This is a genomic window from Bombella saccharophila (genome assembly GCF_026385475.1).
GTDB classification, from domain to species: domain Bacteria; phylum Pseudomonadota; class Alphaproteobacteria; order Acetobacterales; family Acetobacteraceae; genus Bombella; species Bombella saccharophila.
Genome location: NZ_JANIDW010000002.1, coordinates 284,709 through 396,480, shown reverse-complemented (window position 1 = coordinate 396,480; position 111,772 = coordinate 284,709). Strand labels below are relative to the sequence as shown.

Sequence of the window (111,772 nt, the reverse complement as noted above, 5' to 3'; positions counted from 1 at the left end):
GCATGCGCCGCACTTTCTACCATCATCCGCCCACCCGCTGCGGGGTCGCGTTGGACGGTCCCATACCGGCTGATGAACATCCTCGCCTTCAACATAGGCTGGGCGGCCAACCACCTGCCCAGCAATCGGGCCAAGAGCAGCAATGCACGGGACTCCCCGCCGCATTGACTGAACCCTCACCAACCAACACTCACTAAAATTGAACAGGAGCCTATCATGGCCGATACAACCCCCTCCCTCTCCGCCCTCATCGCCGCCGGCGAGAGCGTATTCACCGCAGCAACAGGCAAAAGCTCCGCAAATGTGGATAAAGTCACGGCAGGAATCTCCTCCGTCGCAGACGGCTTGCTCCCAACTGTAGAAAGCAAAGTCAAATTCGACCTCGGTAAGGTCATCGCAGGCGCAACCGCTATCCTCACCGGCACAGCCCTAGTGCTATCTGGGTTAAAGAAACGCCCAGAAGCCACAACAACCGCCGCAGCACCCAGCAACGTACCCCACTAAATACCCCCCCTGCATTGGACAAACGCCATGGCGCCAATGCAGGCTCTTTCATCTTAATAGCAATACCTCTACAAATAAGGTATCCATATAATAGGCCCCTTATCCTATTGGTTATTTCTCTTTATATGCCTCTCCTGCTCAGTTCTATATTACTTTATAGCCTCACAGCCTGTGCCGAAATCGCTGGTTGCTTTGCTTTTTGGACGTGGTTAAAACTCCATGGTAATCCCTTATGGCTTATCCCCGGGAGCCTATCATTAGGCCTCTTCGCCGTCTTGCTAACCTTTAGCCCTTCTGATCATGCCGGACGCGCTTACGCACTTTACGGCGGTATCTATATCATCATGAGCCTACTTTGGGGCTGGGTTATGGAACATACAACACCCGATATATGGGATATAATCGGTGCAAGCCTTTGCCTAAGTGGTGCTGCTATTATCTTATTCGCTCCCCATAGCCACACCTAACCGCAATCCCCCTAAGACCGATAACTAAAACGAGGCAACGTCCAATTATAACGGATCGACAATAAACGAAACGTAATTCCAAAAACCATTGCAATAATAAGTTCGATATTTTTATTTTCGACTAAATGAGAACAAAAAAGAAATACGACAGCCGTACTTACAGACACCGTCCCATATAATTCAGAACGAAAAAGTAACGGAATATCGTTACATAATATATCTCGCAAAACTCCCCCCATGCACCCTGTAATCATACCAGAAATAACAACACATATGACTGAAAGATGACCCACCAACGCCACTTGGCAACCAATCACCGTAAAAACAACTAAACCAATCGCATCTAAAAAGAGAAAAAGCTTGCGCAATTTATGCATATGACGCGCTACGATAATAGTCGCCAAAGCCGCAAACCCAGTAATCAACGAATAACTAGGATGCCGCACCCAAGAAAGCGGATAATGGTTCAGCAACACATCCCGAATAGACCCGCCCCCCAACGCAGTCACCCACCCTAGTAAAAAAACACCAACTAAATCCATCTCTAACTTACCCGCCAAGAGGGCTGCTGTCATAGCTTCAGCGATAATAGCAATAATGTATAATATTGTATAAATATCAAACGTCATGCTCATTCCTTTATGACGCTAATGTATTTTACAAAAAAACGCATTACATGATACGCCTTATCGCGTAATCAACCTTCCATAATTTGCAAAAAGAACGTGAGCATCATCCTCACCAAATGGAGTATTCTTTTTTACACACAAAATAAAGCGATTCATAAAACGCATAGAAGCCAGCGTATCATTCGCAGAGTTACCATTAAATTGTACCATCAAACGGTTAAAATCGGCATCAACGGCGTAATAACGCTCCGATGAAAACCGATCACATAATTCATGGAATTCCCTCTCCATGGAACTCACCATTTGCTTATAAAATTGATGAGATGCTTCAATTTCACAATAGAATGCCTCATGACGAGACGTCACCTTGGTACTACCCTTAGGAAAGGGAGCCAAATCTTGTGAAAAAAGTTCATGTTTAGAAAGCCGACCAATCTTCTTGCCTAGCTGACGAACCTCATCCTCATATCCTAACAAGCTATATACAGAATCTATCATCACTTCTTCCCCTTACACACTAGAGACCAGTACTATGCACCACGTCTTTATAATAATCTACACGTAGACTATTGCCCCTTATCAAAATGATTCAATGCCCAACAACGAGAGGTTACTATAGTTTGGTCTGCAGCAGGATTAGGCATGGTCAACGCACATATCGCTACCCTATCAGGTACAGAGGGGAGTGTTTTTTGTGCCAACACCAACACCTCCTCTCCACCTCCAACATGCGCCGCCACAACAGCATAACGTTGATTCAATAACGTCTCTAAAGACACATCAATCGGCTTAAAATACGTTGGGATAGCTAAAGGGCTATACGACGCTTTGATGCCTGATGCCGGTAAAGCAAAACTGCCTTGTGCCATTGCCGTTGAGGCCGCAAAAAGCGTAGCCCCCCAGCACTCCGCCGCTATCCTCGCCCACTTCCTCCACAATCTCATACCACCCTCCCAATCATCTCTTTAATGCACATCAGAAACCTACTGCAATCGCCTTTATCTGCACCACACCCGCAAAATAGCGATTGGTAGACAGCTGTGCATATGCCTGGCCATCATGTAACTTCAGCACACCCTTCACTCGTGTAAAAATAGACACTGTGTGATTATTCGTGACACGATTCAACACTGCGGTAATGTTATAATTCATTGTCCCATTATCGTACCCTCCATGAGGGCCGCTATGTAAACGAACCTGCATACGATAGCGTCCAAGCTTATAAACACCTTGGCCAAGATCCACATTTTTTTGCACTTGGCCCCGCCTAATATTAGGACCCAATTTTGCAGCTAATATATCCTGTGGAGGTGTCGCTGTCCCCACTACAAGCGGCGTCGGTGTTAACTCCGCTTGAACCTCATATACACGGTCCAGCCCCTCAGCCCGCGCAGATGATAACAAGATTGCACCACTCACTAGCAGCACCATCACATACCCTACACGATACCATGCCCGCTTCAACGCACTACCCTTCATCATTTTGAATACCCCCACTGTTCTTTTAATTTCGAATTAAAAACAAAAATCATCCTCTGACAAGCTTATTTTGATAGAACTTCACTCTCCGAGAATACGCTGCATAAATGTCAAATCCAGCCAACGACCAAATTTATAACCAACTTGCCGACACTGCCCCACTTTCTGGAAACCCAATTGTTCATGCAAACGAATAGACCCTTCATTTCCAGATTCAATGCCTGCCATCATGACATGATAGCCTTTCTGCTGAGCCCGCTGCATTAACGTCTCCATTAAAATTCTACCAACACCTCTACGTTGTTTAGCCGGATGTACATAAACAGAATGTTCCACCGTATAACGATATCCATCCCACGCACGCCACGGACCAAAGGTGGCATATCCATTCACTAAACCAGCTTCATCTATACCCACCAAAACTGGCAAATCTGCCTTCCTATGCTCCTCCAACCACTTGGCCCTATTAGCAACATCCACTACACATTCATTCCAAATAGCCGTAGTAGTCCTAACAGCATGATTGTAGATCTCCGTTATAGCCGCTAGGTCCCCTGCTTCCGCTGGTCTAATTTCCATATTCCCCTCCTTATTCTACCGCGTACATCCACCAATTTATGCCAGCTATGCCCATTAGATACGAAAAATATGTTTGTTTATTACATAAAATTTAGTATTTAGTAACTGAGGCTCATTTGCTACCCCTCCACCCCAAAGAGGATGCCATGTCACCTTTATACCACTTTATGTTCCAGCTAATCGTCATTTTTACCTTGCTGGTCGCTTTTATCGCTATTGGGCAACTAGATTACTTGCGCAAGCACGACTAACCATTGATGCAACCAAACTTAATAAAACTTATTAAAGACATTTATATCCTACATTACCAATACATGTTTGACGCACCATCCGCCCTCCCATAAAATTAATCCTGTGCATAAGGTGCTGGATTCTGGAAGGCTAAAATGTCAAACATAGATGAACAATCTATTTTCTTCTTGATAGGCCTTGTACTAAGCAGCATTTCCACCATCCTACTTTGGATGCATCTCCCAGGGAAAACACCACATCCTCGCTATTTACATCGTGCGCGCGGCCTTAGCTTACTTGCCTCTTCTGCCGCTCTCGCTTGGGCAGCCTGGATCCCCGTTTTTGGTTTGATTGGGGCATTCTTCTGCCTTGGGGGATGGACTATGTCCCTCCTATGCCTACTGCCCATCCTTTGGGCCATCATCACCACACACTACTCCTCTACCCTTCCGTGAAGAACACATCACCCTCTTCATTCTGGAAACGTTTACTCATTGGACTATTGAGTAGTTTCTTTATAATGGAGGGGGCTTATCAGACAGACAGGATTTTAATTATCTCCCAAACCTATGGGAAAACTGGTAGCTCTCTATTGCTACTAGGGAGCTGCTTGCTCTGCTTTTTCGTCCTTACCGGCTGTATCGGTATCGGGACTAGGCATAAAATATACCAACTCGCACGCCGTTACCAAACACTACATGGCTGGATCGGTATTACAACTGGCAGTTTTTTGAGCATAAGCTTTTTGGCCGGGGCTGTTACATTATTTGCAAACCCGCTTCAAGAATGGAGTACACCTCCACTTCCTCCAATACAACCGCTTGTTACCCTTCCCACCAACAATGATACAAACATTTTCTTTCCCTCTCAGTTACATCATTACCGCATCAACCTTACTTCTTCCCCTTCAACACGCTTTAGTCTCCCCATTATGCTGGGACTCCCCCTCGGCCTTCCCTCTCCACAAATCATACCACGTTACTCTACAATAAATGACCAAAGCGTTTATTACCTACAGCCCACAACTGTTCCCTGTTTTATTGGTGGCCTACACCGCCGCATGGGACTGCCACTACCAGAACCATGGGTTATGCCTTTAGTTGGTATTATTTGTCTCTTTTATGGGCTCGCTTTACTTTCCGGTATTATTCTATTGCTTCCAGGTATGTGGCGTAATCTCATGACCATTCATCTCAAAGGTCATAAAAGGCGACTTTGGTTAGACGTGCATAGCTTGCTCGGTCTCTGCTCTCTGCCCTTTCACCTCATCATAGCTTTAACAACAGCTATGTTTGCCTTTTTCCCTTTAATTTACACATTCTCTGACGCCAAAATCATTCCGCATTCAAAACATAACACCGCATTAATACAAGAAAATATCGTCTATCCACCTCACCTCATATCACCCGATACTGCTTTATCATATTTGCACAAGTTAGCGCCCACATTCCAGCCTCATACTCTAGATTACATTCTGAATCCCTTACCCGCCGACACACTCACAAGACGTATAACTCTACGCGCCCCTCTGTACACCCCTAATGACCCCTTGCCGTATACAAAAACACCTCACACTTCTTTAATCATAGAAGGCACAGACCAACATAACCCTATGATCGGCAGAGATCGTAACTCCGTTACACTTAACCCCTATACAGGAACGCTTATAGACGCACAAAATCTCTCCTCACAACAGCCCCTTAGCCGCCGGTTGTTAACGTGGTGCTTAGCATTACATTTTGGAAGTTTTGGGGGGGAATTCGTACGTTGGCTCTATGTAATCTTAGCTCTCTGCGGGGTCGCTTTCTTCCATTCAGCCAATCAGCTTTGGCTTAACGCCCACATCTATAAAAGGCCCCATCAAAAAACATCATCTAAAATAGCCATACCCCCAATATGGCTCAGCCATCTAACAGAGGGGAGTCTTATGGGCTGTTTACTCGGCCTTTGCAGCATCATTGCCCTAAGTCCTTTTACGGCACGTATTATATTCCTTACGGATATATCACATGCAACACATATCCTAAACACACCCCAAACGTATATGACACAGGCCTATCGACATATTAGCTTAGTATACTATACTTGTTTTGGCCTCAGCATCTTAGGCTGTTGTTTATTACCACGCTATTTATATAGAATCATCATTCTAACAGGCTCAGCGACAGCACTTTCAATAGCCATTACTGTGGTTATGCTGCGCCATGCTGCAACACAGAACAGCGCAACACTCAGCCTAACGAGCGCCTTAATTATCGCTACTCTTAGTCTTTGGGGAGGGGTACTCTATCTTCTTTTGCGAAGATCACCTCCTTCACCTCAGTCCCATCCTTAAGATGGGTGTTCTTGTTTAAGATTTTCTCCCGTGGTCCCTCCTGCCCATTCGCGCACCAATGTTTCAGCCAAATAAAGCAATGTGGGTCCTATAAATACTCCAGCAAAACCTAAAGTGGCAATACCACCAAAAGCACCTAACATGATGACGACTACTGAAATTTTTACATAACGACGAATAATAAAGGCCTGTAAAAAATTATCATTCGCCACAGCAATAAGCGCAAAACATAACATAATAGATGCATGCATCAAGGGAGCAGTGAAATATAACCAAACGGTACTAACAAATAACACCCAAGCCCCACCAAATTGCAATACACAGGACACAAACATTACAGCCGCTATAACACTACCCATAGGCATATCAGCGGCCATTAACCCTAACCATCCAAATAGAGATTCTATAATCGCGGTAAGAGTTACACCAAGAGCAACACCCCGTGTTGTAGTTTCCGCCCTATGTAGAAACAAACGGCCAGCATCTCCCCCTAAGCGGGAACTAATGCGTACTAATAAATCAATAATACGTTCTGCATGAGTGAGAAACAAAACCATCGCGATTAATGTTAAGCCAAACTCAACCAACAAAGAGCCAAGACTACCCGCCGAGGATAAAAATACAGCAAATAATTTTTCAGGTGGAGGAACAATCTGCTTTACTAAGCCCGGCAGGCTGTTTTCTCTCATATGGTCCCAAAAAGCAACGATACGGCCACCCACATGCGGAATATGTCCAACCCAAACCGGGACAGCAGGCAACTGCCATGAGGGCAGTATGGTCATAAAATGTGATATATCTTTTACATGCTGTGCAAAAATGAGAAATATTAGCGCAACTGGTAAGAAGAACACCAACAACGCTGCCAGGACTGTAAAAAACACAGCGGCAGCCCGACTACCGAAGAGACATGACTGCAACCTCAGCACTAATGGCCAAAATGTCACTGAAATGGTTGCTCCCCACACAATAGGTAATAAAAAAGGATGAAGCACCCAACCGACCGCAATTAAGATACAGCTCACCATCAGAGCCGTCAGCACGGGAGACACTTTGTCCTCCTGCTCCATATGACATTCTGTTGTCATTGACCCTAACAAAGACCTAAAACGCTTTATCATCACTACTCTCACCTTATTTTCTGTACCGTAGCACTATACGCAGCTTCTACCTTCTTGCGCTTTTCCTCTTAACAAAGCGTGACCTCAGCAGCAAAAAACTGTTAAAAGACTTACTAAGCAGTACGCAATGAATTGCCACTGTTACCATCACCATCTCTTATGGAAGGAAGATATCCATTATGGCACAAAATGACGCAAACCCAGCCCGCAACATGACACGCGAGGACCTCATCTTTGCCCTCGTACAAGATGTCGTCCGGCTCGAAAGTCAAAACACCCAAATTGACCGTGCTTACCTCGTCAAGCTTGTTGCTGAGATTGCCCGCTCTGTTGATGGGAAATAAACCTAGAAAGACGCCGAAGTGTTACAAATCACTTCGGCTTCCCCCCAAAGCCTTATGATGGCAGAATAAGAGAAATGCCTTCCTGATTAAAACGATCCATCAATGCACCCATTACAGAGGTGGTAACGGCATCACTACTTGTCCCCCGTGCTATATAGACAGCCAATGTTGCACCCACTGTTTGACCCGCATTCGAATCAAGCAGAATCTGAGGGGCAGGATCCCGTAGAATATTTGGCTGCTCATTTGCAACTTGCATGAAGATTTCCTGCACTTTATCCAAACTTACATTAGAGGGTACAGCAACAACAAGTTTGACCTTAATTGGATTTTGCCCCGCACTCCAATTCTGCACATTCGAGGTGATGAATTGAGAATTAGGCATGATCACCATAGTACCATCACTGAGACGAATATCCGTTGCACGAACATTCACACGTTGGATGACCCCTGTGGTCCCGCTAATACTAATCTTGTCCCCCGCTTGTGCTGGACGCTCTGCTAACAAAATTAGTCCTGAAATAAAATCCTTCACAATAGATTGTAAGCCGAAACCCACCCCAACGGATAGGGCACTGACCACCCATGTTAAATTCTGAACCGAAATACCCATCATGGACAACAGCTTCAGCCCCGCCACAATCCATAATGTATAAGTCATAATACTTATAATAGATGTCTGCGCTCCATTATCTAATGACGTAACGGGAAACAGGCGATTTTGTAACCATTGTTGGAGAAATTTAATAGCGTAGAACACGCCTACCAAGAGCAACGCGGAATTTACGAGCATCCGCGGTGAAAAAGGAATACCAAAGAAGATATCGCCGGCAAAAATTTGCTGTAAACCCTGCCATGCCCCACTAAAAGAAGCACCATTTCTACCTTGCAAGAGGGCAAGGAAAACCATAACAAGGCCTAGCCCCACCAAGGCGGTACTCACGACCTCCATCTGGGCCAAACGCCGAGCGCTTAATCCCAGTTCATTCCAAATACGCCCTAAATGGCTCTGAGCAGAAAAGGCAAATTGAGCTGAATCACGCCATGCCTGCATGAGCAACATTACAACGCCAAACGCATAAAGTAGCGTTAAAACCCAATCATTTAATAAGAAAGCAAAGGAAATATAACCGCTTAATACAGCCAGACCGGTCACCACTAATAATAAAGCGGAAATACCATGTATGGGGAAATATTGCATCAAAATCCCCCCAATATCCTGCGCCACTCCTCCGCCTAAGTCTCCGACTTCATCGCCCGCATTTTGTTGGCGTTTTTTATCAACGCGACACGGTACATAAAGGAGAATAGCTGACGAAAGGGCAAGGCTACCCTCTAACACCGCATCTAACCCAGGGCCTAAACTTTTATTGAGTTCTGCTGTACGTAACGCCCCACAACATAGGACGCCCACCCCCAATAATAAGCTGCATAGGGGACATACCTTCCCGCGAAGCCAACGCCTAAGCGAAACACCCGCCCCTATAACAAACCCAAATACTGGTAATGATTGAGTTAAATACTGCCCTGCCAAGAAAGGGATACCCTCAAAACCAAAGGCCACCATCTCCCAACCTTGCCACAGCACCTCCGCGAGCAGGGCGCATAATATACCCAATAAAACGCTCCCTAACGCCCGTTGTGTCCGAATGGCCGTCGCCCAGCGCACTCGAGACAAAGCAGCATTAAGCGTTCTACCTGCCAACCAGCGCAGCCCTTCCTCACATACAAAGACCAGCCCCATAACCCCTAATGTGCCGATCAATATATTCAGTTCAGACCGGGTTAAATTTTTAAGAGCCGTATAGCCCTCTGCCCCAATATTTTGCCAAAATCCTAAGCTCAACGGGGTCTCTACATGCCGAATAAGCGCCCCTTGCTGTACACGCCGCCGCAAACCATCCAACTGGCTTTCTAACTGGCGTGTCTGCAAATCACACACACGCATCCGTACTTGCAATGATGCAATACCGAGCGATGTCTTACGCGCAGCCCCTCGCTGCCGAGTAATAGCGGCATCTTCTCCATCTTCGGTTTTATTACCCAAGACCTGCAACAATGAATTAATAGAGCCTTCGTAGGATTGAATTTGCGCCAAACCATCCGTGACATGCTGTCGTACAACGCGCACCTGCGCACTATAGACATCTAAAGCACTGCCGCTTAACGGAGCCTTAGCATGCCCCAACCCTGTACTAACAGCCCGCAAAGTAGCTTGGTCTTGCTCCAATTGTGCCCGTAAAGCAACTGCTACATTATTCCAACCAAAATCCCCCTCTGCCTGCGCCATAACCAAGGAGGGCGGATTATCAACGGCCTTATCAGCCGGTGTTGCCGCCGGTGCTGCAGCATGCACGGGAGAGGCCAATATAAAAGCAAGCCCTAGAAAGGCCCCTATAGCAACGCGAATAGGTTGAACGAAGTGACGCATCATAAAATCTACTTTATTACATACACACCGTGCTGAGATGCACCGGCAGGTACCAGAAATTTAAGATATATTCTCTAGTTTTCAAGAGTTCGTGCCTCAAACTTTCTCGTTATCAATACCCAAATTCATACCCATCCTCACTACAACGGCAATATTTTCTGCTACGCGACGAATAGAATCAGGGGCCTCCTGCAACACCGTCGTTAAATCTGCTGGGTGTGAGACCGTATCAAAAACCGCATCAATACCGACCTGATGGACAAGCTCTACATCCTTCCCAGTAGAGCCAACAATGGCAATCACCGGCTTGCCAAAGCGTTTTGCAATCTGCGCAACCCCCATAGGGGCCTTCCCATGGACTGTCTGCCCGTCCATTCGCCCCTCACCAGTGATGATGAGGTCCATCTCTGCAAAATGCTCGGCTAAATGCAGCTGCTCAGCAATAATCTCCACACCCGGCCGTAAGGTTACGTGTGTAAAAGCCAACAGCCCACCACCAAGGCCACCTGCTGCCCCCGCCCCAGATATATGAGCGATATTACGTCCAGATTGAGATGCTAAGAGCGTTGCATAATGTGTTAGGGCAGCCTCTAACTGTGCTACATCCTGTGGGGAGGCCCCTTTTTGTGGACCAAATATCGACGAAGCCCCCTGCGGGCCTGTGAGAGGATTTGTAACGTCACAGGCTCCCTCCAGCGTGACATACGCTAATCGAGCATCCAAGCCAGAAGCATCTATCTGTGCGAGATGAGCCAAGGCAGCACCACCGGGAGGCAAATCACGCCCTCGCTCGTCTAACAATCTTACTCCCAGAGCCTGAGCAAACCCAGCCCCACCATCATTTGTAGCACTACCGCCTAACCCAATGATGATATGCTGGCAGCCATGATCCAACGCAGCACGCACCAACTCTCCCACGCCATAGGTTGTTGTCTGTAATGGTGCATACTCATCCGGTTTTAATAAAGGGAGACCCGCCGCGGCGGCCATTTCGATCACGGCGGTGCGCCCATCCCCGCTCACGCCCCAAAAAGCAGAGACAGGCTTGCCCAATGGCCCTGTCACGCTGCATGCCATTATCTGCCCACCCGTCCCCTGGGCAAAAGCCTCCACTGTGCCTTCTCCACCATCTGCCATAGGGAGGCAAAGGTAATCAGCATGAGGGAAAATACGCGAAAATCCTGCTTTAATCTCCCGCGCGACCTCTAAGGTGGAAAGACTACCCTTAAAGGAATCACATACAATCGCAATCTTCATGCCAGCTCATCCCTTCAACCACGTGTACGGGATTACGAAACGTAAATGATGCGGCCCTTAATCATCCTCACCATAAAACTCCTCTCCCAAAACAATCGCCGGGCGACCTTTTGAGCGGCGGAAATTATTTGTATCCCGCAAAGAATAAGCACATCCACAATATTCTTGCTTATAAAAACGCTCGCGCTTGCTAATCTCAATCATCCGAGCAGAGCCGCCGCCTTTACGCCAATTAAAATCCCAATATTCTAACCCTTCATAGGGAGCTACAGCGCGCGCACCGCACTCATTAATCTGGGTCATATTCTTCCAACGAGAAATACCAAGGGAACTGGTCATAACGGGGAAGCCATGCTCATGCGCGTACAGTGCTGTACGCTCAAAGCGCATATCAAAACACATCGTACAGCGTATGCCTCGTTCTGGCTCCCACTCCATCCCTTTTGCACGCTCGAACCAATTATCTTTATCATAATCAGCATCAATAAACGGAATATTATGGACATCTGCGAAGCGGATATTCTCATCTTTGCGTAAAAGATATTCCCGCTCTGGATGAATATTCGGATTATAAAAGAAGATGGTATAATCAATCCCGGATTCCGTCATGGCCTCCATCACCTCACCGGAACACGGTGCGCAGCAAGAATGTAGCAAGACCTTTTTTTGCCCACCGGGGGGCTGAAGTTGCTGACGGCCTGATGGCAATAGCTGAGGCCCCTTCCGGCGATTACGCCGCGCCGCATAGCCGCGTTTGGCCGCTGCTTCCTCCACCATCATGCTCTCCACTTCATTATCACTCATATGCTTTGCCATACTAAAGAATGGACCATGCTGTCGAGCAGCACTCTATACTCCATGATCTATTTTTTTAGTCATATCGTTACGATATAAAAACAAACCTCTTACTCAGAGACCGTAACGCCCGCTCGCAGCCATACCCAGCCCATCAAGACCGCCATGAGAGAGCCGCTCAGAATACCAAGCTTTGCGGATAAGAGTAAATTAGACCCAGCAAATGAAAGGGAGGCCATAAAAAGACTAACGGTGAAGCCAATACCACACAGCATAGATAAACCAAACACCATATACCATGACGTCTGGCAAGGCAGAGGGCTCAACCGACAACGCACAGCTAGCCACGTTGCACTGAAAATGCCCGTTGTCTTACCCATAACCAACCCGACCGCTACAGCACAAACCAGACGTATATTCACCGCATGGAGAGGGAGGGTCAGTAACGGTATCCCCATAATCACAAAGCCAAATATAGGCAGAATCACCCATCTCACCCATGGTGTGACGTAATGCTCCATACGCTCCACAGGCGAAGGGGCCGTCTTCACTCGTGCGGGGAGGCACAAGCCTACAACAACGCCCGCTATGGTAGGATGCACCCCTGAGACTAACAAACATCCCCATAACAAACATCCCGCCACACTATACGGCCAAAGAGCACGAATCCCACGCCTCCCCCAATAGACCAAGCATCCCACCAATACCGCACTAACGATTAAGGGCCCGTACTTTAACGTACTGCCATAAAATAATGCGATGATCAGAATCCCTAAGACATCATCAAAAATAGCAAGGGCCATGAGCCAAACACGCCCGCCTTCGGAAACATATCGTCCCAATGCCAATAAAATCGGCACTGTAAAAGCGGCATCTGTTGCTATCGGGATGGCCCAACCTGCCTGCAAAGCAGGCTCTGACGCGGCAATTACTCTGTATAAAAGAGCGGGCACAACGACCCCTCCTAGTGCGGAGACACATGGTAATAAGCACTGACGTAATTGCGATAAATGCCCGCTAACAAGCTCCTTTTTAAGCTCTAAAGTGATAAGCAGAAAAAATAATGTCATCGGGCCAAGCGTGATGGCTTCAATAACGCTAGGTAATGTGAGGGACCATGTGCGCCCGTTCCATCCGGTAATGTGCACATCCCCCATAGGGTGAGCCAATAATGCGTAGTTAGCCTGCCAAGGCGAGTTCGCCGCTATGAGACCTGCAATCGCCATAAATAGCAAAAGGAACGGGCCAGCTATATCGGCTGTTCGCCACCATGCTTTTTGCATCATGCACATATACTTAACATTACGACATGAACCCTACCTACGCCCCTTATCAGGTTAATAATGAGAGAATATTGCCCCTTGGAATAAATAAGCTAACTTTAGATAATAAGCGTTTGTCTCCGCTATATTACGCCCTTCTACTGAATGGGAATAACGGGCTGTTATATTCCACGCGCTATTAATATTCCACATCAGCCCAACACCCAAAGCGACTTCACGGCTGCTTGTATTGGCTACATAATGCCGTAATGTATTATCGCGCAACCCGGCATTATTCTGCCAATCTAACCCAAAGAATGGCTCCCAATGTGGGGAGGCCTTCCAGCTAAAGCGCAAATTGCTATGGAAGGCCGTCCCTGGATGATAGGAATGTTGGCCTCTATTATGCAACGTAGACGCCACAACCGCCCCTAAATCACCATCAAAGCCGAAATGCTTCCATTCATAATCGAACATAAAGCTTGAAAGATTGGACCAATAATTAGGATTAAGGCGGTCCCGTGTAGCACTTGGGGTTTGCATAAAGGTCTGTATCCCGAAGGTGCTATGAGCGTTCGGCTTAAACCACACGGCAGGGCCGCTAATGGTTGGGCCTAACCCACCAAAATTGGTTCCATTGGCAAGCTGATAGCTCTCTGTCTGAATCACCTCATAAGCAAAGCCAATTTTGGGGATGGATTTAAACGTCCAGAAATGAACATATTTGCTCATTCCCGACCATGTATGGACCCCTTGGCCGGAATGACGCGCCCCTTGGCCATCATAATGGAAGGTAGCCGCATTACCGTCCCCGTACTGCACAAAGACATTAAACGGCTTAAAATCAACCGGTAGGTCATATTCATGCGGGCCAATAACAGCGAATGTTATATCCGCGGCATGGGCATAAGACGCCCATAAAACGCCTCCCAGAAAAACCACAAACACCCATATTATTATGGGCCATAAATGTGATCCCTTCCTGTACAGCACATACCCTCCCTATGCAGTAGCGCCTGCGTACAAGCACCCTGCACTTTAATAAGAGAAGTGCCGTTGGATTGATAGGGGAGGCTGATTATAAATATAAATGTACCCTATTAGTCCTTCTTTTAAGGCGACGTTACATCCCTACCACGGACATAGCGTACCAACAGGCAATAAACCCCGCCTGTTACTAAAAGACTAACCACCCAAGATATGTCCACACCATGCAGCCTAGGGACTAATACCCCGGTATATGGTCCGGTTTTCATAAAAGGAATCTCAACTAAGACACCCAACATATAGACACTTAACGCAAGGATATTAAACCGCCCATAAAGACCACCATCCTCAGCAAAAAATGCCTTCACATCATACTGACCATGACGCAGCAAATAATAATCACACAAATTGATAGCCGTCCACGGTACTAAAACTGCCATCAAAACATCCAGAAATGACGTATAAGCTTTTAAAAAATCGCTCGCCATACCTAGGCTCATCATCAGGGCGACTGCTAGCAATAAAATAGTCATCACTAGCCTTCCCCCTAAGCCAGAACGCCAAGCGGGATGAAATGTTTGCACAAAGGTTAAACTACACAACGCACCGCAATAAACGCTCATAGCATTTGCTAAGGGAATAGCTAATGCAAGAACAAGTAAAACAAGATTACCTACGCGCCCCCCAGCGTGAGCTAAAGCCCCGGCAAGCGGTAATGTAGGATAGCTTAAAGACAGTAAACTACCCAAAACCATCGGTAAAATGGCGCCAAGAACTGTCCCACCGTAAGTTGCCCAAAACGCTTGTCGTCCCGAGCCAGACTCGTCAGGTAAATAGCGTGATGAGTCTGAAACGTAAGGCGCATAAGCAATCTGCCACAACGCGGACACGGAAAATGCCCCAAAGAAGCCAGCAACTGTGCCGTGTAAATCCGCCAATAAACTGCGTGAAAAACCGCCGAGACCACATCCGATGGCGTAAACCACCGCAATAATCGACACCCAACTGGCCAAACGGGAACATGCATGAATTGCTTTGTACCCCATTATGCACGGCACAAGCGTTAATATCGCTACTGCCCACACGCCTCTACTACCACTAAAGGCAGGTAAAACATGTGCCAAGGCTTCCCCCCCGACTACACAATTGGAGGCTGCAAAGCCGATATACATCAAAACCACAAGCACAATAATTGGCACAGACCCATAAATGCCAAACTGCCCACGGCTTTGTACCATCTGTGGGACGCCTAAACGCGGCCCTTGTGCTGCGTGGAGTGCCATAAAAACAGCCCCCACCATGTTCCCCAACACAAGTGCTAATACGGACCAAAACAGAGAAAGGCCAAATATAGCTGGCCCTAATGCCCCCGTTACAACGGTTAGCAACGTCATATTTGCGCTAAACCATACCGAAAAAAGGTCCGCAACACGCCCATAACGATGCGTGTGAGGGATAGGATGAATGGTGTGGGTTTCCAGATGGGTACTCATGCCCTGCTTTTCCCACACTCCTGATCATTTTGCCAGATCCCTTAGAGAATGGATTTTGCACAATGCTATAACTACGCATTACAGATAAATTTTGATATCCTTCCCAAAACTCTTTAGCACTCGTAAGAGGATATTATCTTAAACAATCGCCTGTGTTGTGGCCCCTCAGAACAATGGAGACATTCATGCCGATACATCCTCTACGTCCTGGCAGCATGAAGCGTTTTCATTCTTCACGTCCGATTCAAATTTTTAGCACATTATGGTTTCTCTGCCTGTGGTTTATTGCCCCAGCAGCTAAGGCTCAGGTCTTAGATGAAATCGTCGGTAGCGAACCCATGCTACGTGTGGATACGCCTTTACCTGCCCATAGCGGATATACAACCTCCGTCCCCCCATTTGCACGACCTGAAGCTTTATTTCCTCATGGTTTTGGGATGACCGATTGGCTCCGCAAACGCGGGATTGCCTTTCTCCTCGATAATACAAACGAATTTGCAGGAGCTATTACCCCGCCGACCAAATCCTATCCCAACTCCCAACATTTTGCCCGATATAAGCAAGGGGCGAGTAATGCTGGGCAGTATGCTGCCTCTATCAATGTAAACTGGGAACAGCTGATTGGGCTGCGTGGCTTCTCCACCCATAGCATCCTCGTAGGCCGCTATGGGACCACGGCAAACCGTATGTTCGGGGATTGGTTAAACCATGCTTCGGAAGATTATGGTGGCGGTGGTAATGTGGTCGTCCATCTTGTTATGGCCTATGGGGAAGAGACCCTTCTTGGGGGACGGCTTTCCATAGCCGCAGGGCGTATGTCTGAGATGTCGGACTTCCAGAACAGCCCGCTCTTTTGTAACTTCCAAAATGGTAGTATTTGCGGCCGTCCTAAAGCAGCAACCGATAGCAGCTTTACCAGTGGTTATCCCGCCGCTGTATGGGGGGGGCGTATACGCGGCCGTCCTTCCCGCTTCCTCTATATGGAGCTTGGCCTCTATGCGGGGGAAAATGGAATTTATAAAAATGAACAACATAGGACAGGCTTCAAATTTAATGGAGGAAACATTAACGGGTTTCGCCTACCCTACGAGATGGGATGGGAGCCTATCTTTGGTAAAAATCATCCGGGGCATTATAAAATTGGTGGTGTCTTAATGACGGCTCCAAGCCCTGATAATTATTACGATGTTGACGGTCAGCCTTATGCCCTAACGCATCGCAGGCAAGACCTCCACCATGATGGTTATGGGGCTTGGTTTATGGCTGACCAGCATCTTCTTACCCATTATAAGGACAGTAAGCGCGGCATTACAGCACTCTGGGGCTTCCTCTATAACGATAAGCGCATCGCCCTGCGTGAATGGGAAGCTTATGGAGGGTTCATCGACCGCGGGCTTATTCGCTCCCGCCCCTTTGATACACTTGGCATCGCTTTTACTTACGAGAAGATCGCCCCTGGTGTACAAGCTACCGAGGCTATGATGCTTGATAATGCACAATATAGCCGTCTTCCCAACCATGCGACGGGCGTGCAACGTCATACAGCCGTTTTAGAAGTTAACTACGCTATTCACGTATGGCGAGGAGTAATCTTCCAACCTCTACTAGAATATTTCTTCCGTCCCAATGGACAAGGCAATTTGCGCGATGCAGCCTTACTTGGTTTTAAAAGCCATGTCGAAATTTTTTAGCGTACAATATAGCACATATCTGCTTCCCAATTCATCCTATTGCACCTTTACGGCTGCTGGGGTCTCATGGCAGAGGTTGTAGGGGAGCTTTCTCCCTTCATCTTCTGAAAAGGAATTTTTATGCGCTTTACGGCTCTCACTAAGGGTTTAACTCTCTCCGCCCTAGGGTTTAGTGTACTCGCAGCCCCTGTATGGGCTGACGATGCCGCACCTGTTGATCAACACCGCCTCCATAAAGAGCGCGCAGATATGCGTAAAGAGCATCGCGCCTTCCATCATCTTTCTGACCACGGCCAAAAGGCTATGCTCAGCATTGTCGAGGCTCAACATTTCCTCACCGCAGGCCAAGATGAGAAAGCCATCCCTGCCCTAACAGCCGCCCTCTCTCATCTGGATTTAGCAGCGAAAGCGCGCGAGCAATTTACCGCTGCTGAGACTGACCTTCACCCAGCTCCACAGCACCCAGTACCGAGCAAGCATACAGCCCAAGCAGGCCCGACAGATTGGATCCCTGTAGGCGGTGAGGTAATTGCCACAACAGAATTAGAACCCGCTAAGAAAACAGCCATTGCTACGGCGAATGCGCAGTTAAAAGCTGGACAAACAGCCCAAGCAGCACAGACGCTGCAAGTTGTTGGACAAGACATTGACTTCATCATCGCTCTTGCACCGCTTTCCCAGCTTCAAGGGTTCGTAAACCGTGCGCTTATCTTTGCACAAGGTCACCATCCTGACGCTGCCGCAGTGGCTTTGAATGATGCCATAGACAGCCTTGTTTTTGTCTCGGAAAACGTTGTAACAGAAGCAACCGCAGCCCAAAAATAAGAAAGACGTCTCTTTAGCTCCGCGGGGCTAAAAGACCTTTCAGAGGGTCGACATTTTATAATGTCGGCCCTTTTTGCTGCGTTCTCAATAAATCATCTCCAGAATAAATATTAGCTTGTTCTATATTGTGGATAATCACTAGAATACTTTACCTAGAATGGCTATTTTCTGCAGTATATCGCCTGTGGAAAAACTTGTGAACAAACAACCACTCTTGACAATCTCCACGCTTGGGGAATCAAGGAGTCGCCACCATTTATATGGTCAATCCTCATCGCGAGGATGCCATATGGGCCTGACTTATTTCCGCATCAGGCAACACATCAGACCAACCACCACCTAGAGCGTTATAAAGACGTGCAAGGTCTGTTGCGAAGGCAACATCACTACCTGCGAGGTCGAGTTGAGCATTTTGCAACCGTTCTTGAGCCTCCAAAACAGCAAGGTAAGTAGCAAGACCAGCTTTATATTGGCTGGTTGCCAAAACAAGCGCGCGCTGTTGGTCCTCTACAGTGCGGGAGAGGCCCTCACGACGAACTTGTTCATCATGATAAGCTTGTAACGCGTTATCGACCTCATTCCACGCTTGTAAGACTGTTTGGCGATATTCCACAGCGGCAGCGCGTTGGGCGGCCTTTTTCAACTTCAACTGCCCATAAAGCCGTCCACCTTGGAAGATAGGCAGAGAAATACTCGGCCCGACATTCCAAGCCCGTGCATTCCAAAAACCAAGGTCACGAAACGATAAGGTCTGGAAACCAAAATCCGCCGTGACCGTCACTTTAGGGTAGAAATCCGCTGTAGCTTCACCAACCTCTGCCACAGCTTCACGCAGATGGTCCTCTGCTTCACGAATATCGGGGCGGCGATGGGCGAGTTCTGACGGCAAACCAGCGGGTACAAAAGGCGGCACAGTCGGCACGGTTGCTGTGCGGCCTAGCTCCTCATTCAAGCTCTGAGGGGGTTGGCCAAGCAGTAAGGCGATGGCATTTTGTTCCCGCGCGACAGTCTCATCCAAATTAGCCTGCTGGGCTTCTACACCATGCAGACGCGCTTTAAGACTATCGACATCAAGCTCGGTCACCAGACCACTCTTATAGCGGCTTTGCGCTAACGAGAGCAGATTTTGCACGGTTGCATGACTATTTGCTAAAATGCGCTGGCGTGTTTGGTCCCCGCGTAGCTCCAGATAATCACGCGCCATATCGGCTTGGCGGGCAATAAGGATGCTACGCCTTTCCTCCTCGCTCATCTTCATCAAATATTTTGCCGCGCGATATTGATACGCCACCCGGCCCCAGAGGTCGATTTCGTAAGTCGCGTCAATTTTATCCTGCCATTGATTCAGCAAAGGAACAGAGGCTTCCTGCGAGGCTTGAAGAAAATTCGCCTCTTGTGAGGGAAGGTCGGGGAAGCCCTTACCAACGCGCTTAAAAATCTCCTGTAATTGCTTGGAGCTATGCTGCGAACGAACATACGTCCCCGTTGCGGAGAGATTGGGGAAGCGTTCTGCCCCGGCAATCAGCATTTGTGCGCGGCTTTGGGCCAGATTTTCCGTCGCTAAGAGGAAGGATAAGTTCTGGATGGCTACACGCTCTTCCAAAGAGGTGAGCTCTTGGTCATGGAAGGAGGTCCACCATTTATCGGCCATTGGTAATTCTGTCACGATGGAGGACGGCGAGGCTTTTGCCTGTGTTTTATCCTCTGGAGCGGCATTAGCCCCGTGCAGGCCCGCTTGCGTGCTTTTTGGCGAGGGCTGATTCTTCCCATTATGGAGGTCATAATGCTGTGGGGCCCAATCCTTTGGTTGATGATATTTTGGCCCGACCATTAAGCAACCCGCTAAACCAAGCGAGGCAACCCCACATAATAAATGCCGGCTAAACTGCGATAGAAACATGACCCCACCTTTAGGACGGACGGAACGAAGGGAATGAGCGTCTTTCACAGTGCAGCTCCTGCGTAATCATCACTAAAAAACAAAGAAGAAATGAGGCTCCTATATGGACCCCTCCCCCCGCGCGGCTTATCATGCCCCTTTATGAGCAGGAACAACCCTCCCCTAAAGTGATGACACAGCCTACCAAACCGGCCTTTGATACCACCCAACCTCCCCCCGTACCGAACAAGGGGAAAAATGCCCCCCGTAAATGTGAGCAAATCCTCACCAGTGCGGGGCAGCTTTTCCTCCAACAAGGATATGAGCGGACCTCCATGTCCCAAATTGCGCAGCTGGCGGGGGTCTCTAAAGGCTCGCTCTATAATCATTTTGAGAATAAAGCCGATTTGTTCACTGCCTTTTTTGAAGAACGCAGCCGCACACGGCTTGATACGCTCAAAGCGGTATCCCGCACCCCCCAACCGGATTTGCGTACCGCCCTCATCCAAGCCGCATCGACCATTATTACACTGCTGACCGACCACGAGGCTATCGGGCTGTACCGCATTGTTGTCGCAGAGGCGAATGAGTTCCCCCATCTGGCTGATACGCTCTGGCATTATGGCTTCTCCCGCACGCTGAGCAGTCTTACAGAATGGTTTACCCACAAGCATGAGGCGGGTTTGCTGAAGATTGATGATGCCGCTTTCGCCGCTGAGCAATTCTTGATGATGAGCCAGACACGTATTGTCCAACGCACGCGCTTGTCCCTGCCGGTTGATCGCAGCCCAAAGAGCATTAACCGTGTCGCCAGTGCGGTAGCGGACCATTTCCTCAAAATATACGCACCATGAGGGCTGTATGAAGCGGCCCTTATAAAAGAGAGACTGCATCATTAATGCCCTCCCCCACTATGGCCACTCCCTTTCATCGGGGAGAGCAGGAAGCAGAAAGGCACCACGCACAAAGCCATAATCCCCAGCACGTTAAAGAGCTGATTATAAGCCAGCATCGCCACTTGCTTTAGGAAGTCCTGATACATATGCGTAATCGCAAAGGCATGAGCCCGTAAGGGAGCCAGGCCATGCGCCTCAGCTAGCTTTTGCATCTGGAAAATATAAGCGCGGAACTCTGGCTTCGCGGCAATCGCATGGGCGGAGACATCAGTTTGTTGGACCTGCCGCATCTCCGTGAGAGCCGCTGTGGAGAGAGAGATAGCCTGTGAGCCAAAATAGTTCCGCACCATGCTGAATAAGGCCGATGCATCACCATTCAACTCGCGCGGGAGGGTGGAATAGGCAATGGTGGAAATGGGCACGAACAAAAATGCCAGCGGGGCCGTTTGCCGCACGCGGCATAGCACCAGATACCAGAAATCCACATCCGCATAGAGGGTTGCTGCAAAGAAGCAGGATAGTGCCATGAAAAAGAAGCCTAGTGCGATGATATAACGCACCTGCATATGCTTCATCAGCATCCCCACAAAGGGGATAAGCACCATCACAGCCATACCTCCCGGGGCCATGAGCTGACCAGCAATGGTAGCCGTATAGCCCTGCACCTGCTGGGCAAATTGCGGCACAATCACTGCCGAGGCGTAAAGCAACACGCCTACCGCGCCTATCATGAAGGTCCCAAGGGCGAAGTTACGGTCCTTCAAGACAGTAAGATGGAGGAGGGGCTTTTTAGTCTTTAACAACCAAATAATGGCCCCAATCGTACAAATACCCCCAATAAGAGCCATCGTGGTGATAAAGGATGAGCCAAACCAATCATCATCCTCCCCACGGTCGGCCATAATCTCTAAACAGCCCAACCCTAATGAGATAAGGCTAATGCCAATAACATCGACCTGCTCTTTAGTGGGTTTGAGCCATGGCGGGTCTTCCACCAAAGCAATGACAGCAATGACGGTAATAATCCCAAAGGGCACATTAACGTAAAAAATCCACCGCCATGAATAAGTATCCGTCAGCCACCCACCTACAAGCGGACCAAGGACAGGCCCGACCACAATAGCCAGAGCTGTTAGCCCAAAAGCAGCACTACGTTTTTCCGGTGGGAAAATATCCAAAATGATGGCTTGTTGGACTGGCTGTAACCCTCCCCCAAAGAAACCCTGCATTAAGCGAAAAATCACCAACATAGGCAATGAGGTCGACAACCCGCATAAAAAGGAGGAAAGGGTGAACATCGCCACGCAGATGAGGAAATAACGCTTCCGCCCAAAGCGTTTTGACAACCAGCTTGAGATGGTCAGCACAATCCCATTGGCCACAAGATAGGAGGTCAGCGCCCATGTGGCATCATCGTAGGAACTCCCTAAAGAGCCTGCAATATGCGGAAGAGCCACATTTACGATGGTGGTATCAAGCACCTCCATAAAAGCGGCCAAGGTGACCACGACAGCCACAAGCCAAGGGTTATGGCGTGGCCGCCAGCTATCATGGTCGATAGGGGGGGATTGCTCAGCCATGGAGGGCCTCACTCACCCACATACACAGTTGGCTCAACCGACATCCCCAAGGAGAGGGGCAGCTTATCATCCAACCCATCATCAATAAGAATCTTAACGGGAATACGCTGCACCGTCTTTACAAAATTGCCGGTCGCATTCTCCGGTGGGAAGGCACTAAAGGATTCCCCAGAGCCTTTTTGGATACTATCCACATGCCCTTTAAGACGCAGTTGCGGATAGGCATCAACCTCGATCTCGGCCTTCTGTCCCGGTCGCATATCAGCAAGTTGCGTCTCTTTATAATTAGCGACAATCCACACATCTTTTGCCACGATGGAGAACATCTCTTGGCCAATCTGCACAAAATTACCTTGCTCCACGGTACGTTGAGAGACCCAACCATCACGCGGGGCGCGAATATCCATCCAAGCAACATTCTGCCGTGCAAGCTCTAATTGGGCTTGGGCTGCTTTAAGAGAGGCTTCGGCTTGGCTGTAATGCGCATAAGCATTGCCGATATTGGCATCCACCGGCTCGGCCTGTGTTAATTGACCTTGCGCTTGGATGACGGCTGCTTTGGCCTCATCCAACGCTGCGCGGGCATAGTCGATATCTTGTTGGGTTGTTGCCGCACGCTCAACCCGATGTTGGCGGGTATAATCTGTTTGCGCCCGAAAGAGCCGCGCTTTTGCATCATCCAACGCCCCTTGTGCGGCCATTAACTGACCGGGGAAGTTCTTCTGTGCAACAGCATAAGCCAGATTATAGGACATCATATCCGCTTGCGCCTGTGCTACGGCCGCCTCGGCTTGATGAAGCTGGGCGATATAATCCCGCCCATCAATCTGCGCTAACAAATCCCCTTTATGAACAAACTGGTTATCATCCACATAAAGATGCTCCACATACCCGCTCACATGAGCTGCAATGGAGATTTTACGCCCTGTTACATAAGCATCGTCCGTTTCCACATGATTGCGGTTAAAAAACAGGTAAAGCCCGGTGCCTAATACGGCCATGCCTAAAATAAGGCCAAAAAGAATCTTCCGCGCTCCGCGATCCTTAAACGGCTTAGGAGCTGTTTTCCCCTGCTCCGCCTTCGTCTGCTGCTCGCCTGCATCCTGTTGTACCGCAGAGTGAGTGTCAGACTGTGTATCGGACTGCGCCATAATGCCCTCAAATATCAATGAAACTGGCATGGCGGCCTAGATGGGCTCCCTCACCAAAGCCGTGCCAGATTGTACGAATATGCTAAAAAGAAAATGACCAGTCGGTCATTCTAACTAGGAAGGCGATATACCATCCTTATAGAACAATCAAGAGATTGTTCTCTCTCATACGTTATTACGTCACAAAAGCAGGTGAAAATACGGGGTTAATCCGCAGGATTCACCTTATGACGACTCGCTGTTAGGAAGGTATTATGCAAAAGACACGCAATCGTCATCGGCCCTACACCACCCGGCACGGGGGTGATATGACCTGCTACCTGACACGCATCCTCAAACACAACATCCCCTACGAGGCGGCTTTTGCCCTCCGGAGTTTGGATGCGGGTAATGCCGACATCAATCACCGTTGCCCCCGGTTTAATCCAACTGCCCTTCACCAGCCCAGCTTTCCCCGTTGCTACAACGAGAATATCTGCCTCGCGCGCGATTTTCTCAATCTCGCGTGTGTGAATATGCGCTACCGTAACGGTACAATTCTCTCTAAGGAGAAGCTGCGCCATGGGCCGTCCCACCAAATTAGACGCCCCGATAATAACGGCATGTAAGCCCGTCATATCTTTATGAACAGACTGAAGCAATTTGAGACAGCCCAGCGGTGTGCAGGGAACAATGCCGTTATTCATCCCCAAGGCCAGCCGCCCAGTATTCACCTCACCTAGTCCATCTACATCTTTATCAGGATGAATGGCATTGGTGACCGTAGCGGCATCAATTTGGGGCGGTAGAGGCAACTGGACAAGAATCCCATCTACCTTAGGATTCTCATTCAGCTCCTTGATTAAAGCCAAAAGCTCCTCCTGCGAGGTGCTTTCGGGCATCATCTGCATGAAGGATTTCATCCCCGCGCGATGGGTTTGGATGGCCTTATTCTTCACATAAACTTCCGAGGCGGGGTCATTACCCACAAGGACAACAGCAAGGCCGGGAAGCTCGTGCCCTTGCTCGACAAGCTGTTCCACCTGCTGACGAATCTCCGTTGTCATCTGCGCGGCCATCGCCTTGCCATCAATTAACTTAGCTGTTCTGCCTGACTGCTCGGTAGATGTTGGTGCTGTCATGCTCATAATCTCCGCCAAACCCATAATCCCGCCTCTCTATGCTTATTGGACAAGACATGACAAGCCCCGTTCTTTCCGCTAGAGACAGAAACTTAAAGAGGCCCCCTCTCATATAAGGATGAAGGAATACCCCCGTGCGTGATGATATACGCAAAAACTTTGCCAGCGATAATGTAACCCCCGCCTGCCCCGCTGTCATGCAGGCCATCGCTGATGCTAATGTGGGCAATGTTCCCTCCTATGGCCATGATACGCTCTCTCTTACCTTAAACCAACGTTTTGGTGAGGTTTTTGGGGCGGAAGTTGCAGTTTTTCCCGTTGCCACGGGGACCGCTACAAACTCCCTCGCGCTCTCAGCCATGGTGCCACCTTATGGGGCTGTATTATGCGACCAAAGTGCGCATATCAACACAGAGGAAGGCGGCGCGCCGGAGTTCTTCACACAAGGGGCAAAGCTTATTGGGATTCCCTCCCCAGAGGGCCGGATGGACCCCCAAGCCCTGCCCCCCGTTCTACAACATAATCGCGAAAAGGGCGTCCTTGCTCCGCCTTTTGCGGCACTCTCCCTCACCCAAGCGACAGAGTGGGGCACGACTTATCCTTGCAAGACCATTACTCAACTCGCCAGCATCGCGCATGAATATGGGTTAACAGTCCATATGGATGGCTCTCGCTTGGGCAATGCGATTGCTTTTCTTGATTGCACACCTGCTGAGACCACATGGCAAGCAGGGATTGATGTTTTAAGTTTTGGTGGCACAAAAGCTGGCGCGATGGCTGCTGAGGCGATTATCTTCTTCCTCAATGAACGGACGCGCCCGATGGTCGCTAGTATGGCTCATCGTATTAAACGCAGCGGTCATTCTTGGTCGAAGCAACGCTTCCTCGCAGCACAATTACTCGCTTTGATCGATAATGACGTCTGGTTAGAGAATTGTCGCCACGCCAATATTATGTGCCAAAGGCTGCTCCATGGCTTGCATAAACACCCTGCGGCGCATCTCCCTTTTGCAACAGAAAGTAACGAAATATTCGTTGTGCTGCCGGAGCCTCAACTCGACTCCCTCCGCGAGGAGGGCTATCAGTTTTATACCTATCCTACGCCGCAGGGCGTGCCGGGCAAGCTCGTCCGTTTTGTCACAAGCTTCTACACACGCCCTGAGGATGTTGATGCTTTGCTAACCAGCCTCGTAAGCTGAGGCTGGCACATAGCCTACCCCCCTTAGGGGGTATCGCCATCACTATCATCATCACCATCAGCTGCTCCATCAGGGGAAACAGCGACAAAGAGTTGTTGTCCGTCCCGGAGGATACGCAGCAAAGGAGGCTGGTGTTGTTTAAGGGCCTTTTGCACCAAGGCCACTACAGCATGAGGATTAGCGGTGAGCTGATTACCCACAGCCACGATAATATCACCGGGGCGAATCCCGGCATGGTCCGCGGGGCTGCCTTGTGTAACATCGGCTACAACACAGCCTTGCACACTATCATCCAACCCCAACTCCTGCCGGATACGCGGTGTTAGAACCCCCAAAGCGAGGCCAAGCTTGCCAGATGGGGCCTCAGCATTCGTGCTACCATCACTCCCCTCTTGCCCGTTGCGTGTTTGATTACCGATGGTGATCGTCACGCTCTGTGGCTTACCATCACGCAAAATGCTGAATGTTCCCTGTGAACCCGGCGTTAAAGAGACCACCTTCACAGCGAGGTCATGCGCGCTATGGACATCATGACCATTCAAAGCGAGGACGACATCGCCGCTCTTTAACCCAGCCTTATCCGCTGGGCCACCTTTGATGAGATTCGCCACCAATGCCCCATGAGCCGGAGCCCCCGGATGGTCACCATTTAACCCAAGGGCACGGGCCATTGTGGGTGTGATGTCTTGCGTCTCTACCCCAATAAAGCCCCGCACAACATGGCCCGTTGCCCGTAGCTGATCCACCACAGCACGCACCGTAGCAGAAGGAATCGCAAAGCCAATACCGATCGAGCCGCCCCCATTTGGCGACATAATCATGGAGTTTACGCCAATCACCTTCCCATCTAACGTAATGAGCGGGCCGCCGGAATTACCACGATTGATAGGCGCATCAACCTGAATAAAATCATTATACGCACCAGAATGGAGGTCACGGCCTAGGGCAGAGATAATGCCCGCTGTTACTGTACCCCCAAGGCCATAAGGGTTGCCAACAGCAACAACCCATTGCCCTGGCTGTACATCATCAGAGTTACCAAGCTCTACATAAGGGAGATGATCTGCTTTAACGCGTAACAAAGCGATATCTGTCTTAGCATCATGACCGATGACTTTAGCAGGCAACGCAGTGCCATCATCTAATTTAACCGTGACCTTCGTAGCCCCGTTAATCACATGGTTATTTGTAACGATGTACCCATCAGCAGAGATGATAAACCCTGAACCACGTGCCTCTACCGTGCGATTAGCAGGCATCCCTGGCATCATCTGAAACGGAAACGGGAAAGGGAAGGAAAATCCTTGCGGACCATTTCCTCCTCCATTCATCTCACTATTATCGTCATCATCCATCCCTTCACGAATACGCGCCGTGATGGAGACCACTGCTGGCTTTACTTGCTTTACGATTTGCACGAAATCTGGAATGCCCTGCCCACCAGACATCTGCGGGCGGATAGGAGCCGTCTGCGCCATAGCAGGTAAAGACGCACCTGCCAGCCCCATTACCGGCAATGCAACCAGACAAGCCAAAGAAAAACGAGAAGGCATCATCATGAAAGGGTCGTCCTAACACTCATCAATGAAACAGTACATCAACACAAGTTGTTCATTAAAATAGGGATGGAGTGACCTATTCTGCAAGAAAGTAGTATCTAAAAGATATGTAAGGCAGGCCTCTCTATAGTTCACCTCTTGCTGATTAAACGACAGACTTTTACACTCCCCTTTATGCAGACCTCATCTTCTCCTCCTGAGCTAGGGTCATTCCGCACGGAATTTATCCGCGGTGTGAAGGCCTCCCTACCGCTCCTCATCGCTTTTATTCCCTTTGGCCTCCTCCTTGGGAGCCAGGCTGTCCAACAGGGATTCTCCGCCTTAGAAGTCCCTTTATTGACGGGGCTTAATTTTGCGGGAGGCTCTGAGTTTGCAGCGGTGGGGTTATGGTCTATCCCCCCAGCGATTATGCTCCTGGCGAGTGTGACATTCCTCATCAATAGCCGTCATATCCTCATGGGAGCGGCCTTAACGCCCTATCTGCGGCATCTCCCTCGTTGGAAAGTCTGCATCCTTCTTTTCTTCCTCTGTGATGAGGTTTGGGCTCTAACACTCACAGACCTTCAAAGCCGTACTAATAAGCGATTCAGCCCTGGATTTTATATTGGTATTACAGTCTGCCTTTACCTCTGTTGGGTGATTTTTACCTTTATCGGCGCACGTACGGGTAATCTGCTAGGGGACCTAACACGCTATGGTATAGATATGGCCTTCCCCGCTGTTTTTATTATGCTCCTTAAGGGCATGTGGCGGGGTGCACGCAATGCTATGCCTTGGGCTATGAGCCTCGTTGTTGCTGTACTGGCTTATCGTCTCATACCCGGTGCATGGTATGTTCCCCTTGGCACATTAGCGGGCATTGGCATGACCTTCCTAGTCGTAGGTAAGGAGCAAGAAGAGGCATGACCATCCATCTCTCCGCTTTCATCGCCATTCTCGCTATGGCTTTTGTGACCTATCTCACGCGTATTTCGGGCTATTTTCTCCTTGCTGGGCGGTCCCTCTCCCCACGCGCTACGGCGATTATGGACCTCATCCCCGGTTGTGTGTTGGTCGCTGTTCTGGCTCCTAGTTTTGCCGCTGGTCGTCCAGCAGAATTACTGGGCCTTGTTGCCACCATGTTAGCCGCAACGCGTTTTTCCCTCCTGCCCACTATGCTTTGCGGCATTATCGTTACGGGAATTTGCCGCGCTTTACTGGGGTAAGCACACAATTATCGTAAAGCTTGGAAGAAGGCTCTTAATTGGGCCGCTGCCTTACGCTCTTGCAGCCCGCTAATAATCTCTGCTGGCCGGTGCAAACAGCCGGGCTGTTGAAAGTGCCGTGCCCCGTGATCCACTGCCCCTCCCTTAGGGTCATACGCACCATATACGAGCCGCCGAATACGAAAATGGCTCATCGCCGCAGCGCACATCGGGCAAGGCTCTAACGTCACAATCACGGTACAATCCGCCAGACGAGAGGAACCACAATATTGCGCGGCCTCTCTCATAGCTAATAGCTCGGCATGGGCACTGGCATCACAATCTTCTTCCACACGATTGCGCGCCGCCGCGAGCATCTGGCCTTGTTCATCCAGCACCACCGCCCCTACGGGCACCTCCCCCGCACGAGCCGCCTCCTCCGCTAAAGTAAGGGCATGGTACATCGCTTGGCTTATGGTCATAACCTGCACAGGGGGCATCTTGGCTTGGCTCATCGCTTATCATACGGAGAATGAGGATAATAATGGCTGTAAAGCTGCTTTATCCTGCTGTAAATGGATTGCCAAGAAAAGGCTCAGCGCGGTATGTCGCATAATATGACTGACGACCTCTCCTCTCCCCCCTCAACGCAACGTGGCGAGCGTATTGCTAAGGCCCTAGCCCGCCGTGGTGTAGCGAGCCGCCGTGATATTGAGCGTATGATTGAGGAAGGACGCATTACCCTTGATGGTAAGCCCGTGACCCATCCGGCTACCTTCATCCTTCCCCATGACCATGTTTGTGTTGATGGCAAACCGATAGACCCGCCTCAACGGACGCGCCTATGGCGTTACCACAAGCCAGCGGGGTTAGTGACCACGCATCATGACCCTGAGGACCGCCGCACTGTTTTTGCCTCCCTCCCCAAAGCTATGCCGCGTGTTGTCAGCGTGGGGCGGTTGGACCTGAACTCCGAAGGGTTATTGCTCCTCACCAATGATGGTAGCCTCGCCCGTGAGTTAGAACTCCCCTCCCGCCAATGGATACGCCGTTATCGGGTACGCGTCTTTGGCCTTGTGGATGAAAAGAAACTCCAAGCCCTTGCTAAAGGCTGTGTAATAGAGGGTGTGCATTATGGCCCTATTGACGCTACGCTGGATTCTACCAAAGGGGATAATTCCTGGCTGACCGTAAGCCTCCGCGAGGGGAAGAACCGTGAGATTCGTAAGGTGATGATGGGGATGAACCTCCATGTCAGCCGGCTCATCCGCCTCTCTTATGGCCCGTTTGCTCTTGGCAATCTCAAGCCGCATGAGCTTGAAGAAGTAGCTCATAAAACGCTGATAGACCAAATCCCCTCCTTAAAGCCAAAGAAGGCACGGTCCTAAGGTGATGAGAATCATCGCTGGTACAGCCCGTAATCGCCGCCTACAAGCACCGCCCGGCCTTACGACCCGCCCGACAGCCCAGCGCGCGCGGCAGACCTTATTTGATATGCTCATGCACGCCCCGTGGTTTGGTCGCGATGCTTTAGAGCAAGCCATTGTGTTGGATAGTTTTGCCGGTACTGGTGCGCTGGGGTTGGAAGCTCTCTCCCGCGGGGCACAATTTGCTACCTTTATGGAAGGTAGCCGCCCCGGCATTGCAGCCTTACAACATAACCTCCAAGCCTGCGGCATGACACAACGCGCAAGGCTGCGCCATTGTGATGTAACACGCCCGCCTAAGGCCCCGCAGCCTCATACGCTCATTTTCCTCGACCCGCCTTATCATAAAGGCTTGGTGCAAAAGGGATTGCGGGCTTTATGGCGTGCTGGATGGGTAGCTGATGGGGCCCTCATTATCGCAGAGACGGAAAGTGTGCCCCTCACCCCGGATGGCAAAGAGCCAGAAGAGCCTTTCCAGCCCTTCCATGCCCATCTTTTACCCAGCCTCACCGCACCACCGCCCCCGCTGCTTGCACAACGAAGCTTCGGGGCGGCGAGCATACATATTTGGCGGCATGATAATAGCGTAACAGGAGCGCGTTCGCCCCTCACATTATAAACGAACTGCGTTCATCATTTCAGAATCACGCAAAATACGCTATCATCACCGCCTTAATCATGCCTATAGCCCCGCCAGAGGATCCGCCCCTGTGCTTTCTCGCTTCCAGTTATCGACCAAATTACGCTCTCTACTGCCACCCTCTATGCGGGGGACCAACAGTACAATTGAGCCACCGCTCGGAGCTATGGCACCAGAGGATGTTGAGATCCCCACATGGCATGAATCTCCTCTCTCGCGCATTCTCTCGGCACGTATGATGGAAATGCTGGGCGTTATTTTGCTCATCATGGCTCTTGCTATTGCCGCCTCACTCTTCAGCTTTAACCCACACGATCCTTCCTTCAACACAGCAACAGGCACAGAGCCGACCAATTTGCTCGGCCGTTTCGGTGCAACGATTGCCGATGCCCTAACACAACTTCTCGGGCTTGCGAGCATCCTTCCCGTGCTGATCCTATTGGCATGGACATGGCAGCTCTTACGCTATCACCATTTAGGCTTGCCTCTTTTACGACTTGCAGCGGCAATCATCTTCTTACCTACAATGGCCATGATAGTAGGGCTGCTCCAACTTACCCTACCAGGATGTGATGTCCCATGGCCAACCAATAGCGGCTTAGGCGGGGAGAGTGGTGTCTTTTTTGCACGTAAACTCCTTGCTCTAACCACGCAAGAAACAGGCAGTATGGGGGGGATTTTTGCCCTTTTTCTCTCTTTAATTCTACTGGCTGTCCTGTGCCCTTTAACCATGGGGCTAAGTGGGCGGGAGTGGCGGTCCCTCGCTAAGGGATTAAGCGCCGTTATTATGGTACCAGTCCAAGCATTACTACGCGCGCGCAAACCTGTAACAAATACCACACCACAAACAGCTTATCCCTCCACAGCCGGGGGGCCAGTCCGTTATAGCCGTCCTGCAGCAGGCAGCGGGTTGCGTCCATCTGGCTTTATTATTCGTAATCTTAACCGCCAAGCAGAGGCTCCGCCTCCGCATAATGTCGCCCCGTGGCAAAAACCACTCTCAGCCCAACCACAACACCCCCCTGCGGCATCCCCCACACCACAGACTGAGGCAGACCCCACACCCGATGCAGAAGAGGCCGACAACCCCTATGCGCGGATGCTTGCTCATATTCGCCATGACCCCGGCCGGACACAACAAGCCCAAAAGCTGCATGAGGCCCATGAGCTAGAGGATATTACCCATCATGTAACAATGCCGCCTCATCCTACACAGCCTGTAGCAACATCTTTTACCTCTGTGCCAGACAGTCATAAAGCAGCGGAACCCCTTATAACCCCCACCGCCCCCCTTGCTGGTCATGCCTCACCCTCATTCAACGGGTCGGTTCCTGTACCATCGCAGCCCTCTGCGGCCCCTCATGCCCCTATAACGGGTATGACGGCACCCTCAACATGGCTTCCTCCTGCTGTCAGCCTCCTCAACCCATTGCCAGACCATAATGAGACTGGGCCTTCTGACGAAGCCTTACAAGCTAATGCGCAAATGCTGGAAAAGGTGCTTGATGATTATGGCGTACAAGGGACCATCACAGATTACCGCGCCGGGCCTGTTGTCACGCTTTATGAGCTAGAGCCAGCCCCCGGCATACGCTCCTCCCGCGTGATTGGCTTAGCCGATGATATTGCCCGCACGCTTGCGGTATTGAGCGTCCGCATTGCCACTGTACCGGGGCGTAATGTCATTGGGATAGAAGTCCCCAACGCTACGCGTGAGACGGTCTATTTCCCCGAACTTCTTCTCTCCTCCGCCTGGAAGGAGCATCGCGGTAAACTACCCCTCGCTTTAGGGAAAGATATTGCTGGGGAGCCTATTTTTGCAGACCTCGCCCGGATGCCTCATCTCCTTGTGGCTGGGACGACAGGCTCTGGTAAATCGGTGGGGATTAATGCGATGATCCTCTCACTACTTTACCGGCTAAGCCCAGAGCATTGCCGCCTCATCCTCATTGACCCGAAAATCCTAGAGCTTTCCATCTATGAGGGTATCCCTCATTTGATGACCCCAGTTGTAACGGAGCCGCCTAAAGCCGTCAGTGCCCTCAAATGGGCTGTGCAAGAGATGGACCGCCGCTATCGGCTTATGGCGGACCACGGGGTACGTAATATCAGCAGCTATAATGACCGCATCCGTCATCTTAAAGCGACAGGGGAAACCCCAACACGGCGCATCCAAACCGGCTATGACCCAGAGACGGGCCATCCCGTTTTTGATGAGCATCGCCTCCCCCTTGAGCATCTGCCTTATATCGTCATCGTCATTGATGAAATGGCCGATTTGATGATGGTTGCCGGTAAAGAGATTGAAGCCTCCGTCCTCCGGCTGGCCCAAAAGGCCCGTGCGGCGGGTGTGCATGTCATCATGGCAACGCAACGGCCCTCTGTTGATGTCATCACAGGGACAATTAAAGCGAACTTCCCAACGCGTATTTCCTTCCAAGTTACCAATAAATATGACAGCCGAACCATCCTAGGTGAACAAGGAGCAGAGCAGCTCCTCGGCCGTGGGGATATGCTCTTCATGCAAGGCGGTGCGCGTATTACCCGCGTGCATGGGCCGTTCATCAGCGATGAAGAGGTTGAAGCTGTGGTGGCGGACCTTCGCTCCAAAGGGGCACCCGTTTATAATACGGAAGTCCTCGCTGATGAGACGGATGAAGAAGAGCAAGCCCCCAGCAAGGGGAATCGCGCTACAGATGATGACCAAGACGCCGCCCTTTATGAGCAAGCAACGGAGCTTGTCATCCGCGCGCAACGGGCCTCCACGAGCTTTGTCCAACGCCATCTCCGCATTGGGTATAATCGCGCCGCTAATATCATCGACCAAATGGAGCGCGAAGGCATCATCAGTGCTGCAAACCATGTGGGCAAACGTGATGTCCTCGCAAGCAAGGAGTCTCTCACCGCTGATTATGATGATGAGGATGATGCCTAACCTATGGCTCCTCCTCCCCTTTTCCGCCCCGGGTGCGCCTTACCCCTCTTATGGGAGGACCGGCATTTTATCGTCATCAATAAGCCCGCAGGTCTAGCCGTTCACCCCGGGCCACAAACGCGCGATAGTGTGGAGAGCCGCCTCACGCCGCAAAAACGTGGAGGGCCATGGCTCGTCCATCGTTTAGATACTGATACAGCGGGCTGTTTGCTGGTAGCCCTCCGCAAAACGGCTTTAATTGCTGCACAAAAGGCCTTTGCCACCCATCAAACCACCAAACATTATTGGGCGTTAGTCTCTGGCAAACCAACAGAGCCAACAGGTAGCCTCACCACCGCTATAAAGCGCGTCTCCTCCCCTCAACAAGGTTGGAAGATGGTTTGTGAAGCCCCCCATGAGGGCACAAAGGCTGCGGCACTTGCTCGTACATCATGGCGGGTTTTAGCCCATGATGGCAGCACAAGCCTGCTTGAACTCACCCTCCATACAGGCAAAACGCACCAAGCACGGGTGCATTGTGCCGCATTAGGAACCCCTATCATAGGCGACCGCCTTTATGGTCGAGCGGAGGCCACCGCACCCCTCGCCTTACTAGCACGCTCCTTAGACGTACTACTCCCGCTAGAGGATGGCACGGCTCATACAGCCCCTCATCGCCGCATCCATGCCATAGCGCATCATGAGCAGATGGACGCTTTCTTGCAGAATTATAAGCTCTAATCCCCCTATATAGGGTCCATAAGCATCCGCGTTACGACCCGCTTAAAGGGGGTGAGACGGTTAGCCAGCATCAACCCCGCCCGGCGCGCGAGAGGAAAAGGCCCATCATCACGCGTATAGGCCACAGCAATCGCGTTTGTTGCGGTAAAGAGCGGGAAGGTCGCCCGGCGATGCCGTTGCTCAAACCGCCGCAACGCTGCTGCCTCACCCGGGTCACCAGAGCCTGCGCTCAACTCCTGCACCAAACATTCTTGCCCGCGAATCCCAAAATTGAAGCCATGCGCGGTAATAGGGTGCATCCCCACAGCGGCATCACCAATCAAAGCCACACGCGGCCCGTGGAAACGGTGCGCATAAACCGCTTTAAGGGGGTAGGTGATGCGGTCACTCACAACACGCAAAAGGCCGAGCCGCTCATCCGTACGTTGGGTGATTTCTGCGTTAAACGCCTCATCCGCCGCGCTGCGGAGGCGGGCAATCTCATCGGGCGGGAGGGTCAAGACCAGAGAGGACACATCCCCCATCCCGCCATCTGATGCAACAGGCAGCAAAGCGATGGTTTGCTTCTCAGAGAACCATTGCAAGGCGGTATTGTCATGCGGTGTGAGATGTCGCATCCGGCAGACAAGGATGCTCATGCCAAAATCATGCACGATAGCCCCAATCCCGGCCATCTCGCGCACGGCTGAGAACCGCCCATCCGCTCCCACTAAAAGCCGCGCTTGTATAGTCCCCCCGCTAGCAAGCTGAATATGTGCGGCCTCACGCGTGGTGTGATAGCCCGCTACACGCTCCTGACAGCAAAGCGTAATGCCCGCTGTGCGCCGTACAACATGATAAAGCGCACGGCGAATCAAATGATTAGCCACAAGATAGCCCAGCGGCTCACCCTCTGGGGTTGCTTCAGATTGTTGAGGGGCATGGAAGATTAAGGGTGGGCCACCAAGGCTGCCACTCTCCACCCGCGCAACATCTAAGGGACAAATTGCCTCAGCAGGAATCTCCTCCCACACACCATATTGCTTCAACCAATGAACGGTATGATGAGTGAGGGCGATTTCACGCCCATCAAAGGCAGGGGACGCCAGCACTGTATGAGGGGCAGGCTCCACCACATGCACGGCCCAGCCCTCCCGCGCGAAGGATAAAGCTGCGGCTAAGCCCGCAGGGCCACCGCCTGCAATAACAACATCGCTCATTACAGTCTGCTGCATCACGCTCACCTTAATGCGACTCCTCATCCGCCCGGAATGTAACAGGATGTTCCGCCTCCCATATCGCCATATAATCAGCAATATCAGGCCGTTTATGAAGCTTGCCAGGTTTTTCTGGCGTACCGACTAATAAGAAGCCTGCCAGACGATGCGGCTTCTTCAACCCTAAGTGACGGAGTAAGGGGCGGTCCTCACAAAAAGCCCCGCTAATCCATACCCCACCAAAGCCCTCCATATGCAAGGCATTCAGTACATTCATAGCTCCAGCTGCCACGGCCATTTCTTGCTCTATGACAGGGACTTTATGTTTAGGGCGTATATGCATCCCCAGGGCAATAATCATGGGGGTTTCGCTAAAACGCTTGCGGCGTTTCTCACGTTTTTTCTCCGGCGCATCAGGCTCTTGCCGAGCGACAGCCTCCACCACATGCGCAGCAAAAGCGGGCCGTTCCGCCCCGGTGATGACAATATAACGCCACGGGCATAAATGGCCGTGGTCAGGCGCGCAAAGACCTGCGGATAAAATACGCATCAACACATCGCCTTCTGGGGCAGGTGCGACAAGGTCCCCCGTGGAGGACCGCCCCAATAGCGCAGAGAGAGGCGAATCAGATATAGCCTGTGTCATGATATTAACCCTCTCCATCGTCATAAGAATATCAGATACAAAACACTCTCCCCCAGACGAGCGCGATAAGCAAGTTTGGATTACGCCCGAAACTGGTATAATTAGGACGCATGACAACACAGACACCCCGCACCGCTACGCTGAATCGTCACACAAACGAGACAGACATCGCCCTCTCACTCTCCCTCGATGGAAAAGGGAAAAGCTCCATCCAGACTGGGATTGGCTTTTTTGACCATATGTTAGAGGCCCTTGCCCGTCATGGTGGGTTAGACCTTGAGGTGCGCGTCAAAGGGGACCTGCATATTGATGACCACCACACCATTGAGGATGTCGGCATCACCTTAGGGGAGGCCATTCATCGTGCCCTTGGCGATAAACGAGGAATCGAACGCTTTGGCTTTGCCCTCGTCCCGCTTGATGAAGCCTTGTGCGAAGCGGTCGTCGATATTTCTGGCCGGCCCTTCCTTGCGTGGAACCTCACCTTCCCCCGCGAGATGATTGGCACAATGGCAACCGAAATGGTGGAGGAGTTCTTCCGCGCCCTCTGTATGGCAGCGCGCATTACCGTCCATATGAATGGCCGTGCAGGGACCAATGCCCACCATATTGCCGAGAGTGCCTTTAAAGCTTTTGCCCGTGCCCTCCGCATGGCCTTAGCCCGTGACCCGCGCAGTGCAGGGCGCATCCCCTCTACAAAAGGTGTATTATAAAAAAACCTTATAGAATTTTTGCTTGCTTTCCCGCCCTCACTTGCCTGAAAGAAAAGCTAGTATCTCGTAGGCTAAGGGGAAGGGTTCATGCGCGTTGTCGTAATCGACTATAATGGCGGCAATCTGGCCTCCGCTGCACAAGCTGCCCGCCGCGCCGCAGCTCTGCGAGGGATTAAGGCCGATATCCTCATCAGCCGTGAGGAAGCGGACATCCTCAGCGCGGACCGGCTCATCCTACCTGGGCAAGGGGCGTTTGCAAATTGCGCTCATGGGCTGAATACCGGCAATCTCCGCCCCTTATTGGAGAAAGCCACAGCGGAAGGCACACCCTTTTTGGGCATTTGTGTGGGGATGCAGCTCATGGCTCGCTATGGGCTAGAACATGGCCGTACAGAAGGCCTAGGCTGGATTGATGGGCATATCGCCCCTATGGATGAGAGCGCAAAAGCGGGATTGCAGCTCCCTCATATGGGGTGGAACACCCTTAGCTTCACCCCCGGTGCCCACCCCCTGACAGAAGGGTTGCAGCCGGGGGAGCATGGCTATTTTGTCCATTCCTACGCTCTAAAAGAAGCCCATGAGGATGAAGTCATCGCCACAGCGGATTACGGCATGACTATACCTGCCATCGTAGCGAAGGGGAATCGTTGTGGTACGCAATTCCATGTCGAGAAAAGCCAAGAGGTTGGGCTGACCATTCTTGGTAATTTCCTCCTCTGGCAGGTTGGGTGATATAATATGCCACTATCTACCCCTCCTGAACATTACCAAGCAGAGCACCTGCACGGCAGCATTAATGAAGATGACCTGGACAGCCTCATAGAAAGCACAACGGCCGCTATTTTAAATGAAGGCGTCTTTAACTGGCATACCCCACCAGAAACCGGAGTGTTACGCCGTTTTTTTGAAGGCTTATTGATGGTCCCAGAACGGGATTTATTTATCGTCCGAGCCCCCGATAACAGCATTTGTGGGGCCGCTATTTTAGCCCATGCTACTGCTCGCTCCGAGCTTTACGGAGCTAGTGCCACCGTTACGGCCTTTTTCATTGTCCCTTATGAGCGTAATAAAGGGCTCGGCACGCTACTCCTCCACAAAGTCATCGCGCGTGCGCGCATTGGTGGTGCAAAAGTGTTAGACTGCCGCGTGCGGGAAACTCTACCCGACGCTATCGCCCTACTCACCTCATTGGGCTTCACCCATTGGGGTACCCACCCCTATTTTGCACGCATCGGAGACCGGACAGTGCGCGGATTATTCTTCTCCAAACTTCTTGTCCCTGAGGAAAATGCCGTCCAATGGCAAGCAGCAGGGGGAGCCACAACTATGCCTCATCACACGCCACAGGCCCCTACGCCTACCTCTACAGGGCTAACCCTCTATCCTGCGATTGATCTTAAAGGCGGGGCGTGTGTGCGCCTGCGCCAAGGCGCGATGAATGATGCCACCCATTATTCAGATGACCCTCCAGCACAAGCCAAACTTTTTGAGGCCGCTGGCTGCCGCCATCTCCATATTGTGGATTTAGATGGTGCTTTTGCTGGCCGCTCCGCCAATATAGATGCCGTTGAGGGCATTATCGCCAATACCTCCCTTCCCGTGCAGCTTGGTGGGGGGTTACGCGATATGAAAACAATCGAACGCTGGTTAGAGGCCGGTGTGAGCCGGGTTATTCTTGGGTCTGCCGCGGTAAAAGACCCAGACCTCGTCCGCCAAGCAGCCCGCGCATGGCCCGGCCGGATTGTTGCAGGGATTGATGCCCGCCAAGGCCGTGTTGCTACAGAAGGCTGGGCAGAAGTCTCCGAACTTACCACGACAGACCTCGCCCGCCATATGGAGGATGCCGGGGTTGCGGCTATCATCTTCACCGAGATTACTCGTGATGGCATGTTAGAAGGGCTTGATATTGAGCAAACAGCGGCCTTAGCGCGACATGTTTCCATCCCCATCATCGCCAGTGGCGGGGTTGGCACGTTAGAGCATCTCCGCGCCTTACGCCGTGCTGCTGAAGAGACACCGGGCATTACGGGGGTGATTGTTGGCCGCGCCCTTTATGATGGACGCCTCTCCCTCCCAGACGCCTTACAGGTGTTGGAGGGGACATGCTAAAGCTACGCGTCATCCCCTGCCTTGATGTTTGTGATGGCCGTGTTGTCAAAGGGGTTAATTTTGTCTCCCTCCGTGATGCTGGCGACCCTGTCGAGCAAGCACGCCTTTATGATGCTGCCGGGGCGGATGAGCTAACCTTTTTGGACATCACGGCAAGCTCTGATAACCGTGAAACCATCTTTGATGTTGTCGAGCGCACAGCCGCCGAAGTCCAGCTCCCCCTTACAGTTGGGGGCGGGGTGCGAAGCTGTGGGGATATGCGTAAGCTCCTCCTCAGCGGGGCTGATAAATGCGCTATTAATTCCGCTGCGATTCGTACGCCCCATTTCATCAATGAAGCAGCCGAACGCTTTGGCAGCCAATGCGTTGTTGTCGCTATCGATGCCCGCAGCAATAGCCGGGGTGGTTGGGAGGTTTATGCCAAAGGTGGGCGCGAGCCTACAGGGTTAGATGCCCTCACTTGGGCTGAACAAATGGCAGAGCGTGGGGCGGGGGAAATCCTCCTTACCAGTATGGATCGTGACGGCACACGCTCTGGCTTTGATTTAGACCTCCTCCGCGCTGTGTGCCAGCGTGTCTGCATCCCCGTTATTGCCTCTGGCGGGGTAGGGGAACTTACTCATTTTGTCGAAGGGGCGCAGGCTGGTGCGAGTGGACTTCTCGCCGCGAGTGTGTTCCATTTCGGTCAATTTAAAATTAACGAGGTCAAGCAGGCCTTACACAAGGCGCATCTGCCTGTTCGGCTTGGCCGCTAACAGCTTTGGGGAGATACAGAATGAACAAAGACAAAAAACAAACCGCCCCCACTGATACCACAGCACTCCCCACCCGTAACGAAGTGTTGGAGCGACTTTATCACACCATCATGGCCCGCAAGGGGGCTTCACCTTCTGTCAGCCATTCGGCCCGTCTTATGGCCCGTGGGCGAAGCAAGATTGCTCAAAAATTTGGGGAAGAAGCCGTTGAATGCGTTATTGAAGCCATTGGCGGCACACGTGAGAGCCTCATTAGTGAGAGTGCGGATGTACTCTACCACCTCATTGTGATGTGGGTAGATGCTGGCGTTGCCCCTGCCGATGTCTGGGAGGAGTTAACACGCCGGGAAGGTACGAGCGGTATTGAGGAAAAAGCCTCCCGCCCGAAAGAGACCTTCTAAAAAGCAAGGCATGGGTGGGTTGCCCTATGCCCTCTTGACTTACCCCCACCCAGTTCCTCAATCATTATAGGGTGAAGAGGAGGACCTAATCTTATGCCGACCGCCAATCCTGCTTACGACTCCAACAATGTTTTTGCCAAAATCCTGCGTGGGGAAATCCCAGCCGAGCGCGTCTGCGATAGCAAGCATTCTTTTGCTTTTTACGACATCTCCCCTGCAACACCGATCCATGTTTTAGTCGTGCCACGTGGGGCCTATACCGACCTGCATGACTTCACCTCCCGCGCGAGTGATGAAGAGATTCTCGATTTCTGGAAATTGGTGGATAAAATCACAGCCGAGCAATCCCTCATCCCCAGCGGCTTTCGCCTCATCAGCAATTCTGGCCCTGATAGTGGGCAGGAAGTTCCGCATTTTCATGTTCATTTGCTCGGCGGTCAAAAACTTGGCCCCATACTCTGCCCGCCTAAGAAGGGTTAAACCTCTCTCCATCATCCAAGATAAAAAGCTCCTTCGTGGGGCTTTTTTTATAATCTCTGCAATAGTTTCGTAAAAAAGCACATCTGCCCCCTTGCGCTTCTGTACTCTTTCTTTTAGAGGAGGCTCACGCCTTTAGTCCCGTTCGTCTAGAGGCCTAGGACACCGCCCTCTCACGGCGGCAACACGGGTTCGAATCCCGTACGGGACGCCAATCGCTCTATCATCTTCCTTAAAAACTAAATCATCTCATAATAATGGCATTCGCTATGCTAGCGTTTATGCCCGCTTAGTATATGTCACAAGCCCTATAAAAAGGGCCTCTCCCTTTCATAAGAAGAGGCCCAGCTTGGCCAGCTTGGGAGGACTTTACTGCCTTACTGCTTCTTCCCCATAGCTTCTGCCATCATGGGGGCATCATAACGGGGGGCTATGACCTCTAGGTAGGCCCCTTGCCCCGGTGTTGCCGCTGCAAGCGCCTGTCGCAAAGCCTTGGGCGTGCTGACACGTTCGCAATGCCAGTCTTTCCCACCAAAGGCACGGGCTAGAGCGGTATAATCCCAGCTGGCAACATCGTTATAATAACGCTCCCCATCATCACAGAGCAGACGCTCAATTAGATAGCCATCATTATTAAGCACCAAAATGAGAGGATGGCAGCCAAAGCGGGCAAACTCACCAACAGCTTGTTCTGTAAGCTGATGAGACCCCTCCCCTGTCAACAAGATAACCCGTTTATGCGGGGCTGCCATAGCCATACCAAAAGCAGCGGGTGTGGCCCAACCAATGGCCCCCCATAAACTTTGCTCCTCATAGCGTACACCCTCTGGTAAGCGGATAAACCCCATACCCATGGCTATGGTCCCGGTTTCACTCACCACAATATCCCCCGCCCGGAGATGATCCTTCACAGCGGAATATAGCGTGTGAGTCCGAATAGCCCCATCATCGCCTTCATCAGCCTGCTGGGGGGCAAATTCCGTCCCCCAATAACCCGGCCCCGTATAGGCAGGCAGGGTCCCCGCTAACGCGGCAAGGGCTTCCATAACCTCTACCAAGGCGACTGCATAAACCGCACCATCACCAAAGCGCACCTCATGCGGCATGACACTAATAACACGCTCCGGATTCAAGTTCTGCGTGAATGTCCCGGTGTTAAAATCCGTCATCTCGGCACCCAATGTGAGGACAAGATCCGCTTGCTCCACAAAATGAGCAACAGCCTCCTGGACGAGATGCCCGCTATACATCCCTATAAAACCGGCATCCTGCTCATCCACCACGCCTTTATCCATATACATCGTAGCGTAAGGCAGGCCGGAGCGTTTTAAAAACTGTTGCATGGCCTCTTGGCCGCCAAAACGAGCGGTAAGAATACCCGGTAAAACACATGGCGTTTTGCTCTGCTCAAGCTGAGCGATAATACGCTTGGCCACATGCTCGGCTTGTGCCGTGTTCGGCTGGGCGCGAGGGGGGTTATGCCCCTCCACCATGGCCACTTCATCATGAGCCGCATCGGAGGGAATACCGATATAAATAGGCCGCCGCTCTCTATGCAATGCAGCAAGGACACGCTCCACCTCCTGCACGCAATTCTGGCCATCTAAAATCGTCTGAGCGCACACAATATGAGCCGCTGCATCATGAAACGCCATGAACTGACCATTGCCTAACGTATGATGCACGAGCCGTTTTTCATCCATCACAGCGCGTTCGGGAAGCCCAACCAGATGGATAACCGATAGATGCTCCGCATATGCCCCGGCAACGCCGTTAATGGCACTCAACTCCCCAACACTGTACTTGGTTAAGGGCGGCAATCCCCCGCACATGCGCATAACCATCAGCAGCATAAGCGGCATTCAACTCGTTAGAGCATCCAACCCAGCGCATATCTTTCCGCGCGGTAATGGCATCATTAATCGGGAAGGCATAATCACCCGGCACCCCAAAGACATGCTCGATGCCTTACCCCCAACTCACCCTCCGTGAGCTTCATTATTTCATGGTCGTGGCCACGCAAGGCAATTTCAGCCGTGCAAGTGATGTGCTGCATATCAGCCAGCCCTCCCTCAGCATGGGCATCCGCTCTTTAGAGAATAAATTAGATGTGCGCCTTTTTGACCGGACACATAAAGCCATCACCCTTACCGACAAAGGCAAGACCTTTTTCCTCCATGCAGAACGTCTCTTAGAGGCAGAACAGAATCTTCAACGGGCTATGGCTGATGAATCCGGCCCCTTAAAAGGGACTGTCCATTTAGCCCTCCCGCCTATCCTTGGGGCTATCTATTTCCGCCCTATCATCCGGCAATTTTGCAGCTTATACTCAGAGGTCGTGCTCACAATTGAGGAATACCCTTCCGACAGGATCGTAACACAGCTTCTAGGTCATCATACCTATATCGCTGCACTCATAGAGCCTATCCATAATAAGCAATTACACACCATCGCTTTTGCAGAGGAGGAGCTATGCTTGCTCATGGCGGACACACACCCGCTTGCAGGCCGGCCTATATGTTCCTTCACCGATATTTTAGAGGAAAAATTTGTCCTCATGAATGAGGATTTCAAAATTAACCAATTTATCTCAGAAGCCTTTGCCTCTCACGGGGTCACACCGCAGGTTACGGGGCGGACAAGCGATACATCGCTCTTACTAACCATGGTGCAGGCGGGTGTTGGCATCACTATCCTTCCCGCTGCTTTTCATAATCCTATCCAACATGACGGGCTTTATTGCTGCCCCTTACAAGACCCTACCCTCCGCATCACTATCTCACTCGCAGTCCGCCGTAATAGCCCCTTAAGTAAAGCTGAGGAGACATGGCTACAACACAGCCTTAATAATCAAGCTTATTAACCGCCGCCTCTTTTGATGAAAAATTTATGACAACTGTGTTAATTATCAAAACATCTTCACAAAAACGGCAGAAAACAGGATGTTATTGGTGGTTTCTCCACCTCTTGCGGCCTGTTCCCGCTCTTACAGAATTAGGCTAGTATCGCGGCAAAAGGGAGAGGCTATGCCGCAACAAGGCCAACATATTGTACAACGTTATGGGGAGGACCTCCGCCGCCTACGCTCTTTTATGGAGGAGATGGGCGGCCTTGTGGAACATCAATTATCGCTTATCCTCACCGCTTTTACCGAGACCGATGCACAAGCCATCTCCCAAGTCATTCATCATGATAAAGCCATTGATGCCTTAGAGCATGAGGTAGAAACACAAGCCATCCGCCTCCTCGCTCTCCATGGCCCTATGGCCGCAGATTTGCGTGAGATTGTCGCTAACATCCCCATGGCTGGCACATTAGAGCGCGTTGGCGATTATGCGCGCTCCATCGCACGGCGGCTAGAACAGATGGAGCAGCCCATCCCCCCTCATGACCGGCTCGCTTTGAGTGAAATTGGTCGCATGGTCCTCGAGCATCTCCGCCGTGTGATGGACGCTTTAGAGCATCAAGATGCAACGGCGGCTCATTCTGTTTGGCAGGCTGATCATCGTGTGGATGAATATTGCGCTACCATGACCCATAATTATCTGGAGCGCATGACCCAACAGCCCCGTGCGCTACGCTTTTATATCTCCCTTTTATTCATTATTAGAAACCTAGAGCGGATAGGAGACCACATAACTGATATAGCCGAGCGCATCATCTTCATCGCAACAGGTACGTTACCACCGCCCACAGCCCGACCGCACGGCCATGCAGCACAGAGCATCGCCACAGAGCAAGAGGCCAGCACCCCATGATGCCTGCTCCACCGGCTACAAATACCACTAAAGGCTTTGTCCTCGTTGTAGAGGATGATGCCGCCCTGCGCCTATTGCTTGAACATAGCTTGCAGCAACGTGGTTATCAGGTTCATACTGTTGCAGATGCGGAACAAGCTCTCGCCTTCCTGGAGGGGACAAAGCCGGATGTTGCCCTTCTGGACTGGATGATGCCCGGCCTCTCCGGCTTAGAATTATGCCGCATCATAAGGCAGAAGCCGGGTTTAAAGGACCTGCCTATCTTATTCCTCACTGCACGAACGGAGGAGCAAGATCTTATTAATGGGCTTGATCATGGGGCGGATGCTTACCTCACTAAGCCATGCAGTGCTGATAAGTTAGACGCCCGCCTCCGCGCCTTATTACGCCGCGCTCGCCCTAGCCAAGACCAGATCAGTTTCGGCCCCTTACTCTTAGAGCCAGAAAATCACCACGTCACACGCGCTGGCCGCGTCATCACCTTAGGGCCAACGGAATATCGCCTCTTAGAGATACTCATCCGCCAACCCCGTAAAGTCTTTTCCCGCGAACTCTTATTAGAGCGCATTTGGGGAGCCAATGTTCATGTGGAACTCCGGACGGTGGATGTCCATATCCGCCGCTTACGGAAGGCCCTAAATGAGCCGGGGGAGGCAGACCTTATCAGGACCGTACGCTCGGCAGGATACGCGCTAGATGATAGCCGCACGGAGCATGATGTCTCCCCTTCTGCCCCCACTGCGCCTTAAATGATAGGGCATATTCTATGGCTAGGTGGTGGTGCCGTTTTATGCCTCTGCTGCCTTTATATAGGGTGGGTGCTAGCCCGTTATTATCAAGACAACCCACCTCGCAAGACACACACAGCTCCATACTCATCCGCTAAAGCCCCCCTCCATCAGATGGCATTAGATGAGTTAGTAGAACTCATCCCCGGTATGGCTTTAATCCTTGACCCGATGGGGCAGATCCACGCCTGTAATCAAGCCGCGCAAGAACATTATAAAGAGAGCTTACGCGCCATCCTTCGTCACCCTAATAGCCGCGCTATATTGCACGAAGCCTTAGCGACCTCACCTTCTACCAGCCCGCATGCCATCCATACCGCCATCGTTCATCTGGATGTCCCCATCAAACACACTATCCGCCTAGCGATGCGCCATTTAAGTGGGCCACAAGGGCGGGATAAGATGGTCCTCACCCTCCTTACCGACCATAGCACAGAGCAAGCAATGGACCGTATGCGGGCCGATTTTATTGCCCATGCAAGCCATGAGCTACGCACCCCGCTGGCCTCACTCAGTGGGTTTATCGACCTCCTAAAAGACAATGAGGGCACAACAGACCAAGCCTCCCGCACGCTTTATCTACAGATAATGAGCCAACAAGCCACGCGTATGCAACGGCTAGTGGAGCGACTTTTATACCTCTCTCATCTCCAACTCCGCAGCCATAACCGCCCTCATACACGCCTTGATGTTGGGGAGTTATTCGCCCTTATCGTGGGGGAAGTCCTACCTCGTTTTACCGATAACACGCGTAACCTCACTGTAGAGCAAGAGGAGGATCATCTTACCCTCCTCGCTGATGAGGATGAGATGATCCAGCTCTTTCTCAATCTCATCGAAAATGCCATCCGCTATGGTACGACACCAGACCACACTTTGCAGGTCCGCCTCTGTGCGCGTAGGGAAGGTACGGGCATTTTATTATCTGTAAGTGATAATGGCCCCGGCATTGCGCCTCATCATCTCCCCCGCCTTACCGAGCGTTTTTACCGCGTTACCGATAATAAGCAGACCAATCCCGCAGAAGTGGAAGAAGGCACAGGGTTGGGATTGGCCATCGTCCAACAGATTGTAGAACGTCATAAAGGCCATCTACGCTTTCTCAGCCCCCCTCATGAAGGCACGATATGCCGTATCTGGCTCCCTGCCGCACCCGCTTTGTAAGGTAAAAACATTACAACATCATCACCCCCCTTGCAGGGAAAAGAGGCTCCACACCATCTTACATGAAAGACGCCTAGTGAAGGCCGTATTAGGGAGATTCTTCGATGCCCCATATTACCACGAGCGACCATGTCAGACTCTATTATGAGGAGCATGGCCAAGGGCGGCCCCTTGTCATGATTCATGGTTGGACATTTTCCGGGCGGTTCTTCCACCGTAATGTCGCCGCTTTTGCACAAAAATACCGTGTCATTACGCTGGATTTACGCGGGCATGGGCACTCTGACAAACCGCATCATGGCTATCGTATCGCCCGCCTCGCAGCGGACCTCCGCGATGTGTTGGAAGCTTTGGACCTTCATGATGTTACAGTTCTTGGCTGGTCCATTGGCTCACCCATCATCTGGTCTTATATGGAGCTTTTTGGCACAAAACGCCTCCGCAGTGCCATTTTCGTCCAGCAGACACCAAAGCAATTCTTCTCGCCTGACTGGAAGCTAGGCCACGCTACATGCTACGATGAGGCCGGGTTAACCTTCCTCCAACAACAGCTTACCTTTAACCGCAGCGCGTTTGATCAACAAAATCTCGCTGATTGCCTCAGCACCTCCCTGCCTGAGGATGAAAAAACCATGCTGCTTAACGAGATGGCCGCATGCCCTAGCTATGCCGCTTCCCTCATGATGGCTGACCATACAACGCAAGATTGGCGAGATGTCCTCCCCCATCTCTCACTACCCTCCCTCATGATGATTGCTGGGAAGGATAAAGTCCTCCCCGCTGCTGGGCCTCGGTGGGTGGCAGAGCATATGCCGCATTGCCAAGCCGTAGAGTTTGAGGAAAGTTCCCATATGGTGTTCCTTGATGAGACAGAGAAGTTCAACCATACTGTTCTCACCTTTATGGAAGAGGAAGCCGCCGCATGAGCCACTTTCCCTTCGCCTTTGGCATGAACGAGTTTACCACCCAACCGTGGTCTTTTGAGGAAGATATTCAGCATTATGCAGCCCTAGGGGTTGAGACGATCGAACTATGTGAGAACAAACTCGACCCCCATCGGTTGGATGAGCAAATGGCATTGCTGAAGGAAAGCGGGCTGAAGCTTAGCTCCTTCCAACCATTAGTCCGCACATTTGGGGCCAGTAAGATGGTGCCCTATCCCCAAGAGGCTGAACGCCGCTTCGCCCGCTTAGAAGAAAGCCTGCATCGCTTTGCGCCTTACGCCCAAAATGTACCATTCGTCGTCAATACAGGGGCACCTGATAACGGCGATGTATATGGTTGCATCCACCATACGATAGACTCCCTCCATCGCCTCTGCCCCTTAGCACAAGAACTCGGCGTTACACTCTCCTTAGAGCCGCTCAACCCCACATCCATCAATTATGAGACCGCTATTTGGACGATTGACCAAGCCTTAGACATCATCAAAGCCGTCAATCATCCTGCCCTAGGGCTATGCCTTGATTATTGGAACATCTGGCAACAACCTGATGTATGCGCCGCCATCCGCCGGGCGGGGACGCTGATTAATGTTGTGCAGATTAGCGACTGGCGCACACCACGCTCCGCTGCAGATAGGCTCATACCGGGAGCAGGGTGCATCCCCCTCCATGAGATGCTCCATGCTACATGGGATGCGGGCTTCCGCGGGGCCTGCGCGGTGGAGATTTTCTCCTCCGATGTCAGCGATAGCTTGTATCAAGGGGACCTATCCGCCCTCATCACACAATGCCGCCTTGCTTTGGAGACACTCTGGGCACAACCAACTTCCCCCTCTTAAAAAGAGGGGGCATAGTGGGGAGTGTCCCTTATAGCAAAGTTTCTTGTTTGTTGCATTATCAGAATAATTTATTTTTTAAGGCTTATAACAGAACGATTTTTACCCCATAAAGGAAGAAGGATTCACAGGACCAAGGGCCCGTTTTCATGCTCAGCCTCTTTGACCTATTCAAAATAGGGATTGGCCCGTCCTCCTCCCATACAGTCGGCCCTATGCGTGCAGCACAACGCTTTACCGATGTGCTGGCAGACCTCCCTGATGGCCCCTTAGAGAAAGACCCCGCCCGTATTGTCGTCACCCTTTATGGCTCGCTCGCCCTCACTGCGGAAGGGCACGGCACCATCAAAGCGATTCTGCTTGGCTTAGCGGGCGAAACGCCAGAGCATGTTAACCCCGATACAGCCCAAAAGCTCGTCCAGCATATTGAAAGCACACATCTGCTGAACCTCAATGGCACGAGCTTCTCCTTCGATTATCAAAAAGATATTTGCCTTGATACCAGCACCATCCCGCCCATCCATCCCAATACTATGCAGTTTGAAGCTTTCAGCCGAGATGGCAGCCTCATCACACGTCAACGCTTTTGCTCTGTCGGAGGTGGATTCATTACGCCAGAAGAACAAGCGCGCACTATGTCTTATTCCCTACCGGATGTGCCTTACCCTTTCCGCAGTGGGGCGGCTTTGCTAGCCCATACGAAGAAACATCATACCGATATTGCCAGCATCGTTTTAAAAAATGAAACCGCCATCCGCCCCCTATGGGATGTTGAGCGAGGGATGGACCGCATTGCTGATGTTATGTTCGCCTGTATTGAGGCTGGGTTACATCATACCGATACACTCCCCGGCCCACTAAAAGTACAAAGACGTGCAGCAAAATTATATGCCCGCTTACAAGCCAAAACAAACGCCGCCCCCTCCCCCCATAATGTGATGAACTGGATCAGCCTCTTTGCCATTGCGGTGAATGAGGAAAATGCCGCTGGCGGGCGTGTTGTCACCGCCCCTACCAACGGGGCCGCTGGCGTTATCCCCGCTGTAATGCGCTATTATCGCGACTTCTGCCCCGAATATAGCAAGGCTGGGTTACGCACCTTCCTCCTCACAGCAGCAGCAATTGGGGGGCTGTTTAAGCTCAACGCTTCTATTTCCGGGGCGGAGGTTGGCTGTCAAGGTGAAGTTGGCGTTGCCTCCTCTATGGCTGCTGCGGGCCTAACCGCAGCCCTTGGTGGCTCACCAGAGCAATGTGAACATGCTGCTGAAATCGCTATGGAGCATCACCTCGGCATGACATGCGACCCTGTGGCAGGGCTTGTGCAAATCCCCTGTATTGAGCGCAATGCCTTTGGGGCTGTGAAAGCCATTAACGCATCCTCTTTAGCGATGAGTGATGATGCAAACGCGCATTATGTCTCCCTTGATCATGTCATCAAAACCATGGCGGAGACAGGACGGGATATGAATCACCGTTATAAAGAGACCGCCTTAGGCGGCTTAGCGGTGAATGTCCCTGCTTGTTAAGGGAGGCCATTCCCTTACCGTGACGCATACAGTATTGTGAATCTACATCGTCTCTTTATTTGCCTTACGGTCGGCTTTATGAAACGCCTTCTCCTCCCTGCTCTGATTTGTGGGGCTGCTAGCCTCCTCCCCCTCTCCCCTCTCTATGCTGAGCCGGGCGACCCTTTGCCAGCCTCCCAACGCCCACCGGCCCCAGCCCTTTTGGAACCAAAATTACCGTGCCAAAAGATGGCCAGCACACCGATTATCTTCGCCTCTAAACATAGTGATGATGCCCTCCATATGCGGGTGCAATGTGTGATGGACAAAGGCCAAGATGGGTTATGGCGCGCCCAGAGCTGCTCCTACCATTCCCATTGGAACGGCTTTTACATGCCCCGCCCCCCAAAAGTGCGCCATTATCGTGATGTCGTCACAAATTATATGGATAATGCTTGCTTTACTGATGGGCAGCTCACCCCTTATCTCTCTGATGAGCAAAATGAACAGCCTGATTCTATCTCTGATGAAGATGCTTGGACCTCCCGCACCATCACCCCATGGCGTGAGGACCAATTTGCCCATGGCATCAGCCCCGCGCAGGATGAAAAATTGGGGGCGATTTACCTCAATAATACGCGTGTAATGCTCAAACTCAGCTTCACTCATCGTCCCCCCGTCACGGCGGAGGAAAATGATACAGATAAAGCCGCGCATTCACCCCACCGTTTTGAGCCTGCACCAAGCATCATCAATCTTGATGCCGTCTCGGCAGTGACGAAATAAGCCCCCCCTTACCGTACAGTGCGGAAGGTGAGATTATATCGCCAGCCTAGCCCCGCAACAGCAGGGCCGGGCTTGATGGGCATAATCCCGTGGAAGTTATGCCGGCTTGGCCCGCCCCACACCACTACATCCCCATGATGGAGGGGCACTTTACGACATGGGGTGTTGCGCGTCGCCCCACCCCATTGGAATATCGCTGATAACCCAAGAGAGACCGAAATAATCGGGGCTTCAACGACCTGTTCATCACAATCCTGATGCAGCCCCATGCCTGCACCGGGGGCATAGCGGTTAATCAACCCAGATTGCGGCATAAACTGCTCATAGCCTGCCTCTTGCGCCGCTCGCACCGCAAGTGATTGGAAGATAAGCGGCATAGTCGGCCAAGCACGCCCGGTCAAAGGGTCTAGCTCATCATAACGATACCCTCGGCCATCACTCACCCAACCATAACGACCACATGCCGTCATGGCCGCAGCAAGCTGGCCCCCTCGGGCTGTTTTATACCGCCGCAAAGGGGCTTGTTTTAAAACATCCTCAATCGCCTGCAACAAAGCGGGAGCATCTGCTTTAGCAAAACCACCCAACACCGCAGCCCCGGGGGCTAAAACCTGCCGGGTGCGTGTCTCTGGGAATAAATCATCCATCATTGCCGATGGAAGAAACGAATCTGCCTTGTTGTAATGGCAAGCTCCTTCAACGCATTACGAAATACCGCAAAATGAGGGGCTGCCTCATGCGCTTGGAAGGCCTTCTCATCCTTATACACCTCATAAAGAGCGACAAGATAAGGCTCCTCAACACTGCGTTGGATGAGGAACTCTAAACAGCCCGGCTCATCCGTTTTGGAGCGCAGCGCATCATACTGGCACACCTCAAGGAACTTCGCCAAACTAGCCTCTGTTGCTTCAAACTCAGCAAACACAACGAGCGGTTGGGACATCGACTCCTCCTGCGTAATAACGCCTTATCCAGTCTTTATGATACGCCTTGCCCTGCGCCCCAACAAGGCAGGGCTGCATAGGCCTCGCTTGTCCCGCCGGCTGAAACACGCTTGATAATGGGCGATCATCATATCGTTGTAGCGTTCCACGCGATTGAAAGGGTTGCATGATGCACATAGACACCTCCCAGCATGACGAGACCGCCGCTACGCTGTTCCTCGACCAAGCGGGGGTTTCTTACGAGACGCGCCATTATGATTATGCCCCGCAAAAAGGCCATATTGGCGAGCAAGCAGCCCACGCCATTGGGGCCAAACCATCGGCTGTGTTTAAAACACTTGCTGTTAAAATAGACCGCAAACAGGCGGCTTTTGCTGTCATCCCCGTAGCCAAACGCGTCAATTTTAAGGCCTTAGCCGCAGCCTTAGGCGGCAAAAATGCTAAAATGATGCAAGCGGAGGAAGCTCACGAGCGCACCGGTTTTGTCTCTGGTGGGACAACGCCTTTTGGCTCCCGTGAATCATTTCCCACTATCATAGACCGCAGCGCACAAAAGCATAAAACAATTTGGATTAATGCTGGGGCGCGGGGGTTTTTAGCCTGTATGACCCCGCACGATATTCAAAATGTCCTGCAAGCCCATTTTGCCGCGATTGCCGAGTAGGGCACGGCCCATTCTACATGACTATTTCGTGACGTTTTTTTCACTACCATTCTACCGCCGCGCGGGATTACTATCCATCACGATAAAGAGGATCCCATCAAGGGGAATAAAGATGCGAGCTATCATCACCAATATGATCCCAAAAGCCTTTACTGGGCTGGCTTTGGCCCTCGCTATTGGTGCGTTAACACCCCACACGGCAGAGGCTCATCACGGTCATTATTATTACGGCCATCATCACAGCTTTGGCCATAGCTTCGCCCGTGGTCTTGGTTATGGCGTTGGCTCAGGCCTAGGCTATGGTGTCGTTAATCGCGTTTTTTCTGGCGGGCCTTTTGGGTACGGCTATGATGGTGGTTATTATGATGGTGGCTATGCCGTACCATATGCTGTCCCCAGCTATGCACCCCCACCACCCAGCACCAATGTTGTTATCGTACAACCCCCTGCACCCCCCGCAGGGCCCCCCGGCTATCCTTATCCCGTCCCTGGCTATACGCATTACCAACCAGGGCAGGGCTATGTAGCCCAAACAACAACCTATGTGCAGGGTTATGGCTATGTCCCCACCCCTCAACCTATCACGCCGTGATGATATAGGGCGTAAAGACACGTTGTAGGGTCATGGTCTTTTGTCGGGTTTTTATTGATCGCCCTGTAGCGACCACCCTACTAGCGCTGGCTATTTTTCTCTCCGGCTTGGTTGCTTTACCATTTTTGCCTATTGCGACCATGCCGGATATGACGGCTACCTCCATCATGGTAATCGCCAACCAACCTGGGGCAACACCCCAACAAATGGCGACCTCTGTCTCTACCCCATTAGAGCGGCATCTTGCCTCTATTGCCGATGTACAAACGCTAGAATCCAGCACGGGTAGTGGTCAAACCTCCATCTTTATTGACTTCTCACCCTCGCGTAACATTGACGGTGCGTTGCGCGACGTCCAAGCCGCTTTACGCGCAACTATGAGTGACCTGCCAACGGGCACATTAAACGCCACCCCACAAGCCTTTAAGCTAGATGGCGATAGGCCTATCTACCTCCTCCATCTGACCTCTAAACAACAATCCCGCGACCAGCTTTATGACCTCGCCCTCATCCGCATACGCCCCATTTTAGCACAAATTACAGGGGTTGGCCGGGTGGAAATATTCGGGGCGTCCAACCCCGCAGTCCGCGTAGAGCTTAACCCTTACCCGCTTTACAAATGGGGGTTAAACCCTGAGGATATTCGCTCCGCTCTTGCCTCAGCAAATGCCTATACACCCAAAGGGTTTTTCACCCTCAATGGGCAACGCATCCAACTACAAACGAATGACCAAGCCATCAATGCGGCGCAATATCGCAATCTCATCGTCGCTTATCGTAATAAGTTCTACCCTATTTATTTGCGTGACATCGCTAGAGTGCATGATGACGTACAAGATATTTATCAAGAAAGTACCTTTAATGGGCAAACTGCCATTACAATTGCTATCATGCCACAACCACATGCGAATACAGTAGCTATTGTCAATAACATTACCCAGCGTTTACCCCTCCTCCAACAAGCGATACCCGCCACGGTAAGCATTCATACAGGCTTAGACCTCTCCCGTACGATCCGCGCTTCCCTTACGGATGCAAAACTTACCTTAATCATCTCCATTCTTTTAGTTATCCTCGTTATCGCACTCTTTTTCCGGCATATTGGCAGCACACTCATCCCTGCTATCACGGTCCCTGTTGCTCTTTCTGGGACGCTAACAATCATGGCATGGTGTGGCTTCTCATTGGATGTTCTATCCCTCATGGCCCTGACGATTGCCGTGGGTTTTGTCATTGATGATGCCATTGTCGTGCTAGAAAATATCGCCCGCCATATGGAAGCAGGGGTAGAGCGTTACCAAGCAAGCCTTATTGGAACGCGTGAAATCAGCTTTACCGTTATATCTATCAGTCTCTCCCTTATTGCTGTCTTTATCCCCCTTTTATGTATCCCAGGGACATTAGGGTCCATTTTTTATGAATTCGCCCTCACAATGGTCGCAGCTATCATACTCTCGATGGTTTTATCTCTGACCCTCACCCCTATGTTATGTGCCCATTTTCTCACAATACACCATCGCACCTCTGCCGAGCCGCTCTGTAAACCCTGCTCTACTCTCTTACATGCCCCCCATATATGGGGCCTTTATGGGATACGCCTCCTCCTCGCCAATACGGAAGCCTCCCTACACCGCCTCACACAAGCTTATGAACGATCCATAAAATGGAGCTTAAAGCACCCCGTTCTCACCGGCTTAACTCTGCCGGGAAGTCTCTTTATCCTCATCGCTGGTGTTGCCATTCTTCCCAAAACCGCCCTACCGGAGATGGACCTCGCCATCCTTCAAGGCCGCATTGTTGGAGAGCCAACTCTCTCCTTCCAAGCCTTACTCCGTCGTTTACAGCAAACTGAAGCGATCATCCAAAAAGACCCAGCTGTCCAAACGGTTGTGACCTTCAACCGTAATAGCTATACGGGGGATTTTTTCATCTCCTTAAAAGCTAAGAGCCAACGCGATAATCCCCAAACCATACTTGCTCGCCTTCATAAAGCTATTCCCCAACAAGCTGGGGCGGAGGCTCTCTTCTGGGCTTTCGGCAATAACCGTCAAGGCGGTGATGATACAAACAATACAGGCAATTATCGCTATGTCCTCCAAAGCGATAACAGCACTCCCCTCTATGAAACAACACCACTCCTCCTTGCAAAACTACGTGCGAGTGGGCTCTTTCGTAACCTCTCAACCAATGCAGAAGATATGGGCTCTTCAGCTCATATTATCGTCCATAGAGACCTAGAAGCGCGCTATAATGTCACACCTCAATTAATCCAAAATGCCCTTTTTGATTCTTACGGGCAAAGCATTGTCTCGACCATTCATCTCCCCCTTACCAACCACAAAGTGGTCATGGTGGTTGATGACCCTTTCCGCCAGTACCCCAACACACTCCATCATCTCTGGCTTTCCACCTCTGCTGGGACAGCCGCCGGGGGGATTGCCTCTAATCTGATCCGTGTCCGCAGCAAAGGGACATTAAGCGCACAAGCCTCCATCGCTCAAGATTCTGTGACGAACTCTTTTGCCAATAAACTCTCGGGCAATAATTCCAACGGAGCGGCAGTGTCCTCGTCTCAAGAGACGATGATCCCACTGGATAATGTCGCCACTATTGCCAAAACCCCCATGCCCCTGACTATTGCTCATCACAATGGTTATTACGCCACAACGCTTTCTTTTGATCTAACAGACGGCCATAGCTACGATGAGGCAGTAACCATCATCAAAAATACATTAGTAAATCTCCACGTCTCCGATGTAATTCATGGGGAGTTTACTGGTACAATAGGTGAAACCAACGCGCTTATGACCAACGCACTACTCGCCTTTCTTGCCGCTATCGCCATTATGTACATCACCTTAGGTATTCTTTATGAAAGTCTCATACACCCTATCACCATCCTCTCTACCCTGCCTTCTGCCGGGGTGGGGGCTGTCTTAGGGCTTTGGGTTGCAGGAGAAAGCTTTAGCCTTATTGCCGTCATTGGCATCATTTTACTCACAGGTATTGTTAAGAAAAATGCCATCTTGGTCATTGATTTTGCCCTACAAACCCATAAATCCAACCCTGAGATGACAGCCGAGCAAGCTATCCAGCAGGCCTCTATCATCCGCTTCCGCCCCATCCTGATGACAACATTAGCCGCAGCTTTAGGCGGGGTACCACTACTCATCAGCGATGGGTATGGCTGTGAGCTCCGCCGCCCCTTAGGGGTAGCGATTTTAGGGGGGATGGCCATCAGCCAGCTTTTAACCTTCTACACCACACCTGCTATTTATCTTTTGATGGAACGGCTAAAACATCGTTGCCAATATCTCACAAAAAAGCTGATTGCACGCGCCTAATACCCCATAAGGGGGCTTCTCTACATTGCGTCACTTTATCGCTATTTCTATAAAGAAAAGCCTGATAAGGAGCGCGCCCATGACCCAGCAGAACGATACCCCCCCGCCGCACCCAGCTTTGGATGACGCCCCCCTTTTCCCTCGCCCTACGCGGCGGCGGGTCCTAACGGCAAGCTCTCTCGCTTTAGGCGGAGCTGGGGCCTGCACGCTCGCTGCGCCCTTCCTCAATAGTCTCCGCCAGACTGAAGCACGCTCTGCGGAGAACACGCATGAACACGCCATTCTTGATGTCACTGTGCAGGATTTAGAGCCGGGTAGCCACAAAATAGTCGTTTGGCAGGGCCTTCCGGTTGCTATTCAACGCCGCACGCCAGAGATGCTCCGCGCTTTGGAGGACCCTACCCTCCTCACCCAACTGGCCGACCCACAATCACGTATCCATCAACAACCCGCCGAGGCTGAAAACCCCCATCGCTCCCTGCGGGCTGACTATGGGGTTTATATCACCATTTGCACCCATCTAGGCTGCGTCCCCAATTATCAAGATAGTGCAAACTTACCGGCCTCTGGTGGGTTCTTCTGCCCGTGTCATGGCTCACAATTTGATGGGGCGGGACGTGTCCTACGCAATATGCCCGCCCCTTATAATTTGCCCGTCCCGCCCCTTCATTTTGTTGATGATAACACCATCCGCCTAGGGGAAAGCTTACTCTCCCCTCATTACGACATCACCAAAATCCAACAACTGTAAGGGACGGCCTCTATGATGAATCACACCCCCACACCGCCTTCCCATTGGCTTGACCGCCGCTTGCCTTTCCTACGGCCTTTCTGCCGCCATATGGCGCGCTTCCCCATGCCGCCGGTAAATCTGCTCTGGACTATCGGGGCCTGTTTGATCGCCGCCTTCGGCCTCATGATTGTAAGCGGGATTTTTCTTGCCCTCCACTACCAGCCCGATATGACGCAGGCTTTTGAAAGCATTGAAGCGATTGAACGCCGCGTCCCCTCTGGCTGGTTGGTCCGTAGCATCCATACAGGCGGGGTCAGCATGCTCTTTGCAGCCCTCTATCTCCATATAGGGAGAGGGCTATGGTATGGCTCCTACAAGGCCCCACGAGAGCTTGTCTGGCTCTCTGGCCTTATTGTGATGCTCCTTTTTATGGTCACAGCCTTTGCAGGGTATGTTTTACCATGGGGGCAGATGTCCTATTGGGGCGCAACCGTTATTACCCATGCGGTGGACGCCGTGCCAGCTATTGGGCATCCGCTGCTTGTTTATCTCCTTGGGGAAGAGACGTTAGGCAATATTGCGCTGCACCGCTTTTTCATCCTGCATTTTACCCTTGGCTTCATTATCGCCACTCTGATTGGCCTGCATATCATCTGCCTCCACGGGACAGGCTCTAGCAATCCAACCCTAGATAGCCCCCAGCCTGACAAAACAACACGGCCTTTCGCACCGTTTTATGTTGTCAAAGATAGCTTAGCCGTCTGTATTTTTCTGGCATTATTGGCGGGGTTAATCTTCTTCCTCCCCGGTTTATTAAGCAAGATTGATAACATTACCCCTGCCAATCCCCTCAAAACCCCTGCTGATATTACGCCAGAATGGTATCTTGCCCCGTGGTTTGCCATGCTGCGCGCTATTCCCTCCCGCCTTGGGGGGCTTATCATAGCGGCCTCTAGCTTACTCGTCCTTTTTGCTCTCCCTTGGTTGGATATCTCCCCCCGCCATAATGCGACCTATCGGCCTTTTATCCGCATCGGGATGGGGCTTTTCTTCCTCGCCTTCCTCACCCTCATCGTAGCAGGGCTACAACCAGCTACCCCCCTATGGGCATGGATAAGCCGAGGCGCATTGCTGGTATGGTTCCTCGTGTTTCTCGTTCTGCTCCCCTTCACTGCATGGCAAGAGCGCAAAGCCGCACAATCCTCACAAAAGGATGTACAGTCATGATGCCACACCGTCTGTTATGGGCTCCTTTTGCTCTATTCACCCTCATCAGCGGGGCCGCTAGCCCTGCTCTCGCCGCCCCTATCACGGCGGCATCCCCTACTCCGCCCCCCATTATGAAGCCGGAAGAACGCGGGTTGCTCATCTTCCAGCAAATATGCAGCTCCTGCCATAGTATGGACCATGCCCATTATGGGGATATGATTGCGTTACAACCAGATGTTGCCGCCTTGCAGCATTGGGCACAACAACGCCATACAGGGTTAGAAAGCCCCATTGCCTCCCCTTATCCTAGTGTCGCTGTGGGCAAAGCGAATAATGGGGGGGACTACCCGCCAGACCTCTCCCATATTGTCCGCACAATACGCGGTGGGCCGGATTATATCCGCCACATGCTTGCAGATTATCGCCCTGCTCCCCCCGGCGTTACACTCGCCCCACATACTTATTACAACCCCACGGCACTCACGCATCATCACAAGTTCAAAATGCGGCCGCCTTTGCAAGAGGGGGCTATCAACTTCCCCGATGGGACAAAAGCGACCATCCCCCAAATGGCCAGCGATGTCACAGCCTTTCTCCAATGGGCTGATGATAGCCATAAACGCACCCGCCATTTTATCGGCACGGCTGTGCTGCTTTATCTCGCACTACTAAGTGGGGTTTTGCTTGCCCTGTGGCGCGTCTTAAAAAAGGATGCCCCCTAAAAGACGAGCCGGAACATAATGATGCTCCGGCTCTCCCTTTACTTTATATACTTCCCCTTAAGGGGCAGGGTTGGCGTTTAGCTGATGGATGGCGTTAATCTTCTCCTCCAGCTCCGGCGTAATGGTGAGATTGACGGATGTTAGAGCCGTCTCAAGCTGCTGCAAATTAGTTGCCCCGATGATGTTAGAGGCCACAAAGGGACGGGTGGTTACAAACGCAATCGCCATTTGGGCGAGGTCTAACCCGCTCTCTTTCGCAAGGGCCTGATAAGCACGAATCGCATCATCAACGCCCGGTTTTTCGTAACGCTGCCCCCGCTCAAAGAGGGTTGTCCGCGCCCCCGGTGGGCGGGCACCATCCAGATATTTACCCGTTAAATAGCCCTGCGCGAGTGGAGAATAAGCCAATAAGCCGACATCCTCCCGCAAGCCCATCTCGGCAAGGCCAATCTCATAAGTGCGGTTCAACAGATTATAGGCGTTTTGGATAGAGGCAATACGCGGCTGTTTTTCCTCGCGTGAAACACGCAAAAACTCCGCCACACCCCATGCGGTCTCGTTAGATAAACCTACATGACGGACCTTGCCTTCCTTCACCAACTCCCCCAATGCGCCTAATGTCTCAGCAATCGGCACTTCATCAGCATCAGAGAGGGTTTGGAAGGTCGTACCCCCTTCACCAAAGATGTTAATCTTACGGTCTGGCCAATGGAGCTGATAAAGGTCCAAATAATCCGTATTGAGCCGCTTGAGCGATTGCTCGATCGCATATCGAATCTGCCCCGGTGTCAGGCGTGGTTTCTCCCCATCGGGGCGGAACCACTCATTCTGGCTACGCCCAACCACCTTGCTGGCTAGGATAATTTTATCACGATTACCGCGCGCCTTTAGCCAACTCCCCACAATGCGCTCGGTCGAGCCTTGTGTCTCTGCACGCGGAGGGATGGAATATAATTCCGCCGTGTCGATGAAATTTACGCCATGTTCGAGGGCCATATCGAGCTGAGCATGACCTTCTGCCTCGGTATTTTGTTGTCCAAAGGTCATGGTTCCTAAGCATAGTTCGCTTACTTTAAGGCTAGTTCTCCCTAAGGGTCTGTATTGCATGGCTATTCCCCTCTCCTTACAATCACAGTGTCTCCAACATCCTAACATGCCCGTAATATGAGGCAAGAAAGCCCTTGAAGGGCGATCTTCCCTTTTCCCCCAGCTTACCGCTATCCTAGGCGCACAAACGCTCTATAGAGCAGACTAGACGAAACAGGCAGGACCAATGCATATCTTACTGGTTGAGGATGATCCCACCGTTCGCTCCTTTGTCCTTAAAGGTCTTAAAGAAGCTGGGCATGATGTAGACCATGCCGATAATGGCAAAGATGGGCTCTATCTCGCTGTTGGAGAAAAATACGATATTATCATCTTAGACCGGATGCTCCCCGGTGGAGTCGATGGCTTGCATATTCTTGAGACCCTCCGCAGCCAGAAGAACAATACCCCTGTGCTATTGCTCTCTGCCCTCTCTGATGTGGATGACCGGGTCGATGGGTTGCGTGCCGGTGGGGATGATTACGTCACAAAACCTTTTGCCTTCTCCGAGCTTCTCGCCCGTGTGGAGGCCCTCGGCCGCCGTGGGCATAATGAAACCGCCCCAGAGACAACCCTCACTGTAGGTGACCTCACATTAGACCTCCTCTCCCGCGAGGTACGGCGTGGAGGCCAGAAGATCGACCTCCAACCGCGTGAGTTCCGCCTCCTAGAGTTCCTTGTCCGCCATGCAGGACAGGTTGTAACCCGCACCATGCTGCTGGAGAAAGTTTGGGATTATCATTTTGACCCGCAGACCAATGTGATTGATGTCCATGTCTCCCGTCTCCGGCAGAAGGTTGATAAACCTTTTGAGACTGCCATCATTCATACAGTCCGCAATGCAGGCTATATCCTCCGCCCGACACAAAGTTAGCGCGGATAAGAGGTTAGCTACTTTATGAAGAAGGATAAGAAAGCCCCGCGCCGTTGGCTCCAATGGCGGCGGGGTGATGCCACCAAAGTGGGGCGATGGCATTGGCCTATCCGCTCCGCTGGGATTAACTTCGCCCTCGGCTATGGCGTGTTATTTCTTATCTCAGCCACGCTTTTCTTATCCTTCATCTGGTGGAGTAGTACCAACCTCCTCACCCAGCATGTCCGTGCCTTTATAGAGACCGATGCGCAGGAGCTCACACAGCGATGGCACTATGGCGGCCCCCCTGCCCTCAGCAGCGCCATTACAGACCGCTTGGAACAAAATATTGATGATGATGCCCTCTATTTGCTCGTCGACCGCCGCGGGCGACGTTTAGCGGGCAATCTACCTGGCTGGCCCGTTGCCATCACAAAGATGGATCATTTTTACGAGCTTACCATCCGCCGTTATACCTTCTCCACCCCCGCGCAATTTAAAGCCTACCACCTCACCCACGGCTTTAAGCTCATTGTCGGGCATGACATCAGGGGCCGCGCCCTCCTCAGTACGGTCATCACCCGTACCCTCATTTGGTGTGCTGTGATGATTGCCCTCCTCGCTATTGGCGGGGCTTTAGTGGTGCGTAATCTCTTCCGCCGTATTGTTGGCTCCATCGCTCGCACGGCCTCTGCTGTGGCAAGTGGGGACCTTAACCACCGCATCGCCCTCACAGGCAGCGAGACGGACCTTGTTGCTGAGACGGTCAACACCATGCTGGACCGAATCAACCGGTTGATGGAAGGGGTCCGCCAAGTCTCCAACGCCATTGCTCATGACCTCCGCACCCCCATCACCCGCGCCCGTAACCAACTTGAAGAAGCGCTCTTTTCTGCCTCCTCACCTGATGAGCTACGCCTAGCGGCGGACAAAGCGATTGAAGACCTCGACCATATTACCGGTATCTTTGAAGCCCTCCTCCGCATTGCCCAAATTGAGGCCGGGGCCCGTCGCTCCGCCTTTACTATGGTGGACCTTAACCAACTCCTCACTAATATGGCGGAATTATATGAAGCCTCTGCTGAAGATGCAGGGTTAAGCCTCCATATGGATATCAGCCCACTGCCCCCTCTTTATGGGGATGAGCGTATGCTCCAACAGGCTTTGGCGAATCTGTTAGATAACGCGATTAAGTTTTCCCCCCCTCGTAGCCTACTCTCCCTCACAGCCCGCCCCGTTACAGCCATTACACCGCGTGGTCATACAGCGCACACCACCCCCACTGGGATAGAAATTAGTGTGCAAGACCAAGGGCCGGGGATGAATGAAGCTGATATTCTCCGTGCGCATGAACGCTTCTTCCGTGCCGAAAGTGCCCGCCATACGCCTGGCTCTGGCCTTGGGCTCTCCCTCGTCCAAGCGGTAACGAGCCTTCATCATGGCCGCCTTATCCTCACACGCACGAATCCGGGGTTGAAGGTCACACTCTTCCTCCCGCTTCTACAACAAGACGCGGACCACACCACAACAACAGCGTCCCATGCATGAATACCCCGCTATGCCTTACGAAAGTTTCATACCTTACTCATCTTAAAAGTGTAGTTTCTATGATACCGTTGTACCCATGCGCACCATTTGCTCACTCACGGCTCTAATTCTTGTCATCCCGCTAACAATGCGGCCGAACATTGCGAGAGCCTCACTCTTATCGGATGGAGACTCATCTCCACCCCCTCAAGACCTTGTCATTACTAGTGATAGTCCAGCTTATTGCGCCCAACTCAGTGAGCATCTGGCTGAGAAAATACGCACCCCCCATAATGTCCCTGTTGGCGCCATGGATGATGCCCAACATTTGTTAGAAGAAGGCCGGGAACTCTGCCAACAAAATCACATTCGCGCAGGGATAGGCCGTTTGCGGCGCGCGCTTGTTCTCCTCAAAAATCAGGAAGAAGGACCTCGTCAATGAGCCTACGTCACCCCCTTACCGCGTTGAGTCTAGCGACATTCGCCGCAGGGTCTTTGTTGGTAACCCCCCTCTCCGTTGCTTCCGCCGCGCCTGAGGGGGAGGCCCTACTCCCCCCTCACCAAGCACCGCCACCGCCGCCTATGCCTCATCCTCGCGGTACGGAACTAAGCTTCACTGTCTCTGATGAAGCACAAGCAACGGCCGATACGCTCATTATTCATCTCTCTGCTAAGGCCGAAAATGCCACCCCCAGCAGTGCGCAGCAGCAGCTCAATCAACGCGTTAATGCGGCGATGAAGCTCCTTAATGCTCAATCCGCTATTAAAAGCACGGCCGATAATTATATGGTTGGGGAGGAATACGGCCCCCATAACAAACATAGCTGGGTTGCCCAACAAAGCCTGACATTAAGCAGCCAAGACCGCGAGCAGCTCCTCGCTATGACGGAGAAGCTCCAACAGCTTGGTCTGAGCATTGAGAGCATGCAATGGACCCTCAACCCCCAACTGCGTGAAACGCTAGAGCAACAAGCCCGCCTTGGTGCGCTTAAAAAACTCCGCCAACAGGCAGAGGAGGATGCCGCTGCCCTTGGTCTCTCCTTAATCCGGCTAGAGCGCGTCCATATTGGGGGGCAAGGCCCCATAAATCCGCTTGAGCCTCGCCCCCCCATGCTCATGATGGCCGAGATGCGCAGTGCCGCTACACCCCCTAGCAGCACGGCAGAGGTACAAACAATCCGTGTTACCATCCATGCTCAAGCCCTATTGGCTGATAAGCTGGAGAAGAACACCCCTCCTACTCCCTAAGAAGAAAGGGGGCCATATAGACGCGCCCCCGTTTAAAAATCCGCTATAGGGCGTTTACCGAGCGTTACAGGGAGGGTCATCTCTTTCCCCTCCCGGCGGATGGTAAAGTTAAAGACGGTTCCCGGATGTGCCGCTGCGACACTGCGTAATACTGTCCGTGCATCATGCACAGGCACATCACCAATAGCGAGGATGGCGTCTTTTTTCCGCAAACCGCCCTGCCAAGCCGCCCCGTGTGGGTCCACATCCTCCACCCACATAGGCGCACTTGCGTCATTCAATGTGACCCCAAGCCAGCCATGCTCCACATGACCAGTCTTACGAATCGATTCCACAACCGGGGCTACAATCTCTGAGGGGATGCCAAAGCCAATCCCCACCGAGCCATCACTGGGCGAGGCGATCGCGGCATTCATCGCCACAACCTGCCCTTGAAGGTTAAAGGCTGGTCCGCCGGAATTACCGGGGTTAATAGGGGCATCAAGCTGCATGAAGTCATCCAGCGCACCACTGCCTAAATCCCGCCCTACAGCAGAGACAATCCCCGCCGTAACGGAGGAGCCAAAACCAAAAGGATTCCCAGCAACCAAAATCCAATCGCCAATCTCTACCTGCCGGCTATCCCCCCATGTCACAGAGGGGAGCGGGGTCGGGCTATCGACCTTGATAACGGCGATATCAGTCATGGGGTCCTCCCCCAAACTCCGCGCTTTAAGCGACCGCCCATCAGAGAGCGAAACCATAATCCGCGAGGCATGGCCTATCACATGCCGGTTCGTCACGATAATGCCCGAAGCATCCACGACAAAGCCGGACCCTGCGCCAGTTAAATCATCATCAGCAGGCCGAACGACATGATGTTTCTGTCCCCGATGCCGCCGATGAGGGGCAGGGATGGGTGCCATTTTGCGCGCTGGTGTTTTTTGAGGAGAGGTTGAGGCAGCCCCGTCCTCATCGTCATTCACCGGCCCATGAGAGATAGAAATATTCACAACAGCCGGAATCACCTGGTGCACCAACGGGGCAAAACTAGGCAAACTCAAGGCTTCCCGCACAGCTACAGGGTCACGCTGAGTGCCCCCTGCCGTAGGAGACGACGCCGGCACAGCTGCTGAAGGCAACACCAAAGGGGACGATACCGGCACAGGGGGGTGATGCACAGCTTGATAAAACCGCGTATTACGGATGGGTGTAGGGACCTTCTCCCCACCAGGGACCCACCATAGGCATATGCCCATCGCCGCCACACTCCCAACAGCCGCTGGGACTAAAACAGACCAGACCACATGCCTTATTACCGGCTGCATGAATACCTCATTCCCTTCCATAACAGCCATAACGCGGCCAAACGACTCCCTATACCCCCTATCACACTCCCTCACACAATCCTACAGGCAGCCCCTTTATACCGCCTCTTAGGACGTCTCATCAGCGGGGTTTTCTGGCCAATGATGTTTAGGATACCGCCCACGCATATCCCGCCGCATATCCAACCAACCCGCCTTCCAAAACTGCGCTAAATCCGCTGTAACAGCCTGCGGACGCCCTGCCGGGGAGAGCAAGGTCGCTTGTAAGGGCACCTTACCACCTGCCAATTTTGGCAGCGACATTATCCCGTAAAAATCCTGCGCACGCGCTGCAAGAGAGGGGATGACCGTTGTATAATCAATCCGCCTATGTCCCCCCTTTAATGCCACATGAGTAGGAAGCTGGCGCGCAAGCTCTTGTTGGTCCTCATAAGATAATAAGCTCGTCAGAATAGCCGTCATATCCAACTCTTTAAGCTGAGCGAGGCGGTCCATCCCCGCAAGCCACGGCTCCAGCCATTCCATAGACTGCATTAACGCATCATCGCTTATATCCGGCAAATGAGGCGCGTAATGCGTCCGCGCAAGGGCGACGCGCGCTTGCATCTGCCGCGCTGTATCGGACCATTCCACATAACGAGGAAGGTCTGCCTGCACTTTGGCAAGCAAGGCCGTGGTAATATCCTCTGGCAATGGGGGTACATTTTTATCCCTTAGGATAAGAGCCCCCAACCGTACTCTCTGACGTACAATTACCTTGCCCGAAGTACCATCAAGAGCAGGCTCCCGCTGCTCCTGCATACAGGCTTTAACGGAATCAGGCAGCTCATCCATTGTCACGGGGGCAGCAAGGGTCATGCTCGTACCCTTACCACTATGAAAGGCCGCCCCCGCTAAAAGCTCCTCCTTCACTAAAGGGTCCGCCGCATTGAGCCGCGCACTCCCACCCCCTGCAAGGCGATAACGTCCTTCCGCATGGGTCCGCTGTGCGAGACGATCAGGGAAACCCGCCGCGATCAAACGCCCCACGCCATAGCCCTGCATACCTGCCGTCACATATTCTGCTAATTGGCGACGGCCACCCTTTTGCCCACCACGCTGCCAAAAACGCTCCGCCGCTTGTTGGAGCCTACGCATCACAGGGCGCGGCACACGCCCATCATCATGGGTAAAGAGCCTCAAACGCAGCCGAATATCTGCCGAGAGGGCCTCCCCCATACCCTCGCGCCCTCTCAAGGGGTCACGCTCCTCCAACAAGGCGGCTAAACACGCTGCTACTGCTTGCTCCTCCACCGTACGCGCAGCGCACAGCAAGGCAGCTAAACGAGGATGCGTGCCAAAATTAATCATCCTCTGCCCAAGAGGGGTTAACACTCCCTCTTTATCCAACGCCCCTAACTCATGTAGCAATGCTTGTGCCGCTGCAAGGCCACCAGCAGGGGCAGGATCGAGCAAAGGTAGAGCCTTTGGCTCTGTCCCCATCGCTTGCTGCCATGCCGCTGTCAGGAGGGCAAAATCACATAAATCAGCCTCTAAAATGGCGGGGATGTCCTGCACAATCAAACTGCGCTGTGTCATCTCCGACCATAAACGAATAGCCACACCGGGGGCTTGCCGCCCTGCGCGCCCTGCCCGTTGCTCCGCCGTAGCGCGGGAGATGCGGCGTGTGTGCAACCGCGGTAAGCCCGTACTGGCATCACGCTGTGGCAAACGCCGCCACCCACCATCTACCACCACACGCACCCCCGGTACGGTAACAGAAGTTTCTGCAATGGAGGTCGCCAATACAATCCGCCGTCCTGAGGTGGGATCTAACGCACGGGCTTGGTCCTCAACCGATTGTTCCCCATACAGGGGATAAAGTGGAGCTTGCTCGCCCAAAAGACGCTGCAAAAAAGCCTCTGTGCGGCGTATCTCCCCTATACCGGGTAAGAAAGCTAGAATAGAGCCTTCTTCCTCCTGCCATGCTTGCGCCACGGCGTGCGCGCATGCCTCTGGTAAATCCCGCAGATGGCCTATATCCCGCCTATGGCGAATTTCTACAGGGTAGTGCCGCCCATCACTCTCAAGCAATGGAGCCTGCAAAGCGGTTGTAAAAAGGCTAGCCTCTAAGGTGGCAGACATCGCTATGAGGCGTAAATCCGGCCGAAAGTTCTGCTGCACATCACGGCAGAATCCTAAAGCCGTATCTCCATCGAGGGAACGCTCATGCACCTCATCGAAAATAACAGCAGCCACGCCCTCCAAAAGCGGGTCTGCCACAAGGCGGCGGACCAATAGCCCTTCTGTTACAACCTCAATACGCGTTTGGGTAGAAACCGCACTCTCCAGCCGGGTACGATACCCAATCACCCCACCGGGGGCTTCCCCTCGCAAAGCGGCCATACGCTGCGCCGCAGCCCGCACCGCTACACGCCGTGGCTCGACCAACAAAATACGCCCCGCCCCCAACCATGCCGGAGCACGCTCTAACAAAAAGGGAGGGACGGTTGTCGTCTTACCCGCACCCGGTGGAGCTACGAGAACGAGATTCGGCCCCGCGAGCAAGGCCTCATGCAGCGCGGGCAAAATCTCTGTTACCGGTAAAGGCTCTGACATCACACCACGCTGCATACGGGAGATAACGCTTAATCCTCGTAGGTCAGCAGGGACGTCACCGGCACGTCAATCTTCTTACGCCCCCCAAGAGCTAAAAGCTCTATCATGACTGATGCCCCCACAACCTCCGCCCCGGCCTTGCGTAAAAGGTCGATCGAGGCAGCAAGTGTTCCACCTGTTGCAAGGAGGTCATCTAACACGACAACACGTTGACCGGGTGTGACCGCATCAGCCTGAATATGCAGCTCATCCTCGCCATATTCGAGGCTATATTTATGAGAGATTGTCTTACCCGGTAGCTTGCCCGGTTTGCGCAGCATCGTAAAGCCACATCCAAGCCGCGTTGCGAGCGGGGCAGCGGTAAGGAAGCCACGGCTCTCAATCCCTGCCAAAAGGTCCGGCTGAAAGCGAGAGACAACCTGCGCTAGCCGCCCTGTCGCCACCTGCCATGCTTCTGGATTCCGAATCAAGGTCGAAATATCGTAGAAAAGAATCCCCGGCTTAGGAAAATCTGGAACCTCGCGGATATAGCGTTTCAGCTCCAATGGGGCAGGGTCTTTAAAGGGCATGAGCGCACTTCCCTCATAAATAGGGTCAGAATAAACAAAGGCCCCTTATAGGCCCTTCTCTTAGCGAGGGGGAAGGGGCATATGCCGCCCCATCCCATTAAGGAGCAAAACGAGCTGATAACAGCATGAAGATATAAGCCACAAACAGCATAATCCCCATGGGAATAGCCGTACCTACAGGCAACCAAGAGACCATCACACTCGCTGCAATCCCAAAGAGATATTGCCCTGTCCCAGCCAAAGCTGTGGCAACACCCGCATTACGGCCCTGCGTCAATAAAGCCCCGGCCATAGCATTCGGCCCGATGCAACCGCCGGAGCCTAAAGCACACACCATCGCCCCAAATAATGGCCATAAATAAAGATGTTTAAGATGCCCCGCTGCGTCCACATCTATCGCAGACCACACAGCAATCGCTAACAAAATCACCGACCCTATCATGCTGATGGTCAAGCCAGCTTTTAACAGGGTCCGGCTATGATAATAATTCAACAACCACGCATTAATCTGCGATGAGGCAATCATACATAATGCCATCACCCCAAAGAGCATCCCATATTGGAAGGGTGTGAAGGCATACACGCTCTCAAATAAGAAAGGGGCGGCAGTAAGATACGTGAAGATAACAAAGCCCTGTATCATCCAAATCAGAGCATTGAAGCGATAATTCCTATCCTGCAAGGTTTGCCCGTAGCGGACAATAACAGGCCATAACCTGATAGGGTGACGGTCCTCCCCGGCCAATGTTTCTGGCAGAAAGAGAAAAACAATCACTAACCCCACAACCCCATATAATGATGTCGCCCAGAAAATATCGCGCCAACTAATAAATTGCAGCGCAAAGCCACCAAGAGCGGGGGCCAAAATCGGCACCACACCTTGGATGAGAATCAACCGAGACATCAACTTCGCCGTGGCATCACCAATGGTCAGGTCGCGCACACAAGCATTGGGCACCACGAGGCTTGCCGCCCCCATCAAGGCCGCAAAAGCACGAAAGAAGCACAACATCGGCATAGAGGTTGCAAGTGCGCAACCCGCAGCGGCTATGGCATAAAATAACGTCCCCACTAAAAGCGGACGACGCCGGCCAAAACGGTCTGTTATCGGCCCTACGAGAATCTGCCCAATCGCTAAGCCCGCCACCCAGGCAGCCATGGTCAAGCTCCCCGTCCCAGCAGCAGAGCCTAACTGACGCTCCATCTCTGGCAAAGCGGGCAAATAAATATCAGTCGAGACAGGGCCTACAGCGGTGAGTGTCCCTAATATTAAAGGCACCCACATGGGCAAATGCCCACCTCTTACCAAGGGCTTTGTAAGCACGGCTTGCTCGAAAACACTGCGTTGTGACATCGCCATAATGCGTTATTCTGCCTTCTGTCTATCCTGATGGAAGCCGCGTAACACCCAGCCTGCTAATCCAGCAGAGGATAGTGCCAAGATTATCGCCATAATCAAGGCCCCCCCGTGTCCTATTTCTACACCACGCCCAGCGAGGAGAAAAACAAGATTTTGTGACACCCCACCAAGCATTGTCGCTAGCACAAACCGCCCAACAGCAAGCCTCATCATCCCTGATGAGACCGAGACCAGCAAAGCCGACCCCACTGGCAATAGACGTGCGCATAATACCGCACGAAAAGGAGCTGCCACCCCCGCTTTAATAAACCACGGCATAGCGGCTTTGTTTACAGGGTGCCATCGCTGCCAAAGCCAGCCCCCGCTATAGCCCAAAAACGCCCCGCCCCCATAAGCGAGGCTCGCCTCTACCAAGCCGAGCTTAACACCAAGACTCGCCCCAAGAACAAAACAAAGCACCTGACGGGGGAAACCCAACGCACAATACGCTATTGTCGCCGGTAAAAGCCACGCTACCGCATAGGGCCGCCCCGCCCAACTCTGCAAGACGCACACACCTCGTTGAATGAAAGGCACATGCCATAACAGCAATGGCCCAACTAATAAAAAGAGGGCAAAACCCATCACCGGCATGAGAGACCTTCTACGGGAAGGACGCTGCCCCTCATGTTCCTGCGGTATATAGCGTTGGCCTATCAGATTAAGCCTCGTGCGCGAATCTGAGCAAAAGCTGCTAAGGTAACCATACACGTAATCTCGCCCTCAACAATCATACGCTCAAACTCCGCAAAGCTTACATCACGTACGACCATATCAGCCTCGCTTGCTTCCCGCTCTGCCTCACCCCGAATGAGATTACGCGCTAAGAAAACATGCCCCTCTTGCGTAGAATAACCCGCCCCTTGATAGAGCGTGCCAGCATGAATCAACTCCCCCGCACGCAGGCCCGTCTCCTCCCGCAATTCCCCTAAAGCGAGGGCCTCTGCCTCCGCATCGGGCCGTGTCTCCCACATCCCCATCGGGAATTCCCAAAGCCGCTTGCCTACAGGATAACGGAATTGCTGTACAAGAGTGACCCGCCCATCCGCATGCACAGGCATGATCACCGCAAAAGGCCCACGCTCTACAATACCGTAAAGACCTTCCTTCCCACCGGGATGGATGATTTTATCCTCCCGTACGGCCGTCCACGGATTTTTATAAACCATCTCTGAGGAAAGGATACGGTATCCTGCATCCTCACGGGCTTTTCTTAACGCATCATCAGTCATCATCCATGCTCCTTCCTGCAAGCTATGAAATGGATAACCTAAAGAAACTCTTTATAAAACAACCCACCTGATTGCTGCATGGCAGCCATTCATAACTATATCAGCAAAGCAAACTTTGCCCCGTGACGGAAAAGGTTTTCTCACCTATGGTCGAGACCTAAGCAAAGTTATGCCTATGTCAGCTATAGGTGGGCATGGCTGCAAAAACTGCAAAGGGGATGTTCATGTCTGACGAAGACGCAACCTACACGTGCTCACCGACTATGCGTGTGATGCCCGTTGTTTTCTTTAACCTCCTCGTATATTTCGTCATCGGGCTGCCCAACGCTATTATTGGTGCTCAGTTCGTCCATAATACGCTGGGTTTTAGTACGGCTATTGCAGCGAGTACCATCTCCCTACAATATATCGGCACGGCAATGGGCCGTGTGATTGTTGGCCACCGTATTGACGTCTTTGGCCCGAAAGCGGTCTTAAGATGGGGTTTGATTCTCTGCACCATCTCCGGTTTGTTGATGTGCCTTGCTGCGCTCATTCCTACATCCCATTTGATGGGTATGAATGACACAGCCCGCTATGTAGCGTTGGCTGTTGCTCTTGTCAGCCGTCTTTTCATCGGTTGGTCAGAGAGCTGCACATCTACCTCTGTAACAACATGGAACCTCCGCCGCGTTGGACCGGCTCATTCCTCCGTTGCTATTTCTTGGAATGGTGTGACCTCCTACGGTGGTATCGCTGTTGGTGTGACTGTTGGGCAATGGCTCAGCGGCTTGCTGCCAACCATCAAGCTTCTGCCTGTTGGTATCTTTGCCGCAGCATTGGGCATTTGCGGGTTCATCATCTTGACCTTCTATAAGGCCATTAAACCCCTGCCCAGCAAGGGTAAGCCTATGTCCTTCGGCCTCGCAGTGAAGAAGGTGCTGCCTTATGGTGCCGCTCTAGCTGCTGGATCTGTCGGCTTCGGGACGGTGAACAGCTTCCTCGCCCTGTACTATACAGAGAATCACTGGACAGGCCTTGGCATTGCCTTCGGCGTGTTCGCAGCATGCTTTATCTTCATGCGGATTTTCGTCTCTGGCCAAATCGACAAGCATGGCGGTGTGCCGATTGCCTATATGTCCCTCGTGACAGAAGCTATCGCTATGGCCGTGTTCTGCTTGGTCCATAACAATACAGGCGGGTTGATCGGTGCTGCCCTAACCGGTGCTGGCTTCTCCCTCCTCTTCCCTGCTATGGGTACAATGGCCGTCAAGACCGATGGGCCGGAGTTCCATGGGATTCTCATCGCTGCTTACTCCATCTTCACGGACATCACCATTGTGGTTTCCAGCTGGTTCATGGGTGGTTTGCGCGACCATATGGGCTGGGGCGTCATGTTTGCTGTAGCTGGCGTGCTCTGCGTTAGCGGTATCGCCTTTAGTGCTGCTTTCTCCCGTATCCCCGGGTGTGGTATTCCTAAAAATACCCAATAAGGCAGAGCCTTACAGCAAAGGCGTAGTCTCACCGCTACGCCTTTATGGGATTTATCCCATGCTAAATGCCGGGTTCTTGCACCCGGCATTTTTTATGCGAAGGAGACACATCTTTTATGGCCATTCAATTCTGCTCTGTCTTTTGTGGCTCTCGCCCTGGTCATGACCCCGCCTATATGCACACAGCCCGCGCCCTTGGCACGGCCCTAGCCCAAGCAGGCATCACCCTTGTTTATGGGGGCGGCAAAGCTGGATTAATGGGGGCCGTTGCTGATGCAACATTACAAGCAGGCGGGCGCGTTAAAGGGATTATCCCCCGCTTTTTAGAAGCACGAGAAATCCTCCACGAAGGCGTAACGGACCTCGACGTGACAGAGGACATGCCTACACGCAAAGCCAAGCTCTTTGAAATTGCTGATGCTTATATCGTCCTGCCCGGCGGCTTTGGTACGTTTGATGAGTTTTCCGAGGTCCTCGTCAATCGCCAGCTTGGACTAAGCCAGCGACCCATCATCATCCTCAACGCTCATGGCTGGGCAGAGGCGCTCATCGCTATGCTTCGTACAACCTTGGAGCAAGGATTCGCCGATGCTACTGCCTCAAGCCTCTATGAGGTTGTGGAGGATGTACCAAGCGTCATCCAGCTTTTGCAGGAGCCTTCACGCGCTTAATTTTCGCCCCACAGGCAGAGAGCTTTTTCTCCACATGCTCATAACCGCGATCAAGATGATAAACGCGGCTAAGCTCCGTTTCGCCCTCTGCCACCAACCCTGCCAGAATGAGGGAGAAAGAGGCCCGCAAATCAGTCGCCATCACCCGTGCGCCAGAAAGATGCTCCACCCCACGAATCACCGCAGCACGCCCTTGGATCGTAATATTCGCCCCCATACGATTCAGCTCTGGCACATGCATGAAGCGATTCTCAAAAATCGTCTCAGTGATCATAGAGGCCCCCTCCGCTACAGAGAGCATCGCCATGAACTGCGCCTGCATATCTGTCGGGAAGCCGGGATAAGGCTCGGTCGTTAAATCTAACCCGCGCAAACGGCCTTGGCTGCGCACCCTCAGCCCCTCAGCCTCCTGCGTAACCTCAACACCAGCCTGCTGTAGCGCATGGACTACCGCCTCTTGGTCGGCCATACGACCACCCTCTAGCAGGACATCCCCCCCAGTCATCCCGACCGCACAAGCATATGTCCCACATTCAATCCGGTCTGGCATCACCGCATAATGCGCGCCATGCAGCCGCTCCACCCCTTCTATCGTGATGGTGCCAGAATGTGCCCCGGTAATGCGGGCCCCCATGGCGTTCAAACACTTAGCGAGGTCTAAAATCTCCGGCTCCCGCGCGGCATTAACAAGCTCTGTCGTCCCACGCGCTAGGGTAGCGGCCATCATGATATTCTCGGTCGCCCCCACACTGGGGAACGGTAATACCACACGCCCCCCCTGCAAACCCTGCGGGGCACGCGCATGGATATAGCCTGCCTCTAACTGAATCTCCGCCCCTAAAGCCTCTAGCCCTTTGAGGTGCAAATCCACCGGGCGCGTACCAATGGCACAACCACCAGGCAAAGAGACACGCGCCTCGCCCATACGGGCCAAAAGAGGCCCCAACACCAAGATAGAAGCCCGCATACGAGAGACAATATCATAAGGGGCTTCTACAGAATGAATGGCCCCCCCAAGGCTCAGCGTGCCGGGGCCATCAACCTCCGCCACCTCATAACCAAGCTGGCCCAATAAGGTCCGCATCGTGCGGATATCGGCAATATCAGGCACGTTAGAGAGAATCAAAGGCCCTTCAGAGAGGAGGGACGCTACCATCAGCTTCAAGCCGGAGTTCTTTGCACCACCAACAGGGATGCGCCCTTCCAAACGCCGCCCCCCCTCTATGAGGAAATAATCCATCAGCCTTGTTCCCCTCGCCTCTTAACCTAAAATATGCCGCTTATAAGCGCGGCGGTGTTACACCAGACTGCCGCATATATTTCCCTGCCCTATCAGCATAGCTCACCTCACAAGGGCTATCACCTTTAAAGAACAAGAACTGACAAATACCCTCATTAGCGTAAATACGAGCTGGCAGAGGGGTTGTATTGCTTATCTCAATGGTCACTTGCCCTTCCCATTCAGGCTCTAAAGGGGTGACATTGACGATAATCCCACAACGCGCATAGGTCGATTTACCAAGGCAAACAACCAGCGTATCCCGCGGGATGCGGAAATATTCCACCGTATGCGCTAGGGCAAAACTATTAGGCGGGATTGTAATATCCCCCCGGCGCGTGACAAAACTATCCGGGCTGAAGTTCTTTGGGTCCACAATGGCATTATCCACATCTGTAAAGATATGAAACTCATCAGCCACGCGGGCATCATAACCATAAGAGGACAGGCCGTAGGAAATCACCTTCTCACGCTTCTGTGCCTCAACAAAAGGCTCTATCATACCATGGTCTTTCGCCATGCGACGTATCCAGTGATCGGGCATAATTGACATAGCCGCTCTCCCTTATGATTAATAACCTCTACGGTCACTCAAATCGTGCTTAAATCCCAGCCCGACCAGCCGGACCTCTTTTACCATATCATCTGCCTGCGCTAGGACAAAATTATCCCCTATCGCGGGTCAGACCCATTACGGATCGTCAAATCCGACATACTAGGGCGATAACGCCGCTTTAACACCGTTGCCGTATCGCGCACTGCACCACCGCGCAATGTGCGACGGAAACGCGGCCAACGTGGCTTAACCTCACTGGCTAAAACCCCCGCCACAATAAAGCCTGCCCCGACAAGGGTCGTTATCGTTAAAACATCCCCTGTAAAGAACCCTACAAGGCCACCCCATATTGGCTCACTCGCATAAATAATCGTTGCTTTTGTGGGAGAGACTGTCTTTTGCGCCCAGTTAAGCACAAGTTGTGTGGCTGCACTCACCACACCCATTACGAGTGCACAGCTCATCCAGCCCCAACTGAAGGCTGGAATATGCTCCCCAACTACCGGCATCAGCACAAAAGAAAGTAATGCCCCAGCAACCAGCTGCACAAAGGCCATACGGCGGCTATCAGTCTCTAAAGCGAAAAGACCAACGCAGATAATCTCAAAGGCGTAAGAGAACGTCCCCAATAGGGTCAAACCGTCACCGGCGCTCATTGTTAAGCCCGTCTTCCACGGTTCAGCGAGAAGAACTAGCCCAACAAAGGCGAGGAAAATACCAATAATCCCGCTCGTATTAGGAGCCTTACGCAAGATGATCCATTGCAGAAGGGGAACAAGGGGAACGTAAAGAGCCGTCAAAAACGCAGAGCGACTACTGGTAATTGTCAACAAACCTTCTGTTTGACAAATATACCCAAAGGCCAACACAAGGCCGATCATCCCACCACGCCAAATCTCCGAGCGTGGAATCCCCTGCAAGACGCGCTTACGCCCTACAAAACAAACCACAAACAACGCCGCGATGAGGAAGCGCACCCCAATAAAGAACATCGGCCCACTGGTCTTTAAAGCCAGCTGGATGATGTAATAGGTGCCCCCCCATAATATGGTGATAATCCCCAATGCAATTTCTTGCCGGGATGGGAGCGGTAAGGAGAGCTTATTCATTAGGCTTTCTCTCGGCTAGAGGCACTCGTAGGGCGGGCACGTTGCTGCTGCTTGCGGCGCATCAAATTGGCACGCAAAGCCTCTGCCTCGCGTAATTGACGCTCCTGCCGCGCTGTCATAGGGGCAGGCTCCATCTTTTTCGCCCTATCAGGCTTCATGCTCTACATCCCTCTCCTGATGGAAGCGTATAAAAGCCTCCTGCAAATGGCTGGATAGAAGCTCATCATACACACCCAACGTGGCTTGCTGCATATGTTGTTTTGTATAGCGCGCTAACGCATGGGCGCGTATTTCATCCTGCCGCTCTGCCATAAGTTCTGGGGGCACGTCCAGCACTTCCCGCAGGGCCATAGCAAGCGCGCGCGAATCCCCCGCAGGGACAAGCGTTCCCGTCTCACCATGATGGATAGTCTCTTTCAACCCCCCACGGGCAGAGCCTATAACCCAGCGTCCCATCATTTGCGCTTCTACTGGCACGCGTCCAAACGGCTCCGGCCTTAAAGAGGGCACCACGACAATATGCGCTAATTTATACGCTGCTGCCATATCGTGACACACACCCGCAAAACGCAAACGGCTGGCTATACCGCGTTCTTCAGCCAATTTCTGAAGCATCCGCGCATACGGTCTTTCTTCCCCCGGCCCAACCATAACACACACCCACTCTTGCTCTGGATGGTGCGCTGCTAGATACCCCAAGGCTTCAATAAGACATTCCTGCCCTTTCCAACGCGTAAGCCGCCCTGGCATGAGGATAATGCGACTTCCCTCACCCACACGCCAACGCTCCAGCAAAACTTGCAATTGTCCCCCACGCACCGCTTCGGGGGCGAAAATAGCCGGGTCACTCCCGCGTGGGATGACCCGTAACCGGTCCTCCCCCACGCGATATTCTTTACGCAAACGCTCCCCTATATGCTCCGACACCGCAATCACACGCTGCCCACGCACTAGGCCGGAATTATACCACTTTTTCAGCCAAAAACGCGCTTGATGGTCCCCATGCCATGTCGTCACAAGCGGGATGTTCTCTTTCCGGCAGGCTATCGCTGCGACAAGAGCCGGATAACGCGAGCGCGCATGGACCAAACTTACCCCTTCTCGGCGGATAAGCCGACGCAATGCCGCCACCCGGCTGAAAAAAGATCGCAGCGAGACACTCTTCCGAAAAGCCATCTCCACATGCTCGCCCCCTACATAGCGCAAACGCGACACCAAAGCCCCACTCTCCGCTGCTACAAGAGCACGCCCTCCCGCTTGGCTGATCGCCTCCGCCATATCGACCGCACCGCGTTCCAACCCCCCAATCCCAAGAGCAGGTAGAAGCTGAAGAATCACCGGTCTTTGCGTCATCACCATGCCTCGTTCTGTCACCCAGCTGGGATCGTTACCACAGCACCACCGCTATGGCTGGTTGCCGCAAGCGTGCTGAGGACTTGAACCATCGTAAAGGCCTCCTTACTACGGAAGTCCGTATCAGAGATCCAATACCAGCATTTTTTATAAAAAACAGCAGCATATGGGCTCTCAGGTGCTTCTTTACCAGAATGAATAACCACCTCCGGGCGGCTCTCAATCCCAACTTGGCCAATCGTTGGCAAAGTACGACCGGAATGAACATCCTTCTCCGGCACTTCCATCTCATAAGAAAGCTGAGTAAGCATAGCGAGCATAGAACGTGTAAGAATAGCTATTTGCCCTGCTTTCTTAGGGTAAGGGCCGTACACAATCTCCGCCTCACTCGTCTCAGCATCAAGATGCAGTAACCGCCGCACCTCACCTTGAATCGCCTGTAAGTTACTGTCGGCCGTACTGGTGAGGACAAGATATATATGCTCGTTCGGCTGGCCATTGCCTCCCTTGCTTTCATTACTGCCCGTCCCCGGCGTTGCATTGACCGACTTGCCTCCCTTTGATGAAGCAGGATCATCTGTCGCAATACGCACCGTCATCGCCCCAGCAAGCTGCAACTGACGTAAGTCATGCAATAAAAGATAAAAGCGGACCGACCCTCCCCCAAAAGGCCCCACCCCCCGCACATTCGAGAGGCCATCAATAGATTGTGCTGTCAGCCGCAAGAGCGTATCAATCGCCATCCCCCCAAGGCTGAGCGGCATAATCGCTACAGGAGAGATAGGGCGAACAATATTTTCCGCATATTGCTCCCCTGTTAAAGGCTGGTAGGTGATAGTTGGGTTCTCCGCTTGGGACATAGTGCCTGTCCCAAAGAGATAATTACTTACCGCAGATGCCGGATAACCATAATACCCGCCTGAAAAACTACGCGAGAAGTTATAGCCAGCAATCACCTGCGTTGTATCCAAAAAGGCCGGTGGCTCCCCATAACGCAACCGCACGATATTGAGCAGCATTTCCCGCTTTTGCACCTCACCAAGGGCGCGGGAATAAGCAAGTTGGTCATGCCGCATACGCTCTGGGCCAAGCGTCAAACACCCCCCAAGTGCAAGAGGCAATACACATGCCCATAACGATAGCACGACACGCCCCTGCCACCTGCTACAGTCATTTTTCCACCGGCATATGGAATAAAGCCGCGCCACAAAACCCAGCTTACAGAATAAAGTTTTCAGGCCAAACAGGGGAGAACTCCTAATAAAGACAGTATGTTATAGTCACACTACCTCAGCTTAACGCAGATGCCACGCTTCTCCAACGGGAAAACATGCCCGTCCCTTATAGGAAAATCAGCTATCTTTTCCAGCTTTTCCCTCTTGAAAGAGCAAGACAGACTTACCAAATCGGTCCCATGGGCCTGTAGGCTTGCCTGCCAGCCCGACCTGATAACGTCACAATAGGGTTTCCACCCGATGCCTTGAGGGGGTTGGGGGACGCCGCTGAAAAGGGACAAATCGTCATGGGTAAAATTATTGGTATTGACCTTGGGACAACCAACTCCTGCGTTGCTGTGCGCGAGGGGAATGAGAACAAGGTTATCGAAAACAGCGAGGGTGCCCGCACCACCCCATCCGTCGTTGCCTTCACTGATAGTGGGGAGCGTTTGGTTGGTCAGGCTGCAAAACGTCAGGCTGTCACAAACCCTGCCAACACACTTTATGCTGTAAAACGTCTGATTGGCCGCCGTTTTGACGACCCCACCGTTGCTAAGGACCAAAAGACCGTTCCTTACGAGATCGTCAAAGGTGATAATGGCGATGCGTGGGTGCGTGCCCGCGGCGAGAACTACGCCCCCTCCCAGATTTCTGCCTTCGTGCTCGGCAAGATGAAGGAAACCGCTGAGGCTTATCTCGGTGAGAAGGTGACGGAAGCCGTTATCACCGTTCCAGCTTACTTTAACGATGCTCAACGCCAAGCCACACGCGATGCTGGTCGTATCGCTGGGCTGGATGTTAAGCGCATCATTAACGAGCCAACCGCCGCTGCCCTCGCTTATGGGCTTGAGAAAGGCGATTCTGGCAATGTGGCTGTGTATGACCTCGGTGGTGGTACATTCGATATTTCCATTCTGGAAATCTCCGATGGTGTGATCGAAGTGAAATCCACCAACGGTGATACCTTCCTCGGTGGTGAAGACTTCGACAATAAGCTGATCGATTATCTGGCTGATGAGTTTAAACGGGAGCAGGGGTTAGACCTCCGCACTGACAAAATGGCTCTCCAACGCCTGAAGGAAGCTGCCGAGAAGGCTAAGATTGAGCTTTCCTCCGCTAAGGAGACAGAGGTCAACCTGCCCTTCATCACCGCTGATGCTTCTGGGCCGAAACATCTTGTCGTCAAGGTGACCCGTGCAAAGCTTGAGAGCCTCGTTGATGATCTCATCAAACGGTCTCTGGAGCCTTGCCGCAAGGCCCTCAAGGATGCAGAGCTGACACCGGCCGACATTAAAGAGGTTATCCTCGTTGGTGGGCAGACCCGTATGCCCAAGGTTGTGGAGAGCGTTAAAGAGTTCTTCGGCAAAGAGCCTGCCCGCAATGTGAACCCTGATGAAGTGGTTGCCATCGGTGCGGCTGTGCAGGGTGGTGTTCTCCAAGGTGACGTCAAAGACGTGCTGCTGCTGGATGTGACCCCACTCTCCCTCGGTATTGAGACGCTGGGCGGTGTCTTTACACGTCTGATCGACCGTAACACGACGATCCCGACTAAAAAGAGCCAGACCTTCTCCACCGCTGAGGATAATCAGCCAGCTGTGACCATTAAGGTCTTCCAAGGTGAGCGCGAAATGGCCGCAGATAACAAGCTGCTCGGCAATTTTGACCTCACAGGCATTGCCCCGGCCCCGCGTGGTCAGCCGCAAATTGAGGTGACATTCGATATTGATGCTAACGGTATCGTCAATGTCTCCGCCAAGGATAAGGCAACTGGCAAGGAGCAGAACATCTCCATTAAGGGCGATGGTGGTCTCTCTGAAGCTGATATTGATCGCATGGTCAAAGAAGCTGAGGAAAATGCCTCTGCCGATAAGGCCCGCCGTGAGCTTGTGGACCTCCGCAATAGCACCGAGGCCATGATCCATCAGACCGAGAAGACCCTCTCCGAGGCTGGTGATAAGGTCCCTGCTGCTGATAAGAGCGAGGCAGAAGACGCTATCAAAAAGGCTCGCGAAGCCCTTGGTGGTGAGGATGCTGAGGCCATTAAAAAGGCCAGCGAGCATCTTACTCAAGTTGCTATGAAGGTTGGGCAAGCGGCTCACCAAGCTGGGGCTGGTGAGGCAGAAGGTCAGCCTGCTGGCGGCAAACCAGAGGAAGATATTGTCGATGCCGAGTTTGAGGACGTTGACGATAAAACAAAGAAATAATCGCTTATAATAAGGTGGAGCCCGGCCCTTTTTGCGGGGCTCCCCTTCCTGCGATTGGCGTCAATTCCCCTACTCAATTGGGGGGTGACGCCTTTTTGCATAAGGGACTGACCATCATCACCCGGCCCGCCCTTATCCGGGTGCCCGCTCCCCTGCGTGACTGAGGACCATTATGGCTACACGAATGGATTATTACGAGACACTCAGTGTCTCCCGCACAGCAAGCGGTGCAGAGATTAAAAAAGCGTATCGTAAATTAGCAATGCGCTACCATCCCGACCGCAACCCCGATGATGAGGAAGCGGAAAGAAAGTTTAAGGAAGTCAACGCCGCTTATGAAGTCCTAAAGGACGAGCAAAAACGTGCTGCCTATGACCGTTACGGCCATGATGCTTTCGAAAACGGCATGGGCGGCGGTGGAGCAGGTGGCTTTGGCGGTGGCTTCGGCGGGTTTGATGCTGGTGGCCTTGGCGATATTTTTGAGCAAATGTTCAATATGGGTGGCCGCCGTGCCCGCCAACAACGCCAAGCTGAGGACATACAAGTCCAGATCGACATCACCTTAACAGAGGCCTTCTCTGGCGTGCGGAAGGAGATTGAAGTCCCCACCCGCAAGGCCTGTTCCAGCTGCCAAGGCTCTGGCTCGGCAGACCCTAACGGCAGCAAACAAACCTGCCAAACGTGCCACGGGCAAGGGGCTGTACGCGTACAGCAGGGCTTTTTTGTTGTAGAACGGCCTTGCCCAACCTGTCATGGCGCAGGACAGACGGTGAGCAATCCATGCCATAGCTGCCATGGTAGCGGGACCGAAGCCGCAAAAGAGACTGTTGCTGTTGATATCCCCGCCGGGATTGAAGATGGCACACGCATCCGCCTTGCTGGCAAAGGCGAGGCTGGGGGCAGCGGTGTCCAGCCGGGGGACCTTTATGTCCTCGTCACGGTGGATAGCCATAGTATCTTCGAGCGCGAAGGGGCTACCATCCAATGCCGCGTCCCCTTACGAATGACCCAAGCCGCCTTGGGTGATGAGATTGAAGTCCCGCTCATTGATGGGGGACGAACAATGGTGAAAATCCCTGCCGGGACGCAAACAGGCGATAATTTCCGCCTACGCGGGAAGGGCTTCTCCGTCCTGCACTCCAAAGCGCGGGGGGATATGTATATCCGCATCACGGTAGAAACCCCAAGCCACCTCACCAAACGTCAACGCGAATTGCTTGAGGAGTTCGAGGCAGAGAGCAAAGACCATAGCAAGGGCAGCCCCGAGCATGATGGCTTCTTTGCCCGTGTTAAAAAATTCTGGGAACGATAAGGGCAGAGCATCATGAGTAACATTCTCTCTCCCCGCATCGGCATTGCGGGCATTACCGGGCGGCTAGGGCAGCTTTGTGCGGAGGAAGCAGGTGCGCATCTCGCAGGCGGCCTGTCCCGCACGGCTGACCCTGCGCGTCATATCACCAGCGAAGCCGATGCTCTTGGGCGTGAATGTGACGTGATTATTGATGTCAGCCATGCAAGCCTTGTCCCCACTCACGCCCATGCCTTTACGCAAGCAGGGTGTGCGTGGGTCCTCGGCACAACGGGGTTAGATGCCACAGCACAACACGCTGTAGAGCAAGCAGCCGAGCATATCGCTGTCCTCCAAGCGGCGAATTTTTCTCCTGCGCTTACTATGTTGCTCTCCCTCGCACGCCAACTCGGCGCAGCCTTGCCAGATTATGATGCGGAAATTGTTGAGACACATCATCGCCAAAAGCTAGATGCCCCCTCTGGCACGGCTCTCGCCATTGGGCGGGCTGTTGCTGCAGGACGAGAGGCAGAGTTTGAGCAGGTTAAACGATTAGACCAAAATGGTAAGCGGCCTGATGGGGCCATCGGTTTTGCCTCCCTCCGTGGGGGGCAAGTTATTGGCGAGCATGAGCTGCGCTTCCTCACCACCGATGAAGAAATTACCCTCTCCCACCGTGCATTAGACCGCCGCGTCTTCGCCCGTGGTGCGCTTAAAGCAGCCCTCTGGTTAGCACAGCCTCACCGCAAAGCAGGGCTATACAGCATGCAGGATGTGCTAAACACACCGTAATTGTTCCCCCTCATGGCCATGTTGCACGTCTTTTTTCCTACCCTGCCAACATGGCCTAACAAGCGGAAAATACGCACTTTCTTTACAATCCAATCCCACACGTTGAAATGTAAAGAACGCGCTAACCCTTGACCTCAGAGCGTTTTTCAGCCAAGCGATTAGGTTCTTCATGTCCTGTCGCTTGTGCCTTTCGGGGGGCAGGGGCAGCCTTTTTTTCACCACTCATTCCCTGCGAGGTCCCTGAGTGCGCAATCACGGCGATTTTCTTTTTACTTCTGAATCCGTTTCCGAAGGTCATCCCGATAAAGTAGCAGACCGTATCTCCGATACCGTCCTAGATGCTTACCTTGAGGCCGAGCCAGAAGCCCGCGTAGCTTGTGAGACACTGGTTACTACGAATCGTGTCATTCTTGCTGGCGAAGTTCGCGGCCCTAAAGCTGTCGAAGATACATTGATCGACCGCGCCCGCGAGGCCATCAAAGATATTGGTTATGACCAAGAGGGCTTCTCTTGGAAACATGCTGAAATCACCTCCCTCCTCCACGCACAATCTGCCGATATTGCTGTCGGTGTTGATAGTGCTGGCGATAAGGATGAAGGCGCAGGCGACCAAGGCATTATGTTCGGCTTTGCTACACGTGAAACTGAAGAGCTTATGCCTGCTCCGCTCTTTTACGCCCAAAGCATCCTAGAGCGCATCCGCGATTATCGTAAGCAAGGCGATGCACGCGGCGTGGGCCTACTACCTGATGCTAAAAGCCAAGTCACGCTGCGCTATGTGGATGGCAAACCTGTTGGGGCGACCTCTGTTGTGGTCTCCACCCAACATGCAGAAGGTATGCGCCAAAACACCATCCGCGAAATGGTGCGTGAGACTGTCCGGGAGGTCCTGCCCGAAGGGTGGATGTGCCCAGAGCATGAGTTCTACGTCAACCCGACAGGCAATTTCGTCATCGGGGGGCCAGATGGCGATGCCGGGCTAACAGGCCGCAAAATTATTGTGGATACTTACGGCGGGGCTGCCCCTCATGGCGGCGGAGCTTTCTCCGGGAAGGACCCGACCAAGGTGGACCGCTCTGCTGCTTATGCCGCACGCTATCTGGCCAAGAATGTCGTTGCAGCGGACCTCGCAGACCGTTGCACCATCCAGCTCAGCTACGCAATTGGCGTCTCCCGTCCGCTCTCTGTTTATGTGGACCTGGATGGCTCTGGCAAAGATGTGGATGAAGTTCGCCTCGGCGCGTTGCTCAATGAGATTGTGGATCTCTCCCCCCGTGGCATCCGCGAGCGTCTGCGTCTTAACCGGCCTATCTACAGCAAAACAGCCGCTTACGGGCATTTTGGCCGTATTCCTGACCCTGCGTTAGATAACTTCACATGGGAAAATACGGACCTTGCCGAGCAGCTTAAAAGCGCGCTCAATCGCTGAAGTCCTACAGGGAGGGGCATAAGCCCCTCCCCCTCTGCCAGCCTCCGCTTCCTCTCCATGTTCAGCATGAAAAGGGAGTGGAGGCTTTTTATCATCCTCAACTTTAGTGCCCGATTGTGCTTGAAGACCTCAAACCCCAGCCCGAACGCCTCTATGGCCGCCAACGTGGCCATCCCCTTCGCCCACGCCAGCAACGCTTGCTCGATGAGGCCCTCCCGCGTGTTCATTTCCGCAATATGGCCGCTCCGTTGGAAGGCTTCGGCAAGCCTGTCTCTCAACTCTTCTTAGAGATTGGCTTTGGTGGTGGTGAGCATGCTTATGACCAAGCCGCTCGCAACCCAGAGGCTGGCTATATCGCAGCGGAAGTGTTTGATAATGGCGTTTGCTCCCTCCTCTCGCGCATCATCCCAGAGGGGGAAGAAGCCACAGCCTTAGGGCCGGATAATCTACGCCTTTGGGCAGAAGATGGCCGCCAATTATTAAAAGGCCTGCCCGATTCCTGCTTAGACCGCGCCTATCTCATGTTCCCCGACCCGTGGCCTAAAGCCCGCCATGCGAAGCGGCGTTTCATCCATCCAGAGAATCTGCGCCATATGGCTCGGCTGCTTAAACCCGGTGCGCCGTGGCGTGTTGCAAGTGACCACCCTGTCTATCAAGACTGGGTCACAGAGGTGATGAGCCAGCAAACGCTCTTTGAGGCCCCACCGCCTGCCTTAGAACGCCCCGCAGATTGGTCCCCCACACGCTATGAGGCCAAAGCCTTCCGTGAAGGGCGGCAGCCTTTTTACTGGACCTTTACACGCAAAGGGTGAGATACCTTCTCTGACCACTCTTTATGTTCCCTGTAAGCAGTAGGAGTCCCCTCATGTCACAGACCCAAAGCGATAACACAACCGCTATAGAGCGGGAGGAAATGGCTTTTGATGTCGTCATCGTGGGGGGCGGGCCTGCCGGACTCACTGCCGCTATTCGCCTCCGTCAACAACAGCCAGAACTTTCAGTCTGCTTGTTGGAGAAAGGCAGCGAAATTGGCGCGCATATTGTCTCCGGTGCTGTGATAGAGCCTAGCGCGTTGACAGAGCTTTTCCCAGATTGGCCGGAGCGCGGTGCCCCACTTCACACACCTGTCCGAGATGAGAAGCTCCTCTTTCTGACAAAAAAAACCGCCATCCCCATCCCAGCTCTCCATCTCCTCATGCCGCAAATGGATAATCGGGGGAATTACATCATCTCCCTCGGCGCATTCTGCCGTTGGCTCGGGGAGCAAGCCGAGGCTCTGGGGGTGGAAATCTATCCCGGCTTCTCTGGCGCAGATTTGTTTATTGAGGATGGCAAAGTTTGCGGCGTTATCACTGGGGATATGGGCATCAACCGCCAAGGTAAGCCAAAGCCTGACTACACACCAGGGATGATTCTCCGCGCGAAACAAACCATTCTGGCAGAAGGAGCCAGAGGTTCGCTCAGCAAAAAAGCCATGGCCCGCTTTGACCTCCGCAAAAACGCCGACCCGCAGACCTTTGGCCTAGGGATTAAGGAAGTATGGGAGATTCCTGCGGAGAATCATCGCCCCGGCTTTGTGCAGCATAGCTTTGGCTGGCCGCTTGATACCCACACTTATGGCGGGGCCTTCCTCTATCATTTCGGGGAAAATCTGGTGTCTTACGGCTTCATCACCGCGCTAGATTACCGCAACCCATGGCTCTCCCCTTTTGAGGAAATGCAGCGCACCAAGCAGCACCCCGCCTTTAAGAAACATTTTGAAGGCGGACGGCGCATCATGTACGGGGCGCGGGCTATCTCCGAGGGGGGATTACAATCCCTCCCCCATCCTATCTTCCCCGGTGGGGTTTTGACAGGCGATTGCGCGGGCTTCCTCAATATGCCCAAGATTAAAGGCATCCACACCTCCATGAAGTCCGGCATGATTGCCGCAGATGCGGTGCTGGAGGCCATCCAAACTGAGCAAACTGAGGCCAGCACCTACATGCAGGCCCTAAAGGCCTCATGGTTATGGAAGGAACTCTCCGCTGCACGCAATATTCGTCCAGCCTTCTCTCATTGGGGGATGCTCGGCGGAGCCGCCTATAGCGGGATTGATAGCATGATTTTCCGTGGGCGCGCCCCTTGGACCTTGCATCACCGCCATGCTGATAACCAAACTCTCCTCCCCGCTGATAAAGCCCCCAAAATCGACTACCCCAAAGCCGATGGTAAGCTAACCTTCAACCGGGCTGAATCTGTCTTTCTCAGCAATATCAGCCATGATGAGGACCAACCTGTTCATCTACATGTAAGCGATATGCAGGCGTGGAAAGAGGTTAACCTTGCCCGCTTTGCCGCCCCAGAGAGCCGCTATTGCCCTGCCGGTGTGTATGAAACCAATGAGGCAGAGGAGCTTGTTATCAATGCTCAAAACTGCGTGCATTGCAAAAGCTGCGACATTAAAGACCCAGAGCAAGATATTAACTGGTGTACGCCAGAAGGCGGTAGCGGGCCAAATTATCCTTCTGGGATGTGACTTTTAGGATAAAAGCGGATAACCTAACCCCAGTTTCATTTTAAGCTGCGACAGCAACAAAGGATGACCATGAAGGTTCTTGTCCCCGTCAAACGGGTTGTTGATTACAACATCAAGCCACGCGTTGCCGCAGATGGCCGTGGTGTCGAAACGCAGGGCGTGAAAATGTCCATGAATCCCTTCGATGAAATCGCACTGGAGGAAGCCCTCCGCCTGCGAGAGAAGGGCCATGCTAGTGAGGTCATCGCGGTAACCATCGGCCCGCAAGTGGCTCAGGATGTCCTCAGGACCGCCATGGCCATGGGGGCAGACCGTGCCATCCTCATCAGCACCGATGTAGATTGTGAGCCGCGCGTGGTCGCTAATCTCCTCAAAGCTGTTGTGGAGAAAGAGCAGCCGGGCCTTATCTCCATGGGCAAGCAAGCTATTGATGATGATATGAACGCCACTGGCCAGATGCTCGCAGCCAAGCTTGGCTGGCCGCAAGGGACATTCGCCAGTCAGATTGACATTGCCGATGGCCACGCCACCGTTACGCGGGAAGTTGATGGCGGGACGGAGACCCTTGCCCTCACCCTACCTGCGGTCATCACAGCGGACCTCCGCCTTAATGAGCCACGCTATGCCTCCCTGCCTAACATTATGAAGGCGCGTAAAAAGCCACTGGAGACGCTTGAAGCAGCCTCCTTAGGCGTTGACCTGACACCCCATCTCACGGTGGTAAAGGTCGCTGAGCCGCCCCAACGCACAGCGGGCATCATTGTCGAAACCGTGGATGAGCTGGTCCAGAAGCTCAAGACAGAAGCGAAGGTGATCTGATGACCGCACTTGTTCTGATCGAAATCGAGAACGGCAAGGTCCGTCAGGCTTCCCGTTCTGCCATTGCCGCTGCCTCCCGCTTTGGCGAGGTTGATGCGCTGCTCCTTGGAAACACTGGAGCGGAAGCTGCCAGCACATTGGCTGGTGTACGCAAGGTTCTGCATGTTCCCACACTCACTCATGCCCTCGCCGAGCCTACGGCAGCTCTGCTAGCCACATTGGCCCCCTCTTACAGCCATATTCTTGCGGCATCATCCTCCAGCGGGAAGAATATCCTCCCCCGTCTAGCAGGGTTGTTGGATGTTCAGCCTATCTCTGACGTGGTGAAGATTGAGGATGAGAGTACATTCATCCGGCCTATCTATGCGGGCAATGCCCTCGCCACTGTGCAATCCAGCGATAACATCAAAATCCTGACCATTCGCTCCTCCAGTTTTGACCCTGTGGCTGAGAGCGGCGGCAATGCAAGCCTTGAAGTGCTAGACGCCCCCGCTGATGACGGCAAAAGCCGCTTTGTGAAGTTGGAACAAAGCCAATCCGACCGTCCAGAGCTAGAAGTCGCGCGTGTGGTCATCTCTGGTGGTAAGGGCCTTAAAGATGCCTCTAACTTCCATAATTTATTAGAGCCAATTGCCGATAAATTAGGGGCCGCTATTGGGGCCTCCCGCGCGGCGGTGGATTCTGGCTTTGCCCCCAATGAGATGCAGGTGGGCCAAACGGGTAAAGTGGTTGCGCCAGAGCTTTACATCGCTACGGGCCTCTCCGGGGCTATTCAGCATCTTGCTGGGATGAAAGATAGCCGCGTGATTGTTGCTATCAATATCGACCCAGAGGCTCCCATCTTCAAAGTGGCGGATTACGGCATGGTAGGGGACCTCTTTGAGATTCTACCTGCTCTAACCAAAGCTCTGTAGGCTCTATCGCGCCTCTCTTAAAAGACACCCGCTTTCTCTTCCCACGAGAAGGCGGGGGTTCTATTTGCTACCGGGCAATCATTTCTTTATTTTTCTGGAAAAACAGAAGGGCTCCCCCTTGCACCCCTGTTAGAGGCGGGGTAGGTATAACCCCACAAATCGGAGTGTAGCTCAGCCTGGTAGAGCACTGTGTTCGGGACGCAGGGGCCGGAGGTTCGAATCCTCTCACTCCGACCATTTCTCACTTTGCATAAAAAAGAACAATGTTAGGGGCCTTCATGATGAAGCGCGCAATCTTCTCTCTTTTCGCTACCAGCATGCTTGTCGGCATGGCTGCTCCTGCCATGGCAGAGCCGGGCGGCTGCCTCAAATATGGTGCCGCTGGGGCTGTAGCGGGCCATGTTGCCCATCAACATGCTGTGGCTGGGGCTGTTGGCGGCTGCGCTGTGGGGATGTATCAGCGGCATAAATACCGCAAATCCATCGCGGAGAAAGCCGCTCTTTGGGATAAGGAACATCCTGTAGAGAGCAAGCAAAATGGCAGCGGCTGGTGGCAGAAAAACAACTCCGCCGCAGCTAAAGCGCAAAAAGCCCAATGGTACGATGCTGAGCATGCTAATGGGGATGCCCAAGCCGCCCATTAAGGCTAAGCGTATATCGCTTATGAGAAACCCGGCTTTTTAGCCGGGTTTTTTGTGTCAGGGTTGAAAGCCTTTCATCGCCTGCCGCGCTAAATGCTCCAAAAGCGTGATAGCCTCTGGCGCGTCATTCAAACAGGGGATGAAGGCGAACTCCTCTCCCCCTGCTTCCATGAACTCCTCACGCACCTCCCGGCCAATTTCATCCAGCGTTTCGATGCAATCCGCCATAAAGCCGGGCATGATGACGGCAATCTTTGTAATACCTTGTTTGGGTAAGGCCGCGATATAAGGGGCCGTATAAGGTTGGAGCCATTCCATCGGCCCAAAGCGGGATTGGAAGGTCAAAGGAACCTCCTCATCCTTCAACCCTAATGAGGCAGCCAAAGCTTTGGTCGTGCGGGCACATTCCTCTTGATACGGGTCGCCCTTCTCCACAAAGGCTTTTGGCAGGCCGTGATAAGACGTCACAAGCCGTTGCGGTGTAAAGGATAGCCCTGCATAAACACGCCTCACCGAAGCGGCTAACGCCTCAATAAACTGTGGATGGTCAGGAAAAGACGGTACCGTCAACACCGAAGGTTGCCGCCGCAAGCGCATCAAAGCCCGAAAGAGTTGGTCATTCGCTGTTGCTGTCGTGGTGGCGGAATATTGCGGATAAAGCGGGATATTGATGATGCGGTCACACCCTTGGTCCAGCAACTCCTCCAAAGCCTGCTTTACGGAGGGCTGGCCATAGCGCATCCCCCATGCCACCGCAATCCCCTCCGGGGCGAGGCGTTCGGCCAAGCCTTCTGCCTGCTTACGGGTAAAGACACGCAGAGGGGAGGCATCCTCCTCCTTATCCCAGATGCGGGCATAATTCGCCCCACTCGCAAAGGGCCTACGCGACAACACCAGCGTGTTAAGGATGGGCTGCCAGATAAGGGGATGAGATTCGATCACCCGGCGGTCTGAAAGAAACTCCTTCAGATAACGGCGGACGGAACGATAACCCGTATCATCTGGCGTACCCAGATTCACGAGAAGAACACCAACCCGCCCCCCGGAGGGAACAGGCGTGCGCGGAGGGGTATAAGTAAAATAAGACATAGCCCCTCCACTATGGGGACGACATCCTTTTTTGGAAAGAGGATTTCACCCCAGCATTGCGATAAGCACCATCTATTAACCCACCCGTAATTACGATGGCTCTTCTGGGCGGGGAGCTGGCTTCCAAAGTGGGGAGTCCTTGCCAATCAAATGCTGCTCATGCAGGCTCTCGGCAATTTGTACAGCATTAAGGGCCGCCCCCTTACGGAGATTATCCGACACACACCAAAAGGCCAGACCATGCTCTACAGTCGGGTCAATCCGCAGGCGGGAGATGTAGGTATCATCCTCACCCACACATTCGATTGGGGTGACGTAGCCACCATCTTCACGCTCATCACGCAAAATCACACCGGGGGCTTTCCGCAACGCCGCGCGGGCTTTCTCTAAATCCACCGGCTTACGACATTCGATGCTAATCGCCTCAGAGTGACCAATAAAGACCGGCACGCGCACGCATGTGGCAAGGACCTTGATGTCCGGGTCCAGAATCTTACGAGTCTCGACCGCCATCTTCCATTCTTCCTTGGTGGAACCATCCTCCATAAAGCGATCAATATGCGGGATGAGGTTAAAGGCAATCTGCTTTGTAAATTGTGCAATGGTGGGCGCATCATTCACAAAGCTACCTTTTGTCTGGCTAAACAGCTCATCCATGCCGGACTTCCCTGCCCCAGAGACAGCCTGATAGGTCGAGACCACCACACGCTCAATGCTGAACAAATCATGCAGTGGCTTCAACGCCACCATCATCTGAGCGGTAGAGCAGTTAGGGTTAGCGATAATGCCTTTACGCGCCTTCTTTAAAGCACTGGCATTGACCTCCGGCACAACGAGGGGGATACCCGGCTCCATACGGAAATGGGATGTATTATCCACGACCAAACATTTTGCCGCCGCAGCCTTAGGCGCGTATTTGGCCGATACAGCCCCGCCGGGGGAAAAGAGCGCAATATCCCACCCTGTGAAATCGAACGTCTCGAGATTCTGAACCTTCAGAACCGTCTTGTCTCCAAAAGAGACCTCCCGCCCTGCCGAGCGAGCAGAGGCGAGGGCTACAATCTCATCAACTGGGAACTGACGCTCCGCCAATGTTTTGAGGATCTCACGCCCAACAGCCCCCGTAGCCCCAACAACAGCAACTCTATACCCCATCGTCTCACTCTCCTCTTATCAGCAAAGGGTATGCCTTTGCCTTCATCTCCGCCTCAACGGCCTCTTACAAACCAACTTATTTTACGAAACCAACCGCTTCCAAAAAGCAGAGACACGATGCCGTAAAAGCTCATACTGGGCGCGTTTATCCCGTGCCATGTAATTCAACTGAATTGTATAGCGCGGCCCTATATAAGGGCGATGCCCGTGCCATGTATCCGGCCCATTGGGGAAAATAACCAACGTCCCCCCAACAGGTGGAATCTCACTTACATAATCCTCCACATCATCCGGCCCATTCAAAAAGCGTAAACACCCGCCCTGATGCGCCCAATCCTGTGTAGGGTCATTAAGATAAAGAAGAATTGTCACCCGCTTAGAGGCACTATCACGATGAATCCGGCCATCTTTAGCGCGCGTTTGCCCGCGCATTGTCACCATACTTGGGGCGGTTTGCACATCTAAGCCAAATCTCTCCGCCACAATGGCTTTTAAACGCGGCCCAGCGAACTCCTCCATCATGCTCTTTAACTCTGGATGGAGCGACAAAGCCGCTAAGGGGTAAGACCCACCGGCTTTTATCTCTGGCAATAACGACACCGCCCGCATAAGAGACGGCCCTGCCAAAAAATCCGGCACCACAAGATGCGGGCACGGCTTATGCTGGAGGCGTGCTTGCTGCACAGCCTCATAATTGAGAGAAATAGCACTCATAATAGAAAGCAAGCTACCCCTCCCCAGCAAGGCAGGCAAGCCATCATTCTCTCTCATAAGTTTCACATCGAAGAGAAAATTTTGCCTTCATCGTAGGATCGGTTAAAAATATGAACCCAGCGAGGCGAAAAGGAATCATGCCATCATGACGGGCTCACCGAACCATCACCATGCCATTAATGGCGAGAACATCGCTTATCTCGGCGAGCTATACACCCAATGGGTGGAGGACCCGACCTCTGTCCATCCTGATTATGATGCGCTTTTTACCACAATGGGCAACCCCGCTTTGGAAGACGAGGCCGCTTTGCCCTCCTCGCCTTCCTCCGAGGCAGAATTGCGTGATGAGCGACTTAAAGAGGCCTTCCGCCTTTGTGGTCATCTCCATGCCGAGCTAGACCCGCTCGGCCTACGCCCTGCCCGCCCGCATGATGCCCTCACCCCCGATAGCCACACCGACCCTACCTTACTAGCCCATCTAAAACGCGCTTATTGCGGGCCGATTGGGGCAGAGTTTATGCACCTCCATGATAGCCAACAACGGCAATGGTGGATCGACCGTTTAGAGACTCATCCCTCAACAGCTCTCCCCCTCTCCCAAGAGCGCATCCTCAGCTTGCTCACCCGTGCGGAAGGGTTTGAGACCTTTTGCCAACAACGCTTCACCGGGATGCGCCGCTTTGGGTTAGAGGGAGGAGAGAGCCTCATTGTCGCGCTGCAAGCCCTGCTCAATGAGGCAGCACGCGATGATGTCCGCTCCATCTCCCTAGGGATGCCTCATCGCGGGCGGCTGAATGTCATGGCCAATATCCTGCGTAAACCCTATGCCGCTATCTTTAGCGAGTTTGCCGGCAAGGCCTTCTACCCAGAGGGTATCCGTGTCTCTGGTGATGTGAAATATCATCTCGGCACCACAACCACCATCCGTCAGGGCCGTCACGAAATCCGCATCTCCCTGCTGCCCAACCCCTCCCATTTGGAGGCTGTGGATCCTGTCGTGCTAGGCCGCGTCCGTGCGGACCAAGATAAAGATAAAGACGAAACCCGCCAGAAGCATCTTGGGATTCTCGTCCATGGGGATGCCGCCTTTGCGGGGCAAGGTGTTGTGTATGAAACACTCCAACTCTCCCGCTTAGAAGGGTACCGCACGGGTGGGACAGTGCATATCATCGTCAATAACCAAGTTGGGTTTACCACCAGCCCAGAGGCCGCTCATTCTGGCTTATGGAACACCGATGTCGCCAAAACCGTGCAGGCCCCTATTCTGCATGTTAATGGTGATAATCCCGAAGCTGTGGCCCGTTGTGCGGCTTTAGCGCATGAATGGCGCAAGACCTTCGCCAGCGATATTGTGGTGGACATCATCAGCTATCGCCGTCATGGCCATAATGAGACGGATGACCCCGCTTTTACACAACCTGCGATGGTGCAAACGATCAGCCAGCATCCCACCTTACGCACCCTCTATGCCAAGAAGGTCCTCGCGGAGACGAACATCCACCCTGCCGAGATTGATGCGTTATGGGAGGATGTGCAGGCTCAACTTCATCGTGCTTTTGAGGAAGCCGACACCTACCAGCCAGACCCAACCGATTGGCTTGATTATAGCCCACAAGACCCCACCCGTTTGCTCGACACGCCAGAGCGTATCCAGCCCATGACGGGCGTGCCCCTTCCCCGTCTGCAACAGGTGGGGGAGGCCCTAACGACTGTCCCCACCACATTTAACATTCATCCCCGCCTTGCCCGGCAACTTAAAGCACGGCAGGCCACCTTAGCCGAGGGCGGGCCAGTCGATTGGGCCACGGCAGAAGCCCTCGCTTTTGGTACGCTGGCTTTAGATGGCCACACAGTGCGCCTCTCTGGGCAGGATTGTGGCCGTGGGACCTTTAGCCAACGCCATGCCGTGCTGACAGACCAACATACGGGCCATCATTATACGCCACTAGCTCATATCGCCCCGCGCCAAGCCCCTGTGAATGTATGGAACTCCCCTCTCTCCGAATATGGCGTGATGGGGTTTGAATATGGTTATTCCCTCGGCAATCCTGATGCGTTGGTGCTGTGGGAAGGGCAATTTGGCGACTTCGCCAATGGTGCACAAATTATCATCGACCAATTCCTCTCCGCAGGGGAGACAAAATGGCTGCGTACCTCAGGCCTTACCCTGCTCTTGCCACATGGTTATGAGGGGGCCGGGCCAGAACATTCCTCTGCGCGGCCAGAGCGTTTCCTCCAGCTTTGTGCGGAGAATAATATGCGCGTCTGTATGCCCTCCAGCCCAGCAAGCTTCTTCCACCTCTTGCGGCGGCAAATTGCCCGCCGTTGCCGTAAGCCTTTGGTGGTGTTCAGCCCCAAATCGCTCCTCCGCCATAAGCTGGCTGTCTCACCGCTTAGCGATATGGGGCCGCATACACGCTTCCTCCCCATTCTGGCAGATGCCACCTGCCCCGGTGGGGCCAAACGAGTCGTGCTATGTAGCGGGAAGGTGTATTACGACCTTCTACAAAAACGCGATGAGATGGGTCTGTCCCATTGCGCCATCATTCGGTTGGAGCAGCTTTACCCCTTCCCTCACCATGCGTTAGCTGAAGAGCTTGGCTATCACCCAGAGGCACAAGAGGTCATCTGGTGCCAAGAAGAGCCAGAAAATGGCGGGGCATGGCACTTTGTGGACCGGCGTATTGAAGCCTGCTTGCATGATGTCGGCCATCGCTGCACCCGTCCGCTTTATGCGGGCCGCAAGGCCTCTGCCTCTCCCGCTACGGGGCTTGCGAGTATTCATCAAGCTGAGCAAGAGGCCCTCGTCCAGCACGCTCTAGGGCTGCACTCCCCCACCCCAACCATCGACTAATCCCTCTTTTCACAACGCAAAGATACATATCATGCCTACAAACACACCCATCACCAGCCAGCTTAACTCCCTCCGCACCGGGCCAGATGAACGCGGGCATTTCGGGATTCATGGGGGGCGTTTTGTCGCAGAAACCCTCATGCCCCTCATGCTAGAGTTGGAAAAAGCCTATGCTCACGCCAAAACAGACCCGGCCTTCCAAAACGAGTTAGATTATTACCTCCGCCATTATGTTGGCCGCCCTAGCCCGCTCTGGCACGCTAAACGGCTGAGCGAGACACTCGGCGGCGCGCAGATTTACCTCAAGCGGGAAGAGCTCAACCATACAGGCTCCCACAAGCTCAATAATGTGATGGGCCAGATTCTCCTTGCCCGCCGTATGGGCAAAACCCGCATTGTGGCAGAGACCGGGGCTGGGCAACATGGTGTGGCCACAGCCACTGTCTGCGCCCTCTTTGGGTTGGAATGTGAAATCTATATGGGTGCCACCGATGTAGAACGGCAAAAACCCAATGTCTTTCGCATGCATCTACTGGGGGCTAAAGTCCACCCCGTTACAGCCGGGGCCGGCACCTTAAAAGACGCTATGAATGAAGCCATGCGCGATTGGGTGGCTAATGTAGCGAACACTTACTTCCTTGTCGGCACGGTCGCGGGGCCTCACCCTTATCCGGCTATGGTGAGGGACTTCCAATCCGTCATCGGGACAGAAGCGCGTGAGCAAATACAGGAGCAAACAGGCCGCTTGCCCGATGCCGTTATCGCTGCCATTGGGGGCGGGTCTAACGCGATGGGGATTTTCCATCCCTTTCTTGATGATGCAGAGGTCCCCCTTTATGGCGTGGAGGCCGCAGGCTTGGGGCTAGATAGCGGTAAAACAGCGGCCTCTATCGCCCGCGGTACGCCCGGTGTGCTGCATGGCAACCGTACCTATCTACTACAAGATGATCACGGGCAAATTACAGAAGCCCACTCCATCAGCGCGGGGCTGGATTATCCGGGCATCGGGCCAGAACATTCATGGCTTCATGATATTGGCCGGGTGAACTACGTCAGTGCTACAGACCAGCAAGCTCTGGAGGCCTTCCAAACCCTTACAAAGCTGGAGGGCATTATCCCCGCCTTAGAGAGTGCCCATGCAGTAGCCCATGCCATTGTCATGGCCCCCAAGATGGAGAAGAGCCAAACCATCATCGTTAATCTATCCGGCCGGGGGGATAAGGATGTTCCCACTGTTGCGGCCCATCTCGGCGTAAAATTGTAAGGAGAGCCATTATGAGCCGCATCAAAGCCTGTTTTGACCGCCTAAAAGCAGAAGGACGCGGGGCCTTACTCCCCTATCTAGAAGCGTTCGACCCTGATTACGAAACCTCCCTTGCCCTGCTGCGCCAAATGCCCGAAGCCGGGGCGGACCTCATCGAAGTTGGCGTGCCTTTCTCCGACCCTTCGGCAGATGGCCCAACCATCCAACTCGCCGCCCAACGCGGCCTTAAAGCTGGGGCGACTCTCAAGGGTGTGTTAGAGCTTATCCACCAATTCCGCCAAGGTGATGACCATACGCCCATTATTCTCATGGGCTATTACAATCCCATCAACCATTACGGGGTAGAGCGTTTTTGCAAAGACGCGCATCAAGCCGGTGTGGATGGGCTTATCATCGTAGATTTACCCCCTGAAGAAGTTGAAGAGCTCGCCCCCTATGCCAAGGCGGAAGGGCTGGACATCATCACCCTCACGGCCCCTACAACGCCTGATGAGCGGCTCAAAACCATTCTGAAAGACGCCAGCGGCTTTGTATATTATGTGAGCATCACCGGCATTACCGGCACGCGCAGTGCTACAGAGGAGCAGCTAAAGGCCGCAATGGCACGCCTCCGCGGCGCAACGGACCTCCCTATTGTGGCAGGCTTTGGCATCACCACGCCAGAGCAAGCCCGCACAGCCTCACGCATTAGCAATGGGGCCGTTGTGGCCTCCGCCATTATCAAAGAGATGGCCGCCACCTATGATGAGCAAGGCCGCGCCACTGCAGCAAGCCTCCCCACCGCTTTGGAGAAAATCCGCTCCCTAGCAAAGGCCGTGCGGGGATAGGCCACAAAAAACCCCGGCCTGTAGGAAGGCCGGGGGCATCATGCTTTATGCTATAACAAAGCGTGATGATATAAGCTTACTTCTTCAGCCAGCGGCCGATGGCGCAAAGGCCAGCTAGAGCAGCAACGATGATACCGCCCCAAAGCAGCGTATGGCCAACACATTGGCAACGGCCTTTAGGCTGCTTCAACTCGTTATTCAGCTCATTAAAAGCATGCTGTGCCTGACGTGCTTGCTCATGTGCTTTAGCTTTTAGCGCATCTGTATCAACAGCATTCCCAGCCTTGTTAAGGGTCTGCTCTGCTTTTGTTTTAAGCGCATCGACATTAAGAGCGTCTGCCATGGGTTTCCCCTCCTTCAAAACCTGCTTCGTCCTCTTCCATTATGAAAGGCAATCTGCAGATTGAATCTTATAGTTTCGTCAGAAAAATACTGACATTTGGTAAACATAACACCCTCATCATAAAGAATAAGGGGGGGTGATCTCATGGGAGAGTTCTTTTTTCTGCATATGTCGTGCAAAAGTGACCAACTCACCTTAACATATTCTAAAAGGGGGCTTTTGCCCCTTTACACGACACTTTATCATAAGCTGTATCATCATAGATCTCCCTCACTCTTAGGAGGCCCTGCGTGCCTACATCCTCCCCATCATCACGCACACTTCTTATTGAGGGTATGAGCTGCGCATCCTGCTCCGCACGGGTAGAAAAAGCTTTACACGCTGTACCGGGCGTAACGGATGCTCATGTAAATCTCGCAACACAACAGGCTCAGATTACAGGCACAGCCTCTCAGGAGGCTCTCATCGGGGCCGTCAAGACTGTTGGGTTTGGGGCGGCACCGCTCATCCAACAAGAGGCGCATCGTACAATACAAGACCGCAAAACACATCGTGAGGCCCAAACGCGCGCGCTCCGGCACGATTTATTACATGCGGTCATCCTTTGGTTGCTCATCTTATTTATGGGTATGGGTCACGGCTTTGGCTTTATCCCTGTAGGGTGGCGGCCTTGGCTGCAATGGGTGTTTGCCACACTCGCCCTCATCGGGCCGGGGCGACAATTTTATCGGACCGGCCTCCCCGCGCTGCTCCACCGCACCCCAACGATGAACACTCTCGTTGCCCTCGGTACGGGGGCAGCTTATCTTTATTCCAGCCTTGTTGTCTTTGCCTCTGCCCTATTACCCGCAGAAACACAGCATCTCTATTTTGATGCTATTTTAGGCATCATCACGCTCGTCCTGCTTGGCCGTATGTTAGAGGCCCGCGCGAAAGGCCGTACCTCCGCCGCGTTAGAAAAACTCATCTGCCTCCAACCCCAAGAGGCACATCTCCTCCATAATGGAGGGGGGCATGATGTCCCCATCGCGCAGATAAAGCCGGGAGATCAGCTCCTCATCCGCCCCGGGGAACGCGTACCGCTGGATGGCGTCATTTTGGAAGGCAAAAGCCATCTTGATGAATCCATGCTGACAGGCGAGGCCCTCCCCACCCCACGCGGTGTGGGTGAGACCATCATTGGGGGGACGCTAAACCAAGAAGGCGCATTGACCATTCAGGCCACAGCCACGGGGGCTGATACTGTTCTGGCGCGCATCATCAGCATGGTGGAGCATGCACAGGGCAGCAAACTCCCTATTCAATCCTTAGTGGATAAGGTCATTCTCTGGTTTGTGCCCGTTATTATCGCCATTGCTGGGCTGACCTTCCTATTATGGCTCATCATAGGGCCTGCCCCCTCCTTTATCTATGCTCTTACCAACGCTATTGCCGTCCTCATTGCCGCTTGCCCTTGCGCGATGGGGCTTGCGACCCCTACGGCCATCATGGTGGCAACGGGTAAAGGCGCGGAGATAGGCATCCTCTTTCGCAAAGGCGAGGCCCTGCAATCCCTCGGCCATACACGCCTTGTTGCTTTTGATAAAACAGGCACCCTCACCAAAGGCCAACCTCATCTTACGGACATCTACCGCCTTGATGATACACTAACGGAGGAAGCACTCCTCGCCCTCGCTGCGGCTGTGGAGCGACATTCCGACCATCCTTTGGCCCGGGCGATTACCCAAGCCGCGGAGGAGCGGGCTGTAACGCTGCCGCCTGTTCGTTATGTCAGCACCCTCACCGGGTTGGGGATTGAAGCGCAAGATGAGGCAGGCCATCACATCCATCTTGGCAACCATGCCTATATGAAGTCACTCGGTCATTATTCCGCCGAGGCAAACCGCTTGGCTGACACGCTAAGCCAGAAGGGGACGTCTCCCCTTTATATGGCCTATAAAGGCCGCATCATCGCCTTAATGGCGATTGCCGACCCTATCCGCCCCTCTGCCGCCGCAGCCATCGCCGCACTGAAGAACGCGCATATCCGTACCGTCATGATTACCGGGGATATTGAAGCCACAGCCCGTTCCATCGCCCAACAAGCGGGGATTGAAGATGTCATCGCGCATGTTATGCCAGAGGAGAAAGGTGCTACCATACAGACGCTACAAAAGCTGCATGGGCCGGTTACCTTTGTAGGGGATGGCATTAACGATGCCCCCGCCCTCGCCTTAGCCGATACTGGGCTTGCCATCAGCCACGGGACAGACATCGCCATTGAGGCTGCTGACCTCGTCCTCACCCGCGATAGCCTGATGAGTGTCCCTGACGCCATCACGCTCTCACGCTCGACCATGAAGGTCATCCGGCAGAATCTCTTTTGGGCTTTTATTTACAATATCGTGCTTATTCCCCTCGCAGCCGGGGCCTTATATCCGCTGGCCCATATCATGCTCTCCCCAGCCTTCGCCGCGGGGGCCATGGCGTTCTCTAGCCTGTTTGTTCTTGGTAACGCTATCCGGCTCCGTTTCGCCCCACCCTTCTTGCCCGAACAGGCCCATAAATCCAAACGTAAAACCTTTGAAAAAGGGCCTCTTTAACGAGGCCCTTTTCCCTTACGCACTTGCTTTACGCGCTGGTGGAAAAAACCGCCGCAAGGGCATTGACCACAGGCGGGAGGTTCTGCTCATTCAGCCCGGCCATGCAGACGCGGCCACTCCGCAAGATGTAAACGCCATATTCCTCGCGTAAACGGTCTGCTTGGGCGGGGGTTAGCTTCATCATGCTAAACATACCGCGCTGCGCCAAAAGATACTGGAAGTCCTGCCCCGGTAAACGGGCGGAAAGCTGGGTATGTAAGCTCTGGCGCATTGTGCGGATGCGCGCGCCCATAGCGGCAACTTCCTCCCGCCAGAGGCGGGCCAGCTCTTTATCATTCAGCACGATATTAACAAGCTGCGCCCCTCGGACTGGCGGGCTGGAATAATTACGCCGTACCGTTACCTTTAGCTGGCTTAGCACCCGCTCCGCCGTTTCTTTATCCTGACAGACGACCGACAAAGCCCCAATCCGGTCCCCATAAAGGGAAAACACTTTAGAGAATGAGTTGCTCAGCAAAAACGTCATCCCAGCTTTCACCATCGCCCGGGCAGCATACACATCTGCCTCTAACGTACTGCCTAACCCTTGGTAAGCAAGGTCGAGGAAAGGGACTAACCGCCGCTCCTTCAACAAAGGAATCAGCGCATCCCATTGGGCCTCGCTAAGGTCTGCACCGGTGGGGTTATGGCAACAAGGGTGCAACAAAACCACGTCCCCAGCCGGAATCTGCCGGATACATGCGCACATCGCCTCAAAATCTACCCCGCCTGTTTTGGGGTCGAAATAAGGATATTCATGCGTTGTAAAGCCCGCCCCAGCAAAGATGGCGATATGATTCTCCCATGTAGGGCGGCTCACCCATAGGTCAGCTTGGGGAAAATAACGATGCAAAAAATCCGCACCAATTTTTAACGCCCCAGAGCCGCCAAGAGTTTGGACTGTGGCAATACGCCCCGCTTTTACAGCCTCGCTCTCCTCACCGAACAACATATGTTGCACAGCCTGCCGATAAGAGGCGAGGCCCTCCATCGGGAGGTAAAGCTCCGGCTTATCCCATGTATTTGCCAACCGCTCATAAGCTTTACGGATGCACGCTAATTGAGGGACCTGCCCCGCCTCATCATAATACAGCCCAATGCTGAGATTGACCTTCTCCGCCCGCTTATCCCGCTTAAAATCTTCCACAAGAGAAAGAATCGGGTCTCCCGGCGATTGCTCAACAGAGTGAAACATAAGCGTGGCTCATCCTTTCCGTGCGTGTGTCTGCGTGCTGGCATTGCGCGGGCCTGTGGGGCCGTAATCATAATCAGCCACGGCTATGCCGAACCTCTTGAGAGCCTCTGGCGCGTCCATCTCTGGCAAAATCAGCTCAATAAACACAGCTTTATCGGCCTGCTCTGCTTGTTTGAGCGCATCCTCTAACTCTCTCACACGCTCCACTACGAGGGAGAGAGCTTTATCCTCACGGTCGAAGGCATGAGGCAAAGCCGCATAACGCCAATTTGCAATATCGTTATACCGTGACCGCTCCCCAAGGATGAGACGCTCGATCGTATAACCCTTATTATTAAGCAAGAAGATGATTGGCTTCTGCCCATGACGGAGGATGGAAGAAAGCTCCTGCACTGTTAATTGAAAGGACCCATCCCCGATGAACAAAATATGCCGCCGTTCCGGGCTTCCCATATAAGAGCCAAATAAAGCGGGGAGTGTATAGCCAATCGCCCCCCATATGGGCTGGGCGATATAACGCGTCTTTTGGGGGAAGGCTGTCCCCAAAAGGGCAGTATTGCTTGTCCCGGCCTCACCAATAATCACGTCTCCTTCCCGCAAGAAGGCCGCCACACGGGGCCAAAGAGCCGCATGGGTGAGGGCATCATCCCCTTGCCCGGGTGCACTCGCTGCCCCTGTCGCAGGGCGCGCGGGCAATGTGCGTGTGCTAGGGGAGAGTTTTGCTAATAAAGCCTTCAACACCGCTGCCATCGGTGCAGCAGGGATAGACCGCCCAGCAAGGCTTACCTCATGGGCTAGGATATTAATAAAAGCCTCTGGCCGAATCTTCTGCGTAAAAAAGCCCGTATTAATCTCAGTAAAGCGTAGCCCAAGGCCAATCACACAATCGGATTGACTGACAAGCTCCCTTATATCAAGACGACTCGCAGCCCCCACATACCCACCTAGATAATAAGGGGCGGTCTCATCCAACACAGCTTTGGCAGGGGCCGTGGCCACACAAGCAATGACGCCTCGTTCGGCTAAGTCGGCCACCAAAGAGGCCGTGCCGAAACGATCCACATCAGCATCAAGAATCATAACAGGATGACGCGCTGCGGCAAGGCGTGTGGCAATATGCTCAGCTGCGAGGGCCACTTGCTCCGCATCGCCTTGTGAATCCTCCAAGACAAGCGGTGCATCGGGCACCTCAATGCTTAAATGGGTAATGTCAGAAGGAAGCTGAAGATGGACAGGCCGCCGCTCCCGCCAACAGGCTTGGAGGACACGGTCAATCTCCTCCACAGCATTAGCTGGGGTGAGGCGCGCTTGTGCGACTGTATATTCAGCCATGCAGCGGCCAATATTACCATAACCCCCATCAGCCAATGTATGATGCAATAAGGCACGGCTTTCCACCGCATGCAGGGGGGGAATCCCCGTAATATGTACAAAAGGCACACGCTCTGCATAAGCCCCAGCGATGCCGCTAATGGCCCCAAGGTCCCCCACCCCAAGGGTGGTGACCAACCCACAAAGCCCTGCTGTGCGGGCATAGCCATCAGCCGCGTAAGCTGCGTTAAGCTCATTACAATTACCAACGAAGCTAACAGAGGGAGCCGCCTCTACCTGCTCTAAGAAGGAAAGATTAAAATCCCCTGGCACACCAAAAAGATGGCTAATGCCTGCCTCTGCCAAACGGCGAATGAGATAATCCCCTATCAACATACGCATGTCCGACTCCCCTCTCGTCTATTATCTTTTGCACATCGTGCCTTCACGGTCTTTATACCGTGTTTCGCACGGCCCTGTATGCCTCTTTTCACAAACAAATGACTAACAAGACCGCTCTAAAAACGTAGAAATACGCCTTGTGCAAAGAGAAAGCTGGCATCTTTTCCCAAGCCCGGATAAAGTCCCCCAGCCTTTATAGGCCCTAATGATGCACCATTGCTGGAGAGTGAACAGAATACCATGAGCTGGCTGACCGAACATGTCCGTCCCAAATTACGGAGCCTGCTGCAAAGGGAGGTCCCAGATAACCTCTGGACCAACTGTGAATCTTGCTCGCAAATGATGCTCACTAAGGAGCTTACCCGCAAAAAGAAAGTCTGCCCCCATTGTGGGCACCATATGCGCGCCGGGGCGCATGAGCGTATGGCATGGACCTTTGATGACGGCCATTACACCACCATTGAGCTACCCTCCGTCCCTGCTGACCCGCTGCATTTTCGCGATTCCAAACGCTATACAGACCGCCTCAAAACGGCGCGTTCTAAATCCAACTTGGAGGACTCCCTCCTTGTGGCACATGGCAAAATTGGCGGTCATGATGCCGTTGTTGCCGTCATGGCTTTTGAGTTCATGGCCGGGACGATGGGCAGCGCGTTAGGGGAGGCCTTCCTCGCAGCATGTCGCCTCGCTATCTTGCAAAAAGCCCCGCTCATCATCTTTACAGCCTCTGGTGGGGCGCGGATGCAGGAAGGGGTTGTCAGCCTCATGCAAATGCCCCGCACCACCATCGGGGTGGAGATGCTGCGCGAGGCAGGCTTGCCCTATCTTGTTGTCTTTACCAACCCCACAACAGGCGGGGTGTCGGCCTCCTTTGCCATGTTGGGAGACATCCATATTGCCGAGCCTAATGCGCTCATCGCCTTTGCAGGACCGCGTGTGATTCGGGATACAGTGCGTGAAGAGTTGCCTGAAGGCTTCCAACGCTCTGAATATCTCAAAGACCATGGGATGGTGGACCTCATCGCCACGCGTGATGAACTCCCCGCTCTTTTGGGACGACTCGTAGGGATGCTCAGCCCCACAAAAGACGCTCCCGCCCAAAAAGCATCCTAACATTCCATTGCCCCGGCCCTTTCCTGACTAAACGGCCGGGTATGACCCCTCCCCTTCTGAGAAACCCGGATAGGCGATTATGGCAACAAGCCCGCAAACCAACCTCCCCTCTGGTGAGTTCCACGGGCGGACGGGGGAGGTGGTGCGCCGCCTTCAAGAACTCCACCCCAAGCTCATCGATCTCTCCTTAGAGCGGCTAGAACGGCTACTCGCTCGCCTTGGCCACCCAGAGCAGCACTTACCCCCTACCATCCATGTCGCTGGGACAAATGGTAAGGGCAGCACATGCGCCAATCTCCGCGCCATTGCTGAAGCAGCAGGCTTAAAAGTGCATGTCATGACCAGCCCGCATCTCCTCAGCGTGACAGAGCGTTTTCGCCTTGCAGGGCAGCTTGTAACAGAAGATGACCTCATCGCAACTTTAGAGGAGATTGAACGGCTCAATGACGGGGCCCCCATCACCGTCTTTGAGGTCCTCACCGCAGCGGGGTTTTTGCTCTTCTCCCGTATCCCTGCGGACCTTCTCATCCTTGAAGTCGGCCTTGGCGGGCGGTTTGATGCAACAAATGTCATCCCCACAGCACGCGCTTGCATCATCACCTCTATCAGCCTCGACCATCAGGCCTTTTTAGGGGATGACCTCGCCGGTATCGCGCGGGAAAAAGCGGGGATTATCAAGCAAAATGTGCCTGTCTTTGTCGCACCACAGACTGATGCCGTCATGCAGGCCATCACAGACATCGCCACCGCCCATCAGGCCCCGCTCTATCGGTTAGGGCATGACATCACCCTCACAACGCAAAGTGATGGGCTGCTTTACCACGATGATAAAGGCACGCTCACACTACCCTATCCGGCCCTCCACGGCCCTCATCAATACGATAATGCCGCCTTAGCCATTGCCGCCCTGCGTCATGCGGGCCTTACGCTGCCGCAGGATGCTTTTGCGGGCATTGCCAAAACCACATGGCCCGCTCGCTTACAGCCCCTCCATGGGGCATTGCATCACGCCCTCCCAACCGGGTGGGACTTACTCCTTGATGGCGGGCATAATCCCGGCGCGGGAGAGGCTTTGGCAAAAGTCCTCCACCACTGGCAGGATCGCCCCCTCCATCTGATTGTCGGGCTAAAAGACAGCAAGGATGTTACGGGCTTTCTCCGCCCGCTCATCCCCTATGCAACCACACTCCAAGCCGTGGCAGAGCCGGGTCAGCATTTGGCTATGCCTGTCCCTACCATTCTTAACGCTGCCCGTGCTGCGGGGGGAGAGGCTATAGCAGGGCCTGATATTCGCACCGCCCTACACTATCTGCGGACCAACCATGCCCCCCCGCACAGCCCCCCGGCGCGTGTCCTCATTTGTGGTAGCTTATATCTCGCAGGCTGTGCCCTCGCCCTTGATGGTGCCACACCGCACTAACCCACCTGCCCCTCACTTTGCATCGTAAGACCCCTCTCATGAGCGACCAAAACCCTACTCCACAAACTAGCCCCACCACAGACCAAGGCGGGGAGTTACAAAGCCTTTTACAGCGTATCCCCCCTGCCAATATGCAGGCAGAGCAAGCCCTCTTAGGGGCGATTCTGACCAATAACAAAGCCTATGAGAGCGTGTCGGACTTTCTCCACCCCTCTCATTTTGCTGATGCTGTCAATGCTCATCTTTATGAGCTTATCACCCGGCGAATTGAGCGTAATGGCGGCAAAGGCGGGGTGGACATCATCACCATGCGCGGGGATTTTGAGGCCAGTGCCACCCTCGCTGCTGCGGGCGGGACGGAGTATGTTGCTAAGCTGCTCAATGCCATGGTGGGGATTGTCAATGCGCGCGATTATGGGAAGGTCATCCATGATTGCTGGGTGCGCCGCCAGCTCATTGGCATTGGGACGGATATTGTCAATAACGCCTTTGGGGCACGCCCTGACCTTGACGGACCAGAGCAAATCTCCGCCTCGGAGGAAGCCCTCTTTAATCTCGCAACCGATAAAGGCCAAGAAGGTGGCTTTCTCGTTTTCTCCCAAGCCCTAAAAAGTGCGCTGGAGATTGCCGACCAAGCCTATCGTCATACGGGCGATATTGTGGGCCTCACCTCCGGCTTACGCGATTTTGATAAAAAAACAGGCGGGTTGCACCCCTCCGATCTGCTCATCCTCGCTGGTCGGCCTGCTATGGGGAAAACGGCCCTTGCGACAAAAATCGCCTTCTCCGCCGCACGCGCACTGATGCAAGAGGCCCAAGACGAAGGGCTGGAGAGACCGCGCGGAAGTGTGGCTATTTTCTCCCTTGAAATGTCCTCCGAGCAATTAGCCACGCGTATCCTCTCCGAGCAAGCAGAGGTTTCGGGCGAGCGCATCCGCCGTGGCGATATTGGCTCGAAGGATTTTGACCGCTTTGTCCGTGTCGCAACGGAGCTACAACGCCTACCGCTGCATATTGACGATACACCGGCCATCTCCCTCTCCGCTATGCGGACGCGCTGCCGCCGCCTTGCGCGAACACACGGGCTAAGCCTTGTGGTGGTGGATTATCTCCAGCTCATGCGCCCTGCCATTGGGACACGGCCCGATAGCCGCGTGCTGGAAATCTCCATGATTACACAAGGGCTTAAAGCCATCGCAAAAGAGCTAGACGTCCCCGTGATTGCGCTCTCCCAGCTATCTCGCCAAGTGGAATCACGCGATGATAAACGCCCCATGCTCTCCGACCTGCGTGAATCAGGCTCGATTGAGCAAGATGCGGATGCGGTGATGTTTGTCTATCGTGAGGAATATTACCTCCAACAGCGCAAACCTAAAGATTCCACTTATTCCAGCCCGGAGAAGTACCAGCTTGCGCTTGAGGAATGGCAGCGCAAAATGTCGCTTGTCCATAATAAAGCCGAGCTTATTTTGGAAAAGCAACGCCACGGCCCCACAGGCACCATCCCCCTCTATTTTGAAGGGGAGTTCACCCGCTTTGGGGATTTAGATAGCTTCCACGAATAACCACCGCCTCACATTGCTGCGAGCCGCCCCTTAATCATGAGGCGTTTCCGGCAATGGCGGGGTGATAACTGCTGCTGGGGTAGCCGCAATGACCTCTGGGGAGGGTTTACGCTTCCACCACCAGCCACGATGAATCATCTTCTCAAAGCGAATCTTCTGCCGCAGCCAATTCAGCATGCCAGAGAAGGTAACGACCAGAATCCCAATCCCATCCCACACATCAACAGGTTGATGGAAGATGAAATAACTAAAGGCCACAATCCAAGCCATCTGACTATATTGGGGCAAAGCCACGCGATTAGCCGGAGCGATGGAGGCCGCCAACATCAGTAACAACTGCCCCGCAGCGGCCAAAAAGCCATAACCAAAAAGCAATAGCCATTCCGCTACCGTATGAGGGATGACGAAGTGCTTCGCCATCAAAATCCCATCCCCCACTAACGGCCCAAACAAGCTAGAACCAAACAAAGTAAGGCGGGACGCTTCCTTCCCCGCAAAGCGATAGGCAATCACACTCACAGCGGTGGACATCGCGGCTAAGACCGCACAAAGATGGCCGAAATTAAGGGCCTTCATACCGGGGCGCAGGACAATCATCACCCCAACAAACCCCAACAGAACAGACAGCCACGCCCAGCCCGTCACCTGCTCTTTAAGGAATAAGACCGATACAATCGTCACAAAGAAAGGCATAAGGAACATGAGCGAGAGGGCCTCTGGCATGGGTAGAAGCATAAAGGCTTCCACACTGGCTGCTGTAGCCACAAACACCGCCGCCGCTCGTAACAGCCAGAGCCATGGATGGTTGGAGAGGACCAGCGCGCTATAGGATTCCTGCGGTCGCCGCAATGTTGGGACAATCAAAAACCCAAAGACACCACCAAAAAAGGCGACCTCAAAAGGGTCCAACGCCCCTGCCAACCCTTTGGAGCAAGCATCACTGATGGAAAAGAACGCATACCCAATAAAAGCCAGCACAATGCCAGACGTAAAGAGTATCTTCCGCATGAAACCCCACTCCTTGGTACATCAATCATGGCTGCACCAGCCTTAGAGGGAGAAAGAGACTCCCCCCATCACACTCCGCCGCAGCCCGTATTGTGGGGCACCAACCCCAATGCCGCTGCCATCGCGTAGCATATAATGCTTATCAAACAAGTTGATAACATCCAAGCGTAGCTGCATGTTATGCCCCCCTAATGCAGCGATATGACAGATATGCTGTACCAGGGCGAGGTTAAAGGTCACATAGCGCGGCACATGCGCCCCGTTGGGGATGTCCCCAGTTGCCGTCTCTTTATCCTGCCGTAACCCGCTGCCATAAACCATCGTCCCAGAAAGGTGCAAAGGGTGATTCGTCTTACGAAAAGCCGTATAAGCCGCCCCCGCTGAGGCCGTTACACGTTGGTCATGGTCTAGATACACCCAATGATGGCGCATATATTGGAGGTCATCTTCATCAAAGTTCCATTGTGCGGAGTTAATATCCTTCCCCATCGCGCGGGAGAGGGCAACATTGCCATATAAGCTCCACGGCCCAGCCTCATAATCGGTTGTAAACTCCACCCCCCGCACATGGCCCCGGCGATAATTATAGGCCGTCAAAATCACCGGCGCGCCAAACTGCCCTTCATCCAGAAGATTTTTCGCATCCTTCCAATAAGCATCCACCCCGATGGACCAATGCGGGGTAAGGCGCTGCATAAAGCCAATATCGTAATAATTATCCCGCTCTGCTTTCACGCGGTCATTTTGATAATGCGCTGGGGCGGCCGATGTATTGGCAAACCGGCTGAGGCTAGTTGTGCCGATGGTCTCAAAAGGTGGGGGGGTTAAATAACGCGCATAACCAACATGAAACCGCCCACCACGCCACGGTGTCCACACCAAAGAGATACGCGGGCTAAGCTGATGAGCATGGACATATTCCTCCACACCATCAAACCGTGCGCCAAAATTCAGTACCAGCTTACGCGTAATCTTCCACTCATCTTGAATATACGCCCCATATAGAGCCCCGGTCTTGCCTGATGAATCATGCACATTCATCGGTTGAGGGATGATGCTTCCATCCTCTGCTAAGGGATACACCGAGGCATTGCTTTTACTCACCGCCCGCTCCCCGTAGGCTTGCACCCCACCGCGCAGCGTATGAGCATGGTTAAGACGCCATGTTACATCACTCTGCACCCCGCTAGAAAAGACCGACCGCGCCGCTTGCTGTGCTATGCCGTTATAAACAAGGTCCCCCACCCAATCGGGCGAATAACGCATAGAGCTATAGCGAAGAATGACTGATGTCTGAGCACTAACAGTCTCATGCTCCTCTTGCCATGAGAGGATAGCGAAGTCGGTAATCTGCTGCTGATGCTCATCCAGATGGCTACTATCAGGCGCGTTTGCCTGCATAGAGAGTGCGTTATCTGCCTTAAAAAGCGGGGTTGCAAATTGATGTTGTTGGCCGGGATTATTAGGTAGCTGATACCACGCATTGGATATCCCCGCTGTAAAACTAAAGCGCGTCTCTGGCCGGAGGGTATAGCGCACATGCCCTAGGATATGATGCTGACGTGAGAGATCGTGAATCGCATTATAGCTGGGGATGGTATTCTCTATCCCCACCCGGTCATGAATCATATCAGCGGTGATAAAGCCATCCCACTGGCCCCAATGCCCACCATATTGGAGAGAAGGCTGCACATAATCCCGCACCCCGCCATAGCCGGAGAGCATTCCGCCCTCATCCGACACACCATTTTTGGTTTGAATATCAATCACCCCCGCTTGGCGAAACCCATATTCCGCCGGCAGAACGCCCGTTGTCAGGCTCATAGAATGGGCAAAGCGGGTCATCAAAGCCTGCCCGAACACATTCACCCCTTCTGGTAAAGCCACACCATCCAGCCGGAATTGAACATTATTATGATCCCCCCGGATATGAATCTGCCCATAACTATCCTGCGTAACACCGGGGGCCTGCAAAAGGATGCTGTTAAGGGCAGCATTATCCCCGCCGGGATTGGCCTCTATAGCTTTGCGGGAGAAACTTGTCTGCGTGGCCCCAATGGCAGGTTGCAAAGCTTGGCGCGCTTGGTCCAACCGCCGCGCTGTCACATGGATGTGCTCCTCCTGCGCACTAAGCGGATGTGCCTCCTCTTGCCCCTCTGCTGCGTTATTAGCATCACGCTGCACAGGCTGGCGGCTCTCTTGTGCCCATATTGTAGGCGGTAACATCCCGCCTACAACCAAGGCGACATAAACACCCCCGCCCCACCGCTTTACCGCCATGCCACTCTCCACTCCTTCACGCACGCATCCTGCTTCGTGAAGAATGTTATGTTATACTATAACATTTGTGAAGGTGCTTCTTACCCTTATCGTGAAAAAAGCCGGGACATAGCCCGGCTCATGGTCAAATCATCTTCACGCCAATCAATAACAATAGGCTTCCTAAAATGAGCCGTTGCCATCGCTCTGGGCAGCGGCCTGCGCAATGTGTGCCGAGCCAAATACCGGGCAAGGAGCCGCTTAAAAGCAGCAACAATGTTGGCACAATAACATCACCCTCCACCCAATAGCCTGCCCCGGCAATGAGTGTGAGGGGGATAGCATGGGCAATATCAATGGCTACGAGTTCACGCAGTGGCAAAGTGGGGTAGAGCATCACCAGCACGGCCATACCAATCGCCCCGGCCCCCACGGAGGAGAGGCTCACCATGCAGCCCAGCACAAAACCTAGCACAACCGTTAGCACCCGCGATTGCACCGGCCCACCAAGCTGATGCCGTAAGACCCATGCTTTTAAGGTAGGACGAAAGAGAATGGCAGGGGCGGTTATTAATAAGCAAATACCCAATGAGACACGAATAACCTGCGCCATTTCTTGCGGGGAGCCTATATGCCGCAGCCAAAGGAGCGCGACTGCCACACCGGGAAGGCTGCCAGACATCATCCACAACACGATAGACCAACGCACCGGCCCACATCGCCTATGTAAAAACGTGCCAAACAACTTCGTCATCGCGGCATAGATGAGGTCCGTCCCCACCGCTGCTTTAGGATGAATCCCACAAAGGAGGATAAGCAGCGGGGTCATGAGGGAGCCGCCGCCAACGCCCGTCATGCCCACTAAAAACCCCACTAACGCACCGGAGATGACATAAGCAAAATGCTGCATCACCCTATCCTCCCTTAAAGGAGAGGCTTACCGTAATGGGTAAACTCCTCCCGTCCCGGCCTTTGCCTTGGCAAAAACCGGGCTTCTTTTCCCTAAATAGACAGTCCTTACGGCCTGAGCGGCTTACCGTACGGCTTTATGCACAGCGTCTATTAAATGCTGTACGCTACGGGCCACATCCCCATCACCGGGGACAATGACATCTGGCGTCTCTGGTGGCTCATAGGCAGCGGATACACCGGTAAAGGAGGCAATCCGCCCCTCCTCAGCCTGTGCATAAAGCCCCTTCGGGTCACGCTGGCGGCAAAGCTCTGGTGCGGTATCAACAAAGACCTCATGCCAATCCTCACCGATAATCGCCCGCGCCATGGCACGATCCTGCGCTAAAGGCGACACCAAAGCGACCAACACAATCTGCCCACTCTCTGCCAAAATCCGCGCCACATGCGCGACACGGCGGATATTCTCCCGCCTATCCTCTGGGGAGAAGCCGAGGTCGCTACACAAGCCGGAGCGCACCGTATCGCCATCTAACACTGTGACATTCAGCCCTTCATGGCTGAGAGCCTCCTCAGCATGGCGGGCGATAGTGCTTTTGCCAGCACCGGGTAAACCTGTCAGCCAGAACACAGCA

General features: G+C 52.9%; 104 protein-coding genes and 2 tRNA genes (1 of these 106 running past the window's edge). 59 read left to right on the top strand and 47 right to left on the bottom strand.

Annotation, left to right across the window (positions count from 1 at the left end):
* Nucleotides 1-216: 216 nt before the first annotated feature.
* On the top strand, nt 217-504 hold the full coding sequence (locus NQF64_RS06095; protein WP_266106816.1) for a hypothetical protein: 288 nt from the start codon (nt 217-219) through the stop codon (nt 502-504).
* 125 nt (nt 505-629) lie between these two features.
* Complete coding sequence (locus NQF64_RS06090) at nt 630-971, top strand: YnfA family protein (protein WP_099026665.1); 342 nt, start codon at nt 630-632, stop codon at nt 969-971.
* 11 nt (nt 972-982) lie between these two features.
* Here NQF64_RS06090 and NQF64_RS06085 read toward each other — a convergent pair whose 3' ends face one another.
* The 5 genes from NQF64_RS06085 to NQF64_RS06065 form a co-directional block, all read right to left on the bottom strand.
* Complete coding sequence (locus NQF64_RS06085; protein ID WP_266106815.1) at nt 983-1,600, bottom strand: trimeric intracellular cation channel family protein; 618 nt, start codon at nt 1,598-1,600, stop codon at nt 983-985.
* Nucleotides 1,601-1,657: 57 nt separating this feature from the next.
* The gene (locus NQF64_RS06080) at nt 1,658-2,098 is read right to left on the bottom strand and encodes a hypothetical protein (RefSeq protein ID WP_099026381.1); all 441 of its coding nucleotides are present in this window, start codon (nt 2,096-2,098) and stop codon (nt 1,658-1,660) included.
* Nucleotides 2,099-2,166: 68 nt separating this feature from the next.
* Nucleotides 2,167-2,544 carry a hypothetical protein gene (locus tag NQF64_RS06075; RefSeq protein ID WP_143813606.1) on the bottom strand — a complete coding sequence of 126 codons (378 nt, stop codon included), beginning with the start codon at nt 2,542-2,544 and terminating at the stop codon, nt 2,167-2,169.
* Nucleotides 2,545-2,575: 31 nt separating this feature from the next.
* Nucleotides 2,576-3,082: a hypothetical protein gene (locus NQF64_RS06070; RefSeq protein WP_266106814.1), complete on the bottom strand. Its 507-nt coding sequence runs from the start codon at nt 3,080-3,082 to the stop codon at nt 2,576-2,578.
* Nucleotides 3,083-3,160: 78 nt separating this feature from the next.
* Nucleotides 3,161-3,658, bottom strand: coding sequence for a GNAT family N-acetyltransferase (locus NQF64_RS06065; RefSeq protein ID WP_266106813.1), 498 nt, complete (start codon nt 3,656-3,658; stop codon nt 3,161-3,163).
* A 386-nt stretch (nt 3,659-4,044) separates the two neighbouring features.
* On the opposite strand from NQF64_RS06065, the gene NQF64_RS06060 reads away from it, so the two are divergent.
* Together NQF64_RS06060 and NQF64_RS09025 are read left to right on the top strand one after the other, a co-directional pair.
* Nucleotides 4,045-4,344 (top strand): hypothetical protein, encoded by a 300-nt coding sequence (locus NQF64_RS06060; protein ID WP_143813609.1) that lies wholly within the window; start codon nt 4,045-4,047, stop codon nt 4,342-4,344.
* The gene (locus tag NQF64_RS09025; RefSeq protein WP_407651818.1) at nt 4,266-6,224 is read left to right on the top strand and encodes a PepSY-associated TM helix domain-containing protein; all 1,959 of its coding nucleotides are present in this window, start codon (nt 4,266-4,268) and stop codon (nt 6,222-6,224) included. The genes NQF64_RS06060 and NQF64_RS09025 overlap by 79 nt, the downstream gene beginning before the upstream one ends.
* Here NQF64_RS09025 and NQF64_RS06055 read toward each other — a convergent pair.
* On the bottom strand, nt 6,221-7,312 hold the full coding sequence (locus tag NQF64_RS06055) for an AI-2E family transporter (RefSeq protein WP_266106812.1): 1,092 nt from the start codon (nt 7,310-7,312) through the stop codon (nt 6,221-6,223). The two genes, NQF64_RS09025 and NQF64_RS06055, sit on opposite strands and share 4 nt — an antisense overlap.
* A gap of 212 nt (nt 7,313-7,524) precedes the next feature.
* On the opposite strand from NQF64_RS06055, the gene NQF64_RS06050 reads away from it, so the two are divergent.
* Nucleotides 7,525-7,689 (top strand): hypothetical protein, encoded by a 165-nt coding sequence (locus NQF64_RS06050; RefSeq protein ID WP_180794188.1) that lies wholly within the window; start codon nt 7,525-7,527, stop codon nt 7,687-7,689.
* A 52-nt stretch (nt 7,690-7,741) separates the two neighbouring features.
* Here NQF64_RS06050 and NQF64_RS06045 read toward each other — a convergent pair whose 3' ends face one another.
* From NQF64_RS06045 to NQF64_RS06020, 6 genes are all read right to left on the bottom strand, one after another.
* Complete coding sequence (locus NQF64_RS06045; protein WP_266106811.1) at nt 7,742-10,123, bottom strand: mechanosensitive ion channel family protein; 2,382 nt, start codon at nt 10,121-10,123, stop codon at nt 7,742-7,744.
* Nucleotides 10,124-10,216: 93 nt separating this feature from the next.
* Nucleotides 10,217-11,377 (bottom strand): glycerate kinase, encoded by a 1,161-nt coding sequence (locus tag NQF64_RS06040; RefSeq protein ID WP_266106810.1) that lies wholly within the window; start codon nt 11,375-11,377, stop codon nt 10,217-10,219.
* A 57-nt stretch (nt 11,378-11,434) separates the two neighbouring features.
* On the bottom strand, nt 11,435-12,181 hold the full coding sequence (locus NQF64_RS06035; protein ID WP_266106809.1) for an epoxyqueuosine reductase QueH: 747 nt from the start codon (nt 12,179-12,181) through the stop codon (nt 11,435-11,437).
* Between the two features lie 101 nt (nt 12,182-12,282).
* Nucleotides 12,283-13,458 (bottom strand): Na+/H+ antiporter NhaA, encoded by a 1,176-nt coding sequence (gene nhaA / locus NQF64_RS06030; protein ID WP_266106808.1) that lies wholly within the window; start codon nt 13,456-13,458, stop codon nt 12,283-12,285.
* Nucleotides 13,459-13,509: 51 nt separating this feature from the next.
* On the bottom strand, nt 13,510-14,376 hold the full coding sequence (locus tag NQF64_RS06025) for a transporter (RefSeq protein WP_266106807.1): 867 nt from the start codon (nt 14,374-14,376) through the stop codon (nt 13,510-13,512).
* Between the two features lie 170 nt (nt 14,377-14,546).
* Nucleotides 14,547-15,914, bottom strand: a complete 1,368-nt coding sequence (locus NQF64_RS06020) for a purine-cytosine permease family protein (protein WP_266106806.1) — start codon at nt 15,912-15,914, stop codon at nt 14,547-14,549.
* 215 nt (nt 15,915-16,129) lie between these two features.
* Between NQF64_RS06020 and NQF64_RS06015 the strand changes: the two genes are divergently transcribed.
* Both NQF64_RS06015 and NQF64_RS06010 read left to right on the top strand, forming a co-directional pair.
* Nucleotides 16,130-17,605, top strand: a complete 1,476-nt coding sequence (locus NQF64_RS06015; protein ID WP_099026669.1) for a carbohydrate porin — start codon at nt 16,130-16,132, stop codon at nt 17,603-17,605.
* A gap of 120 nt (nt 17,606-17,725) precedes the next feature.
* Entirely contained in the window at nt 17,726-18,430 is a 705-nt protein-coding gene (locus NQF64_RS06010; protein ID WP_266106805.1) for a YfdX family protein, read from the top strand.
* A 271-nt stretch (nt 18,431-18,701) separates the two neighbouring features.
* On the opposite strand, the gene NQF64_RS06005 is transcribed toward NQF64_RS06010, so the two are convergent.
* The gene (locus NQF64_RS06005; protein WP_266106804.1) at nt 18,702-20,330 is read right to left on the bottom strand and encodes an efflux transporter outer membrane subunit; all 1,629 of its coding nucleotides are present in this window, start codon (nt 20,328-20,330) and stop codon (nt 18,702-18,704) included.
* 170 nt (nt 20,331-20,500) lie between these two features.
* Here NQF64_RS06005 and NQF64_RS06000 point away from each other — a divergent pair, with 170 nt between their 5' ends.
* Nucleotides 20,501-21,163 carry a TetR/AcrR family transcriptional regulator C-terminal domain-containing protein gene (locus NQF64_RS06000; protein ID WP_266106803.1) on the top strand — a complete coding sequence of 221 codons (663 nt, stop codon included), beginning with the start codon at nt 20,501-20,503 and terminating at the stop codon, nt 21,161-21,163.
* Nucleotides 21,164-21,204: 41 nt separating this feature from the next.
* Here NQF64_RS06000 and NQF64_RS05995 read toward each other — a convergent pair whose 3' ends face one another.
* The 3 genes from NQF64_RS05995 to folD all read right to left on the bottom strand — a co-directional run bounded on the left by NQF64_RS05995 (nt 21,205) and on the right by folD (nt 25,063).
* Nucleotides 21,205-22,785, bottom strand: coding sequence for a DHA2 family efflux MFS transporter permease subunit (locus tag NQF64_RS05995; protein WP_099026392.1), 1,581 nt, complete (start codon nt 22,783-22,785; stop codon nt 21,205-21,207).
* An 8-nt stretch (nt 22,786-22,793) separates the two neighbouring features.
* Entirely contained in the window at nt 22,794-23,936 is a 1,143-nt protein-coding gene (locus NQF64_RS05990; protein WP_099026393.1) for an HlyD family secretion protein, read from the bottom strand.
* Nucleotides 23,937-24,142: 206 nt separating this feature from the next.
* On the bottom strand, nt 24,143-25,063 hold the full coding sequence (folD, locus tag NQF64_RS05985; RefSeq protein ID WP_407651817.1) for a bifunctional methylenetetrahydrofolate dehydrogenase/methenyltetrahydrofolate cyclohydrolase FolD: 921 nt from the start codon (nt 25,061-25,063) through the stop codon (nt 24,143-24,145).
* A 128-nt stretch (nt 25,064-25,191) separates the two neighbouring features.
* Between folD and NQF64_RS05980 the strand changes: the two genes are divergently transcribed.
* The gene (locus tag NQF64_RS05980; protein WP_266106802.1) at nt 25,192-26,256 is read left to right on the top strand and encodes a threonine aldolase family protein; all 1,065 of its coding nucleotides are present in this window, start codon (nt 25,192-25,194) and stop codon (nt 26,254-26,256) included.
* A gap of 23 nt (nt 26,257-26,279) precedes the next feature.
* On the opposite strand, the gene NQF64_RS05975 is transcribed toward NQF64_RS05980, so the two are convergent.
* Nucleotides 26,280-27,809, bottom strand: coding sequence for a Do family serine endopeptidase (locus NQF64_RS05975; protein ID WP_099026672.1), 1,530 nt, complete (start codon nt 27,807-27,809; stop codon nt 26,280-26,282).
* Between the two features lie 180 nt (nt 27,810-27,989).
* Here NQF64_RS05975 and NQF64_RS05970 point away from each other — a divergent pair, with 180 nt between their 5' ends.
* Nucleotides 27,990-28,721, top strand: coding sequence for an AzlC family ABC transporter permease (locus NQF64_RS05970; protein ID WP_099026395.1), 732 nt, complete (start codon nt 27,990-27,992; stop codon nt 28,719-28,721).
* Nucleotides 28,718-29,020: an AzlD family protein gene (locus NQF64_RS05965; protein WP_099026396.1), complete on the top strand. Its 303-nt coding sequence runs from the start codon at nt 28,718-28,720 to the stop codon at nt 29,018-29,020. Before NQF64_RS05970 ends, NQF64_RS05965 begins: the two co-directional genes overlap by 4 nt.
* Before the next feature lie 8 nt (nt 29,021-29,028).
* Here NQF64_RS05965 and NQF64_RS05960 read toward each other — a convergent pair whose 3' ends face one another.
* Nucleotides 29,029-29,514, bottom strand: coding sequence for a nucleoside deaminase (locus NQF64_RS05960; protein WP_407651816.1), 486 nt, complete (start codon nt 29,512-29,514; stop codon nt 29,029-29,031).
* A 102-nt stretch (nt 29,515-29,616) separates the two neighbouring features.
* Here NQF64_RS05960 and NQF64_RS05955 point away from each other — a divergent pair, with 102 nt between their 5' ends.
* The 4 genes from NQF64_RS05955 (at nt 29,617) to NQF64_RS05940 (ending at nt 34,721) form a co-directional block, all read left to right on the top strand.
* A complete protein-coding gene (locus tag NQF64_RS05955; protein ID WP_099026674.1) occupies nt 29,617-30,387 on the top strand; it encodes a pseudouridine synthase in 771 nt (256 codons plus the stop codon).
* A gap of 4 nt (nt 30,388-30,391) precedes the next feature.
* Nucleotides 30,392-31,045 (top strand): RsmD family RNA methyltransferase, encoded by a 654-nt coding sequence (locus tag NQF64_RS05950; RefSeq protein WP_266106831.1) that lies wholly within the window; start codon nt 30,392-30,394, stop codon nt 31,043-31,045.
* 91 nt (nt 31,046-31,136) lie between these two features.
* Nucleotides 31,137-34,001 (top strand): DNA translocase FtsK 4TM domain-containing protein, encoded by a 2,865-nt coding sequence (locus NQF64_RS05945; protein WP_407651815.1) that lies wholly within the window; start codon nt 31,137-31,139, stop codon nt 33,999-34,001.
* Between the two features lie 3 nt (nt 34,002-34,004).
* Nucleotides 34,005-34,721: an RluA family pseudouridine synthase gene (locus NQF64_RS05940; protein WP_266106801.1), complete on the top strand. Its 717-nt coding sequence runs from the start codon at nt 34,005-34,007 to the stop codon at nt 34,719-34,721.
* 5 nt (nt 34,722-34,726) lie between these two features.
* Here the strand turns inward: NQF64_RS05940 and ubiM are convergent, their stop codons facing one another.
* Together ubiM and NQF64_RS05930 are read right to left on the bottom strand one after the other, a co-directional pair.
* The gene (gene ubiM, locus NQF64_RS05935; RefSeq protein ID WP_266106800.1) at nt 34,727-35,935 is read right to left on the bottom strand and encodes a 5-demethoxyubiquinol-8 5-hydroxylase UbiM; all 1,209 of its coding nucleotides are present in this window, start codon (nt 35,933-35,935) and stop codon (nt 34,727-34,729) included.
* A gap of 10 nt (nt 35,936-35,945) precedes the next feature.
* Nucleotides 35,946-36,563, bottom strand: a complete 618-nt coding sequence (locus NQF64_RS05930; protein ID WP_266106799.1) for a nitroreductase family protein — start codon at nt 36,561-36,563, stop codon at nt 35,946-35,948.
* Between the two features lie 110 nt (nt 36,564-36,673).
* Here NQF64_RS05930 and hisB point away from each other — a divergent pair, with 110 nt between their 5' ends.
* The 7 genes from hisB to NQF64_RS05895 all read left to right on the top strand — a co-directional run bounded on the left by hisB (nt 36,674) and on the right by NQF64_RS05895 (nt 41,232).
* Nucleotides 36,674-37,276: an imidazoleglycerol-phosphate dehydratase HisB gene (gene hisB, locus NQF64_RS05925; protein WP_266106798.1), complete on the top strand. Its 603-nt coding sequence runs from the start codon at nt 36,674-36,676 to the stop codon at nt 37,274-37,276.
* Between the two features lie 87 nt (nt 37,277-37,363).
* Entirely contained in the window at nt 37,364-38,008 is a 645-nt protein-coding gene (gene hisH / locus NQF64_RS05920) for an imidazole glycerol phosphate synthase subunit HisH (protein WP_266106797.1), read from the top strand.
* A gap of 6 nt (nt 38,009-38,014) precedes the next feature.
* On the top strand, nt 38,015-39,385 hold the full coding sequence (gene hisA, locus NQF64_RS05915; RefSeq protein ID WP_266106796.1) for a 1-(5-phosphoribosyl)-5-[(5-phosphoribosylamino)methylideneamino]imidazole-4-carboxamide isomerase: 1,371 nt from the start codon (nt 38,015-38,017) through the stop codon (nt 39,383-39,385).
* Entirely contained in the window at nt 39,379-40,140 is a 762-nt protein-coding gene (gene hisF, locus NQF64_RS05910; RefSeq protein WP_266106795.1) for an imidazole glycerol phosphate synthase subunit HisF, read from the top strand. The genes hisA and hisF overlap by 7 nt, the downstream gene beginning before the upstream one ends.
* Before the next feature lie 20 nt (nt 40,141-40,160).
* A complete protein-coding gene (locus NQF64_RS05905) occupies nt 40,161-40,541 on the top strand; it encodes a phosphoribosyl-ATP diphosphatase (RefSeq protein ID WP_099026404.1) in 381 nt (126 codons plus the stop codon).
* Nucleotides 40,542-40,634: 93 nt separating this feature from the next.
* Entirely contained in the window at nt 40,635-41,021 is a 387-nt protein-coding gene (locus tag NQF64_RS05900) for an HIT domain-containing protein (protein ID WP_099026405.1), read from the top strand.
* A gap of 135 nt (nt 41,022-41,156) precedes the next feature.
* Nucleotides 41,157-41,232, top strand: a tRNA-Glu gene (locus NQF64_RS05895).
* Between the two features lie 163 nt (nt 41,233-41,395).
* Here NQF64_RS05895 and NQF64_RS05890 read toward each other — a convergent pair.
* Together NQF64_RS05890 and NQF64_RS05885 are read right to left on the bottom strand one after the other, a co-directional pair.
* Complete coding sequence (locus NQF64_RS05890) at nt 41,396-42,805, bottom strand: alpha-keto acid decarboxylase family protein (protein ID WP_266106794.1); 1,410 nt, start codon at nt 42,803-42,805, stop codon at nt 41,396-41,398.
* Nucleotides 42,792-42,965: a thiamine pyrophosphate-binding protein gene (locus NQF64_RS05885; RefSeq protein ID WP_266106793.1), complete on the bottom strand. Its 174-nt coding sequence runs from the start codon at nt 42,963-42,965 to the stop codon at nt 42,792-42,794. The genes NQF64_RS05890 and NQF64_RS05885 overlap by 14 nt, the downstream gene beginning before the upstream one ends.
* Nucleotides 42,966-42,981: 16 nt before the next feature.
* Between NQF64_RS05885 and NQF64_RS05880 the strand changes: the two genes are divergently transcribed.
* The 8 genes from NQF64_RS05880 to NQF64_RS05845 all read left to right on the top strand — a co-directional run bounded on the left by NQF64_RS05880 (nt 42,982) and on the right by NQF64_RS05845 (nt 50,799).
* Entirely contained in the window at nt 42,982-43,881 is a 900-nt protein-coding gene (locus NQF64_RS05880; protein ID WP_266106792.1) for a LysR family transcriptional regulator, read from the top strand.
* A gap of 163 nt (nt 43,882-44,044) precedes the next feature.
* The gene (gene phoU, locus NQF64_RS05875) at nt 44,045-44,776 is read left to right on the top strand and encodes a phosphate signaling complex protein PhoU (protein ID WP_155572692.1); all 732 of its coding nucleotides are present in this window, start codon (nt 44,045-44,047) and stop codon (nt 44,774-44,776) included.
* Complete coding sequence (locus NQF64_RS05870) at nt 44,773-45,525, top strand: response regulator (RefSeq protein ID WP_266106791.1); 753 nt, start codon at nt 44,773-44,775, stop codon at nt 45,523-45,525. The genes phoU and NQF64_RS05870 overlap by 4 nt, the downstream gene beginning before the upstream one ends.
* Before the next feature lie 153 nt (nt 45,526-45,678).
* Nucleotides 45,679-46,728 carry a sensor histidine kinase gene (locus NQF64_RS05865; RefSeq protein WP_266106790.1) on the top strand — a complete coding sequence of 350 codons (1,050 nt, stop codon included), beginning with the start codon at nt 45,679-45,681 and terminating at the stop codon, nt 46,726-46,728.
* 104 nt (nt 46,729-46,832) lie between these two features.
* Nucleotides 46,833-47,654: an alpha/beta fold hydrolase gene (locus NQF64_RS05860; protein WP_266106789.1), complete on the top strand. Its 822-nt coding sequence runs from the start codon at nt 46,833-46,835 to the stop codon at nt 47,652-47,654.
* Nucleotides 47,651-48,511 (top strand): sugar phosphate isomerase/epimerase family protein, encoded by an 861-nt coding sequence (locus NQF64_RS05855; protein ID WP_155572689.1) that lies wholly within the window; start codon nt 47,651-47,653, stop codon nt 48,509-48,511. The genes NQF64_RS05860 and NQF64_RS05855 overlap by 4 nt, the downstream gene beginning before the upstream one ends.
* A 146-nt stretch (nt 48,512-48,657) precedes the next feature.
* On the top strand, nt 48,658-50,034 hold the full coding sequence (locus NQF64_RS05850) for an L-serine ammonia-lyase (protein ID WP_155572688.1): 1,377 nt from the start codon (nt 48,658-48,660) through the stop codon (nt 50,032-50,034).
* Between the two features lie 36 nt (nt 50,035-50,070).
* Nucleotides 50,071-50,799: a hypothetical protein gene (locus NQF64_RS05845; protein ID WP_266106788.1), complete on the top strand. Its 729-nt coding sequence runs from the start codon at nt 50,071-50,073 to the stop codon at nt 50,797-50,799.
* An 8-nt stretch (nt 50,800-50,807) separates the two neighbouring features.
* Here the strand turns inward: NQF64_RS05845 and alkB are convergent, their stop codons facing one another.
* Together alkB and NQF64_RS05835 are read right to left on the bottom strand one after the other, a co-directional pair.
* Nucleotides 50,808-51,449 (bottom strand): DNA oxidative demethylase AlkB, encoded by a 642-nt coding sequence (gene alkB / locus NQF64_RS05840; RefSeq protein ID WP_266106787.1) that lies wholly within the window; start codon nt 51,447-51,449, stop codon nt 50,808-50,810.
* Nucleotides 51,446-51,742, bottom strand: a complete 297-nt coding sequence (locus NQF64_RS05835; protein WP_155572685.1) for a putative quinol monooxygenase — start codon at nt 51,740-51,742, stop codon at nt 51,446-51,448. Before NQF64_RS05835 ends, alkB begins: the two co-directional genes overlap by 4 nt.
* Nucleotides 51,743-51,909: 167 nt before the next feature.
* Between NQF64_RS05835 and ybaK the strand changes: the two genes are divergently transcribed.
* The 6 genes from ybaK (at nt 51,910) to NQF64_RS05805 (ending at nt 59,007) form a co-directional block, all read left to right on the top strand.
* Nucleotides 51,910-52,407: a Cys-tRNA(Pro) deacylase gene (ybaK, locus tag NQF64_RS05830; protein ID WP_155572684.1), complete on the top strand. Its 498-nt coding sequence runs from the start codon at nt 51,910-51,912 to the stop codon at nt 52,405-52,407.
* A gap of 112 nt (nt 52,408-52,519) precedes the next feature.
* Nucleotides 52,520-52,999, top strand: a complete 480-nt coding sequence (locus NQF64_RS05825; RefSeq protein ID WP_266106786.1) for a hypothetical protein — start codon at nt 52,520-52,522, stop codon at nt 52,997-52,999.
* A 32-nt stretch (nt 53,000-53,031) separates the two neighbouring features.
* Nucleotides 53,032-56,343: an efflux RND transporter permease subunit gene (locus NQF64_RS05820; RefSeq protein ID WP_266106785.1), complete on the top strand. Its 3,312-nt coding sequence runs from the start codon at nt 53,032-53,034 to the stop codon at nt 56,341-56,343.
* A gap of 79 nt (nt 56,344-56,422) precedes the next feature.
* A complete protein-coding gene (gene petA / locus NQF64_RS05815; protein WP_266106784.1) occupies nt 56,423-57,094 on the top strand; it encodes a ubiquinol-cytochrome c reductase iron-sulfur subunit in 672 nt (223 codons plus the stop codon).
* 12 nt (nt 57,095-57,106) lie between these two features.
* Nucleotides 57,107-58,303 carry a cytochrome b gene (locus NQF64_RS05810; protein WP_266106783.1) on the top strand — a complete coding sequence of 399 codons (1,197 nt, stop codon included), beginning with the start codon at nt 57,107-57,109 and terminating at the stop codon, nt 58,301-58,303.
* Entirely contained in the window at nt 58,300-59,007 is a 708-nt protein-coding gene (locus tag NQF64_RS05805) for a cytochrome c1 (protein WP_266106782.1), read from the top strand. Before NQF64_RS05810 ends, NQF64_RS05805 begins: the two co-directional genes overlap by 4 nt.
* 57 nt (nt 59,008-59,064) lie before the next feature.
* Here NQF64_RS05805 and NQF64_RS05800 read toward each other — a convergent pair whose 3' ends face one another.
* Complete coding sequence (locus NQF64_RS05800) at nt 59,065-60,114, bottom strand: NADP(H)-dependent aldo-keto reductase (protein WP_266106781.1); 1,050 nt, start codon at nt 60,112-60,114, stop codon at nt 59,065-59,067.
* 166 nt (nt 60,115-60,280) lie between these two features.
* On the opposite strand from NQF64_RS05800, the gene NQF64_RS05795 reads away from it, so the two are divergent.
* From NQF64_RS05795 to NQF64_RS05780, 4 genes are all read left to right on the top strand, one after another.
* Nucleotides 60,281-60,967 carry a response regulator transcription factor gene (locus NQF64_RS05795; RefSeq protein WP_266106780.1) on the top strand — a complete coding sequence of 229 codons (687 nt, stop codon included), beginning with the start codon at nt 60,281-60,283 and terminating at the stop codon, nt 60,965-60,967.
* A 24-nt stretch (nt 60,968-60,991) separates the two neighbouring features.
* On the top strand, nt 60,992-62,494 hold the full coding sequence (locus tag NQF64_RS05790; RefSeq protein WP_266106779.1) for a sensor histidine kinase: 1,503 nt from the start codon (nt 60,992-60,994) through the stop codon (nt 62,492-62,494).
* Nucleotides 62,495-62,570: 76 nt separating this feature from the next.
* Nucleotides 62,571-62,915 carry a hypothetical protein gene (locus NQF64_RS05785; protein WP_099026423.1) on the top strand — a complete coding sequence of 115 codons (345 nt, stop codon included), beginning with the start codon at nt 62,571-62,573 and terminating at the stop codon, nt 62,913-62,915.
* Nucleotides 62,912-63,721 (top strand): SIMPL domain-containing protein, encoded by an 810-nt coding sequence (locus tag NQF64_RS05780; protein ID WP_266106778.1) that lies wholly within the window; start codon nt 62,912-62,914, stop codon nt 63,719-63,721. Before NQF64_RS05785 ends, NQF64_RS05780 begins: the two co-directional genes overlap by 4 nt.
* 32 nt (nt 63,722-63,753) lie before the next feature.
* Here the strand turns inward: NQF64_RS05780 and NQF64_RS05775 are convergent, their stop codons facing one another.
* The 6 genes from NQF64_RS05775 to NQF64_RS05750 all read right to left on the bottom strand — a co-directional run bounded on the left by NQF64_RS05775 (nt 63,754) and on the right by NQF64_RS05750 (nt 70,826).
* Complete coding sequence (locus NQF64_RS05775) at nt 63,754-65,007, bottom strand: S1C family serine protease (protein WP_266106777.1); 1,254 nt, start codon at nt 65,005-65,007, stop codon at nt 63,754-63,756.
* A gap of 129 nt (nt 65,008-65,136) precedes the next feature.
* Entirely contained in the window at nt 65,137-67,626 is a 2,490-nt protein-coding gene (hrpB, locus tag NQF64_RS05770; RefSeq protein ID WP_266106776.1) for an ATP-dependent helicase HrpB, read from the bottom strand.
* A gap of 29 nt (nt 67,627-67,655) precedes the next feature.
* Nucleotides 67,656-68,195, bottom strand: a complete 540-nt coding sequence (locus tag NQF64_RS05765) for an adenine phosphoribosyltransferase (protein ID WP_266106775.1) — start codon at nt 68,193-68,195, stop codon at nt 67,656-67,658.
* 97 nt (nt 68,196-68,292) lie between these two features.
* Complete coding sequence (locus NQF64_RS05760; RefSeq protein ID WP_266106774.1) at nt 68,293-69,555, bottom strand: multidrug effflux MFS transporter; 1,263 nt, start codon at nt 69,553-69,555, stop codon at nt 68,293-68,295.
* Between the two features lie 6 nt (nt 69,556-69,561).
* Entirely contained in the window at nt 69,562-70,188 is a 627-nt protein-coding gene (locus NQF64_RS05755) for a TVP38/TMEM64 family protein (protein ID WP_099026427.1), read from the bottom strand.
* 62 nt (nt 70,189-70,250) lie between these two features.
* A complete protein-coding gene (locus tag NQF64_RS05750; protein WP_099026681.1) occupies nt 70,251-70,826 on the bottom strand; it encodes an NUDIX domain-containing protein in 576 nt (191 codons plus the stop codon).
* 224 nt (nt 70,827-71,050) lie between these two features.
* Here NQF64_RS05750 and NQF64_RS05745 point away from each other — a divergent pair, with 224 nt between their 5' ends.
* Nucleotides 71,051-72,298 (top strand): MFS transporter, encoded by a 1,248-nt coding sequence (locus NQF64_RS05745; RefSeq protein ID WP_266106773.1) that lies wholly within the window; start codon nt 71,051-71,053, stop codon nt 72,296-72,298.
* Nucleotides 72,299-72,414: 116 nt separating this feature from the next.
* The gene (locus NQF64_RS05740; protein WP_266106772.1) at nt 72,415-72,969 is read left to right on the top strand and encodes an LOG family protein; all 555 of its coding nucleotides are present in this window, start codon (nt 72,415-72,417) and stop codon (nt 72,967-72,969) included.
* Here the strand turns inward: NQF64_RS05740 and murA are convergent.
* The 6 genes from murA to NQF64_RS05710 all read right to left on the bottom strand — a co-directional run bounded on the left by murA (nt 72,935) and on the right by NQF64_RS05710 (nt 78,342).
* Nucleotides 72,935-74,209 carry a UDP-N-acetylglucosamine 1-carboxyvinyltransferase gene (gene murA, locus NQF64_RS05735; protein ID WP_155578966.1) on the bottom strand — a complete coding sequence of 425 codons (1,275 nt, stop codon included), beginning with the start codon at nt 74,207-74,209 and terminating at the stop codon, nt 72,935-72,937. The two genes, NQF64_RS05740 and murA, sit on opposite strands and share 35 nt — an antisense overlap.
* Nucleotides 74,210-74,249: 40 nt before the next feature.
* Nucleotides 74,250-74,801: a dCTP deaminase gene (dcd, locus tag NQF64_RS05730; RefSeq protein WP_266106771.1), complete on the bottom strand. Its 552-nt coding sequence runs from the start codon at nt 74,799-74,801 to the stop codon at nt 74,250-74,252.
* 119 nt (nt 74,802-74,920) lie between these two features.
* Nucleotides 74,921-75,913 carry a DMT family transporter gene (locus NQF64_RS05725; protein WP_266106770.1) on the bottom strand — a complete coding sequence of 331 codons (993 nt, stop codon included), beginning with the start codon at nt 75,911-75,913 and terminating at the stop codon, nt 74,921-74,923.
* The gene (locus tag NQF64_RS05720) at nt 75,913-76,071 is read right to left on the bottom strand and encodes a hypothetical protein (protein ID WP_180794193.1); all 159 of its coding nucleotides are present in this window, start codon (nt 76,069-76,071) and stop codon (nt 75,913-75,915) included. Before NQF64_RS05720 ends, NQF64_RS05725 begins: the two co-directional genes overlap by 1 nt.
* A complete protein-coding gene (locus NQF64_RS05715) occupies nt 76,061-77,266 on the bottom strand; it encodes a glycosyltransferase family 4 protein (protein ID WP_266106769.1) in 1,206 nt (401 codons plus the stop codon). The genes NQF64_RS05720 and NQF64_RS05715 overlap by 11 nt, the downstream gene beginning before the upstream one ends.
* Nucleotides 77,267-77,283: 17 nt before the next feature.
* Nucleotides 77,284-78,342, bottom strand: coding sequence for a hypothetical protein (locus NQF64_RS05710; RefSeq protein ID WP_407651823.1), 1,059 nt, complete (start codon nt 78,340-78,342; stop codon nt 77,284-77,286).
* A 446-nt stretch (nt 78,343-78,788) separates the two neighbouring features.
* On the opposite strand from NQF64_RS05710, the gene dnaK reads away from it, so the two are divergent.
* The 10 genes from dnaK to NQF64_RS05660 all read left to right on the top strand — a co-directional run bounded on the left by dnaK (nt 78,789) and on the right by NQF64_RS05660 (nt 89,091).
* Entirely contained in the window at nt 78,789-80,687 is a 1,899-nt protein-coding gene (gene dnaK, locus NQF64_RS05705) for a molecular chaperone DnaK (protein WP_266106768.1), read from the top strand.
* Between the two features lie 172 nt (nt 80,688-80,859).
* On the top strand, nt 80,860-81,999 hold the full coding sequence (dnaJ, locus tag NQF64_RS05700; RefSeq protein ID WP_266106767.1) for a molecular chaperone DnaJ: 1,140 nt from the start codon (nt 80,860-80,862) through the stop codon (nt 81,997-81,999).
* A 12-nt stretch (nt 82,000-82,011) separates the two neighbouring features.
* A complete protein-coding gene (dapB, locus tag NQF64_RS05695; RefSeq protein WP_266106766.1) occupies nt 82,012-82,767 on the top strand; it encodes a 4-hydroxy-tetrahydrodipicolinate reductase in 756 nt (251 codons plus the stop codon).
* 244 nt (nt 82,768-83,011) lie between these two features.
* Nucleotides 83,012-84,196: a methionine adenosyltransferase gene (metK, locus tag NQF64_RS05690; protein ID WP_099026436.1), complete on the top strand. Its 1,185-nt coding sequence runs from the start codon at nt 83,012-83,014 to the stop codon at nt 84,194-84,196.
* 116 nt (nt 84,197-84,312) lie between these two features.
* Complete coding sequence (trmB, locus tag NQF64_RS05685) at nt 84,313-85,008, top strand: tRNA (guanine(46)-N(7))-methyltransferase TrmB (protein ID WP_099026437.1); 696 nt, start codon at nt 84,313-84,315, stop codon at nt 85,006-85,008.
* Nucleotides 85,009-85,061: 53 nt separating this feature from the next.
* On the top strand, nt 85,062-86,714 hold the full coding sequence (locus NQF64_RS05680; RefSeq protein ID WP_266106765.1) for an electron transfer flavoprotein-ubiquinone oxidoreductase: 1,653 nt from the start codon (nt 85,062-85,064) through the stop codon (nt 86,712-86,714).
* Between the two features lie 69 nt (nt 86,715-86,783).
* On the top strand, nt 86,784-87,533 hold the full coding sequence (locus NQF64_RS05675; protein ID WP_155572663.1) for an electron transfer flavoprotein subunit beta/FixA family protein: 750 nt from the start codon (nt 86,784-86,786) through the stop codon (nt 87,531-87,533).
* Nucleotides 87,533-88,447 (top strand): electron transfer flavoprotein subunit alpha/FixB family protein, encoded by a 915-nt coding sequence (locus NQF64_RS05670; protein ID WP_266106764.1) that lies wholly within the window; start codon nt 87,533-87,535, stop codon nt 88,445-88,447. Before NQF64_RS05675 ends, NQF64_RS05670 begins: the two co-directional genes overlap by 1 nt.
* Before the next feature lie 160 nt (nt 88,448-88,607).
* Nucleotides 88,608-88,684: transfer RNA gene (locus NQF64_RS05665), tRNA-Pro, on the top strand.
* A 44-nt stretch (nt 88,685-88,728) separates the two neighbouring features.
* Complete coding sequence (locus tag NQF64_RS05660) at nt 88,729-89,091, top strand: hypothetical protein (RefSeq protein ID WP_180794212.1); 363 nt, start codon at nt 88,729-88,731, stop codon at nt 89,089-89,091.
* Nucleotides 89,092-89,145: 54 nt separating this feature from the next.
* Here the strand turns inward: NQF64_RS05660 and hemH are convergent, their stop codons facing one another.
* The 3 genes from hemH to NQF64_RS05645 form a co-directional block, all read right to left on the bottom strand.
* Entirely contained in the window at nt 89,146-90,177 is a 1,032-nt protein-coding gene (gene hemH / locus NQF64_RS05655; protein ID WP_266106763.1) for a ferrochelatase, read from the bottom strand.
* Nucleotides 90,178-90,267: 90 nt separating this feature from the next.
* Nucleotides 90,268-91,332, bottom strand: coding sequence for an aspartate-semialdehyde dehydrogenase (locus tag NQF64_RS05650; protein WP_099026441.1), 1,065 nt, complete (start codon nt 91,330-91,332; stop codon nt 90,268-90,270).
* Between the two features lie 81 nt (nt 91,333-91,413).
* The gene (locus NQF64_RS05645; RefSeq protein WP_099026685.1) at nt 91,414-92,046 is read right to left on the bottom strand and encodes a 2OG-Fe(II) oxygenase; all 633 of its coding nucleotides are present in this window, start codon (nt 92,044-92,046) and stop codon (nt 91,414-91,416) included.
* Nucleotides 92,047-92,191: 145 nt separating this feature from the next.
* Between NQF64_RS05645 and NQF64_RS05640 the strand changes: the two genes are divergently transcribed.
* Genes NQF64_RS05640 through trpA form a run of 3 tightly spaced genes read left to right on the top strand, consistent with a single transcriptional unit; the run spans nt 92,192 to nt 96,991 of the window.
* A complete protein-coding gene (locus tag NQF64_RS05640) occupies nt 92,192-94,900 on the top strand; it encodes a 2-oxoglutarate dehydrogenase E1 component (RefSeq protein WP_266106762.1) in 2,709 nt (902 codons plus the stop codon).
* A gap of 31 nt (nt 94,901-94,931) precedes the next feature.
* Nucleotides 94,932-96,164, top strand: coding sequence for a tryptophan synthase subunit beta (gene trpB / locus NQF64_RS05635; protein ID WP_099026443.1), 1,233 nt, complete (start codon nt 94,932-94,934; stop codon nt 96,162-96,164).
* A gap of 11 nt (nt 96,165-96,175) precedes the next feature.
* Complete coding sequence (trpA, locus tag NQF64_RS05630; RefSeq protein ID WP_266106761.1) at nt 96,176-96,991, top strand: tryptophan synthase subunit alpha; 816 nt, start codon at nt 96,176-96,178, stop codon at nt 96,989-96,991.
* A 76-nt stretch (nt 96,992-97,067) separates the two neighbouring features.
* On the opposite strand, the gene NQF64_RS05625 is transcribed toward trpA, so the two are convergent.
* Nucleotides 97,068-97,334, bottom strand: coding sequence for a hypothetical protein (locus tag NQF64_RS05625; protein WP_099026445.1), 267 nt, complete (start codon nt 97,332-97,334; stop codon nt 97,068-97,070).
* A 290-nt stretch (nt 97,335-97,624) separates the two neighbouring features.
* On the opposite strand from NQF64_RS05625, the gene NQF64_RS05620 reads away from it, so the two are divergent.
* Nucleotides 97,625-99,916: a heavy metal translocating P-type ATPase gene (locus tag NQF64_RS05620; protein WP_266106760.1), complete on the top strand. Its 2,292-nt coding sequence runs from the start codon at nt 97,625-97,627 to the stop codon at nt 99,914-99,916.
* A 28-nt stretch (nt 99,917-99,944) separates the two neighbouring features.
* Here NQF64_RS05620 and NQF64_RS05615 read toward each other — a convergent pair whose 3' ends face one another.
* Both NQF64_RS05615 and NQF64_RS05610 read right to left on the bottom strand, forming a co-directional pair.
* A complete protein-coding gene (locus NQF64_RS05615; RefSeq protein WP_266106759.1) occupies nt 99,945-101,150 on the bottom strand; it encodes an amino acid aminotransferase in 1,206 nt (401 codons plus the stop codon).
* A 9-nt stretch (nt 101,151-101,159) separates the two neighbouring features.
* Nucleotides 101,160-102,863: an alpha-keto acid decarboxylase family protein gene (locus tag NQF64_RS05610; protein WP_266106758.1), complete on the bottom strand. Its 1,704-nt coding sequence runs from the start codon at nt 102,861-102,863 to the stop codon at nt 101,160-101,162.
* Between the two features lie 240 nt (nt 102,864-103,103).
* Between NQF64_RS05610 and accD the strand changes: the two genes are divergently transcribed.
* The 3 genes from accD (at nt 103,104) to NQF64_RS05595 (ending at nt 106,961) form a co-directional block, all read left to right on the top strand.
* The gene (gene accD / locus NQF64_RS05605) at nt 103,104-103,976 is read left to right on the top strand and encodes an acetyl-CoA carboxylase, carboxyltransferase subunit beta (protein WP_099026449.1); all 873 of its coding nucleotides are present in this window, start codon (nt 103,104-103,106) and stop codon (nt 103,974-103,976) included.
* 79 nt (nt 103,977-104,055) lie between these two features.
* The gene (locus NQF64_RS05600; protein ID WP_266106757.1) at nt 104,056-105,396 is read left to right on the top strand and encodes a bifunctional folylpolyglutamate synthase/dihydrofolate synthase; all 1,341 of its coding nucleotides are present in this window, start codon (nt 104,056-104,058) and stop codon (nt 105,394-105,396) included.
* A 38-nt stretch (nt 105,397-105,434) separates the two neighbouring features.
* Nucleotides 105,435-106,961, top strand: coding sequence for a replicative DNA helicase (locus NQF64_RS05595; RefSeq protein ID WP_266106756.1), 1,527 nt, complete (start codon nt 105,435-105,437; stop codon nt 106,959-106,961).
* 30 nt (nt 106,962-106,991) lie between these two features.
* Here NQF64_RS05595 and NQF64_RS05590 read toward each other — a convergent pair whose 3' ends face one another.
* From NQF64_RS05590 to cysC, 4 genes are all read right to left on the bottom strand, one after another.
* Nucleotides 106,992-107,969 (bottom strand): DMT family transporter, encoded by a 978-nt coding sequence (locus tag NQF64_RS05590; RefSeq protein WP_155572652.1) that lies wholly within the window; start codon nt 107,967-107,969, stop codon nt 106,992-106,994.
* 42 nt (nt 107,970-108,011) lie between these two features.
* Nucleotides 108,012-110,249, bottom strand: coding sequence for a TonB-dependent receptor (locus tag NQF64_RS05585; RefSeq protein WP_266106755.1), 2,238 nt, complete (start codon nt 110,247-110,249; stop codon nt 108,012-108,014).
* A 124-nt stretch (nt 110,250-110,373) separates the two neighbouring features.
* Complete coding sequence (locus NQF64_RS05580) at nt 110,374-111,138, bottom strand: sulfite exporter TauE/SafE family protein (protein ID WP_266106754.1); 765 nt, start codon at nt 111,136-111,138, stop codon at nt 110,374-110,376.
* A gap of 123 nt (nt 111,139-111,261) precedes the next feature.
* Nucleotides 111,262-111,772 carry the final stretch of an adenylyl-sulfate kinase gene (cysC, locus tag NQF64_RS05575; RefSeq protein WP_266106753.1) on the bottom strand. Its footprint extends 1,361 nt past the window's final position, so 511 of the gene's 1,872 nt are visible here — the last part of the coding sequence; its start codon lies off the right edge, out of view; the stop codon is at nt 111,262-111,264.

What these genes read in the sequence shown, in the direction of transcription:
- NQF64_RS05820 (WP_266106785.1), top strand. Translation starts at nt 53,032, where the DNA reads ATGGTCTTTTGTCGGGTTTTTATTGATCGCCCTGTAGCGACCACCCTA.
- NQF64_RS05670 (WP_266106764.1), top strand. Translation starts at nt 87,533, where the DNA reads ATGACCGCACTTGTTCTGATCGAAATCGAGAACGGCAAGGTCCGTCAG.
- NQF64_RS05660 (WP_180794212.1), top strand. Translation starts at nt 88,729, where the DNA reads ATGAAGCGCGCAATCTTCTCTCTTTTCGCTACCAGCATGCTTGTCGGC.
- NQF64_RS05970 (WP_099026395.1), top strand. Translation starts at nt 27,990, where the DNA reads ATGCAGACCTCATCTTCTCCTCCTGAGCTAGGGTCATTCCGCACGGAA.
- NQF64_RS06010 (WP_266106805.1), top strand. Translation starts at nt 17,726, where the DNA reads ATGCGCTTTACGGCTCTCACTAAGGGTTTAACTCTCTCCGCCCTAGGG.
- NQF64_RS09025 (WP_407651818.1), top strand. Translation starts at nt 4,266, where the DNA reads ATGGACTATGTCCCTCCTATGCCTACTGCCCATCCTTTGGGCCATCAT.
- NQF64_RS05850 (WP_155572688.1), top strand. Translation starts at nt 48,658, where the DNA reads ATGCTCAGCCTCTTTGACCTATTCAAAATAGGGATTGGCCCGTCCTCC.
- NQF64_RS05780 (WP_266106778.1), top strand. Translation starts at nt 62,912, where the DNA reads ATGAGCCTACGTCACCCCCTTACCGCGTTGAGTCTAGCGACATTCGCC.
- NQF64_RS06080 (WP_099026381.1), bottom strand. Translation starts at nt 2,098, where the DNA reads ATGATAGATTCTGTATATAGCTTGTTAGGATATGAGGATGAGGTTCGT.
- NQF64_RS05795 (WP_266106780.1), top strand. Translation starts at nt 60,281, where the DNA reads ATGCATATCTTACTGGTTGAGGATGATCCCACCGTTCGCTCCTTTGTC.
- hemH (WP_266106763.1), bottom strand. Translation starts at nt 90,177, where the DNA reads ATGTCTTATTTTACTTATACCCCTCCGCGCACGCCTGTTCCCTCCGGG.
- ybaK (WP_155572684.1), top strand. Translation starts at nt 51,910, where the DNA reads ATGATGCACATAGACACCTCCCAGCATGACGAGACCGCCGCTACGCTG.
- NQF64_RS05870 (WP_266106791.1), top strand. Translation starts at nt 44,773, where the DNA reads ATGATGCCTGCTCCACCGGCTACAAATACCACTAAAGGCTTTGTCCTC.
- NQF64_RS05825 (WP_266106786.1), top strand. Translation starts at nt 52,520, where the DNA reads ATGCGAGCTATCATCACCAATATGATCCCAAAAGCCTTTACTGGGCTG.
- NQF64_RS06070 (WP_266106814.1), bottom strand. Translation starts at nt 3,082, where the DNA reads ATGATGAAGGGTAGTGCGTTGAAGCGGGCATGGTATCGTGTAGGGTAT.
- ubiM (WP_266106800.1), bottom strand. Translation starts at nt 35,935, where the DNA reads ATGCAGCAGACTGTAATGAGCGATGTTGTTATTGCAGGCGGTGGCCCT.
- NQF64_RS05880 (WP_266106792.1), top strand. Translation starts at nt 42,982, where the DNA reads ATGCCTTACCCCCAACTCACCCTCCGTGAGCTTCATTATTTCATGGTC.
- NQF64_RS05750 (WP_099026681.1), bottom strand. Translation starts at nt 70,826, where the DNA reads ATGACTGATGATGCGTTAAGAAAAGCCCGTGAGGATGCAGGATACCGT.
- NQF64_RS05710 (WP_407651823.1), bottom strand. Translation starts at nt 78,342, where the DNA reads ATGCGGCATGACCAACTTGCTTATTCCCGCGCCCTTGGTGAGGTGCAA.
- petA (WP_266106784.1), top strand. Translation starts at nt 56,423, where the DNA reads ATGACCCAGCAGAACGATACCCCCCCGCCGCACCCAGCTTTGGATGAC.
- NQF64_RS05680 (WP_266106765.1), top strand. Translation starts at nt 85,062, where the DNA reads ATGTCACAGACCCAAAGCGATAACACAACCGCTATAGAGCGGGAGGAA.
- NQF64_RS05835 (WP_155572685.1), bottom strand. Translation starts at nt 51,742, where the DNA reads ATGTCCCAACCGCTCGTTGTGTTTGCTGAGTTTGAAGCAACAGAGGCT.
- NQF64_RS06020 (WP_266106806.1), bottom strand. Translation starts at nt 15,914, where the DNA reads ATGAGTACCCATCTGGAAACCCACACCATTCATCCTATCCCTCACACG.
- NQF64_RS05900 (WP_099026405.1), top strand. Translation starts at nt 40,635, where the DNA reads ATGCCGACCGCCAATCCTGCTTACGACTCCAACAATGTTTTTGCCAAA.
- NQF64_RS05965 (WP_099026396.1), top strand. Translation starts at nt 28,718, where the DNA reads ATGACCATCCATCTCTCCGCTTTCATCGCCATTCTCGCTATGGCTTTT.
- NQF64_RS06075 (WP_143813606.1), bottom strand. Translation starts at nt 2,544, where the DNA reads ATGAGATTGTGGAGGAAGTGGGCGAGGATAGCGGCGGAGTGCTGGGGG.
- NQF64_RS05725 (WP_266106770.1), bottom strand. Translation starts at nt 75,913, where the DNA reads ATGAATAAGCTCTCCTTACCGCTCCCATCCCGGCAAGAAATTGCATTG.
- NQF64_RS05800 (WP_266106781.1), bottom strand. Translation starts at nt 60,114, where the DNA reads ATGCAATACAGACCCTTAGGGAGAACTAGCCTTAAAGTAAGCGAACTA.
- NQF64_RS05650 (WP_099026441.1), bottom strand. Translation starts at nt 91,332, where the DNA reads ATGGGGTATAGAGTTGCTGTTGTTGGGGCTACGGGGGCTGTTGGGCGT.
- NQF64_RS06015 (WP_099026669.1), top strand. Translation starts at nt 16,130, where the DNA reads ATGAAGCGTTTTCATTCTTCACGTCCGATTCAAATTTTTAGCACATTA.
- folD (WP_407651817.1), bottom strand. Translation starts at nt 25,063, where the DNA reads ATGAGCATGACAGCACCAACATCTACCGAGCAGTCAGGCAGAACAGCT.
- NQF64_RS05595 (WP_266106756.1), top strand. Translation starts at nt 105,435, where the DNA reads ATGAGCGACCAAAACCCTACTCCACAAACTAGCCCCACCACAGACCAA.
- NQF64_RS05995 (WP_099026392.1), bottom strand. Translation starts at nt 22,785, where the DNA reads ATGGCTGAGCAATCCCCCCCTATCGACCATGATAGCTGGCGGCCACGC.
- NQF64_RS05785 (WP_099026423.1), top strand. Translation starts at nt 62,571, where the DNA reads ATGCGCACCATTTGCTCACTCACGGCTCTAATTCTTGTCATCCCGCTA.
- dcd (WP_266106771.1), bottom strand. Translation starts at nt 74,801, where the DNA reads ATGTCAATTATGCCCGATCACTGGATACGTCGCATGGCGAAAGACCAT.
- NQF64_RS05855 (WP_155572689.1), top strand. Translation starts at nt 47,651, where the DNA reads ATGAGCCACTTTCCCTTCGCCTTTGGCATGAACGAGTTTACCACCCAA.
- NQF64_RS05590 (WP_155572652.1), bottom strand. Translation starts at nt 107,969, where the DNA reads ATGCGGAAGATACTCTTTACGTCTGGCATTGTGCTGGCTTTTATTGGG.
- NQF64_RS05645 (WP_099026685.1), bottom strand. Translation starts at nt 92,046, where the DNA reads ATGAGTGCTATTTCTCTCAATTATGAGGCTGTGCAGCAAGCACGCCTC.
- NQF64_RS05810 (WP_266106783.1), top strand. Translation starts at nt 57,107, where the DNA reads ATGATGAATCACACCCCCACACCGCCTTCCCATTGGCTTGACCGCCGC.
- hrpB (WP_266106776.1), bottom strand. Translation starts at nt 67,626, where the DNA reads ATGTCAGAGCCTTTACCGGTAACAGAGATTTTGCCCGCGCTGCATGAG.
- NQF64_RS05640 (WP_266106762.1), top strand. Translation starts at nt 92,192, where the DNA reads ATGACGGGCTCACCGAACCATCACCATGCCATTAATGGCGAGAACATC.
- trpA (WP_266106761.1), top strand. Translation starts at nt 96,176, where the DNA reads ATGAGCCGCATCAAAGCCTGTTTTGACCGCCTAAAAGCAGAAGGACGC.
- NQF64_RS06000 (WP_266106803.1), top strand. Translation starts at nt 20,501, where the DNA reads ATGACACAGCCTACCAAACCGGCCTTTGATACCACCCAACCTCCCCCC.
- NQF64_RS06035 (WP_266106809.1), bottom strand. Translation starts at nt 12,181, where the DNA reads ATGAGTGATAATGAAGTGGAGAGCATGATGGTGGAGGAAGCAGCGGCC.
- dapB (WP_266106766.1), top strand. Translation starts at nt 82,012, where the DNA reads ATGAGTAACATTCTCTCTCCCCGCATCGGCATTGCGGGCATTACCGGG.
- nhaA (WP_266106808.1), bottom strand. Translation starts at nt 13,458, where the DNA reads ATGATGCAAAAAGCATGGTGGCGAACAGCCGATATAGCTGGCCCGTTC.
- NQF64_RS05765 (WP_266106775.1), bottom strand. Translation starts at nt 68,195, where the DNA reads ATGCCCTTTAAAGACCCTGCCCCATTGGAGCTGAAACGCTATATCCGC.
- NQF64_RS05975 (WP_099026672.1), bottom strand. Translation starts at nt 27,809, where the DNA reads ATGCCTTCTCGTTTTTCTTTGGCTTGTCTGGTTGCATTGCCGGTAATG.
- NQF64_RS05805 (WP_266106782.1), top strand. Translation starts at nt 58,300, where the DNA reads ATGATGCCACACCGTCTGTTATGGGCTCCTTTTGCTCTATTCACCCTC.
- NQF64_RS05755 (WP_099026427.1), bottom strand. Translation starts at nt 70,188, where the DNA reads ATGCCGGTGATGGGTTTTGCCCTCTTTTTATTAGTTGGGCCATTGCTG.
- NQF64_RS05675 (WP_155572663.1), top strand. Translation starts at nt 86,784, where the DNA reads ATGAAGGTTCTTGTCCCCGTCAAACGGGTTGTTGATTACAACATCAAG.
- NQF64_RS05585 (WP_266106755.1), bottom strand. Translation starts at nt 110,249, where the DNA reads ATGGCGGTAAAGCGGTGGGGCGGGGGTGTTTATGTCGCCTTGGTTGTA.
- dnaK (WP_266106768.1), top strand. Translation starts at nt 78,789, where the DNA reads ATGGGTAAAATTATTGGTATTGACCTTGGGACAACCAACTCCTGCGTT.
- NQF64_RS05990 (WP_099026393.1), bottom strand. Translation starts at nt 23,936, where the DNA reads ATGGCGCAGTCCGATACACAGTCTGACACTCACTCTGCGGTACAACAG.
- NQF64_RS05625 (WP_099026445.1), bottom strand. Translation starts at nt 97,334, where the DNA reads ATGGCAGACGCTCTTAATGTCGATGCGCTTAAAACAAAAGCAGAGCAG.
- hisA (WP_266106796.1), top strand. Translation starts at nt 38,015, where the DNA reads ATGCCACTATCTACCCCTCCTGAACATTACCAAGCAGAGCACCTGCAC.
- NQF64_RS06095 (WP_266106816.1), top strand. Translation starts at nt 217, where the DNA reads ATGGCCGATACAACCCCCTCCCTCTCCGCCCTCATCGCCGCCGGCGAG.
- NQF64_RS06055 (WP_266106812.1), bottom strand. Translation starts at nt 7,312, where the DNA reads ATGACAACAGAATGTCATATGGAGCAGGAGGACAAAGTGTCTCCCGTG.
- hisB (WP_266106798.1), top strand. Translation starts at nt 36,674, where the DNA reads ATGACAACACAGACACCCCGCACCGCTACGCTGAATCGTCACACAAAC.
- NQF64_RS05615 (WP_266106759.1), bottom strand. Translation starts at nt 101,150, where the DNA reads ATGTTTCACTCTGTTGAGCAATCGCCGGGAGACCCGATTCTTTCTCTT.
- NQF64_RS05720 (WP_180794193.1), bottom strand. Translation starts at nt 76,071, where the DNA reads ATGAAGCCTGATAGGGCGAAAAAGATGGAGCCTGCCCCTATGACAGCG.
- NQF64_RS05610 (WP_266106758.1), bottom strand. Translation starts at nt 102,863, where the DNA reads ATGCGTATGTTGATAGGGGATTATCTCATTCGCCGTTTGGCAGAGGCA.
- hisH (WP_266106797.1), top strand. Translation starts at nt 37,364, where the DNA reads ATGCGCGTTGTCGTAATCGACTATAATGGCGGCAATCTGGCCTCCGCT.
- NQF64_RS05600 (WP_266106757.1), top strand. Translation starts at nt 104,056, where the DNA reads ATGGCAACAAGCCCGCAAACCAACCTCCCCTCTGGTGAGTTCCACGGG.
- trpB (WP_099026443.1), top strand. Translation starts at nt 94,932, where the DNA reads ATGCCTACAAACACACCCATCACCAGCCAGCTTAACTCCCTCCGCACC.
- accD (WP_099026449.1), top strand. Translation starts at nt 103,104, where the DNA reads ATGAGCTGGCTGACCGAACATGTCCGTCCCAAATTACGGAGCCTGCTG.
- murA (WP_155578966.1), bottom strand. Translation starts at nt 74,209, where the DNA reads ATGGATTATTTCCTCATAGAGGGGGGGCGGCGTTTGGAAGGGCGCATC.
- NQF64_RS05760 (WP_266106774.1), bottom strand. Translation starts at nt 69,555, where the DNA reads ATGGCGATGTCACAACGCAGTGTTTTCGAGCAAGCCGTGCTTACAAAG.
- hisF (WP_266106795.1), top strand. Translation starts at nt 39,379, where the DNA reads ATGCTAAAGCTACGCGTCATCCCCTGCCTTGATGTTTGTGATGGCCGT.
- NQF64_RS05960 (WP_407651816.1), bottom strand. Translation starts at nt 29,514, where the DNA reads ATGAGCCAAGCCAAGATGCCCCCTGTGCAGGTTATGACCATAAGCCAA.
- NQF64_RS05940 (WP_266106801.1), top strand. Translation starts at nt 34,005, where the DNA reads ATGGCTCCTCCTCCCCTTTTCCGCCCCGGGTGCGCCTTACCCCTCTTA.
- NQF64_RS05740 (WP_266106772.1), top strand. Translation starts at nt 72,415, where the DNA reads ATGGCCATTCAATTCTGCTCTGTCTTTTGTGGCTCTCGCCCTGGTCAT.
- alkB (WP_266106787.1), bottom strand. Translation starts at nt 51,449, where the DNA reads ATGATGGATGATTTATTCCCAGAGACACGCACCCGGCAGGTTTTAGCC.
- NQF64_RS05950 (WP_266106831.1), top strand. Translation starts at nt 30,392, where the DNA reads ATGAGAATCATCGCTGGTACAGCCCGTAATCGCCGCCTACAAGCACCG.
- NQF64_RS05745 (WP_266106773.1), top strand. Translation starts at nt 71,051, where the DNA reads ATGTCTGACGAAGACGCAACCTACACGTGCTCACCGACTATGCGTGTG.
- NQF64_RS05715 (WP_266106769.1), bottom strand. Translation starts at nt 77,266, where the DNA reads ATGACGCAAAGACCGGTGATTCTTCAGCTTCTACCTGCTCTTGGGATT.
- NQF64_RS06040 (WP_266106810.1), bottom strand. Translation starts at nt 11,377, where the DNA reads ATGAAGATTGCGATTGTATGTGATTCCTTTAAGGGTAGTCTTTCCACC.
- NQF64_RS06090 (WP_099026665.1), top strand. Translation starts at nt 630, where the DNA reads ATGCCTCTCCTGCTCAGTTCTATATTACTTTATAGCCTCACAGCCTGT.
- NQF64_RS05930 (WP_266106799.1), bottom strand. Translation starts at nt 36,563, where the DNA reads ATGACACAGGCTATATCTGATTCGCCTCTCTCTGCGCTATTGGGGCGG.
- NQF64_RS06085 (WP_266106815.1), bottom strand. Translation starts at nt 1,600, where the DNA reads ATGACGTTTGATATTTATACAATATTATACATTATTGCTATTATCGCT.
- NQF64_RS05955 (WP_099026674.1), top strand. Translation starts at nt 29,617, where the DNA reads ATGACTGACGACCTCTCCTCTCCCCCCTCAACGCAACGTGGCGAGCGT.
- NQF64_RS05790 (WP_266106779.1), top strand. Translation starts at nt 60,992, where the DNA reads ATGAAGAAGGATAAGAAAGCCCCGCGCCGTTGGCTCCAATGGCGGCGG.
- NQF64_RS06060 (WP_143813609.1), top strand. Translation starts at nt 4,045, where the DNA reads ATGTCAAACATAGATGAACAATCTATTTTCTTCTTGATAGGCCTTGTA.
- phoU (WP_155572692.1), top strand. Translation starts at nt 44,045, where the DNA reads ATGCCGCAACAAGGCCAACATATTGTACAACGTTATGGGGAGGACCTC.
- NQF64_RS06005 (WP_266106804.1), bottom strand. Translation starts at nt 20,330, where the DNA reads ATGTTTCTATCGCAGTTTAGCCGGCATTTATTATGTGGGGTTGCCTCG.
- NQF64_RS05905 (WP_099026404.1), top strand. Translation starts at nt 40,161, where the DNA reads ATGAACAAAGACAAAAAACAAACCGCCCCCACTGATACCACAGCACTC.
- NQF64_RS05865 (WP_266106790.1), top strand. Translation starts at nt 45,679, where the DNA reads ATGGCATTAGATGAGTTAGTAGAACTCATCCCCGGTATGGCTTTAATC.
- dnaJ (WP_266106767.1), top strand. Translation starts at nt 80,860, where the DNA reads ATGGCTACACGAATGGATTATTACGAGACACTCAGTGTCTCCCGCACA.
- NQF64_RS06050 (WP_180794188.1), top strand. Translation starts at nt 7,525, where the DNA reads ATGGCACAAAATGACGCAAACCCAGCCCGCAACATGACACGCGAGGAC.
- NQF64_RS05580 (WP_266106754.1), bottom strand. Translation starts at nt 111,138, where the DNA reads ATGCAGCATTTTGCTTATGTCATCTCCGGTGCGTTAGTGGGGTTTTTA.
- NQF64_RS06045 (WP_266106811.1), bottom strand. Translation starts at nt 10,123, where the DNA reads ATGATGCGTCACTTCGTTCAACCTATTCGCGTTGCTATAGGGGCCTTT.
- NQF64_RS05860 (WP_266106789.1), top strand. Translation starts at nt 46,833, where the DNA reads ATGCCCCATATTACCACGAGCGACCATGTCAGACTCTATTATGAGGAG.
- NQF64_RS06065 (WP_266106813.1), bottom strand. Translation starts at nt 3,658, where the DNA reads ATGGAAATTAGACCAGCGGAAGCAGGGGACCTAGCGGCTATAACGGAG.